Origin of the sequence: [Clostridium] ultunense DSM 10521 (assembly GCF_000511955.1) — a bacterium.
GTDB classification, from domain to species: Bacteria; Bacillota; Clostridia; order Tissierellales; family Tepidimicrobiaceae; genus Schnuerera; species Schnuerera ultunensis.
The window spans coordinates 5,512-91,435 of record NZ_AZSU01000004.1 but is presented as its reverse complement, the minus strand read 5'-3'; the positions used below and the strand labels follow the sequence as shown (position 1 = coordinate 91,435).

Annotated in this window: 78 protein-coding genes, 16 tRNA genes and 1 other annotated feature; of the genes, 9 read left to right on the top strand and 85 right to left on the bottom strand. The window is 32.6% G+C overall.

Features of this window, described 5'->3' with window-relative positions; all coding sequences use genetic code 11:
* Window positions 1-278 (top strand): integrase core domain-containing protein (locus CUL_RS17325; protein ID WP_035142774.1); only part of this gene is annotated, 278 nt, incomplete at its 5' end.
* A gap of 824 nt (window positions 279-1,102) precedes the next feature.
* Here the strand turns inward: CUL_RS17325 and CUL_RS0111880 are convergent.
* From CUL_RS0111880 to CUL_RS0111825, 12 genes are all read right to left on the bottom strand, one after another.
* Window positions 1,103-1,915, bottom strand: a complete 813-nt coding sequence (locus CUL_RS0111880) for an SH3 domain-containing C40 family peptidase (RefSeq protein WP_025641912.1) — start codon at window positions 1,913-1,915, stop codon at window positions 1,103-1,105.
* A 14-nt stretch (window positions 1,916-1,929) separates the two neighbouring features.
* Entirely contained in the window at window positions 1,930-2,877 is a 948-nt protein-coding gene (locus tag CUL_RS0111875; protein ID WP_025641911.1) for an oligopeptide/dipeptide ABC transporter ATP-binding protein, read from the bottom strand.
* Complete coding sequence (locus tag CUL_RS0111870; RefSeq protein ID WP_025641909.1) at window positions 2,870-3,919, bottom strand: ABC transporter ATP-binding protein; 1,050 nt, start codon at window positions 3,917-3,919, stop codon at window positions 2,870-2,872. Before CUL_RS0111870 ends, CUL_RS0111875 begins: the two co-directional genes overlap by 8 nt.
* A 12-nt stretch (window positions 3,920-3,931) precedes the next feature.
* Window positions 3,932-4,864: an ABC transporter permease gene (locus CUL_RS0111865; RefSeq protein WP_005588989.1), complete on the bottom strand. Its 933-nt coding sequence runs from the start codon at window positions 4,862-4,864 to the stop codon at window positions 3,932-3,934.
* Window positions 4,864-5,808 (bottom strand): ABC transporter permease, encoded by a 945-nt coding sequence (locus tag CUL_RS0111860; RefSeq protein ID WP_005588990.1) that lies wholly within the window; start codon window positions 5,806-5,808, stop codon window positions 4,864-4,866. Before CUL_RS0111860 ends, CUL_RS0111865 begins: the two co-directional genes overlap by 1 nt.
* Window positions 5,809-5,877: 69 nt before the next feature.
* The gene (locus CUL_RS0111855; RefSeq protein ID WP_025641907.1) at window positions 5,878-7,722 is read right to left on the bottom strand and encodes a peptide ABC transporter substrate-binding protein; all 1,845 of its coding nucleotides are present in this window, start codon (window positions 7,720-7,722) and stop codon (window positions 5,878-5,880) included.
* A gap of 294 nt (window positions 7,723-8,016) precedes the next feature.
* Window positions 8,017-9,873 carry a sigma-54 interaction domain-containing protein gene (locus tag CUL_RS20010; protein ID WP_005588992.1) on the bottom strand — a complete coding sequence of 619 codons (1,857 nt, stop codon included), beginning with the start codon at window positions 9,871-9,873 and terminating at the stop codon, window positions 8,017-8,019.
* 11 nt (window positions 9,874-9,884) lie between these two features.
* Window positions 9,885-10,973, bottom strand: coding sequence for a dipeptide epimerase (locus tag CUL_RS0111845; protein WP_005588993.1), 1,089 nt, complete (start codon window positions 10,971-10,973; stop codon window positions 9,885-9,887).
* 104 nt (window positions 10,974-11,077) lie between these two features.
* Window positions 11,078-12,385 (bottom strand): SH3 domain-containing protein, encoded by a 1,308-nt coding sequence (locus CUL_RS0111840; RefSeq protein WP_025641905.1) that lies wholly within the window; start codon window positions 12,383-12,385, stop codon window positions 11,078-11,080.
* A gap of 68 nt (window positions 12,386-12,453) precedes the next feature.
* Entirely contained in the window at window positions 12,454-13,371 is a 918-nt protein-coding gene (gene glsA / locus CUL_RS0111835; RefSeq protein ID WP_025641904.1) for a glutaminase A, read from the bottom strand.
* A 15-nt stretch (window positions 13,372-13,386) separates the two neighbouring features.
* The gene (locus CUL_RS0111830; RefSeq protein WP_025641902.1) at window positions 13,387-15,051 is read right to left on the bottom strand and encodes a nucleoside kinase; all 1,665 of its coding nucleotides are present in this window, start codon (window positions 15,049-15,051) and stop codon (window positions 13,387-13,389) included.
* Window positions 15,052-15,075: 24 nt separating this feature from the next.
* Entirely contained in the window at window positions 15,076-16,044 is a 969-nt protein-coding gene (locus CUL_RS0111825) for an RluA family pseudouridine synthase (RefSeq protein WP_025641900.1), read from the bottom strand.
* A 103-nt stretch (window positions 16,045-16,147) separates the two neighbouring features.
* On the opposite strand from CUL_RS0111825, the gene CUL_RS0111820 reads away from it, so the two are divergent.
* Complete coding sequence (locus CUL_RS0111820; RefSeq protein ID WP_005588999.1) at window positions 16,148-16,642, top strand: endolytic transglycosylase MltG; 495 nt, start codon at window positions 16,148-16,150, stop codon at window positions 16,640-16,642.
* Window positions 16,643-16,694: 52 nt separating this feature from the next.
* Here CUL_RS0111820 and CUL_RS0111815 read toward each other — a convergent pair whose 3' ends face one another.
* The 5 genes from CUL_RS0111815 to CUL_RS0111795 form a co-directional block, all read right to left on the bottom strand.
* The gene (locus CUL_RS0111815) at window positions 16,695-17,945 is read right to left on the bottom strand and encodes a dicarboxylate/amino acid:cation symporter (RefSeq protein WP_025641898.1); all 1,251 of its coding nucleotides are present in this window, start codon (window positions 17,943-17,945) and stop codon (window positions 16,695-16,697) included.
* Between the two features lie 45 nt (window positions 17,946-17,990).
* The gene (gene dapF / locus CUL_RS0111810; protein WP_005589002.1) at window positions 17,991-18,830 is read right to left on the bottom strand and encodes a diaminopimelate epimerase; all 840 of its coding nucleotides are present in this window, start codon (window positions 18,828-18,830) and stop codon (window positions 17,991-17,993) included.
* 21 nt (window positions 18,831-18,851) lie between these two features.
* Window positions 18,852-20,114: a diaminopimelate decarboxylase gene (lysA, locus tag CUL_RS0111805; protein ID WP_005589003.1), complete on the bottom strand. Its 1,263-nt coding sequence runs from the start codon at window positions 20,112-20,114 to the stop codon at window positions 18,852-18,854.
* A gap of 230 nt (window positions 20,115-20,344) precedes the next feature.
* Window positions 20,345-20,896 (bottom strand): DUF6648 family protein, encoded by a 552-nt coding sequence (locus CUL_RS0111800; protein WP_005589004.1) that lies wholly within the window; start codon window positions 20,894-20,896, stop codon window positions 20,345-20,347.
* 50 nt (window positions 20,897-20,946) lie between these two features.
* Window positions 20,947-21,672 carry a pseudouridine synthase gene (locus CUL_RS0111795; RefSeq protein WP_025641895.1) on the bottom strand — a complete coding sequence of 242 codons (726 nt, stop codon included), beginning with the start codon at window positions 21,670-21,672 and terminating at the stop codon, window positions 20,947-20,949.
* A gap of 107 nt (window positions 21,673-21,779) precedes the next feature.
* On the opposite strand from CUL_RS0111795, the gene CUL_RS0111790 reads away from it, so the two are divergent.
* Window positions 21,780-21,962, top strand: coding sequence for a DUF1540 domain-containing protein (locus tag CUL_RS0111790; protein WP_005589006.1), 183 nt, complete (start codon window positions 21,780-21,782; stop codon window positions 21,960-21,962).
* Window positions 21,963-21,991: 29 nt separating this feature from the next.
* Here the strand turns inward: CUL_RS0111790 and CUL_RS0111785 are convergent, their stop codons facing one another.
* From CUL_RS0111785 to CUL_RS0111745, 9 genes are all read right to left on the bottom strand, one after another.
* Entirely contained in the window at window positions 21,992-22,417 is a 426-nt protein-coding gene (locus CUL_RS0111785) for a hypothetical protein (protein ID WP_005589007.1), read from the bottom strand.
* 67 nt (window positions 22,418-22,484) lie between these two features.
* Window positions 22,485-23,417: a tRNA modification radical SAM protein MnmL/YtqA gene (locus tag CUL_RS0111780; protein WP_025641894.1), complete on the bottom strand. Its 933-nt coding sequence runs from the start codon at window positions 23,415-23,417 to the stop codon at window positions 22,485-22,487.
* Window positions 23,418-23,440: 23 nt separating this feature from the next.
* Window positions 23,441-25,558: a M1 family metallopeptidase gene (locus CUL_RS0111775; protein WP_025641892.1), complete on the bottom strand. Its 2,118-nt coding sequence runs from the start codon at window positions 25,556-25,558 to the stop codon at window positions 23,441-23,443.
* 36 nt (window positions 25,559-25,594) lie between these two features.
* The gene (locus CUL_RS17320; RefSeq protein ID WP_081722848.1) at window positions 25,595-26,050 is read right to left on the bottom strand and encodes a peroxiredoxin; all 456 of its coding nucleotides are present in this window, start codon (window positions 26,048-26,050) and stop codon (window positions 25,595-25,597) included.
* 10 nt (window positions 26,051-26,060) lie between these two features.
* A complete protein-coding gene (locus CUL_RS0111765) occupies window positions 26,061-26,894 on the bottom strand; it encodes a Cof-type HAD-IIB family hydrolase (RefSeq protein WP_005589010.1) in 834 nt (277 codons plus the stop codon).
* A gap of 90 nt (window positions 26,895-26,984) precedes the next feature.
* Complete coding sequence (locus CUL_RS0111760) at window positions 26,985-27,362, bottom strand: DUF1292 domain-containing protein (protein WP_005586963.1); 378 nt, start codon at window positions 27,360-27,362, stop codon at window positions 26,985-26,987.
* Window positions 27,363-27,442: 80 nt separating this feature from the next.
* Window positions 27,443-28,906, bottom strand: coding sequence for an aminoacyl-histidine dipeptidase (locus CUL_RS0111755; protein WP_025641890.1), 1,464 nt, complete (start codon window positions 28,904-28,906; stop codon window positions 27,443-27,445).
* Window positions 28,891-30,303: a DNA methyltransferase gene (locus CUL_RS17315; protein ID WP_025641889.1), complete on the bottom strand. Its 1,413-nt coding sequence runs from the start codon at window positions 30,301-30,303 to the stop codon at window positions 28,891-28,893. The genes CUL_RS0111755 and CUL_RS17315 overlap by 16 nt, the downstream gene beginning before the upstream one ends.
* 119 nt (window positions 30,304-30,422) lie before the next feature.
* On the bottom strand, window positions 30,423-32,555 hold the full coding sequence (locus CUL_RS0111745; RefSeq protein ID WP_025641888.1) for an adenosylcobalamin-dependent ribonucleoside-diphosphate reductase: 2,133 nt from the start codon (window positions 32,553-32,555) through the stop codon (window positions 30,423-30,425).
* Window positions 32,556-32,762: 207 nt separating this feature from the next.
* Here CUL_RS0111745 and CUL_RS0111740 point away from each other — a divergent pair, with 207 nt between their 5' ends.
* Entirely contained in the window at window positions 32,763-34,112 is a 1,350-nt protein-coding gene (locus CUL_RS0111740) for a transglutaminase-like domain-containing protein (protein WP_035143211.1), read from the top strand.
* A gap of 187 nt (window positions 34,113-34,299) precedes the next feature.
* Here the strand turns inward: CUL_RS0111740 and CUL_RS0111735 are convergent, their stop codons facing one another.
* The 20 genes from CUL_RS0111735 to CUL_RS0111635 all read right to left on the bottom strand — a co-directional run bounded on the left by CUL_RS0111735 (window position 34,300) and on the right by CUL_RS0111635 (window position 56,457).
* Entirely contained in the window at window positions 34,300-34,797 is a 498-nt protein-coding gene (locus CUL_RS0111735; protein ID WP_025641886.1) for a free L-methionine (R)-S-oxide reductase MsrC, read from the bottom strand.
* Window positions 34,798-34,810: 13 nt separating this feature from the next.
* Window positions 34,811-35,167, bottom strand: coding sequence for a DUF3221 domain-containing protein (locus tag CUL_RS0111730; RefSeq protein WP_025641885.1), 357 nt, complete (start codon window positions 35,165-35,167; stop codon window positions 34,811-34,813).
* A 53-nt stretch (window positions 35,168-35,220) separates the two neighbouring features.
* A complete protein-coding gene (locus CUL_RS0111725; protein WP_025641883.1) occupies window positions 35,221-36,195 on the bottom strand; it encodes a D-cysteine desulfhydrase family protein in 975 nt (324 codons plus the stop codon).
* A gap of 20 nt (window positions 36,196-36,215) precedes the next feature.
* A complete protein-coding gene (locus CUL_RS0111720) occupies window positions 36,216-37,319 on the bottom strand; it encodes an ArsR/SmtB family transcription factor (protein ID WP_025641882.1) in 1,104 nt (367 codons plus the stop codon).
* Window positions 37,309-38,598, bottom strand: a complete 1,290-nt coding sequence (locus CUL_RS0111715; RefSeq protein ID WP_025641876.1) for an MFS transporter — start codon at window positions 38,596-38,598, stop codon at window positions 37,309-37,311. The genes CUL_RS0111720 and CUL_RS0111715 overlap by 11 nt, the downstream gene beginning before the upstream one ends.
* 234 nt (window positions 38,599-38,832) lie before the next feature.
* On the bottom strand, window positions 38,833-39,414 hold the full coding sequence (locus tag CUL_RS0111710) for an HDIG domain-containing metalloprotein (RefSeq protein ID WP_005586940.1): 582 nt from the start codon (window positions 39,412-39,414) through the stop codon (window positions 38,833-38,835).
* A gap of 77 nt (window positions 39,415-39,491) precedes the next feature.
* Entirely contained in the window at window positions 39,492-39,905 is a 414-nt protein-coding gene (locus CUL_RS0111705; protein WP_025641873.1) for a hypothetical protein, read from the bottom strand.
* A 19-nt stretch (window positions 39,906-39,924) separates the two neighbouring features.
* Window positions 39,925-41,556: an MBL fold metallo-hydrolase RNA specificity domain-containing protein gene (locus CUL_RS0111700; protein WP_005586938.1), complete on the bottom strand. Its 1,632-nt coding sequence runs from the start codon at window positions 41,554-41,556 to the stop codon at window positions 39,925-39,927.
* Window positions 41,557-41,833: 277 nt separating this feature from the next.
* Window positions 41,834-43,234, bottom strand: a complete 1,401-nt coding sequence (hydA, locus tag CUL_RS0111695) for a dihydropyrimidinase (protein ID WP_025641871.1) — start codon at window positions 43,232-43,234, stop codon at window positions 41,834-41,836.
* A gap of 107 nt (window positions 43,235-43,341) precedes the next feature.
* A complete protein-coding gene (locus CUL_RS0111690; protein ID WP_005586937.1) occupies window positions 43,342-44,058 on the bottom strand; it encodes an isochorismatase family protein in 717 nt (238 codons plus the stop codon).
* A 294-nt stretch (window positions 44,059-44,352) separates the two neighbouring features.
* A complete protein-coding gene (locus CUL_RS0111685; RefSeq protein WP_025641866.1) occupies window positions 44,353-45,780 on the bottom strand; it encodes a sigma-54 interaction domain-containing protein in 1,428 nt (475 codons plus the stop codon).
* Window positions 45,781-46,126: 346 nt separating this feature from the next.
* Window positions 46,127-47,434 (bottom strand): glycine reductase complex selenoprotein B, encoded by a 1,308-nt coding sequence (gene grdB / locus CUL_RS0111675; RefSeq protein WP_081722846.1) that lies wholly within the window; start codon window positions 47,432-47,434, stop codon window positions 46,127-46,129.
* Window positions 47,435-47,458: 24 nt separating this feature from the next.
* Window positions 47,459-48,745, bottom strand: a complete 1,287-nt coding sequence (locus CUL_RS0111670) for a glycine/sarcosine/betaine reductase component B subunit (protein WP_005586933.1) — start codon at window positions 48,743-48,745, stop codon at window positions 47,459-47,461.
* Window positions 48,746-48,765: 20 nt separating this feature from the next.
* Window positions 48,766-49,146 carry a GrdX family protein gene (locus CUL_RS0111665; protein ID WP_005586931.1) on the bottom strand — a complete coding sequence of 127 codons (381 nt, stop codon included), beginning with the start codon at window positions 49,144-49,146 and terminating at the stop codon, window positions 48,766-48,768.
* 267 nt (window positions 49,147-49,413) lie between these two features.
* Window positions 49,414-50,295 (bottom strand): homoserine kinase, encoded by an 882-nt coding sequence (gene thrB, locus CUL_RS0111660; RefSeq protein ID WP_025641862.1) that lies wholly within the window; start codon window positions 50,293-50,295, stop codon window positions 49,414-49,416.
* Window positions 50,288-51,772, bottom strand: a complete 1,485-nt coding sequence (thrC, locus tag CUL_RS0111655) for a threonine synthase (RefSeq protein ID WP_005586928.1) — start codon at window positions 51,770-51,772, stop codon at window positions 50,288-50,290. The genes thrB and thrC overlap by 8 nt, the downstream gene beginning before the upstream one ends.
* A 14-nt stretch (window positions 51,773-51,786) precedes the next feature.
* Window positions 51,787-52,998: a homoserine dehydrogenase gene (locus CUL_RS0111650; protein ID WP_005586927.1), complete on the bottom strand. Its 1,212-nt coding sequence runs from the start codon at window positions 52,996-52,998 to the stop codon at window positions 51,787-51,789.
* 11 nt (window positions 52,999-53,009) lie between these two features.
* A complete protein-coding gene (locus CUL_RS0111645; RefSeq protein WP_035143216.1) occupies window positions 53,010-54,008 on the bottom strand; it encodes an aspartate-semialdehyde dehydrogenase in 999 nt (332 codons plus the stop codon).
* A complete protein-coding gene (locus CUL_RS0111640) occupies window positions 53,995-55,329 on the bottom strand; it encodes an aspartate kinase (protein WP_005586925.1) in 1,335 nt (444 codons plus the stop codon). The genes CUL_RS0111645 and CUL_RS0111640 overlap by 14 nt, the downstream gene beginning before the upstream one ends.
* A gap of 143 nt (window positions 55,330-55,472) precedes the next feature.
* Window positions 55,473-55,681 (bottom strand) — a binding site (T-box leader).
* Window positions 55,682-55,812: 131 nt separating this feature from the next.
* On the bottom strand, window positions 55,813-56,457 hold the full coding sequence (locus tag CUL_RS0111635; protein WP_236616471.1) for a GntR family transcriptional regulator: 645 nt from the start codon (window positions 56,455-56,457) through the stop codon (window positions 55,813-55,815).
* Window positions 56,458-56,735: 278 nt separating this feature from the next.
* Between CUL_RS0111635 and CUL_RS0111630 the strand changes: the two genes are divergently transcribed.
* Window positions 56,736-58,049 carry a helix-turn-helix domain-containing protein gene (locus CUL_RS0111630; protein WP_025641858.1) on the top strand — a complete coding sequence of 438 codons (1,314 nt, stop codon included), beginning with the start codon at window positions 56,736-56,738 and terminating at the stop codon, window positions 58,047-58,049.
* A gap of 8 nt (window positions 58,050-58,057) precedes the next feature.
* Window positions 58,058-58,186, top strand: a complete 129-nt coding sequence (locus CUL_RS19950) for a hypothetical protein (RefSeq protein ID WP_269077332.1) — start codon at window positions 58,058-58,060, stop codon at window positions 58,184-58,186.
* Window positions 58,187-58,285: 99 nt separating this feature from the next.
* Here the strand turns inward: CUL_RS19950 and CUL_RS0111620 are convergent, their stop codons facing one another.
* The 16 genes from CUL_RS0111620 to CUL_RS0111545 all read right to left on the bottom strand — a co-directional run bounded on the left by CUL_RS0111620 (window position 58,286) and on the right by CUL_RS0111545 (window position 73,315).
* Window positions 58,286-59,470, bottom strand: a complete 1,185-nt coding sequence (locus CUL_RS0111620) for an NAD(P)/FAD-dependent oxidoreductase (protein ID WP_025641856.1) — start codon at window positions 59,468-59,470, stop codon at window positions 58,286-58,288.
* 203 nt (window positions 59,471-59,673) lie between these two features.
* Window positions 59,674-60,720: an ABC transporter substrate-binding protein gene (locus tag CUL_RS0111615; protein WP_005582072.1), complete on the bottom strand. Its 1,047-nt coding sequence runs from the start codon at window positions 60,718-60,720 to the stop codon at window positions 59,674-59,676.
* Window positions 60,717-61,508, bottom strand: coding sequence for an ABC transporter permease (locus CUL_RS0111610; protein WP_025641854.1), 792 nt, complete (start codon window positions 61,506-61,508; stop codon window positions 60,717-60,719). The genes CUL_RS0111615 and CUL_RS0111610 overlap by 4 nt, the downstream gene beginning before the upstream one ends.
* Window positions 61,502-62,338: an ABC transporter permease gene (locus CUL_RS0111605; RefSeq protein WP_025641853.1), complete on the bottom strand. Its 837-nt coding sequence runs from the start codon at window positions 62,336-62,338 to the stop codon at window positions 61,502-61,504. Before CUL_RS0111605 ends, CUL_RS0111610 begins: the two co-directional genes overlap by 7 nt.
* On the bottom strand, window positions 62,335-63,384 hold the full coding sequence (gene potA, locus CUL_RS0111600; protein ID WP_025641851.1) for a spermidine/putrescine ABC transporter ATP-binding protein: 1,050 nt from the start codon (window positions 63,382-63,384) through the stop codon (window positions 62,335-62,337). The genes CUL_RS0111605 and potA overlap by 4 nt, the downstream gene beginning before the upstream one ends.
* Window positions 63,385-63,407: 23 nt before the next feature.
* Window positions 63,408-63,947, bottom strand: a complete 540-nt coding sequence (locus tag CUL_RS0111595) for a helix-turn-helix domain-containing protein (protein WP_025641849.1) — start codon at window positions 63,945-63,947, stop codon at window positions 63,408-63,410.
* Window positions 63,948-64,278: 331 nt separating this feature from the next.
* Window positions 64,279-65,085 carry a metal ABC transporter permease gene (locus CUL_RS0111590; RefSeq protein ID WP_236616470.1) on the bottom strand — a complete coding sequence of 269 codons (807 nt, stop codon included), beginning with the start codon at window positions 65,083-65,085 and terminating at the stop codon, window positions 64,279-64,281.
* A gap of 10 nt (window positions 65,086-65,095) precedes the next feature.
* Complete coding sequence (locus tag CUL_RS0111585; protein ID WP_025641845.1) at window positions 65,096-65,845, bottom strand: metal ABC transporter ATP-binding protein; 750 nt, start codon at window positions 65,843-65,845, stop codon at window positions 65,096-65,098.
* Window position 65,846: 1 nt separating this feature from the next.
* Window positions 65,847-66,737 (bottom strand): metal ABC transporter solute-binding protein, Zn/Mn family, encoded by an 891-nt coding sequence (locus tag CUL_RS0111580; protein WP_025641843.1) that lies wholly within the window; start codon window positions 66,735-66,737, stop codon window positions 65,847-65,849.
* Between the two features lie 15 nt (window positions 66,738-66,752).
* Entirely contained in the window at window positions 66,753-67,529 is a 777-nt protein-coding gene (locus CUL_RS0111575) for a TPM domain-containing protein (RefSeq protein ID WP_025641841.1), read from the bottom strand.
* A gap of 9 nt (window positions 67,530-67,538) precedes the next feature.
* A complete protein-coding gene (locus CUL_RS0111570) occupies window positions 67,539-68,099 on the bottom strand; it encodes a LemA family protein (protein WP_005582084.1) in 561 nt (186 codons plus the stop codon).
* 163 nt (window positions 68,100-68,262) lie between these two features.
* Window positions 68,263-69,633, bottom strand: a complete 1,371-nt coding sequence (locus CUL_RS0111565; RefSeq protein ID WP_025641839.1) for a radical SAM protein — start codon at window positions 69,631-69,633, stop codon at window positions 68,263-68,265.
* A 19-nt stretch (window positions 69,634-69,652) separates the two neighbouring features.
* Window positions 69,653-70,240 carry a TetR/AcrR family transcriptional regulator gene (locus CUL_RS0111560; protein WP_005582085.1) on the bottom strand — a complete coding sequence of 196 codons (588 nt, stop codon included), beginning with the start codon at window positions 70,238-70,240 and terminating at the stop codon, window positions 69,653-69,655.
* A gap of 121 nt (window positions 70,241-70,361) precedes the next feature.
* Complete coding sequence (gene thiI / locus CUL_RS0111555) at window positions 70,362-71,528, bottom strand: tRNA uracil 4-sulfurtransferase ThiI (RefSeq protein WP_025641837.1); 1,167 nt, start codon at window positions 71,526-71,528, stop codon at window positions 70,362-70,364.
* A gap of 5 nt (window positions 71,529-71,533) precedes the next feature.
* Window positions 71,534-72,691, bottom strand: a complete 1,158-nt coding sequence (locus tag CUL_RS0111550; RefSeq protein ID WP_025641836.1) for a cysteine desulfurase family protein — start codon at window positions 72,689-72,691, stop codon at window positions 71,534-71,536.
* 18 nt (window positions 72,692-72,709) lie between these two features.
* Window positions 72,710-73,315 (bottom strand): lactate utilization protein, encoded by a 606-nt coding sequence (locus CUL_RS0111545; RefSeq protein WP_005582088.1) that lies wholly within the window; start codon window positions 73,313-73,315, stop codon window positions 72,710-72,712.
* A 336-nt stretch (window positions 73,316-73,651) separates the two neighbouring features.
* Here CUL_RS0111545 and CUL_RS0111540 point away from each other — a divergent pair, with 336 nt between their 5' ends.
* Window positions 73,652-74,635 (top strand): asparaginase, encoded by a 984-nt coding sequence (locus CUL_RS0111540; RefSeq protein ID WP_005582089.1) that lies wholly within the window; start codon window positions 73,652-73,654, stop codon window positions 74,633-74,635.
* Between the two features lie 222 nt (window positions 74,636-74,857).
* On the opposite strand, the gene CUL_RS0111530 is transcribed toward CUL_RS0111540, so the two are convergent.
* Window positions 74,858-75,934 carry a hypothetical protein gene (locus CUL_RS0111530; RefSeq protein ID WP_005582092.1) on the bottom strand — a complete coding sequence of 359 codons (1,077 nt, stop codon included), beginning with the start codon at window positions 75,932-75,934 and terminating at the stop codon, window positions 74,858-74,860.
* A 146-nt stretch (window positions 75,935-76,080) separates the two neighbouring features.
* On the opposite strand from CUL_RS0111530, the gene CUL_RS0111525 reads away from it, so the two are divergent.
* The gene (locus CUL_RS0111525) at window positions 76,081-77,085 is read left to right on the top strand and encodes a hypothetical protein (protein ID WP_005582093.1); all 1,005 of its coding nucleotides are present in this window, start codon (window positions 76,081-76,083) and stop codon (window positions 77,083-77,085) included.
* A gap of 9 nt (window positions 77,086-77,094) precedes the next feature.
* Here CUL_RS0111525 and CUL_RS0111520 read toward each other — a convergent pair whose 3' ends face one another.
* The 6 genes from CUL_RS0111520 to CUL_RS0111495 all read right to left on the bottom strand — a co-directional run bounded on the left by CUL_RS0111520 (window position 77,095) and on the right by CUL_RS0111495 (window position 82,641).
* Entirely contained in the window at window positions 77,095-77,562 is a 468-nt protein-coding gene (locus CUL_RS0111520) for a nucleoside recognition domain-containing protein (RefSeq protein WP_025641833.1), read from the bottom strand.
* 10 nt (window positions 77,563-77,572) lie between these two features.
* Complete coding sequence (locus CUL_RS0111515; RefSeq protein WP_025641832.1) at window positions 77,573-77,989, bottom strand: nucleoside recognition domain-containing protein; 417 nt, start codon at window positions 77,987-77,989, stop codon at window positions 77,573-77,575.
* Window positions 77,990-78,061: 72 nt separating this feature from the next.
* Window positions 78,062-79,042: an acyl-CoA dehydratase activase gene (locus tag CUL_RS0111510; protein ID WP_025641830.1), complete on the bottom strand. Its 981-nt coding sequence runs from the start codon at window positions 79,040-79,042 to the stop codon at window positions 78,062-78,064.
* Window positions 79,035-80,126 carry an acyl-CoA dehydratase activase-related protein gene (locus CUL_RS0111505; RefSeq protein WP_025641828.1) on the bottom strand — a complete coding sequence of 364 codons (1,092 nt, stop codon included), beginning with the start codon at window positions 80,124-80,126 and terminating at the stop codon, window positions 79,035-79,037. Before CUL_RS0111505 ends, CUL_RS0111510 begins: the two co-directional genes overlap by 8 nt.
* On the bottom strand, window positions 80,098-81,099 hold the full coding sequence (locus CUL_RS0111500; RefSeq protein ID WP_025641827.1) for an acyl-CoA dehydratase activase-related protein: 1,002 nt from the start codon (window positions 81,097-81,099) through the stop codon (window positions 80,098-80,100). Before CUL_RS0111500 ends, CUL_RS0111505 begins: the two co-directional genes overlap by 29 nt.
* A gap of 78 nt (window positions 81,100-81,177) precedes the next feature.
* A complete protein-coding gene (locus tag CUL_RS0111495) occupies window positions 81,178-82,641 on the bottom strand; it encodes a hypothetical protein (RefSeq protein WP_025641826.1) in 1,464 nt (487 codons plus the stop codon).
* A gap of 107 nt (window positions 82,642-82,748) precedes the next feature.
* Between CUL_RS0111495 and CUL_RS0111490 the strand changes: the two genes are divergently transcribed.
* Entirely contained in the window at window positions 82,749-83,732 is a 984-nt protein-coding gene (locus tag CUL_RS0111490) for a ribonuclease H-like domain-containing protein (protein ID WP_025641824.1), read from the top strand.
* 51 nt (window positions 83,733-83,783) lie between these two features.
* Here the strand turns inward: CUL_RS0111490 and CUL_RS0111485 are convergent.
* The 16 genes from CUL_RS0111485 to CUL_RS0111410 all read right to left on the bottom strand — a co-directional run bounded on the left by CUL_RS0111485 (window position 83,784) and on the right by CUL_RS0111410 (window position 85,900).
* Window positions 83,784-83,860: transfer RNA gene (locus CUL_RS0111485), tRNA-Ile, on the bottom strand.
* Window positions 83,861-83,898: 38 nt separating this feature from the next.
* Window positions 83,899-83,975: transfer RNA gene (locus tag CUL_RS0111480), tRNA-Ile, on the bottom strand.
* A gap of 91 nt (window positions 83,976-84,066) precedes the next feature.
* Window positions 84,067-84,142 (bottom strand) — tRNA-Val (locus CUL_RS0111475).
* Window positions 84,143-84,217, bottom strand: a tRNA-Trp gene (locus CUL_RS0111470). It abuts the tRNA gene before it with no gap.
* Window positions 84,218-84,226: 9 nt separating this feature from the next.
* Window positions 84,227-84,302, bottom strand: a tRNA-Phe gene (locus CUL_RS0111465).
* Between the two features lie 254 nt (window positions 84,303-84,556).
* A tRNA-Ile gene (locus CUL_RS0111460) sits at window positions 84,557-84,633 on the bottom strand.
* A gap of 6 nt (window positions 84,634-84,639) precedes the next feature.
* Window positions 84,640-84,732: transfer RNA gene (locus tag CUL_RS0111455), tRNA-Ser, on the bottom strand.
* Between the two features lie 12 nt (window positions 84,733-84,744).
* Window positions 84,745-84,835, bottom strand: a tRNA-Ser gene (locus tag CUL_RS0111450).
* Between the two features lie 49 nt (window positions 84,836-84,884).
* Window positions 84,885-84,960 (bottom strand) — tRNA-Lys (locus CUL_RS0111445).
* A gap of 4 nt (window positions 84,961-84,964) precedes the next feature.
* A tRNA-Gln gene (locus tag CUL_RS0111440) sits at window positions 84,965-85,041 on the bottom strand.
* 5 nt (window positions 85,042-85,046) lie between these two features.
* Window positions 85,047-85,123: transfer RNA gene (locus CUL_RS0111435), tRNA-Arg, on the bottom strand.
* 64 nt (window positions 85,124-85,187) lie between these two features.
* Window positions 85,188-85,261 (bottom strand) — tRNA-Gly (locus CUL_RS0111430).
* 129 nt (window positions 85,262-85,390) lie between these two features.
* Window positions 85,391-85,476: transfer RNA gene (locus CUL_RS0111425), tRNA-Tyr, on the bottom strand.
* Window positions 85,477-85,520: 44 nt separating this feature from the next.
* Window positions 85,521-85,596: transfer RNA gene (locus tag CUL_RS0111420), tRNA-Thr, on the bottom strand.
* 125 nt (window positions 85,597-85,721) lie between these two features.
* Window positions 85,722-85,798: transfer RNA gene (locus tag CUL_RS0111415), tRNA-Asp, on the bottom strand.
* 26 nt (window positions 85,799-85,824) lie between these two features.
* A tRNA-Val gene (locus tag CUL_RS0111410) sits at window positions 85,825-85,900 on the bottom strand.
* Window positions 85,901-85,924: the final 24 nt, after the last annotated feature.

Genomic DNA, 85,924 nt, shown 5'->3' with positions numbered 1-85,924 from the left:
CACAATATACGTCAAAGGAATATCGTGAAACAGTGGAATCAAAGCAATTTAAACTATCGTATAGTGCTAAAGGTTGTCCTTATGACAACGCCTGTATAGAAAGTTTTCATGCAATACTAAAAAAAGAATGCGTATATCTTAATACATTTATAGATCATAATCATGCTAAGTTAATATTATTTCAATATATAGAAGGATTTTATAATAGAAAAAGGATTCATTCATCAATCAACTACATGACTCCAGATGAATATGAGAATCTATGTAGAGTAGCATAGCTTGCTTTAGATTTTGAGCCTGAGGGGATGATAGCCACCCGTAGGGCTTGCCATTGATAAGCCAATAAATAAATGCTACAATATTCCACCACGAAGGCACAAAACATAGCTTGCTTTGAGTTTATCGCCTTCGGGTAGAAACCTAAAAGCATTTATGTTTGGATTGTCAATGGTGGCGGAGACCCACAAAAAAACCTAAATTTTTGTCCAAACTATTGACATAGATCCATATCAAATGTTTTCAGCACTAAAATTTTGCAAAGTTCCTACAAGACTTTTTGTTGCAAAAGATGAAACTCACAGCCTATGCTGGAGTGGCTCTCCTATATCTCGCATAGAAAGGCTTAACGAAATAATTTCCTGGTTTAAAAAGCACCTATAGCTAAGTAATCTTAAAAAACACTAGGGCGCTATGCTGAAGCAGCGAGAGACAAGGAAGGTTGCATTATCTATTTGCGCACAATAATATGTTCTTCGAATTTAATTGTCCTGTTTAGTATTGTCTATCAAAATTTCCTTGCTTTAGGGCTTGGCCATTATCAAACTCTGCTATACCGTAAATATATGTTCATGGCTTAAAATCTACAGATAGAAAGGCAGCTAAAGCCTTAGAAAATTTATTAGATTGGGATAACAAAACAGTCAATATAAAGCAGGGTCATAATTTAATATAGATTTATCTTTTAATAGCAGATATTATCTCTGCTATTTTTTATTAATATTTTATATTAAATTTCTGTGTTTTTATCCCTTATGAATATGATTTAAATAAATGACCAAAATTCAGAACCCAGCCAAATTCTACCTTTGCCAGGTCCTGGATTCTAAAACACAGTTCCTATTTCCTTTATATCTGCTAAATCCCCCCTATAGTCATCATGGTCTGGATTTAAGCTGTTAATTACTACTCCACCCGATGCTCCAGTAGAGTGGATATATCTATCATCTCCAATATACATGGCTACATGACCAGGCCAATAAAGTAAATCCCCTGGTTTCATCTCTTCCCTTGGTATTTTTTTCATGCCAAACTCTTCTTTTATTTGGGAGTCCCTATATATAATAACTCCATTCATTAAATAGGATATTGAGGTAAGGCCGGAACAATCTATGCCAAAAGGAGTTTTTCCTCCCCATCTATATTGAGTACCTAAATAGGTAAGAGCTGTGTTTACTACTTTATTCCGCAAACTATTATCAATAATCCCCCTATCTGGTCTAATCCTATCCCCAATTAATTCTTTTCTAACCCAACCTTTTTCTTCTGTTGGTAAAACCATCTCTACCCAATTTTTATTGCTATAACCTGTAAGTTTAATAACTGATCCCCTAGTCAATAATTTTATGCTATAACTTTGATATTTTGGTTCTTTCATCACATCTACTATTCCCCATGTTACTATATGATTGGCTTCTCTATCCCAGTTTTTTGCCTTTCCCCTATCTATTAATAGATAATCTCCGTGAATAAATCCCCTATATCCATAGTCGGTTTCCACATAATACCAATTATCCTTTTCTTTATTCAATATGGTTACTAATCTACCAAAGATGGATTCATCGGCAGTTTCATTTTCAAAGCCTACTTGCTGCTTTAGAGGACCTATAGTATCTATAATAATAGCTAATTCCTTCATAATTTACCCCTTTCTTAAGCTTTGCTTAATCTTACCATATATTCTTCAATCTCTTCTTCATTGGCTAAAATGAAATGGCCTGGTTCTATTTCTATCCACTTAGGAGGATTCTTCTCATAGTTATGACAATTTGGATTATATACTTCTAGTACCTTTTGCTTCTCTTTTATTGGATTAGGTAAAGGAATGGCTGAAAGTAATGCTCTAGTATACGGATGTAATGGATTTTTGAAAAGTTTTTCAGTTTCTGCTAATTCCACTATTTTCCCTTTATGAATAACTGCTAATCTATCTGTTATAAACCTTACCACAGACAAATCGTGAGCTATAAATAAATAAGTTAAGTCCTTTTCCTTTTGTAGTTCAGATAATAGATTTAAAACCTGGGCCCGGATAGAAACGTCTAAAGCTGATATGGGTTCATCTGCAATGATGAATTCTGGTTCCATGATTAAGGCTCTAGCAACTCCAATCCTTTGCCTTTGTCCTCCTGAAAATTCATGGGGAAAGCGGCTGGCAAATTCAGGTAATAGTCCTACATCCAATAGGGCTTTCTCTACTTTCCTTTTCCTATCCTCTTCATCTTTATAATTCTTTAAATTATACAAGCCTTCAGATACAATATAATCAACCTTAGCCCTTTCATTTAAGGAAGCCATTGGGTCTTGGAATATCATCTGTATCTTTCTAGTTAATTCCTTATCTAATTCTTTACTAATCTTTCCATTAATCTTCTGACCTTTAAATATTATCTCTCCGCCTGCAGTCTCCACTATACGGGTAATTGCTCTACCAATAGTAGTTTTTCCTGAACCAGATTCTCCCACTAATCCAAAGGTTTCCCCTTTATAGATGTGAAAACTTACATCATCTACTGCTACGAATTTATCCTTCTTTTTTTTTCCAAACTCTATGCGTAAATTCTTGACTTCCAATAGACTTTCCTTTTTTCTTTTATCCATTTGCTCTCACCTGCCATTGTCTACGTAAAATTTTTATAGATTCTGGTGGTTCTACCTTTGGTGCCCTAGGGTCTAATAACCAAGTTTTAGCTTTATGAGTAGGACTTACCTGAAAATAGGGAGGTCTTTCCACAAAATCGATTTTTAGAGCTTTCTCATTTCTAGGGGCGAAAGCATCTCCCTTTATTTCATTAAATAAATTTGGTGGTGTTCCTTTTATAGAATATAAAGGTTCCCCTTTAACACCTAATTGGGGCAAAGACGAAAGCAAAGCCCAAGTATAGGGATGTTGTGCATTATAAAACACTTCTTCACAGGTACCTATTTCTATTATATCTCCTGCGTACATTACGGCTATTCTATCTGCTATATTTGCTACTACCCCTAAATCATGGGTAATATAGATGGTTGTCAATTTGTACTTCTTTTGTAATTCCTTTAGCAGATTTAGTATCTGAGCCTGTATAGTTACATCTAGCGCAGTAGTTGGTTCATCACAGATTAGTACTTTAGGATTACAAGCCACTGCAATAGCTATAACCACCCTTTGCCTCATTCCCCCAGAGAACTCATGGGGATATTGATGATATCTTCTTTCTGGCTCTGTAATGCCTACATCATCTAATATTTCAATCACTTTTTTCTTTGCCTTGTTGCCTTTTAAACCTTGATGGAGTATTACTGCCTCTTCCACTTGACTACCTATGGTCTTTAAGGGATTAAGTGAAGTCATAGGTTCTTGAAATACCATGGCAAACTCTCTACCTCGAATCTTTATCCAATCTTCTTCCCTTTTATATTTAGCTAAATCTTCCCCTTTATATAGTATGCTACCCGAATCTACCCATCCATTAGCATCTAGTAAGCCCATAAAGGTTTTGGTAAATACAGACTTTCCCGCTCCAGATTCCCCTACAATAGCTAAGCTTTCTCCTTCGTACAAGTCCAGTGATGCTTCCCTTATGGCAGTTAAAATTTTTCCCCTTAAATTAAATTTAACCACTAGATCTTTAACGGATAATATTATATTAGAATCTGTCATCTAAGCCACCTCCTACACGTGATTTCTTGGATCGGATGCATCTGCAAAAACATTGCCTATTACATAGAAGGATATGGTTATGATAGAGAGAACTACTGCTGGAAATATGAGTTGATAACGTAAGGATGGCACTCCCATTACCCTTCTACCTTCATTGATTAAGTTTCCTAAAGATGGTATGCTTACAGGAAGGCCTAGTCCAATATAGGTGAGGAAAACTTCATAACCTATAGCTGCAGGAATGGCTAAAGCCATTCTCAGCATTATAACTGAAACTAGATAAGGTAATAAATTTTTAGTGATTATCCTATTAGTTGGCGTGCCTAAACATCTAGAAGCTAGGTTATATTCTCTATCTCTTATGATTACTATTAAATTTCGAACAAATCGAGCCATGTTTAACCAACCAGTCATACACATGGCAAATATCATGGTGAAGACACTAGGTTTCATTATGTAGGTTAGAAGTATTAATACTATGGTTGTAGGAATATTGTTCAATACATTGTATATTTCAGTAATAATGGATTCTAATCGTCTAACATAACCCCATAATGCTCCAACAATAATGCCTATTATAGCCTCCCAAAGGCCAACGAAAAATCCAATTAATAATGAAGTTCTAGTACCACTCCATATCCTAGACCAGAGATCTTGGCCAATGGAATTGGTACCAAACCAAAATTTAGAATCGGGAGGATGGTTTCTCAATTGCATATTGGTAGCTTCATCTATATGGATCTTAGTAGGGGATTTCTGTCCTGGTAAATAGGGCTGAATCATTGTAAAGGCTAGTACCGCTATCATTAAAAATAGTAAGAATACCGCTACCTTGTTTTTCATAAACACTTGGACTGTAGAACGCCAATAGGAATAATTTGAGTATCCAGTCCTTTCTGCTTTAGATTCATCATAAATTGCAAATTGAAATAAGGAATTATCCATTATCTAGCACCTGCCTTTCTGTCCAACTTAATCCTTGGATCTAAAGTGGCCATTAGAATATCCCCTAAGAATAATCCTATTATACCTATAGATGAATAAATTAGGACTAGGGCTTGAACTAAGGTGTTATCCTGTCTTTGTATAGCATCTACCAATAGTCCGCCCATTCCTGGAATGGAGTATAGGGATTCAATATATATGGACCCCGATATGGTAAATAATAGAGATGTGGGCAAATACTGAACCATAGGTACGAAGGCATTCCTAAGTACATGTTTCACCATTATAGTCTTATCCCTTAACCCCTTTGCCCTTGCCAATTTTACATAGTCCTTGTTTAACTCATCTACCATATAACGTCTCATCCACATAGCATAAGAAGCGGTCCCTCCTAGAGACATGGAAATGGTAGGCAGAATCCAACTAACGGGTCTATCTGGATTAAATAGAATTGGAAGTTTTAGGATATCCGTTATATATAGTTGTAAAAATAGATAATATATTGCAGCAGGAACAGCATTTATGAACACTATATAACCTGTGCCCATCTTGTCCCATAATTGGTTTTTACTTCTAGCCATGGTAATACCTAAGGATACCCCAAAAATTAAAGAAATTGCCATAGCGGCTAATCCAAAACGCACTGAGTAGGGAATTTTAGTTTTAAGGATCTGGGCAATAGGTACCTTTGCCCGGTATATTATGGATTCCCCTAGATCCCCCGATAGAAGATCCAGGTAAAAATTTTTTAGCTGAATATGCATTGGATCCCTCAGTCCCATACTAGACAATATGGCTTCCCTTTGTGCCTCATCTAGCTTTTCATACCCATCACCAAAATATCCTTCCTCTGGCATTAGTCGCATGAGAAGAAATACTACCGTTATTACGATAAATAATGTTATTAACGATTGAAATAACCTTTTAAATGAATACTTTAACATATTCCCCTCCTCCCTTCTAGGTTTACGGGCGACCAAAGGTCGCCCTACATAATTGTCAACTGTTCATTATTATTTAGTTGCTTTCTTTAAAGCTTCTGCCCTTTCCTTTTCCCATTTTTCTAAGGCTTCTGTAAATTCTTCTGAATTCATCGGTTTTTCCATTACCTTTTGACCTTTAAATCGTTCAGCAGAAACGCCAAAGGGTGAATACAAGGATTCAAATGGATTCAACCTAGAAGCAGAATAACCTCCTCCACCAACAGCATATGGAATTATAAAGGCTTCTCCTATCAAAAATGCTTCTGCTTCTGCAAATAAATTGTAACGTTTTTCTATGTCCACTACTTCGGCTTTAGCTCCATTTACCATGTTTTCATAGGTATTCTTACCGTTAGATTCCTTATAACCTTCTGCTAGATGTGGCCAATTATAGGTACCATCTGGACTGAAAGGATCGGTGTAAGTTTCAGGGTCAGCGTAGTCAGGCCCCCAGTTACATTCTAAAAAGGCATAATTTCCTGACCTTCTTACTTCCTGTAAAAAACCTGTAGGCGGCTTAGGATCAATTATTATATCTATATAATCTGTTCCTAATAAGTTTTCCATCTGTTGTTCAACAACCTGAGCCCTATTAGCCCATTCGCTTGAGCCTGTGTTATATGGCATTAACACTTTCACTGGGAAGGTAGCTTTGCCTTCCAGTTCTGCCAAAGCATTTTCTTTATACTCTAAAGCCAATTTTTCATTGAAGGAATCATTGTTTGAAAGCTCAGCCAAACTACCTAATTGAGTATAATCAACTCCCTCTAAATCTACAAAGTTCTTTGGAGTTACAGTATTACTTATTCTCTTTTCTGGATCATAGGGTTCTGCTGTTAGCATAGCTGCTTTCCTATCTAAAGCATGGAATAAGGATTTACGGAAATTTTTATTATTAACTACAATTTTCCAGTTACCTGGTTCGTATTCCTCTGGAAATTGAGGGTCGAAGTTCAAACAATAGAAATATGAATAGAAACTAGTTCTATTTGGACGAATCTGTGTTTCTTTCTCTGGATCATTCATCCATTCATCTAGAATGTCCGAAGGAATATCTGCATAATCTATTTCCTTACGCAAAAACAATTCAGGTGCTAAAGTACCCGCCTCTTTGTTGTAAATATAGGTTAACTTTGTGATATGTATATTTTCTTTATCCCAGTAGTTTTCGTTTGCTACTAGAACCCTCCTATTTTGTGGTTCAAATGTTTCCATTATATAAGCTCCATTGTATAAAAAGTTAATATTATCTGTACCAAATCTATCTCCTGCTTCTTCCAAAAATTGTCCATTAACCGGGAAGAAACATACATAAGTAAGCATGGATAAAAAATATGGTGTAGGATTTTTTAAAGTATATTCTAAGGTATATTTATCCAAAGCCTTTACGCCTACTTGTTCAAAATCAGTTATCTCTCCATTATAGTATTCTTCAGCATTTTTTATAACGCTATAAGCAATATTGGCTGTTTTTGATTCATTGGCTGGATTTAATATATATTTCATAGCGTCAACAAAATCCTGAGCTGTAACTTCTGCATATTCTTCTCCATCATGGGTTAACCATTTTACCCCTTCTCTTAATTTAAAGGTCCAAACCAAGTTATCATCAGATAAACTCCACTCAGTGGCAAGACCTGGTTGAACTACTCCATATCTGTCGTAATCTATTAAAGTATCTACTAAATTTGCAGCCATAGCAAATTCATTGGTAGTGGCAGTAACTAAATAGTTTAAAGTAGTGATTTCACCTGAATAAGCAGTCCTATATTCCTGTATCGCCGCCACATTATCCCCCGAAGTTTTCTTTCCTCCTGACGAACAGCCTGTAATGATTATTAACAGCGCCATAGTTAAAGCTACCAGTCTTTTCATAATTTCCCTCCTCTAAAATATTCAAACAGTATAAAACAAAATTTATTCAATATTCCCTCCTTCCCCTTAGCCTTTGTTGACAAACTGATGTTGAATTTCAATATTCCTTTATATTATTTGTGGCAAGATACATGCCATATTTCTATTTATCTTTTTAGCCCAAAAAGGTTCGATTTTACTTTAACTAATATTTTTATTATTTAGAATGTTCCGAAAATTAGGACTGTTAAGGGCAGAGAAAGCCCTTTTTACACATTTCCTTATAACAGGAAAGATTCCTTTTACAAGGATTATTTAATCGATTTCATATCTTTTTAATTTTTCATAAAAGGTTGTTTTACTTATTCCTAAAGCCTTCATTGCCTTCTTTTTATTCCCTTTATAAAATTTTAAAGCCCTTTTGATCGTATTTTTTTCGCAAATACTTACCGCATCTTTTAAAGGTATTATATCCTTAATATTGTATGTTTCTTCTTTAATATCCAATGCAATATGTTTTGATAAAATTGTATTACCTTCCGATAGGTTTATAGCCCTTTCCAATATATTTTCTAACTCTCTAACATTTCCTGGCCAGCTATGCCTAGTTAAAAGGTTAAGGGCCTCAGCAGAAATTCTTTTAGTTTCTACACCTACTTCCTTACATAACCTTGGTAGTATCATATCTACTAAAGGATAGATATCTTCTATTCTTTCTCTTAGTGGAGGGATCCATATTGGGAATACATTTATTCTATAATATAGGTCTTCCCTAAATCTTCCCTTCAATATTTCCTCTTCTAAATTTTTATTGGTAGCTGAAATAATCCTCACGTTTATCCTAACCTTTTCAATACCACCTACTCTATAAAAGCTTTTCTCCTGAAGGACTTGGAGTAATTTTACTTGTAGGTTCAATGGTATATCCCCTATTTCATCTAAAAATATGGTTCCTTCATTAGCCATTTCAAAGAACCCTATTTTACCTTCCTTATTAGCTCCAGTAAAGGCCCCTTTTTCGTATCCAAATAGTTCCGATTCCAATAAAGTGGTTGGAATTGCTCCACAGTTTACATGGATAAAGGGTTTGTCTTTAAACCTGCTATTCTCATGGATTCCTTTACCTAATATGGTCTTACCAGTACCACTTTCCCCTAGTATTAATACGGTAGAATTGGTTTTGGCGGCTTTTAAAGCCAATCTTTTCACATGGCCTATCTCCTTACTCTCACCTATTATATTGGGAAAAGCCTTTTTGAAAATCTTTTCTTCTTTTAACTCTCCTTCAATTTTTTCTAAATCTAATAGTGCTTTATCCCTTTCCCTAATTATTTGTTTAATTTCAGAAATATCCTCTACTTTTAAGGCGGCCCCTATTCTTACTCCATCTTTGTCTACGGGAATTAAAGTACACATAGTTGGAATTCCATTTATCTCTTTAAACTCATCCCTGTAGCTAATATTTTCTCCCTTTGCTACTTGATAAAATTCTTTAATAGTTGAACTCCCTTTATGGATTTCAAATATATCTTTGCCAATTACATTCAATACGTTGGCATTCTCTCCTTTAGCTCGATATTCACAACCTTTCAATATATCATAAATACTTTCACCTCTAGCAGTATATCCCTGAGCTTGATAGAATTTCATTCTTTTAGTCTTTCCATCTAAAATTACCATATGTCCAATAGCATTAATATATCCCATAGAAAACTTTTCCTCGCCAACTTCTATGGTTATTATCTTATTTACAAAATCTATTATTGCTCCTAAGTTTATCCCTAAATAGTCTGTTTTTAGTTTTAATGTATCTACTATGTTGTCAGATTTTATATACTTATATATAGGTGAAACTCCTTTTTGTTGAAAAACACCGATGGCTAGTATTGCATCCCCTTTTTCTATATTGTTATCCTTTATTCCCAAACATTCTAGAGATTTACCATCTAAATTCCCATCATCTCTTCCTAGGGAATTATCGCCAATAATTACGATATCTCCTTTGTTTATCCTCCCATGGTCATGGCTTATTTGTTGGTTATAGACTATGCCAAAGATTTCTTTGGCTTTATGGTTATATATTTGAATTTTCCCTTCACTATCTATAACTATAAAGCCTTCAGACATCATATCCGTAAACATCTTAACATAGCCTTTTGAGTTTAAAAACATTTTACCACCCTTTAATCATAAATAACATTTTCAATATTGTTAAAACCTAAACCTGGCTTATCCGGTAAGCTAATCTTATATTCATTGTATTCAGCGCCACCAGAGATAGGATCTTCTGCCAGTAGATTTGGACTATCTAGGTCCAACTTAGATATAACTTTTTTTCCTCCCGCTAAATGAGAGGCAGCCGTTAATCCAATTTTACTTTCCAACATACAGCCAAGCATACATTCAACGCCAAAGGTTTCAGCAATATGGCAAATCTTCAAAGCATTATAGATTCCACCAGTTTTCATCAATTTAATATTCACCATATCGGCAGCTCTATTTTGGATTATATATATGGCATCTAGAGGTGAGAAACAGCTTTCATCAGCAAGGATCGGTGTAATAACATTTTGGGTTACAAATTTTAATCCATCTATGTCATGGGCTTTAACAGGTTGTTCTACAAGTTCTAGTTCCAATCCCAAATCCTCCATCTTCCTTATCACCATTACAGCCTCTTTAGATGTCCAACCTTGATTAGCATCTACCCTAATCCTAATATCATATCCTACAGCCCCTCTAATGGATTTTATCCTTTCTAAATCCTTCTTCCAGTCCTTACCTACCTTTATCTTTAAAGTTTTATAGCCCTTTTCTACTGCCTTAATACTATCTTCTACCATTTCTTCAGGTTCATTGACACTTATGGTTATATCCGTAGTAATTTGGTCCCTATATCCACCTAATAATTTATATAAGGGAATATTATATAGTTGTCCATATAAATCGTACAATGCCATATCTACTGCAGCCTTTGGGCTTGTATTATTGACCAACGAATTATGGAGAGTGTCCATTAAACCTTCAAAATCATCTACAGACCTATCTATAAGTCTTGGACTTATATACTCTAATATAGCCCATTTGATGGAGCCCATAATATCCCCAGTTATAACCGGAGTTATTGCAGCCTCACCATATCCTACATGACCTGTATCCGTTGTAATCTTAACTACAACATTTTCTAATATTCTTACCTCTCTTAAAGCAGTTTTAAAAGGTTTTTTTAAAGGAATTTGAATTTCCCCTACTTGCACATCTTTGATTTTCATAGTAAATTCCCACCTTTTATAATATATTATTAAAATCATGCTACTATGAATCATTTTATCTTAGTATAATGTTAAAGAAATCTTTGGTCAACTATTTTTACAAATTAATCCATAATAAATTCTTTACATATACTTATCATTTCCATATAGGTTTTACCATTAGATGTCTTTATAGTAATAGGAGTTACATCAGTTCTCATCATCTCTATATAATTAAGGCCTTCTTCTCCCTCTTCATAGTAGCCAGAAAATTGATGTAATATATAACCTAAACCCTCATGCTCCCCAAGATACAGCATAGTATGTCCAGGCATATATAAAAGGCTTGCAGGTGGTATGTTTTCCTTGCTATGTATTTTCCCTATGGTTTCTACTCCTTGTTCTATAGAATTTCTAGGAAGTTTCAGCCCAAAGGTCCTATGAATATCCATTATAAGTGCAGAACAGTCCCTTTTATTATCCTTCCCACCCCATCCATATTCTTCGCCATAAAATTTAAAACCTTGTCTTATAATATTTTCTTTAGTATATGGAAGATATCCTTTGTTAAATTTATCTAAAATGTAGATTTCTTTTTCCACTATTTCTAATTGCCCCTCTTGGTTTCTAGCAGGCAATGCCACTATATGGCTATCCCTTCCCTCTTTTATTATTGGAATTCTAACCCCCATATCTAGAAGTATATCATCTACATATATTTGTTTATCTATGACAATTAAAAAAGATTCCAGATTTATATAATGGAATATTTCTTCCTTTTGCCCTATAGCCATATCCTTTTTAGGTATCCAACCTAAATAATTATACATTCTACCAAAATACCACTCCCCATCAGCACTTTCAGAATATATGACTAGGGGTTCCCAAGGATATATGGCGGTTTCCATAAATCTATCAAAATGAGTATCATCTTTTTCCCTATAGGAAGGTTCCAAAGTAGGAAAGGTCCTTATCATAGTCCTATTTGTAGTTACTCCATATTTTATAGGAATGGAAGCCGGAAGGGATTCTAAATTTGAATTATAGATAAGTCTATTAAAATAATCTGCATCCATTATATTACCTTCCCTATCATATCCAATCTCCTTTGACGGCTTGCTGATGTTTTTTATCAAATCTTTTAACTCTTCTCCTTTTATACTATCTACATGGTTTTCTAAGTCCATTAAAAAATCAAATTGGGAAAAAATTTTCCTATTAAATTGTTCTATCTCCATAGAATTCATAAGCAGTAAACCTTTATCTTCAATTTTATCTATCCAAAACTCTGGATCCTTAATGGTGTAAAGGATAGGCTCCTCATCTATTTGAATTACTTCTTTTCCTCTATTTATATTTTTCTCTAATCTAAAAAGTAGAACTGTAACCACTAGCAATAGGATGATAACTATTATTTTATTTTTCTCCTTCACCCTAATACCCCCAATTTATATTAAAAATCCATTTTAAATTCGACAGAATGGACTAAATATATATTTAATTATGTAAAAATGCTGAGGTTTAGTTCTTCTGACAAATCTTTTAGTATGCCATATCCAGCTATAGAGTTTCCATATTGGTCTAATGCTGGGCCATAGACTCCAATACCCAGTCTATTAGGTACTGATGCTAAAATACCCCCTGAAACCCCACTCTTTGAAGGAATTCCTACCCTAACAGCATATTCTCCGCTAAAATCATACATGCCACTGGTTGTCATTATAGCGATGATAGTGGAGTTAGTCTTATTGTCTAATAATTTTTCACCTGTATTTAAAACCCTCCCTTTATTGGCTAGGAAAATCCCTATTTTAGCTATATCCTGACAATCCATCTCTATGGAACATTGTTTAAAATAGATATCCAATATATCTTCCACCTTTTCTTCTATTAGCCCTTTATTTTTTAAAAGATAGGCTATGGCCTTATTCTTATTTCCCGTGGTCTTTTCAGAAAGATAAACTTCTTCATTATAGTTAATAGTATCATTACCAGTTATCTTTCTTAGGAATTCTAATAGCCTATTGAGTTTTTCTTCACCATTCCCGTTTATTAAAGAAGTGGTAACTATTGCTCCAGCATTGATCATTGGATTGGCAGGTTTATCTCCATAGGGAATATCTAGTTTGTAAAGGGAATTAAAAGGTTCATCGGTTGGTTCCATGCCTACCTTTTTAAAAACTTCCTCTTCTCCCTTGTCCATTATTGCCAACATCAGAGCTATAACTTTGGATATGCTTTGAATTGTAAATTTCTTATTATAGATACCACTTGAATATATATTCCCTAAATTATCTATAATACAGACCCCCAGATCCTTAGGGTCTGCATTCCCAAGTAAAGGTATATAATTGGCCACTTGCCCGTATTTTATTAGGGCTTTGTTTTTTTCAACCAATCCATCTAATAATTCCTTCATTTTTATCCCTCCAGATCAATGGACATTAATATCTGCACCACCAATGAATTCTCTTAAAATTGAATTTGGTGGAATTAGGTTCTCTTCTTCTATATCGATAAAATATTTCAGAAATTGTAATAGCCTTTTACATTCAGAATAATAGATACTACTATTGTCAACCTTTTCTAAAAGAGGTACTGCATGTTTTTTAAGTACTGATAATTCATATACCAAAGCAGAATCAAACATAATATCTGCCTCTTCTTGGAATGGAAAGATGTTTTGTTCTTCCCCTTTTGTTACCCCTTGCCATAATTCAAAGGTTCTAAAGATATCATTACCTCTAAATTTATTATCTCTAACCATCCTCCTAATAAGCCTTGTATCCGTAGTAGAAATTCTATTATGGGCATCAATATTTAATTGGGTTAGGGCAGAAATATAGATTTTAAATTTATTTTTTTCTGGAATATAAGTTGTTAACCTAGGATTTAGTCCATGTATACCTTCCACTATAATAGGATGGTCTTTATCCACCTTAATTTTTACTCCTGAGTTTTCACTTTTACCAGTTATAAAATTATATTTAGGCAATTCTATCTCTTCCCCTTCTAAAAGTTTAACTAAATCCTCATTTAGCCTTTTTAAATCTATGGCTTCAATAGATTCAAAATCATATTCTCCTTTTTCGTTTAAAGGAGTCTTATCCCTATCTACAAAATAATCATCTACGGATATGGCAATAGGTCTTTTCCCATTTACCTTTAGGTGGATTGCTAATCTTTGGGCAAAGGTAGTCTTCCCTGAGGAAGATGGTCCAGCTATTAAAATAATGTTGATATCATCGTCTTTGCAAATTTCATCAGCTATATGACCGATCTTCTTTTCATGTAATGCCTCAGATATTCTAATGACTTCGCCAATATCCCCGTTAAGTACCTTTTCATTTAGAGAACCTAAATAGCCTAAATCCAATATGTCTGCCCATTCGTTAGCCTCTTTAAATACCCTTGCTAATTTTTTCTGTTCCTTGAATTCTGGTAGCCTGTCTACGCTATCCGTTGTAGGAAATAGTATTATAGCTCCTGGATAATAATATTTTAAATCGAAAATATTTACATAACCAGTGGAAGGTGCTAAATAACCGTGAAACCCATCGATATGTTCTCCAATTTTATAAGTTTGGATCAATTCTTTGTCTAATGTATTATAAAGTCTTACCTTGTCTTCATATCCTTGTTCTTTAAACAAGGATATACCTTTTTCAGCAGGTACCTTTTCTCTAAAAATTGGTATATCCTTTTCAATAATATCTTTCATCTTTGCCTTTATCTTCTCTATTTCACTAAAACTAATGGATTTCCCTTCCTCTAATTCAGCATAGAGTCCCCTACCAATAAAATGTTCTATTTTAACCGTACACTGGGGAAATATTTCTTTACAGGCCATAATAAAAACGGCTGAAATAGTCCTAGTATATATTTTGTATCCATCTTCATCTTTTAGGGATAAGAATCTAATAGACATATTTTCTTCTATATTTTTTTGCAAATGGTAGATTTTATTATTTATCCTAGCCCCAATATATTTTCTATAATCTTTTCCAAATACTTTTTTTGATAGTTTTTCTAATTTATAACCTTCATCTGCTAATACTTCCCCTATTCCTTCTACATGTACTTTTATTTTCTTTTTCATCCTATTTACCTCCAATTCTTTTTACTATTGAAATAGTTCCTTTTCTATTCTTACAAAGGTCTCACTTCCTTTGGCAATAAATTCCTTACCTTCTAAATAATTTGCGGATTCATCTAATTCAGCAAATATTATCCTATAGCCATGGAGAAATTGGCTTTGTAAATTATATTTCCCTTTAAAATATTTATTCGTTTTCTTATTCCCATACTTTATATCTCCAATTATTGGGTGTCCTATGGAAGCTAAATGGGCTCTAATTTGATGGGTTCTTCCCGTTATCAGTTCAATCTCCAATAAACTGTATTGGTCTGATGTAGCTAATACCCTTATTCCAGTAATAATCTTTTTCGAATCATCCCTTTCCTTTTTCGTTATTTCCACTTTATTTAATTCTTCATTCTTGGATAAAAATCCTTCTATTAACCTATCTTTTTTAACTGCTCCTTCAACTATTGTTTTATAATATCTTTTGATATTCCTTTTTCTTATGGCATCATTGATAGACTTTAAAGTCGGATAGTTTTTTGCACCAATTATTATTCCACTGGTATTTCTATCTAATCGGTTGCAAATAGATGGCATAAATGTTTTTTCAATTTTTGGATTATATTCTCCTTTCTGATATAGATAATGTACCATACTATCTACTATATTGTTTCCACAATCCATATTTGCAGAATGGGATAATATTCCTGCTGGCTTATTTATTATTATTATATTCTGATCTTCATAAATAATATTAAGGGGTAAATGACTTTTTTTTATTTTAGTTTGGTCTTTAAATTTTTCTATGGTTTTATCAGCAAGGTATAATTGTATAATATCTCCTTCAAATACTATGGTATCTGGACTAGCTTTTTTATTATTTAATTTAATATTCTTTTTTCTAATCATCTTATATATAAAGCTTTGGGGAGCTTTAGATAAATATTTTTTCAGAAATCTATCTAATCTCTGCCCACTGTCATTTTTGTTAATAATTAACTCCTTCAAACTTTCCTCACCTTTTCTTTATTCTTATGTTATAATTATATTATAGATTATCATATTTTAAAAATCCTATTCTCTTTCAAAGTTATGAAAAGAGGTGAATTTTGTGAGAAATTTTTTTGAGGGATTGAAGGATATCCTGTACGATGGTATAGATTACATAATGATGATTTTAGTAATTGTGGTAGTAGCTTTGGTTATCAATTGGCGACTAGGTGGACTATTTGCTAAAGATGCTACCGATACCATATCAAAAAAACCTTCAAGTACTATAGAGAATGGAAATACTACTTCAAATGGTAAAGAAGAAGAAAATAAAAAGAAAGATTCCGGTAGAGTGGATGAAACAGCCGTTGATGACAAAGAAGATGATGGTACCTCTGAGAAAGATGTTAAGGATGTAATAGAAATAACTATACCTCCCGGCTCCTTACCTGCTAAAATAGGGGATATTTTGGTGTCTAAAGGATTGGTTAGTGACGGGAGTGAATTTGTACAGAAGGCTGTAGAATTAAATATGGAAACTAAATTAAAATCTGGTGAATATTATATAGAAAAAAATAGTTCTTTAGAAGATATTATAAATATTTTAACCAAATAAGGGGATGGTGGGTTTTCTACCATCCCCTTTCTATTCCTTGTTAATAGAATATTTATTCTGTGGCGGTAAGTTTTTTAGCTAACCAATCCTTTCCTTCAATAATCCTAGTTACCATCATGGCTGCTACCGTATCTCCTGTTACGTTGATCATTGTGGCTGGCGGGTCTACTAGATATCCAATGGTAGCTATTATTGGGAAAGCTTCTGGAGGGAATCCATATAGATTTACTATTAACATCTCCCCAATTAATCCACCTCCAGGCACTCCCGACATGACTACCCCGCTTAATATAGAAATTATTATAGCTGTTACATAAGTACCAATGCCTTTAAAGGGGATACCAAATATACCGAACATGAAAGAAATCTTTAAAATAGCACTTAAGCAGGATCCATCCATATGAGCCGTTGCTCCAATGGGGATTACAATGTCTCTAATATCTTTTGGAACTCCAATTCTTTTTGCTGCACTTAAATTGACTGGTAATGTAGCAATGCTGCTTTGAGTAGCTACAGAGGTAATTGCTACAGGAAATATGTTCTTAAAATAAACCTTTACCCCATCCATTCCACTGGAAAAATAAGAATATAAGAAAAAAGCTACAAAGAAATAAATTATACAAATGGGATAGTAAACAACCATAGCTCTTGCATAGGATCCTAATAATTCAGGTCCAAAAGTTCCTATTAAAGAGGCAAAATAAGCTCCTAATCCAATGGGAGCATAGTACATGACTATGGATACCATCTTTAAAAATACATCAGACAAAATATTTAAGAAATCTGAAACGGGTTTAGCCTTTTCACCTAATAAACTCACACATAGCCCAAAAAATATTGAAAAAATGATCAATGGAAGCATGTTTTTCCTAGAAATAAGTTCAGGAAAGTCACTTACAGTTATAGCTTTAACTATCTGGTCCCCCGTCTTTAATGGTTCTATATCCTCAGCCGCTTCCATTGCTATGTTTACTCCTTTGGCAGGAGGAAATATATTAACTACAGTTATCATTATTACAGAAGCAATAAGGCCTGTAATAACAAATATTAAAAGCATACTACCTATAATTCTACCTAGTCGTTTCATGTCCACCATACTGGATACAGCGCTAGTAATAGTTACAAACACTAAAGGTACAACTATTGTAAACATAATATTTAAAAATATATCTCCTAAAGGTTGAAAGATAGAAGCCTTTTCCCCCATAATTAAACCAATAATACTGCCCAATATTATTGAAGATAACAATATAACCGGGAACCTATAATATTCCCAAAAGCTTTTTTTATTCGTTTCCGTCATTAGAATACCCCCAATTCTCAATAATTTATTTATTGTATTAAATATCTATATTAGATTGTAAAATATTCCATTACAAATCCTGTTAGCACCTCCTTTCATAAAGATTTCACCCTGCTCTCCCAACTCTACTTCTAATTCTCCTCCTTCCGTCTTTACATAGACCCTCTTTTCTAATTTTCCCAATAGACTTCCAATCACCACGCTGGCACAAGAACCTGTACCACAACCCAATGTTCTACCTGCCCCCCTCTCCCAAGTGTAAATATTTATTTTATTTTTGTTTATGATCTGAATAAAATTGACATTAGTTTTCTTTGGAAATATAAAGTGTTCTTCGATTTCTTTCCCTAATCCGTTTATATCTATTGTTTGTATATCATCTACAAATATTATCGTATGAGGAACTCCTACTAAGACTGACGAAAATGTTATTTCCTCACCATCTATTTTCAAAGTTTCTTCTATTATTTTATCTTTATCAATATTTACGGGTATGTCTTTAGCTTTAAAAATAGGGCTACCCATATTTACCTTTACGGTTTCAGCTTTATCATTATTGTCGATTTCCAACCAAATGGTTTTAATACCAGCAAGAGTATCTACTGTGAAAATTTTTTTATCCACTAAACCTTCTTCATATACATATTTAGAAAAGCATCTGATGCCATTACCGCACATTTCTCCCCTAGATCCATCAGAGTTATAATAGACCATCTTTATATCTGCTATATCAGATTTTTCACATATAAGTATTCCATCAGCACCAACACTAAAATGTCTGTCGCAGGATTTTATTGCCAAATCTTCGTAATTTTCAATAGAATATTTGAATCCATTGAACACAACAAAATCATTGCCAGCAGCTTCCATCTTTGTGAACTCCATTTCGACCCCCCTAACTAATATTTATATCTCATTTTTCATTATATCATCATAGGTTTCCCTTTTCACTATCAATCTATCTTTTCCTTCCGATATCATCACTACAGCTGGTTTTGGAATCCTATTATAATTACTTGCCATAGAATAATTATAGGCCCCTGTTGCTAAAACTGCTAAAATATCCCCTGTTTCTACTTTGGGTGTCTCTAAATCCCATATTAATATATCTCCAGATTCACAGCATTTTCCCGCTATTGTAACCGTTTCTGTCTTTTTTTCGTTTATCTTATTAGCTATGACCCCCTCATATTTGGCCTCGTACAAGGCTGGCCTTGGGTTGTCTGGCATTCCTCCGTCTACTCCCACATAGGTTCTCACCCCAGGAATTTCCTTTATGCTCCCTATAGTATATAAAGTTATACCTGCTTCTCCTACTATCCATCTTCCTGGTTCTATTATAACCATAGGCCTTTGTAACCCTAATTCCTTACAATTTCTTTTTACCTCATCCATTACAGTATCTGTAAAATATGATAGGGGTTTTCTTTTTATATCCCCTGAGTAATGAATACCATATCCACCTCCAGTGTTTAATTCTTTTGTAATAAACCCTAATTCTTCCCTTACTTCCTTCATGAGGTTTGCAGTTATTTTTACCGCTTTAATATAAGATTCATTTTCCATAAGTTGAGAACCTATATGGAAATGGAAACCTCTCAAATCAATATTTTCACAGCCCATTGCTTCGTCGATAGCCTTGTAAATATATTTATTACTTAATGGAATTCCAAATTTAGAATCAACTTGTCCAGTTTGAATATACTTATGGGTATGACTATCTATTCCAGGAGATATTCTAAACAATATTTTTACTATTTTATCATATTTTTTCGCTATTTCTTCAACTATACTCAATTCATAAAGATTATCTACCACTATCCTTCCTACACCGTGCTTAACTGCCATTTCAATTTCATCTATTGTTTTATTGTTGCCGTGAAAAAATACCTTTTCCATAGGAAAATCTACTTGAATAGCTGTATAAAGTTCTCCTCCAGATACTACATCTATCCCTAAACCTTCTCTTTTGATAATTCTTGCCATCTCTTTAGTTAAAAAAGCTTTACTTGCATAGACAGCCATAGTATTATCGTATCTTTCTAAAAAATCTTGTCTAATTTCTTTGCATCTTTCTTTAATATAATCTTCAGAAACTACATATAAGGGTGTACCATATTTTTTTGTAAGTTCAACAGTATCACATCCATAAAAATTAAAATTTATCATTTAACCACTTCCTTTTTAGCATTTATATTTCTACCTTTTATAATTGCAATAAACATGCCATATTGACAGATGATTCACAAAGGTTGGTTTCACTACCTTCTAGAAATTTTATCTTTTATTTGGATGATTATTATTCCTGTTTTTCGTATATTTTTCCCATATTCCGGACTTATATAGAGATTAGTATCTTTCTAAATCATATGTAAAAAGTAGTAGCAACTGCTACTACTTTAATATTTTTCGTTAATATATTCATCTATGAGAGATTTTTTCTTTCCTTCTAAAAAGACCCCTTCCTCTTTCAATACTTCTAATAACCAATAACTTTTCGAATGGAATATGGCCTCCTTATAATCTAATAATACAATTTCATAGAGTTTATCTTGTAAAAACTTTGACTGAACTTGAATAAAATAGGCTTCCACATTTTGAAATTCTAAAAAACGTAATAATTGCAAAGTTGCTCTGTCTTTCTGGTGATAATATTCATTGCCCATATTCTTGTAATAAGTATAATATTTATTATGTTTTCCTGACCTCCGTATATCCTTGGCTAGCATAGTATAATACTTGGCTAAAACGTTATAATATTGGTAATTATACATTCCCTTTTCAAAGCTATCTATTTTTGAAAAAGGCTTAATGTTCATCCCCTGAACAAAATCAAAATTGTGCTCTAAAAATTCCTTTTTAGTAATATCTCCATTTGTATATTGGATTATAAGGGAAGACCTATTTTGAAAAAAAGTCTCAAATATCCCTTTTCTTTTATACTGCGCCAATTATAACACCCTATCTAAATATGAATTCTTAATAGATTATATCATAATTCTTAACTTTTTTCTTTCAATAATTTGATTTCCTCCTCCATTAATTCCCTATATTCTCCTAATCTCAACCTTTCATCCAATTTTATTGGCCCCATAGAAATCCTTTTAAGATAGACTACTTCCATATTGAGAGCCTGAAACATCCTTTTTACTTGATGAAATTTACCTTCTTTAATAGTTAATTTTACTTTTGAAATAAAATTTGACTCAATTATTTCAAGTTTGGCAGGTAATGTTTTATATCCATCATCTAATATTATCCCTTTATCAAGTTTTTCCATATGCTCTTCTTCTACATATCCTTCTACTTCAACATAATAGGTTTTATCAACTCCTTTTTTGGGAGATAACAATTCATGGGCCAATTTTCCGTCATTAGTTAAAATAAGTAAACCTTCCGTATCTTTATCCAGCCTTCCTGCAGGAAAAGGGTTAAAAACTAAATATTCTTCTTCCAATAGTTCTAAAACGGTCCTATTTATAGGATCATCAGTGGATGAAACTACTCCCTTTGGTTTATTCATCATAATGTATATATACTCTCTATAAAAAATTTCCTCTCCATCTAATTTTATTCTATCATTATAAGGATCAATTTTGTATTCATTTTTGTCTATTGTTTCACCGTTTATTTCTACCCTACCATCCTTAATTATTTTTTTAACATCCTTTCTGCTTCCATATCCCATATGGGATAAAATCTTATCTAATCTTTCCATTTTCTTCATAAAATTCTCCTTAACAAATATTATTTGGTATAAATAATTTATAAAAACACAAAATAATTATGGTTAGCAAAATTTTTTCCTGTATCATAAAATGAAAGGAGATTGCCATGAGTATAGAAAAAACTAATCAACCTCTCGACGGAGTAAAATGTGTTGTAAATACTTGCCATTATTATGTGTATGGTGACCATTGTAGTGCAGCAAAGATAGAAATTCAACCTAGGAATGCTACTTCTACTGAAGAAACAGACTGTGCTACCTTCAGACCTGACAATGGTTCTATGCAATGATAAAGGTTAAAGGCAGGAGTTTTTCCTGCCTAATTTGTTTCCAATTCAATACAATTATTTTTCAATCCATCAGGCATACCTTCCATATTTAAATCGGAACCGATATAGAATTCAGTATTAAACTTTTCCCCTATATGAATTAAATCTTCTTTCAATTTTTCCAATTCTTTAACTCTTAGAGGAAGTACTTTATATATCCCATCTACATATATCTTCTCTACATCGTAATCCATTCCAATAATTCCACATAAAAAGCCATAGAAGGATTCTATATCTTTAATATTGAACTCCATGGCATTAATAAGCCTTACCGAATAGTCAAGGCTGAATATATGATTGTCATCTACATCAATAAATACAATATTCCCATTGCCTTTTTTCATTTCCTCATTTGCCCTATCTATTAGCCATTTGGTTTTACCACTACCCTTTGGCCCTAAAATAAACTTAACCATAGGAATCATCTCCTTTCTAATTTGTGTAATATTATCATATTATAATTTTATTACCTTTTTCTTCTATTTATCTTAACGCTTTACCGTTTAAATAATTACATTTAATACCTTGTCTAGTGTTTTTATCTCCCATTTCCCTAACTATTTCATCCCTTATCTTCCACCAGCTTTCATTCCAATTGACAAACAATGCATTCTCTTCCGGTGCTCTACCAATAATTCGTTGTATTACAATATTTTCATCTAAATACTCTAAAAATGTAATTACCCTTTTTTTATATTCTTCCTTGGATATTAAACTGATTTCTCCCTCTTTATAGAGCCTACCTAGTTCCGTCCCATCAACTATATATAGAGCATGAAGCTTTACTTCATCAATCTCTAAGGCAGACATTATTTTTGCATTTTCTATAGTATCTTCCATAGTATCCCAAGGTAGATTTAAAATTAAATGTACACAAGTCCTAATTTCATACCTTTTAGCCCTAATTATTGCATCTATGAATTCTGCTAAAGAATGACCTCTGTTGATCCTTTTTAGAGTATGGTAATTTACAGTTTGTAAGCCTAATTCTAAGGTTATTTCTAGATTATACTCTTCTTGGATATAAGCTAGGTATTCTAGATACTCATCGTTTATACAGTCAGGCCTTGTAGATATGGATATACCCACTACTCCTTCCACTATTGATTCTTCTACATACTTTTTAAAATCCTCTAAAGGTAAATAGGTGTTTGTAAAGTTTTGGAAATAGGAAATAAACTTTTTTACTTTATACTTTTTACCAATATATTCCTTGTTTTTCTCTATTTGTTCCTTTACGGAAAGGATATTAGGCAGGTTCTCAAAAGAACCTCCCTCTTCCCCACAAAATATACAGCCTCCAATACCTATACATCCATCCCTATTGGGACAGGTCAGAGGTAAACTGATAGGTAATTTATATACTTTTTCTCCAAATCTTTCTTTTAAATACTTAGAGTAAACATTGTACACTATTATATCCACTTATTCCACCTTTTCTATTTATACATTCCTTTAATTTCTACATCTCCTACATTTATTATAAATTGAACATCTGAATTATACAATGGATTATATTGATATATTGTATCCATATCTAAAATAAATCCATCTGGCGTTGTAATATGTTCTTTCTTAACTGGATTTTCATCTAGAAATATTATTAAAACAAGTTTCTTATTATTGTTTGGATTTTTTGATATGAAAATACCAGATGTATTTTTGTTTTCAATAGATATTCCGTTAAGGCTAATTGTTTCTGAGTTTAGAATTATTGGTAGTTCTGGTTCCATTTCCTTTATAAGATCACTCTTTTTAGGATAACCTATTATTATTATATTCTTTCCTTTATCCTTTTCTGTCAGTTCCTTTTCCTCAACTACCTTTACCTCCACACCAAATTGTATTTCCAAATCACTTGTTAACATATTTGTTAAGCTCTCTACTTCCTGCAAATTTTCATCTTTTATATAATCTGGCTTTACCAATATTAATTCTTCTCCATCTAAAGCTCTTAGGATTATACTGCCTAATGTCAGTCCTTTTGCTTCTTCATGACCCCTTAATCTTCGCTGTTCTTGTTTTCTATAAAAAAGCATTTGTTCTTCTTGGTTCAACTGGATGTTTTCAGGAAAATAGTTAGATTCTTTAACTGATTTTTCCATTGCCTTCCTAATTTCTTTTCCTGCTACCTCTCCTATAATATTTAATAAATCTTCTATAGTTGCATTTTTAAATAGAAATCTTTCATAATAGGTCTGTAATATTTGATTAAATTTTTCTTCTCCTACCTTTTGTCTTAAATCTTCAAAGAAGGCTGGCCCCCTAGTATATATGGTCAAGGAATAGTCGTCCCAACCGTTAAATTTATCTACACCGCTATTTAAAGGTAGGACTGTAGATGGATATATTCTATTCCTTATGGTATAATCTACTCCATTTTGATGGTATTTATCGTATTCCTTCTCAAAATAATAAGCAGTGGTAAATACGGTTAAGGACTCATCTAGGAAAGGTTCATTAAATTCATCATTTCCAACTCCTACATACCACCATTGGTGTACTGTTTCGTGAACTGCGGCTTCTATGATGAAGGGAGCATTTTCTTCTAAATTTACATTAGATAAATCATAATATCTGCCCATCTGGATTACCTGTGGATATTCCATGGCTCCACCGGATAAATAGGTTTCGGCTATCCTCAATTCATCATAAGGATATTTACCTATGATTTTATTTAAAAATTTTACTGCCTTAGCTACCTCATCTAATACTATCTCTGCTGTTTTATCAACTGGATAGTCCTTATCCTTCATATAATAATGGCTTATCTTAATTCCATCTACTTCTTTAGTTTTCACCTTATATTTAGGACTCATAAGGATAACAAAATCTCTAACCTTATCTGCTTTTATATTTATAGTTTTATTGCCTCCAACTATTTTTTCTCCTATTATAGTACCAGTAGGCGCTACTACCATCCCTTTAGGAACTGTAAGCTTAATATTATAATCTGATACATCACTATAATTGGATTCTCCAATAGGATGATATGGATTTTCGTCCCACTTTTTGGTTTTCTCATTATAGATGGACAATAGAGGATACCAATTGGTTAAAGAATAAGAATCTTCCATTTGGTGTAAACGTTGGTATCCCTGGGGAACTTTCAATATAAACTTAATTTTTATCTGAATCTTATCATCTTTTCTCAAAGGTTTTTCTAACGGTATTCTTAATATTTGCTCTTCTTCTTTAAATTCAGTTTCTCTTCCATTTATATGTACCTGTTGAATTTTTATATAACCCTTTTCCTCTTCCTTAATTTCAGGCTTTTCTCCATCCATTAAATAATACATACCGCCAATGGCAGGCATGGTTTCATAGGATTTAAAGGAATTTGGATACAGATGAAATACTATATCTTCTAACTTACCATCATAGTGGTTTACAAAGGTTACAGTCTGTTCACCTTGTACAGTATGCTCTTCAGTATCCAACATAATATCCATATCATACTTAGTTAGTTTGTCTAAATCTACTGCCAAGCCTAACTGGAAACTACCTAGTAAGATTACTAGTACTAAAAAAATGAACAAAAAATTTTTTCTTTTCACAAAATCCCTCCTCTTTATTTCTAAGAGCTGCCCATCTTATGGTTGCAGCTCTTTTTTCACAAACTCCAATACCTTCTCTGCATGACCTTTTGCCCTTATATTCCTAAACTCTTTTACCAATATCCCTTCCTTGTTAAAAATAAAAGTTGACCTTTCTACTCCCATATACTCTCTTCCATACATCTTCTTAAGTTTCATAACTCCAAATAGATTATGGACCTCTTCTGTTGGATCACTTAAAAGAAGGAATGGAATATTTTGTTTTTCTCTAAATTTAGCATGAGATTTTAAACTATCCCTACTAATTCCTAATATAACTGTATTCATTTTTTTAAATTCATCATATAAATCCCGAAACTCGGTAGCTTCAGTTATTCAACCAGCTGTATTATCTTTAGGATAAAAATATAATACTATGTTTTGTCCCTTAAAATCCTCTAGAGAAATATCCTTTCCATCGGTTTCTTTTAAAATAAAATTGTATTTTGACATATTCACCCTCCTAAAGGTCCAATATTTTCCTTAGTTCAAAGGCTACTCCAGATTCATTGTTATCCTTTTCCGTAATAATATTGGCTACTTTCTTTACCCTTTCACTGGCATTTTTCATTGCTATACCGCATCCTGCATTTTTTACCATTTGAGCATCATTGTTATCATCGCCAATAGCAATAATTTGCCTTTCAGCTATTCCTTTTTCCTTAGCATATTCAGACAAGCTTAACCATTTACAACCAAGAGGATTCATTATTTCTAGCAAGGCATCTGCTACTACTATATTTTCCATTATATGGGAACTATACCTATTAGGATATCTTTCATTTATGTGGAAATGGAAACTTTCTAGTTTTTCTTTACTCCCAGCATATACTACCGCTAATATTTTATCTTCCTTGATTTCTAAATAATTTTCTACTTTTTTATACCTTTCTTCAGATTGGGCTACATAATTATAGTATTTTTTATGGGCTTTATCCATTTCAATAATTAGATCTATTCCTTCCTCATATTGATCTACATGAATTATTGGATATAATCCCCTTTCTTTTCCTTCTTGAATTAGGGTCTTAAAATCCTTTAGATCTAGATACTTCTTGATTATTATCTGATCATCTTTAGTATCTCTAACAATATTGCCATTATTGGCCAATATTACCATAGGTCTATCTATGTTTTTCACCAATTGCTTAGCAGACCAATACCTTCTACCTGTTGCAATGACTACTTCATATCCATTGTCTATTAACTCTTTTAGCAATTTCAAATTCTCTTCGGGAATATTTTTATTATCATCTAATAAAGTGCCATCTAAATCAATGGCAATTAGCTTGTACATTTTTTCAATATCACCTCTATATTAAGTACTTAGTTTAATTATACCAAAGTTTAGCCTGATTAAGCAGAAAAAATATAGGTTCTTAAGAACCTATATTTCATCATCCTCCTCATCGTAATCATCTTCATAGTATTCATCATCATCATAGTAATCAAAATCATCATCTAAATCCTCTACAAATAATGTATAAAAAGCTTCTGATACTATATCTAATTCTTCCTCATCATCGATGTTTATAAGATCTATGCCATCTTCGTATTCCTCATATCTATATAGTAATACTTGGTCATCATCTACTGGTACTAATGCAATATACTCATAATCATCTACCTCAAAGATTCCTATAACATTACATTCCAATTCCGTGTCATCATCAAGAGTAAGATAGATTACATCCATCTCATGGTCACAATCACAGTGTTGGTGGTCATGTTCGCAATTGCAATTTTCATCATGGTTTTTATTCATATTAATTCTCCTTTCAAGGAATTATTTAATTATATGCTAATAATATCCTATATTATTATAAAAGTATATAGTATTTTATACTATTTTATTTCTTTTAATACATTTATTAAAAGTTCATAGGTTCTTTGGGTGGATGATATGCTTAATCTTTCTTCTGGGGTGTGGACTCCAAACATATTTGGCCCAAAGGATATCATATCCATATTATGAAATTTTTCTGCAAATATACCACATTCTAAGCCAGCATGGATGGCTGCTACCTTTATATTTTCTCCATATTGGCTTTTATATACCCTTTTAAATATCTCCCTTATTTGGGAATCCTTACTATACTCCCAAGCAGGATAGGAACCGTAACTTTCCCATTGACCTTTAACTATATCTGCTACAGTTTTGATCTGTTTCCCAATGTTCTTTTTCAGTGTCTCCTTTGAACTTCTTATTGCTGATTCAATTGTAACTTCTTCATCAAAAGTTCTAACTACACCTAAATTATTGGAGCTTTCCACCAACCCTTCCATATCCCCACTCATAGATTGAACTCCTGTAGGGATTAAGGTCAAAGCTGCTATGGTTCTATTTAGACTATCTTCGGTAAATACTCTATCTACTTTAAGGTTGATTTTTTCTACAATAAGATTAAATTTAGGGTCGGAATTCTCTAACTCCTTCTGAATTTGTTCCTCTAATGCTTCTGTAGCCTGTATAAATATATTTTCATCTTCTTTATTTAATACTATAATAGCCCTTCCATTCCTAGGTATAGCATTAGTCTTGGAACCGCCTTCTATATGTACTAGGTGGAATTTACATTCATCTTTGACGAAAGCCAATACTCTAGAAATAATCTTATTGGCATTTCCTCTTCCCTTGTGGATTTCCATTCCAGAATGACCACCTTGTAAACCAGAGGTTTTTATGGAGTATATTAGTTCATTTCCCGAAAGTTTTAATGGTTCCCACTCTATAGGAACTTTTACTTTATTCCTCTCCCCTCCTGCACAGCTAACTAAAATAGTGCCTTCTTCCTCCGAATCTATATTGATAAGTATCCTTCCATCAATATGTTTAGGATCCAAGGCTTTAGCACCATCCATTCCCGATTCTTCGTTAGTTGTCATGAGTACTTCCAGTGGAGGATGGGGAATATCTTTTGATTCTAACAATGCTAAGGCCATGGCTACAGCTATACCATTGTCCCCTCCTAGGGTAGTCCCTTCTGCCTTGATAAAATCCCCTTCCAATATCAGCTTAAGAGGGTCCTTTGAAAAATCATGGTTTAAATCCTCTTCTTGTTCGCATACCATATCCATATGACCTTGTAAAACCACTTTAGGGCTATTTTCATACCCAGGGGTACCTGGTTTTTTTATTATTATATTTAATGCTTCATCCTGAATTGTTTCAAGCTCTTGTTCTTTACCGAATTCTTTTAAAAAATTACTTATTTTCTCTTCATGAAAAGAGCAACGGGGAATTTTAGTTATTTCCTCAAAATAATAAAACACTCTCCCTGGTTTCAATCCTTCTAATTTTCTTGACATAAAACCACCCTTCCATCAATTATTTCGTATAAATTTGAATTTCCATGGCCAAATATATCTACATACCTTATATATATTTTTTGACCCATTTTTATATGTTCTAATTTTAAACTTAAATTAGGTCCAATATTAAACCCATCCTTATTCTTATAGTATTGCCAGTTAAGATTAGGAGTATTGCCATCAAAATCTATATCTATGCCAATAAAATCTAATAAAGATAGGGAGTCTTTTAATAGTATTTCTTCAATCCTATTTTTATATTTATTCTCAATATGTATTTGATCTAAATTCAACCCATATCTATTTAGTTCCATATATAATTCTTTGATGCCTTCTTCATTCTCTCTAATTCCTATCTCTTTAAAAGATAATCTTCCTGCTTTCTTATGATTTCTATAAGTTTTATAAATATAATATGGGAAAGACCTGTTTTCAATTAACCTTTTATTAATTGTGGTGGAGGATAAGACGCCCATATCTGCCATTATCCACTTTCTATTAAATCTTTCAGCCACTACTCCTGTGGTACCACTGCCAGCAAAGAAATCTGCTACAATGGAACCTTCATTAGAAGATGTTAAAATTATTCTTTCTAATAGTCTTTCTGGCTTCTGAGTATCATAACCTACCCTTTCCCTTGAAGTCCTGCCTACCATATCTATTTGCCAAACATCCTTTAAATTGACTAAAGTATACCAACCTAAATCATCTTCATATTCTTTAACTCCTTTAAATCTATAAGGTTTAAAACCTCTATTATAAGACTTTTCCTTTTGAGGGTTGAATATATAATCTTTCCCTTTTGTATATACAAGAATAGTATCGTGTTTCCTTGAATAATATCTTTGGCTTACCCCTCCAGATTTATAGGCCCAAATAATTTCGTTTAAAAAATTCTCTTCTCCAAATATTTGATCCATTAATATTTTTACATAGTGGACAGTTCTATAATCTAAATGGACATAGATAGTACCCTGTTCACTTAATAATTCCTTCATTAGGAACAATCTAGAACTTAAATTTTCAAGGTATGAAAATAGTCCATTTTTCCATATATCATTATAGGCAAAATACTCTATTGTATCTTCTTGCTCCTTATATCTAATATTTATTTTCCCCTTGTATTTAGTTTTAGTTAAAAAGGGCGGATCTATATATATAAGATCGATTTTCTCCCTATATCCTTCCTCTAATAGTTTTTTTATTACTTTCAAATTATCTCCTTGGTAAAATTGGTTAAACCAATTCTGTTGGTATGTAAATTTTTTTTCACTGGATTTAGGTATGATTTTTTCCCTATGAACAAAAGAATCTATATAGGGTTGGCTTAAAATTTTTTCTGATTCCTCTTTGCTTTTATTGAAAATTTTAGGTAATTCCTCCAGTATAGACATACTCATCCCCTTTGATCATATTTTAGTCTTATTATACTACAAAAAGGCCTAATTAAAAAAGTCATTCTAAGGCATTATCTAGAAAAGGCTTCAGCCTTAGAATGACTAGATTTGCTAAATTAAATGGAACAAGGACTGTAACCACAATCCTGACATTCAGAACATCCACCGCTATGGATTAATTCTCCTCCACACATGGGGCAGGTATCAGGGTCTTCTTTTAATTGTTCTTGTACTATTTCTTCTAATTCTCGTTGTAATTTCTCTATTTTCTCCGCATTGGTTAGATTAGATTTATTGGGAATAAGTATTCCATCTCTAGCACAGCCATCTCGATAGATTGTAACCCCCTTTAGCCCTTTTTCCCAAGCATATAAATATAAATCCTCTACTTCTTCTATAGTAAATTCATTGGGTACATTGACCGTTGAAGATATGCTAGCATCTATATATTGTTGCCATGCAGCCTGAACCTCTATTCTATCTCTATAATTTAGATTAGAAGTAGTTACAAAAAAGCCTGGTAAATCTTCTTCCCTTGTAATATTGTTTCGATCCATATATTCCTTAACTATAGGAGTAAAAACCTTGTAATAGGTATCTTCATGATGTAATGATTCAGATTTTCTAGTGTAGGAAATCTGAAATATAGGCTCAAGTCCATTGCTACAACCTATTAAGGTAGAAATACTTCCTGTAGGAGGTATAGTAAGGAGCTGACTATTTCTAAGCCCATATTTATTAATGAGTTCTAATACATCATCATTGGCATTTGAAATCAAAAATGGAGATTTCAATATAGCCTCCTCCCTATATCGGGGGAAAGGTCCTTGTTCTTTAGCTAATAGGGCCGACTGTCTTAAAGCTTCGTTTACTAGGACTTTGCCAATTTGATGGATTAAATCTATAGATTCTTGGTTACCATACCTAATGCCTAATTTGATAAACATATCTGCAACACCCATAATACCAAGACCTATTTGTCTTAATTCCTTAGCCATTTCTCTTTGTTGAGGTAAAGGGTGAAGTTTCATATTCTCATCTAATACCTCATTTAAGAAAATAACCCCCTCTCTTACCATTTCGCCAAATCTTTCAAATTCAAATTCAGCCCTAGGGGTGAAAGGATTTCTAACAAATTCGCTTAAATTAATAGAAGATAGATTACAACTACCAAAGGCGGGTAATGTTTCTTCTGCACATGGATTTACTCCTGCAAATTCAAATGTCTCATCTTCACTCATTAAATGCCAAGAATTTATCCTGTTTGTAAATAGCATTCCAGGCTCTGCCATATTCCAGTTGTTTTTTGCTAATTTCCTAAACAAATCTCTAGCCCTAATGATTTTTCTAATTTCTTCCCCAGTAGCTTCTACCTTAAAATATAGTTCAAATTCCTTATCATCTATTACTGCTTCCATAAATTTATCGGTAATATTTACAGAAATATTAGCATATTTTACCCTGGATAAATCGTTCTTTACATCGATAAAATCCTCAATATCTGGATGATCACAATCTAAATTGAGCATTAAAGCTCCTCGTCTCCCCCTCATGCCGATTAAACCAGTAACTAGGGAATATAGATCCATGAAAGAAACAGCTCCTGTAGTTGTACTAGCAGCGTTATTCACCCTAGCCCCCTTCGGTCTTAACTTAGATAAGGTTAGCCCTACACCGCCACCATAAGAATAGGTTCTAGCCATATATTTAGCTGTATCAAATATGGATTCTATATTATCTTCTACCTTTGGCATTACATAACAATTTGACAATGTCATCTTTCTACCATGCTTATCCAAGCCTCGTCCTGCTAATATCCTTCCTGCTGGCATAAATTTTTTATCCTTAATGGCCTTTTTGATAAAGCTATTGCCACCACTTACTCTAGTCAAAAACTCATCGAAGGTTTCAATTTCAAATCTATATTTTTTCTCATATATATCCCGCTGCAGGTCTGACATAACCCAACCATATTTTCTAAGTCTTGCCCTTTCATCTCTATATAAAATGTATTTTTTTGCCACATCAGGCCTAGTCTTCATCAATTGAACTTCAACAAAATCCTGTATTTTTTCAATGTGTACCACGTCTAAATTGCTAAAGGTTTCATAGGACTTATCTGCAATTTGTCTTGCTATCTCCTCATCTATACCAATTTCAGTCTCAGCCATAGCTTTGCTAATAGCATTGACTATTTTCTCTCCATCAAAATCTACTATAAGACCATTTCTTTTTTCAACCTTTATCATAAAATCCCTCCTATATCTATATGTAGTATATCGTTTTTGATTGTATACTATATATACACAATTTATCATAGTTCTAATCGAAAATCAAGAATTATTTTCTATTACTTTAGTCTCAGCTAATATATTATCCAATTATTCTGCTTTTAATTTTATCCCATTATCTATATAATAGATGACAGGAGTATATAAATATATAGGGGGATAAAGATGAATAGATTAAATTTTTTAATGATTGATTTACCAGAAGATATTAATAGGTTGGTTACATTCGGTGATTTTACAAAAGCCTTAGAAATGATAGATTTATATATGACGAGAAATATTCCACAAATATTAAAGGATAGGTTAAACTTCGAAAAGGATAGGATTAGAAGGTTGAAGCAGGATTATATATATTCCTTCCATGAGGCTTTGTCTTTAGCTCGAGAACAGATTAAAGATTTTTCTAAAGAAGAGTTAGAATCTTTGAAAGATGGCAGATATGCAGATTGGATCTATGTAGATGGTGAAATTACCTTCCATAAAAGGTTTTTACAAAACTCTATTAGAGTTCACCCAATTTTAAAGACCAGGCTTATTAAGCCTGAAGAAGATGGTTCTGATATATTGGATAAAACCATAGAAGAAATTATAAACAAAGGTCATATAAAATATTTTATACATATTAAAACCGGTTTAAGATTAAAGGATAAATTTGCTAGAAAAGGTGAAAAGATAAGGGTTCACCTACCTTTACCTCAAAGAGCTCAGCAAATTAGGAATATCAATATATTAAATACCTCTCATAAACCTAAGCTTATTTCCCATGAAAACCATCCTCAAAGAACTATCTATTTTGAAGAAATAATAAAGGGAGAAGATAAGTTTACCGTCGAATATTCCTATGAAAGCCATGTTAAATACAATGATCTAATAGTCGATAATGTTTCTAAAAACCAACCTACATTTTATACAGAAGAATATCTACCCCATATTAGATTTACCCATTTCTTAGTTGAATTAGCTAAGGAAATAGTGGAAGAAGAGACTAACCCATTGATTAAAGCAAGAAAGATTTACGATTACATAACTCAAAATGTCCAATATTCTTATGTAAGACAATATGCTGCCATTACCAATATACCTGAATATGCAGCCTCCAATCTGAAGGGGGATTGTGGCGTTCAGGCAATACTATTTATAACCTTGTGTAGGATAGTTGGAATTCCAGCAAGATGGCAATCAGGTTTAGTAGTTAATCCTGATTACATCGGTTGCCATGATTGGGCTGAGTTTTATATTGAACCCTATGGATGGGTATTCGCTGATCCATCCTTTGGTGGCGGAGCTTTAAGGAGAGGTAATGAAAAAAGATGGAATTTCTATTTTGGAAATTTAGACCCTTTCAGAATGGTTGCCAATTCTGAGTTCCATTATAATTTCTCTCCAGAAAAGAAATTTTTAAGGCAAGATCCTTATGATAATCAAGAGGGAGAAATGGAATATTTAGATAGGCCTATATTTTATGATGAATATGAGGTAATACAAAAGATTGTTGAGATTAGTAAAATGGAATAAATATTTCCAGAAGCATAGGGAACAAGGTAAACCTTGTTCCCTATTATGTTCATTGGTTATCATGGTTTTAGACCATTGAGTAATTATAATTCTTTAATCTAATATTCTTCCTTCGTGGCAGTTTATCCATATAATCACCATCATTTTAATATTGTTCCTATATCATATAAATCTACCCATTGGTTATTCAAATATTACTCCAATCTATATATTCATTTAAAATATCTATAAATTTAATAAAATATTCCTTTTCCAACTTGGTAAACCTTCCCTTTTCTGGACTGTCTAAGTCTAGGACTCCATATGCTTTTTCCTCCTTAATAATAGGGATGACTAGTTCAGAGTTAGAGGCTGCATCGCAGGCAATATGACCAGGAAATTGGTGAACATCGGGGACTAGTTGAATTGCCCTAGTTTCTACTGCTGTACCGCATACTCCTTTTCCTATTTCTATCCTGTTACAAGCAGGAAGACCTTGGAATGGACCTAGTACCAATTCATCCCCTCTTAATATGTAGAATCCTGCCCAATTTAACCTATCTATACAAGCCATAATAATTCCAGTAGCATTAGATAAATTTGCTAAAGGGTCCTTTTCAGAGCTTAATTGGGATTTTAAAAGCATATTCATATATTTCAATCGTTCTTCTTCAGTCATCTTCTCAATAGACTCTAATTTAAACATGACAATATTCTCCTTAATCTTCTATTATTATAATTTTTTTGGCAGTTGCCTGGACTGGATAGGATTCTGCCACAGGACCATCAAAGGTAACCTCTACTTTTAATCCTTCTCCTATGTCCTCTATTGCCACCTCTTCATTATCTTTGAAAATCTTGGTATCGCTAGTTATGGTAATAGTAGCGATGTCATATTTTGTATCATCTTCTATTTGACCTTCTACTAAAATACTTTGAATCAACAGACTTTCTTCATCGGCATAAACTTCTTTAATTTCTCCTCTAATGTCTATGATTTCAGCGGATTCTTTATTACAAGCAGAGAGAAATATTGTAATGGAAAACACTAATAATAACAAAACTATTCTTTTCATTTGAAAGCCCCCTTGGTAAAATATATAATTCTATTTTATCAAAGTGTTTACCACTAAAGCAATCCTCTTTGTTCCCTATTCCAACCAAATAATCCTCCTGTATGGATGAATAGTATATTTTGGTGTTTATCAAATCTGCCTTTTTTTATCTCATTGACTAATCCATACATAGCTTTCCCAGTATATACTGGGTCTAAGATTATTCCCTCTCGTTTAGCAAAATAATGGATAAATTCTATTTCTTCAGGACGGCTTAGAGCATATCCTAGACCTGGATATCCATCTATTATATTGATTTCATCTCTTTGTACTGTAATATTTTTGCCAGTATAGGTAGCAATTTCAGCTAATAAATTTATGACAATATTTTGAAAATGTTCCTTAGTATCACAGATATTAAAACCATAGATAATAGCAGAATTTTCATTTACATGATTTCCATAATAAAGGCCTGCATAGGTACCTCCAGAACCTACAGTAACTATCACAGCATCAAATTTAATACCTAGCTCCTCTTCCTGCTCTAAAATCTCTTCCATTGTATTTACATAGCCTAAAGAACCTATACCATTAGAAGCCCCTTCCGGTATTATATATGCTTTATGGCCTTCTTTTTCTAAGGAAATTTTTATCTCATTCATAATTTCCTCTCTATGATTTTTATATTCTTCTGCCGTTATAAATTTTATCTTTGCACCTAGCATTTTGTCTAGAAATAGATTTCCCTCTATTTCTCCTTCCCCATATCCTTTTAGTACAAGATAAGAACCTAATCCTAACTTAGCAGCTACTGCAGCTGTAGCTCTAGCATGGTTGGATTGGATTCCTCCACAGGTAATTAGATAATCGCAACCCTTTGATAAGGCCTCAGCTACTGAAAATTCTAATTTTCTTATCTTATTGCCTGAAACTTCCACCCCCGTTTGATCGTCTCTCTTAATATAGATATTTTTCCCTAGTTCACTACTTAACCTATCTAATTTTTCAATCTTAGTAGGTAGATTGGCAATTCTAACCCTTTTTACCATATTAACACCTCCAAAATATGTCATTTAGGAAAATTCATATCCTTTTTAAACTCTTCTATTGCACCTTCTAATAGTTCATAGTCAACTACATAGCCAAATTTATCATTGCTCTTATCCATCTTTATCACCTTTGAAGTGAGAAAATTGTTTATATGATAGGAAATGGTTGCGCTTGATACTCCCAAAGTTTTAGCGATTACTTTGGTAGATGTTTCCCCTGCTGCAATTAATTTTAACACTTCATATCTAGTCTTATCTCCAAGATTTTTAAATATCTGTACCCTTTCAAGGGTTTTATTTTCATTTATTTCCTTCATCTTTTTAAAGGCCTCTTCCATCCTCAATCCCCATGCAGTATAATTAACTTTGCTAGTAGTAATTATTGAAAGAGCGTAGGGGAACATTAGGGATATTAATATATTCATATTTTCATCATCTAAAAGATTAACATTTACAATAGAATAGGTAATCTGTTCTAACCCTTCAGCTCCTTTTTCATTTAAAAAATTTACTAAATATTCTCCATATTCTTTTACTTCATCTTCAAAGGGGCTATAGATTTCATCAAAAATAGGCAATAATTCTTCCATTAGTTTAACATACATTTCCATATATTTTAAAGGTTCTTCGGCTATTAAGAAAAAATTCCATTTAGAACCTGCTTCAATAGGTAGTTCCTTAATGAATTCAATCATTCCATTATAGTTTGAGCTAATTTCATCAGCCTTTTTCACAGTTTCGTCTAAATCATCAAGATAATCATCGTTTATTAGCATCATAGAATAGATGATACCCCTTTTAACTTCATTTTCATCTAAAGATAAGAGCATATCCAAATAATCCTTTTCATCTTTGTAATCAAATATTCCAGTAGCTCTAGATATTAAGTCTATAAAATCGTAATCACTTAAATATTCTTTCATATAAAATTTCTCTATTTTTTTTGCAAAAGGATTTAACTTTTCTTCCACTTTGCTAACAAAACTTCGATAGTCTTCCATAAGTATTTCTTGAAAATTTATGTCTTTTTTTGATTTATCAAATTCCTCCCTATAATAGAGTAACCTTGGGAACTGTAAAAAATCATGTAATTTACTCTCTTTTGGATAAAATTCAAATTTCATTTATCGCATCTCCCCTTATCCCATCTTCCTGTTCATCCAATTCCATTAAAGCAATTTTATACCTTTTAACTGTAAAAATTAATATTAAGCCACTTATTGCAATTACATAGCTTGGTGATATTATATCATAAAGATAACCGAAAATCATTTGTCCTATTGGAATAAACACAGTAACTGCTAAATTAAATACGGTAGATGTTCTACCCATCAACTCGATAGGAGTTACCTGATTAAATATAGTACCCATAGCGATATTTGCTGTTGTGGCAAACACTCCAACCATAAAAGAGATTATCGATAAAAGAATATATGGTACTAAATTGGATTTGAAACTACCTAATATAACCTTAGATGGAATTACTGCCATAACCAATATGGATAATGCAATTGAAACAAAACTTGTATAACATAGTTTACCTACTTTTACCTTCTTTATATAGCCTGAAGCAAAGATCGGGGCAGCAATCATAGAAGCAGACAAAACCATTTGAAATATTCCAAATTGGAAGTCGGTTGCTTTTAATACTTCTTTAATGATAAATACTAACCCTACGGAAAAAATTGGTGCTAAAATAAAATTGATAATGGTCCCTAAATATATCATTGTAGAGATAAATTTATTTCCCTTAATAATGTTTATTCCTTCTATTAAATCCATTTTAAATGCTTTTGCGCTAATTTCCTCGGGTTTCTTATGCTTTTTGGGAATATTAATAAACATTTCACTTATAGCTGATAATAAAAAGCTAAGGGAGTTGATTGTCATAACTATTTTCAAACCGAAACTTCCATATATAATTGCACCAAGTACCGGAGCTAATAACTGGCCTAGATTCATAACCAACGAATTAAAGGAATTTGCATCTAGCAAATCTTCCTTTTCTACCATACTGGGTATAACAGCCGACATGGCAGAACCAAAAAATATTTCCGTTATTTCTAAAAGTATAACCAAAATATATATCATTGGTAAAGTTAAGCTTCCGTTGATGGTAAAAATTACTGCATATATACCAATAATGATGAAGTTTAGCAGGTCTAATAATACTATAGTTCTTTTTCTATCAAACCAATCGCCAAAGACTCCAGCTATTGGTGATAGCAATAGCCTGGGAAGAATTGAAATTGATAGAATGGATGCAAATATGGTAGCAGAACCAGTCAATGAAAGTACATATAAGGATAGAGCAAATTGTTGCATATTGCTTCCAAGTAAGGATACCAACTTCCCTAATATTAATAGAAAAAAATCCTTTTGTTTGATAAGTTTTGTATTCATAATATAACCTCCAAATTATTTGTCAGATATATTGTATATGGGGGTTTGTTTTGTGTCAATATAATAATTTGATATTTGTCTAATTGTTAGTTATGAGTTAAAGTAAACATAATTACATTTTTGCATTATCAAACTAATCTATAAAAGATATGGCTAAACATTTTATGTCTATAAAGTATACTTTCCTGAACAAAAAAAGAGCCGCATATTTTATTGCGACTCAATCTATTAGATTTATATATTCCCTTTTAATCCAATTTCTTCTGCTACTTTTTGCATCCCCTTAATAGTTTCGGCTATTACTGTATTTAAATCCATGCCTAGCATTTCTGCACCTTTTTCTATAATAGATCTATCTACTCCTGCTGCAAAACTACTTTGATTCCATTTTTTCCTTACGGATTTGGGCTTCATATCTAAAACGCTTTTACTTGGCCTTACTAAAGCTGTTGCGGCTATTAATCCTGTTAATTCATCAATTGTATATAATACCTTATCTATTGTCTCTACAGGCTCTACATCAGTACATATCCCCCAGCCATGGCTTACTATAGTTCTTATATATTCTTCTGGCCAATTCCTTTCCCTTAAAATTTCTTGAGTCTTGATACAATGTTCTTCTGGATACATTTCATAATCTAGATCGTGAATAAGCCCAATTACCGCCCATTTTTCTTTGTCTTCTTCTCCTAACAATTCTGCAAAATGTACCATAACCCCTTCCACTGCCAAAGCATGTTTTATTAGGCTTTCATTCTTATTATATTCTTTTAACAATTCAAAAGCCTCTTCTCTAGTCGGTATATATTTACTCATATTTAAAACACCCCTTATGGAAAAATATTTAAATCAAATATAAGGCTTTTCAACCAAAATGTCAAGGAATATTCTAATTATAATATCCTTTTTACATCCTTTGTATGAAAATATTTGTCTGTTATAAATATAATAGCTAATGCAATGACACCTAGAAGTATATCTGTCATATTTACACTACTTATCAACATCTTTCTAGCTATAGCATAAAGTATTACTTGTAATACTTTTCCTGGGGAATGGCTTATCAACATTATTGCTAATTCTAAACCTACTACCAATAAAAGTGTATGGGATAAGAAGCCTTGTAATATTTCATAGCTGGCATTTGCTTCTGTGGTGAATACAGTTATCCCCAACACTATTAAATCCTTTATGCTCAGAATAACAGTGAAGATTATTAAAAGAGCTAATAAAATTTCGATAATAATGATGAGTTTTTCTATTAGATTCTTAATATTTTTTATCCTATCTTCATGTTTATTATCCATATAAACCCTTCTTCCTAGTTTATTTCCCAATCATCATATTTAAATCCATAAGATTTTGTTGAAGCAGTATCAATATATTTTTAAGGGAATCATATTCCTTTTCTAATAATTTTCGATCTATTAATTGGTCTTTCCTAGTATTTAAGGATTGGAATTGATTGTATATGTATTCTAAATCTTTCATTATACTCTGCTCCAAATCTAATGGTTCCCTCAATGTTCTTCTAGTTAATTCAACGCTTTGTTTCTCTATATTAAATTTATCTCCTATATTTGGGATTATGGTCTCAATACTAAACTCTTCTTTTACTAAACTGGCCAAAGTATTGGAGGACTTTTCTTCACCATGGACAATAAAAATTCTTTCTGGCTTCTTTTTAAGTTTTCTTATCCAGTCAATGAGCATAATTTGATCAGCATGGCCAGAAAAACCTTCCAGATCATAGATTTCAGCTTTTACAGCTACTTCTTCTCCTAATATTTTTACCCTTTTAGCCCCATTTAATATTATCCTCCCTAATGTACCCTCTGCCTGATAACCTACAAATACTAGGCTATTTTTTTCATCCCATAAATTGTGCTTTAGATGGTGTCTAATTCTACCAGCCGTTGCCATACCGCTAGAAGAAATGATCACTTTAGGAAATTTATATTTGTTTAACGCCATAGATTCTTTTTGATCTTTTACATACCTTAAATTAGGAAACTGGAATGGATTGTCACCTTTTAATATAAGCCCTTTTGCCTCATCATCAAAACTACTAGAATTAGCTTGAAAAGCTTCTGTTGCCATTACAGCCATGGGGCTGTCTACATAGATAGGAATCTTCATATATTCTTCTATTTCTTCGTTGTATTCATAGTATTTGTTCAATTTATAGATTAACTCTTGAGTTCTGCCTACAGCAAAAGAAGGTATAATTACAGTGCCTCCTCTAATTACAGTTTTATTTATTATCTCTACCAGCTTTTCGGTACTCCTGTTAAACTCTTCATGGATTCTGTCTCCATAGGTAGATTCGATTATTAAATAATCAGCATCATCAATATATTCTGGATCATTGATGATAGGCCTATTAGGCATTCCTAAATCCCCAGAAAATACTATTTTTAAATAATCTCCTTTTTCCCTAATCCATAATTCTATAATAGATGAACCTAGCATATGCCCTGCATCCCTAAACATCAACTCTATATCTTCATTTACTATTATCCTTTGACCATATAAATAGGTTTCAAAGAATTTTAAGCTGATTTCCGCTTCTTCTATGGTATATAAGGGTTCAATTGGTTTTTCCCCAGCCCTTTGTCTTTTCCTATTCTCCCATTCTACATCTGCTTCTTGAATTTTTGCTGAATCCATAAGCATTATTTTACATAGATCAAAAGTTGGTTTTGTTGATATTATTCTGCCTTTAAAACCATCTTTTATAAGTTTTGGTATTCTTCCACTATGGTCTATATGAGCATGGGATAATATTAAATAATCTATTTCAGCTGGATTATAAGGAAAAGGTTCAAAGTTCATCCTTTCTAATTCTTCATTCCCTTGGAACATACCACAGTCTACTAAAATCTTATATTTATCTGTAGTAAGTAAAAAATTTGACCCAGTAACCATTTTTGCCGCACCACAAAATTGAATATCCATATTTCCACCGCCTTTGTATATTACTAATATTATTGCATTTTTGACCTTCTTTGTAAATAACAAGACCAGAGTTTCTACTATTATAACCTAGCTTGGAATCCATTAATAATTGTAATATGAAGAGGGAACCCTTTCTTCAATAGAGTTCCCCTTTAAATTACCGCTTTTCAATTTTAGATTATTTTCTTGTTTTCTAAGTAATCTTTCTATGATTTTCATACTCTTTCATGCTTATATCAAAATAATAGTTAAAAATATCTATCTAAAACGATTTTATTCATCTTTGCTCCTTAAATTTCTCATAACAATAAGCATATGGTTTTGACATTACTTGTTTTCCTTTACCGAGTTCACCTACGAATTTACCATTTTCGGCTACTAATTTTCCTCTTAAGAATACTTTTTCAGCTATCCCTTTTTGTTTATATCCCTCATAGGTACAATAATCCGAACCTGAGAGACTATCTTTATTACTAATAACACCTCTATAATTTGGGTCAAAAACTACTATATCTGCATCGGAACCAATCATAATATCACCCTTTTGCGGATATATTCCACAAACCTTTGCAGGTGTTGTACAACAAACTTCCACAAATTTTTGACGAGTAATTCTTCCTGTTTCTACTCCATAGGTCCACAGCATATATAGGCGCTCCTGTACCCCTGGAGAACCTGGCGGTATTTTGCTGAAGTCATTTTTTCCCTTTACTTTACCCTCTGTAAATCCACCCATAATAGCACAATGGTCTGAACCAACACTAGTTAGCCATCCCTTGTTAATAGCTTCCCACATGAAATCTACGTCTGATTGTGGCCTTAGTGGCGGATTACACACATATTTTGCTCCTTCAAAATTGGGTTTAGCCAAATTTTCATCATTTAACATCATATAATGTGTGCAGGTTTCACCATATACAGATAACCCATCATTATAGGCTGCTCTAATGGCTTCTGCAGCTTCTCGGTTTGTTACATGAACAACAAATAATGGAGCATCAGCTATTCTGGCCATATAAATGGCTCTGGAAGTTGCTTCTGCTTCAGATAATACTGGTCTAGAATCACCAAAATATTTTGGCTCAGTTTTTCCTTCCGCTATGAGTTTCTTCGTTAATACATCAATAATATCCGCATTTTCAGCATGAACCATAATGGTAACTCCAGCTTCTTTACCTTTACAAAGGGCTTTAAATATCCATTCATCCGATACATAATAGGGCATGCCTTTATAAGCCATAAATAGTTTAACGGAAGAAACGCCAACTGAAGGCATGTTAACCAAGTCAGTAACGGATTCTTCTGATGGATCCATGATTATTCCATGAAGCACATAGTCGGGAGTTGCAATACCATCAAGAAATTCTTTTTTATAGTTTATTATGGAATCCCTTAAACCTACTCCTGCTGGTTGAACAACAAAATCTCCAACTGTAGTTGTTCCTCCAACTAAAGCCGCATGGGAAGTTTCATATCCTAAGGAATTAAAGGAATTATAATGTACGTGTTCGTCAACGCCTCCTGGAAAAACGTATTTATCTGTTACATCAACTACTTCATGCCCCTCTGGGTCTATATCTTTAGCTATAGCTATAATTTTTTCTCCTTCCACGAGTATATCTGCTATATATTCATTTTGGGAAGTTATGATATTCCCATTTTTAATTAGTAAACCCATATCCATCCTCCTGTTCTAGAAAAAGATAATTTAATTATAGGGGATACTACTTTAATCTAGTTGTATCCCCTATAATTTCAATCAAATTGCTATATAAATTCTTTTTATTATCTATTATATACTTTTGGATCTATGCTTTCCAAATATTTAACTACATTTTCAAGTGGTTCAACATCACAAAATTTAGCGTCCATATCAAATAAGTTCCAAGCAATAACCCCAGGCACCCTATCACCCACTGTTCCTTCTGGAACTATGGTTTTAAACCCATATCCTGTTGAATCCATTACTGTATGTCTAACGCATGCACAGGAAGTAGCTCCCATTACTATTACAGTGTCAACTCCTAATTTAACTAAAGTTTGAGCTAGATGTGTTCCAAAGAAATTACTTGCATATTTTTTGTGGATAACTGGTTCTTCTGGTCTTGGTTTTAATTTAGGATCAATTTCCATCCATTCTGAGTTAATATCTAATGTGTGCATAGGAATTTTTTCATCCCATCTTGGTAGATCCCATTGTTCTTTTCCTACGTATCCAGTAGTTGTATGGAAAATAGGTACTCCAGATTTTCTCGCTGCTTCTAATACTTTAAGTGCATTAGCACAAACTTCAACATTGTTTTCGCATGTAAATGGATGGCCATCTGACATCCAAGCTTTTGCCATATCTACAGTTGTTACTGCAGGAGCCTTGCCATAGCCCATTCTAGTTTGAAACCCTCTTTCTCTGTAGATCTTTCGTGCTTCTTCAAAAGCTTTTTCTAATAATTCAGTATCAAAATTATATTGTCCACCTTTGTCAACAAACTTTTCGTTTATCATTTATAAATCCTCCCTTTAATTTTTATTTTCAATACTCTTCCACACTAATTTATTTAGTTCATTATTTTTTTATTGAGTATTGAACTTCTTGCCCTTATATATAGCAAGTGCCGTGCCAAGATTTAAAAAGGGAGAATTTAGCCAAAGTAATGCCTTTTTATTTATTAATGGAGTCGCATAATTGCAACGGTATATTATAACATATTCTTAAACCCTGTCGTTTACAAGGTTTTGCAAATTTGCAATCCAGTTTTCCATAATCGCAAAATTGCGACTCTAAATCAAAAAAATATATCAATCTAAGAAATCAGTGTTAATATTATGTTTTTTTATCTTCCTAAACAGAGTAGACGGGTGAATATCTAGGGTTTTTGCTGTCTCTTTCACTGAATTATGTTTTCTTAATGCAATAGTAATAATATTTTTTTCATACATATCTAACATATAATTTAACCTTGGAGTACAATCGCCATCTTCACAAATATATTCTTCCATAACATGTTCCGTTAGTACCCAGGATGGAAGCTGTTCTACGGTTATTTGATCCTTTGGGTTTACAATAAAAAGGTATTCAACTAAGTTTTCCAATTCTCTTACATTGCCTGGCCATGAATAGTTGGTCAATATATGTTCTACTTCAGAAGTAAAGGTAATGTTTCTTTTGTATTTTCTGTTCAATTTTTCTAAGAAATATGAAGCAATTAGAATTACATCTTCCTTTCGTTCTCTTAAGGGTGGAATTTTAATTGGCAATACATTCAATCTAAAGAAAAGGTCCTCCCTAAAACGTCCCTCTTTAACTGCATCTGCTAAATTCACATTAGTAGCGGCTAATACCCTTACATCTATTTTTACAGACTTTTCAGCACCTACAGGATGGACTTCCATCTCTTGTAACACCCTTAATAATTTAGGCTGAACTGATAAATCCAACTCGCCAATCTCGTCTAATAATATGGTTCCTCCATCGGCAAGCTCAAACATTCCAGTTTTACCTTGGGAAGAAGCGCCTGTAAATGAACCAGGAACATATCCAAATAATTCAGATTCAAATAATTCTCCTGGTATAGCTGAGCAATTAATTTTAATAAAAGGTCCTTCTTTTCTTGGACTGTGTTGATGGATAAACTTTGCTAATACCTCCTTACCAGTACCCGATTCTCCACCAATTAATACAGTATTATCAAAAGCTGCTGTTTTTAAGGCAAATTTAAGGGTATCCGTCATGGTTTGACTTCTGTAAACTAAACCTTCACATTTTAATTGCTCTTCTCGAAGTTTTTGCAACTCTTCAGAGTATTTTTGAGTTAGCTCTTTAGTTTCTTCCAATTCCTTTCTCATGCTTACAAGTTCAGTAACATTTCTAGTATTACATACTACTCCTATAAGGTTCTCATCTTCATCGAAAATAGGATTGGCAGTAGTTAAAGCGGATTTGCCAGTAACATATTGATGAATAAGTGAAAAAGGCTTTTGATTTTCTAATACAGAAAGAGAAGCTGCAGTATTGAAAAGCTTCTGTTCTAACAGTATTTTTAAGTTCTTACCCAATAAATCATCTTTTTTTAATCCAGTTGTATTCTCATAGGCATGATTGACATAGAGTACATTCCCTTTATTATCAGATATTAATATTCCATCAGAAGAAGCATTTAATGCTTCTATAAAAATCTCCTTATAGAAAGGGGACATTAATCCATCTTTACTAATTAAAGATGCCATAAAAATTCCTCCTCATAATAGTTTACGTCCACCTATTTATTGTTAATTTTATATCATGTTCCCGTTAATTACAAGTAGTTTATCTTTTCTAAATATGTCAATGTTGTTACTATATTCCATACAGTTTACAATTAAAAATTGAAGCAGTGCAATAGATTATCCATTACACTGCTTCCACTTGTAGTTAATTAATTTCTTCTAAATAAGCGATTAATTCTTATTCCATCCAAAGGAGAGTAAAAGATCCAACAGGATTTATTATAAGATTATTTATTTATTATCTTAATTTTAGTTCCATTCTTCCCAAAGGAGAGGTGAAGGAAGGGAGTGGACTAAAATAAAACTTTTATTCAAATTGTGTTGGCTCTTTTACTTCTGTGCCTAAAGCATCTAAGGCTTTCCTAACCATTCTACGCCTTAACTCCAATTCTTCATCAGCAGGAAGGTCTGGATTTCCAACTGGGTGGGGAATTGCAATAGTGGGCACTATTCTATTAGCTCCTACTGATTCTGAAATAGTAGTAATTGTTGCCATATGAACTATAGGTATACCATATCTTTCTATTTCTTTTACCATTGTTGCACCGCAACGTGTACAGGTGCCTCAGGTTGATGTTAAGATAACACCGTCTACTCCAGCTTCTTTTAACTCCTTACCTATTTCAGTACCAAATTTAACTGAATTTCCAACAGATGTTCCAGTACCTGTAGTTGTATAGAAATATTCAAATGCTTTTCCTATATAACCTTCCTTTTCCAATTCCTTCAATATATCCAAGGGTGCTACCCTATCAGGTAATTCATTAGCATATACTGGATCAAATCCACCATGGATTGTGCAATATTCTCCAGTAAGAGCATCCCTACCACTTACATCATATTTACCCCATTTTTGGGCACTAGCTGATTGGATTCTATCGGGATTTCCTAAAGGAACCATACCTCCACTAGTAACTAATGCAATGGTTGCTTTGCTTAAGTCTTTAATTGCTGGTGCTGGATCTACAGTGTCAAATACAGGCATTGGCAATTCTGTTTGAAATTCTTCATCATTTAACCTTGCCAATAACATTTCAACTGCTCTTTGGGAACCCCTTTTCTCAGCAAACACCGTTAGCCTTTTGCCCTGAGGAATATAGCCTTCTTCCTCTGGAAGCCCTAATTCTTCTCCTTTGGCAATTTTCCTTACTAGATTAGCCATAACTGGTAATGCTTTACGCATACCTGCTGCTGAATCAGATGTTTCTGCTACTATTGCAATATCTTTACAAACATCTAATCCTGGATTTTCAATATACATACCTGAAACCACTGGAATATTTAACTCTTTTACTACTGCTTTAGCAATTTCTGCGCAAGCCATTCCATATCTACCTGCATTAAAAGCTGGACCTGTAACAACAATATCAGGGTTGTTATCTTTTATAACCTTAAGAATATATTCCAATGCTTCTTCTTTATTTTCATTAAAATAGTTGTCACCACATATTAAGGTTCCAATTACTTCTCCTTCGCCTTTTAAGCTACTGTTGAAGCCCATTGCTGGTCCTACAGTTTCTTCTTTATACATAGGTTCCATTCCAGCCTTATCTTCTCCACCTATTTGTCCAAAAAACTGGTTTACATAGTATAATACCTTAAATTTTTCAGCCATCTTCCTTCCTCCCTTCAATATTTATTAATATAGTTTAGCTGTACAGTAATGATAGCCAATCTCTGAAGTAGCCCCTATTACAGCATTTAATTCACACATTAAAGTTCCATCTTCAAGTAATGCGCCATCCCAGCCTCCTGCTAAAGTTGCTATAGCTTCTGCATTTCCTATTACCTTATCAGCAGGTGGTAGCGTAACAACATGACTTACATTTCCTCCTGACACAACAGCTACTGCTTCCTTAGCTGTATCTGCTAATGGTTGACTCTTTCCATCTCTACCTGAGCATTCATCTGTGATTAATACGGTTTTTATACCTGCATTCTCTAATCGCTTGCAGATCATCAATAGATCTGAATCTGGATTACCATATCCTTCTTCTGATATTATGACTCCGTCAACACCTATCATTTTGCATAATTTTGCAGTGTAATCGCAAGTTCTAAACTTTCCTTCTAAAGTAGTGAGTTCAGGTGCTAATATAACTCCCATAAAGTTCAATGTCTTTCCATGTTGTGCATATAGATCTAATATTACTGAGTTGTTTTGGTGTTGATAGGTAGTAATTTTATCGCAGGCAGCAACACAATTACCACTGATTACAGCCCCATCTAATTCTTCATTTGGATGTAATAAAGTTGGCAATATTTTTTGGCTATTAACCCCATAGATATAGCCATCATGGAGTAACCCTTGAGAAATTAGCATTTCTACATATAGTACCTTTGGTAAATTTGGATATTTTTTAGTTTCTTCTGCATGACTTCCTATTTCATAAGTTAGCACTTCATTTGGTTCAACATTTCTGCCTGCCTTACCTACAAATTCTGCAGCTTTAAGACCAGCTAACCTAACTGTTGCTTCATGGGAATGAGGATCCAATCCTTCTACAGGAGTAATATCCAATACTAAATTATACGTTTTTGAAAAGGGAGTCCATTTTGCCCCTTCACCCCACATGTCTATAACCCCTTCTTGAAATCCTACTATGTCTCCTACGGTGACGATAGCTGCTCCATATAATATATTTACTTTGCCTTCACCTAATTGAGCCATTTTAGTTGATACACCTGGAAAACCATTACCCGAACCTTCAATTTTAACTCTAGGTTCAATTACATCTTTTACCGGTATAATTCTCACCTTTTCTCCCGGTCTTGCCACATCAACTTTAATATCTTTAATTCTCTCATCATCTTTTAATTTGTTAATCAATTCTTCTTTATTCACTGTCAAAACACCATCTTTAACCTTAGTGGTTTTCCCAAATTGGATGTCCTTAATATGAATCCTTCTAAGTTCTAATTTCAATAAAATCACCTCCGAAATTTTTAGATACCTTTATTAAAACTAAATTCTAAGTCCTCAAGGGTGGACTTTAAAAGTTCATTGTCAATTAAAGCATAGTCCTCTGCATGTACCCAGTCTATTTTTCTTCCTTCCAAATTTTTTCTATAATTCATTATGCTATTTTCAATAATCTCAATATGAAAAAGGTCTATTGCTTCGTTTTTCTGTCCAACTACAATAGAACGATAAGGAGAGTACAACATCCTCATACTAGCACCTAAAGGGTGACTTATTAAATCCAGGCCTTCATAAACTAAATCTCTGATTTTTAACAATACATCTTCATATGAGCCCTCAATAAAACATACATTATGAAACTCTTTTTTTGCCAATGGATTATTTGTTACAATTCTATATTTCAAACAATCCCACCTTTCATAAACCTATTGACTGGCTTTTTAAAATCAATAATCAAGATATTGGATGAATTCCTTACTTAAATATTTAATAATGTTTTCGTTTTGTTTTTTTAATGTATTTCATCTGTATTTCATTTGTGTACTTTATATTTTTTCATAAAGCTAATCTTTTGTCAATACCTATTTTCTATTTCATCTTATGTTCCATTTTTATACTTTTATTTAAGGAACTTGAATTTTCTCCATAAAAAAAAGCCCATGGCATGGGCTTTATATTATCTTAGTTCCTTCTAAATCTATATTCAATTCCCTAATGTTCCATGGTTGGTCTAAAGTATGAAGATAAGCTTTTATTTCCTTCGTAAACTCCTCATTATCTTCATCAATAATACACATTATAGTAGGTCCAGCACCGCTTAAATAGACCCCTAAACTATCCATTTTCTTGCATTTTTCTATTATATTGAAGAAATCCGGGATTAGTTTTCCTCTATAGGGTTCATGTAATCTATCCTCAAAGGCGTATCTTAGTAAATCAAATCTACCATTGGTAAGAGCTGATATGAGCAAAGCTACTTTATTTATGTTGTTTATGCAATCCTTATATTCTACCATAGATGGCAATACTTCTCTAGATTCTTTAGTGGATAATGTAAAATCTGATATTAAGGCAATAAATTTTATTCCCTTAGCCACCTCAATTCTATTGTAAATTACCTTCTCTTCTTCCATGAGGGATATTACAAGTCCGCCAAATAGTGCCGGAGCAATATTATCTGGATGGCCTTCTATCTTTGTTGCCAATTGGAATATTTCATCTTTTCCTAAAGGCCTCCCTGCCAATTCATTTCCTCCTATAACTCCAGCTAAAATGCAGGAAGCACTACTTCCTAATCCTCTAGAAATAGGTATATTTGTATTTGCATCTATACTTATTCCTGTGGGGGTATAGCCAATTTCCCTAAAAGTCTCCTTAATAGATCTATAAACTAAATTATTTGTTGAACCATATTCCTTTTTAAATCCGCTGATTTTATATCCCTCTGGAATTTCTTCAAATGTAAATTCATTATATAGATTAAGGGCTAATCCCAAAGTGTCAAATCCTGGTCCAAGATTTGCAGTGGTAGCTGGCACCCTTACTTTAACCATAAATATCACCAACCCTTAAAAATCCCTTTATCATATTTTTCATATTTTCCTTTGTTGATATGTTTTTATGAACAATTGGCTTGTCCTTTAGAGACTTTATATTTTCCGGTATACTTATACCAGTTTTTTTTGATAATTCTTCAAGGATAAAAAATTCATCCTTCCCCCTTATATCTATTCCTATAGATGAAGCTACTTTTTTACCAAATTTAAAGGGACTGGCAGTAGAGGCTATTATGGTCTTTGTCTCATCTTTCGTATCCTCTTTATATTTTTTATATACACTATAAGCCACTGCTGTATGGGGGTCTATTAGATAATCTCCTTCCATGAAAACATCTCTTATACTCCTATTAACATCTTCTTCATCTGCATAATTGGAATAGAACTCACTAGTGTCTAATTCCACTGTTTCATAATACCCTTTCTCTGAAAGCTCCTTCATTTTATCCTTTACCAATTCTTCATCTTCCCCAGTTAATTGGAATAATAATCTTTCCAAGTTGCTAGATATTAATATATCCATAGAGGGAGATGAGGTGAGAATTAATTCCCTTCTTCTATCATATTTACCCTTATTAAAAAATTCTGTTAAAACATTATTATTATTTGAAGCAGATATTAATTTATTTACAGGTAGTCCCATATGTTTTCCATAATATGCTGCAAGTATATTCCCAAAATTGCCTGTAGGAACTACTATATTTATCTTTTCTCCTTTTATTATTTCCTGCCTTTTCACTAATTGGCAATAAGAATAAAAGTAATAGACTATCTGGGGAATCAATCTTCCTATGTTTATGGAATTAGCTGACGATAATATATAATTATCTTTTTTCAATTCTTCTTTAAAATTTTCATCATTGAATATGGCCTTTACACCACTTTGGGCATGATCAAAATTCCCCTTAATTCCCACTACAAAGGTGTTTTCTCCTTCCTGGGTTATCATTTGAAGCTGTTGAACTTTACTTACACCTTTTTCCGGGAAAAAAACTATTATTTTTATCCCTTCTACATGGGCAAATCCTTCTAATGCTGCCTTTCCCGTATCCCCAGAAGTAGCAGTTAATATTACTATTTCTTTGTCTATTCCTTCTATAGCTTTCGAAAATTTTAACAAATGAGGCAATATGGATAAAGCCATATCTTTAAAGGCCAAGGTTGGCCCATGAAATAATTCTAAAAAGTTTACTCCCATTATAGTTTTCAAATCCACTATTTTTTCATTGGTAAATTTGGTATCATAAGCCCTATTTACAGCTTCCTTAAGATTTTTGTTACCTAGTTGGGGGAAAAACTTTTCTAAAATGAATAAAGCCATTTCCCTATAATCCATATCCATTAAGGGATCTAAATCCTCTATTAGGGGTAAAGATATAGGCACAAACAACCCTCCATCCCTGGACATTCCCTGTAAAATAGCCTGACTTGAACTTACCTTTAATTCTTTATTTCTGGTGCTAAAATATTCCATATTCTTCACCTCTACTAAAGAAATCTTCCTAAGAAATACTCTTTTTTCTTAATATTTAATGTTCTGATGATTCCATAAATTCTTTCTAATTCTATTTCCTTGGTTTTTATTCCTATGTATTTGTTCTGTCCTAAAATTTCTTCTGTTATCTCTTCTAATCCTCTTTCCACTTTCCAATCCATTTTTGGAATCCTCAGGTAAAATCTTCCTTTCATGCTGTAATTATAGTTTTTAAGCCTCTTTTTTCCTAGGAGATTTTTATTTCTATAGGTATTCAATCCTATGTCTAATACATCTGTTAATATAGCATTTGCTGTAGGGAGCTTTCCTGCCCCTGGTCCATAGAATTTCAATTCTCCTACATTGTCTCCTTTAAAGGATATGGAGTTAAAAGCTCCATTAATAGTAGAAAAATAAGTATCTTTTGCCACAATTGTTGGCAAAACAATTGCCACATATCCATCTTCATAATGTTTGGCTTCACCTATTAATTTTATGACACTATTTAGCTTTTTTATTTGTTCTATGTCAAAAGATTTGATATTATCTATTCCTTCTAAAAGGATATCATCTTCTAGAATTTTCCTTTGAAGTCCTAAGCTGCTCAATATCCTTAATTTTCTCAAGGTATCGTAACCTTCTACATCTGCCACTGGATCTGATTCTGCATAACCTAAATCTTGGGCAATCTTTAAGGCTTCATCATAATCTAAATCATCCTCAAACATTTTGGTAAGTATATAATTACAAGTTCCATTTAAAATCCCCTGTATTTCATTTATCCTATTTAGAGGAATATGTTCTTTTAAAGGCTTTAATATAGGTATTCCACCTGCTACACTGGCTTCGTATAAGAAGGCTACCCTATTTTCTAAAGCTAAAGCTGTTAATTCCTCAAAATATCTGGACACTATGGCCTTATTAGCTGTAACTACATGTTTTCCCCTTTCTAATCCTTCCTTAACATATCTATAACCTTCCCCTAAACTACTGGTGGCTTCTATAATCAATTGAATTTCATCGTCTTCTATAATATCATTAAAATTATCTGTAAGAATATCCTCTGGAAGGATTATATTTCTTTTTTTATCCATATTTTTAACTAATATTTTTTTGATTCTTATTTTCTTATTCAGTAATTCTTCCAATTCTTTTTTCCTCTTGGAAATTATCTCTACTACTCCTTGTCCTACTGTTCCAAGGCCTAGAAGACCAATATTTAACATTTTCTTTCCTCCTATTCAAATTTGTCAGTTACCAACTCTGCTATTTGTACTGCATTAGTAGCTGCTCCCTTTCGAATATTGTCTGCCACTACCCAAATATTAAGGCCATTATCTAAGCTAAAATCCCTCCTTATTCTACCTACATACACCTTATCCTTGCCTTCAACATCTATTGCCATAGGAAAAATATTGTTTTTTATGTCATCCTTTACTACTATTCCATCAAAATCCTCTAAATCCTTCTTTAGTTCTTCCAATTTAAAAGGTTTTTCTAATTCAACATTTATAGAAATACTATGGCCATATTTTACTGGTACCCTTACTGTAGTAGCTGTTATTCCAATATTATCATCTTTTAATATCTTTTTAGTTTCATCTATCATCTTCATCTCTTCTTTCGTATAACCATTGTCTAAAAAATCATCTATATGGGGAAATACATTGTTTTGAATTTGATAAGGATAAAATTCAATATTTCCTTCTTCTAAATCTTTAATTCCTCCTAATCCTGATCCTGATACCGATTGATATGTTGAGTATATGACTCTTTTTATCCCATATTTATCGTATATAGGTTTAAGGGGGAGTACGGATTGTATTGTCGAACAATTGGGGTTTGCTATTATCCCCCTATTAAATTTTATATCTTCCGGGTTGACCTCAGGTACTACAAGGGGAGTATCCTTGTCCATTCTAAATACGCTACTATTATCAATTACTTGTATTCCTTTTTTGACTGCAATAGGAACAAACCTATTGCTGACAGTCCCTCCGGCAGCAAAAAACGCTATGTCTATATCCCTGTTAAAAGATTTTTTTTCTAATTCTTCTACTATATATTCTTTTTCTTCAAATTTTAATTTGTTTCCTGCAGATCTTCTAGAAGAAAATAGGAATAAATTATCAATGGGAAAATTCCTTTCTTCCAATAGTTTAAGTATAGTGCTTCCTACTAATCCTGTAGCCCCTATAACTGCAATATTAAATTTTCTCACATTATATCCCTCCATTTTTGTTAAAAGCATCATATATAGATTTTATAGCCTTTTCAAAATCACCATTTTTGATGCCAATTATTATATTTAATTCACTAGACCCTTGAGTAATCATCCTTATGTTTATCTTGGCCTGAGCTAAAGCCATAAATATTTTTGCAGATATTCCCCTTGTCTTTATCATCCCTCTGCCTACTACTGCAATAAGGGCCATATCTGTATAACAAACTATATTGTCTGGATTGCAATAAATCCGTATTTCTTCCACTACCTTATTTAATTTAGATCCTATTTCCGAATTAGCTGCTATTACCGTAACTGAGTCTATACTGGAAGGCATATGCTCAATAGACACATTATTAGTTTCAAATACGGATACAAGTTTTCTATAAAAACCCTTGTCCATACTCATTAATGTCTTTTCTACAGATATGGCTGTAAAGTTCTTTTTTCCCGCAATTCCTGTTATAGTTCCAACATAACTTACCTCTGAAAAATCATCTAAAATCATAGTTCCAGGTTCCTCTGGAAAATTGGTATTTTTAATACTTATTGGTATTCCTGAGTTTTTTATAGGAAAAATAGCCTCTCCGTGAAGGACTGGAGCCCCCATATAGGAAAGTTCCCTAAGCTCCTTATATGTAATCTTTTCGATTGTCTTAGGACTTTTTACTATATGGGGATCTGCCATCAAAAATCCTGATACATCTGTCCAGTTTTCATAGAGTTTAGATTTTACTGCATTGGCAATAATAGAACCGGTAATATCTGAACCTCCTCTTGAAAAGGTCTTTATTTCACCATTGGGTTTGCCACCATAGAATCCTGGAATCACAGCATAAGTGGTTTCTTTTAAAGTTTCCTTTACCTGTATTTCCGTCCTTTTTTCATCAAATTCTCCATTTTCATCAAATAATATAATTTCCTTAGGGTCTATAAATTGAAAGCCAAGATATTCAGATAATATAATGCCATTAAGGTATTCTCCGCGACTCCCACAGTAGTCTTTAGAAGCACCATCTTTTATTTCTTCCTTAATCTCTGCCAATATCTTATCTATCTTTATTTCTAATTTTAAATCTCTACATATATCTAAAAATCTGTTTTCAATTATATTATAAACTTCATCAAAATTTAATCCATGAGATGCAAGCTGGTGGCACATATATAGTAAATCAGTAACTTTATGATCCTTTGAATTTCTTTTTCCCGGTGCTGAAGGTATTATGTATCTTCTCCTGCTATCTGATGTTACAATTTCTTTAACCTTAGCAAATTGAGTCCCATTAGCTAAAGAGCTTCCTCCAAATTTTGCCACTATTATATCTTCTACCATATATATCCCTCCTATACTAATTTAAGAAAAGCTCCTACAAAACATAACAGGGTAGCTTTTCTTGAAACTCATATACGGAAAGTCCATATTAACTAATATCTTTATCTAAGAACTTTCCCATTCGTTATAAAAACACTCGTCCTTAATAGGACGAGTGTTTTTCTCGTTTCCACCTAATAACAAATAAATATTATTTAATAGCTGTAACGTAAGCCAACGCAAATCCTTACTAGAATTCAGGATTGAGCTCCTAGGGGGTTTTCAATTTAGTGTATCAAAGAAGTTTCTCAGCCTATGAACTTCTATCTCTGTTGACCTTAAAAAATTTACTCGTCCTATTCTACGCTTTGGAATATTTTATAGCTTTAATTGGAGAAAGTCAAGTTGTTTTAAAAAAGTATTGTTAGAATTTATAATTAATAAAAAAGCCTTAAAGTATTTGATAAACTTTAAGGCTGCTTCTTCACTGAACTTTAGCCAAAACTAAAGCAATTCTTGTTTTATTTTGTCCACAAAAGCATCTATATGTTCTCTTGTATATCTTTCTGCTTTATCCATATTTTTCTCTTTTATAGCCTTTAAAACATTGCCTAAACTATCGGTAAACAAATCCATAGAATCAAAATAGCGTTGAGAGTAATGCCATAATCTTTCAGTATGACTATGTAGACTAAGAAGGACTTCTTGCAAACATGGATTGCCACTACTTAAAAATATAATATCATGAAATCTTTGATCATCAATAATTGCTTTTTGATAATCTGCAGTGATGTCATAAGTCTCAAGTCTCTCAACTATAGTTTCTAACTCTTTCAGCTGTTCATCGGTAATTCTATCTATTGCTAATCTTGCCGCAAAAGGATCAAGAATTCGAGTTACCTCAAAGACTGATTTCATATACATAAAATCAATAGGTGCTACTTGGGCACCAAACCTGGGTATTATATTAAGTAATTTATCTGTATTTAATTGTTGAAAAATCTTCCTTATTGGTGTTCTACTGATATTAAATTCATCAGCTATATCTACTTCATTAAGAACTTCTCCTGGTTCATAATCTAACTCAATAATTCTTCTTTTTAAAATGGCATAAATTTCCTCTGTTTTTATTTTCTTGCTCACAATCATAACCCCTCATTCAATTATTTACTACTATCATATCAATATAATACGGATTCTGCAATTGCATAAATTGCGATTAATTATTTTTGCATAAATGTACCAGGAAATAGTCCTTACCCCATAAAGACCCAACACACAATCTAGACCATCCCTGGTACATCATTAAAATTATATACTTATACTATAAGTATATCACAATATAATCATATGTAAATATATTTACTTAAATTGATTTATATGATATAATTTTATTCAATGAAAATATATTATAAAGGTTGGAGAATATGGAAGAAGATAAGATTACCATAGGTGAAAATTTAAAAAAAATACGGAAAGATTTAAATTTAAGACAATACCAATTGGCTGGTGACCAAATTACTAGAAATTTAATAAGTCTTATAGAAAATGATAGAACGCCTATATATTATAACGTTGCTAATATTATTTCAAAAAATATAAATAAAATTATTCACGAGAAGGGTATGGACATATATATTCAACCGGAAGATATTCTCAATCCAGATAGATACGAAGCAAGGAAACGGGCTAATGTGTATATTGATAAAATTAAGCATCACTTAATTGAAAAAAACTATGAATTCAATATAGAAGAATTAAATGAAATTGAAACTTTCCTAAATAAATGGAATTTTATCGATAAAAAGGTTAAAGCCTATGAATTGTTAGGAGATATTTATTATAATGCTAAAGATTCAAATAAGGAATACTATTATTATCTAAAATCTTTAGAGGTTTCCTACGAATACCCATATATGAAGGAACGTTACAAGATTATCTTGAAACTGGTCTATAATTGTATTGTAACTGAAAAATTTGATGAGGCTATTAGATTATGTAATTTTGCCCTATCGACTCAGGATGACATTCCTTATAAATATAAAGGCATTTTTTATTATAATAGTGGACTAGCTTATTATCATAAAAAGGATTATAGTAAATGTTTAGAACAATTAATATATGCTAAATACTATATATATGACGAAAACTATCGTGAAATTAAAAGAATATTAATGTTGGAAGGAATTTGTAATTCCCAGATAGAAAATTATGATGGTGCATTAAGAAATTATAATAAACTATTAAAAATAATTGAAGATTTTGATGATCCTGAAGAAATGTGTTTAATATATATAAACATAATGCAAACCTATACCCATAAGGAGTGTAGAGAAGAAGTAGAAAAATACCATGTTAAAGTAATAGATTATCTAGAAATTATAGATAAAGACTCCTCATACCTACCTGAAATTCTATTTGGTTTATCCGAGATATATTATTTTTTAGAGGAATATGATTCTTATGAAAAATACCTAAATAAGGCTCTTGAATTATCAAAAAATAATGAAGAGATTAATTCATTTCAAGATATTTTTTTAAAACTGATGGATTTCTATATAGAAACAGAACAAATTGATAAAATTAATCTTTTAGCAAAAAACTATAGAACTCAAATTTATAATATAGAAATGACTAAAGATTTTGCTATTATATTAAAAATTCTTTACAATTTTATAGAGCAAAACGATAATTTAGAAACAAAAAATTTAATTGAAAACTTATTAAACAGGGAGGTGTAAAAATAGCTATGAAGAAAAAAATTGCTTTATTATTATCAACTATCACTATAATCACCTGCTTAAGTGCTGCTGTATCTGTTAGTAGTTATTATATTCCACCAAGACCAATAAGAGATTCTATAGTTGAAGAATTTTAATTTAGGGATATTTTCAATACTTATAGTTAACAGCTCTATTAATTTAATCCATATTAAAAGTGTGACAGTTACTGTCACACTTTTAATATGGATATTATTCTATTTAAACTGTATATTGTCTTCCAAATAAGAATTAATATCTATTTTCTCTGTAACTGACCTTTTTAGCTTACCCATATCTCTGGTATCTCCAAATAGTATACCGCCGGTAAGTTTTCCTCTAGTGGTAAATAGTTTATGGTGGATATCTTTACTTTCATCTTTGTATTCAAAGAATCTATCAAATTCTCTTATTTCTCCTACTGAAAACAGCTTAATATCTCCTAATAATAAGGAAGTGAACAGTTTTGCTTCAGTATATTCTAAAAGCTTCCCTGACATATTAGCGCCTGCCACTTTTCCTTGCTCATTTGCCGAAGTCCATAATCCTATTACTGAGCCATCTATTTCGACTACGTCTCCCGCTGCATAAATATTTTCTATATTTGTTCTTAAATTTTTATCAACGATTATTCCTTTATTAAACTCTATCTTAGTATCTCTAATTAAATCTACATTTGGTCTTATGCCAACTGAAAACAGTATCCCATCGGTTTTAAGTTCCTTGCCATTGTTTAATAATATTCCATTAGCTCTATCCTTCCCCAGTATTTCTTCAGCTGCTGAAGATAGATAGATTTTAAAGCCTTCCTCCTCCAATTTTTCCTTTAATTTATTTGATAATTCTTCATCTAATTGCCTAGGCAATAAATAGGGGGCAAATTCAACAATACTGATATTTTTCCCTAATCTCTTTAAAGACCAGGCTGCTTCTAATCCTAAAAGCCCACCACCTATTACAGTAATATTTTTACATTTATCAAAATAATTTCGAATATACCTTAAATCTCTTAAAGTCCTCAATGCTAATACTCCCTGCTTAAACTTTCCCGCTATGGGAGGTATAAAGGGTCTGCTACCAGTAGCTAGTAATAGTTTTTCATAGCCTATTTCTACACCATCATCTAGTCTTATTTTAGAATTATCTATATCTATTTTTTCAACTATTTTATTTAACAACACCTTAATATTCTTTTCCTCATACCAACTGTCTTTATTTACTAAAAGTTCTTCCTCCCTGAAATCCTTTGATAGATATTCAGTTAATCTTACTCTATAATAAGTATGGTATGCTTCGCTTGAAATCATAGTGATGCTACCTTGATTATCATTATTCCTTATTTCCTTAGCTGCTGAAAGTCCTGCTATTCCATTTCCTATAATCAAATATTTTACTTTTTCCATTCTGTACCTCCTTGGGTTAATAATGATTAGTTAATTATTACCCAAAGTATCAAAATATACACATAATATAACAATGTGACATTATCATTCTGAACGCAGAGAAGAATCTTGTCCTTAGAACTTCCTAGATAAATCTTTCCATTCAGGATTTATATACTGCCACTAATTGTCCATTGTAAATTGTACTCAGTCAATTGAGTAAACTATCTTTGAGCTTTAATTTCCAACCATATTTCATCATATACTTTCAAAAAGTCCTTAGGATCTTTGAATATTTCAACTTCTCCTATTTCTTCATCAGCAGGATAAGCCACCTTACTATTTACTATGTCCTCAGGCAAGTATTCCAATGCTTTATAGTTAGTCGTTGAGTATCCAATATAATCCGTATTTCTTGCTGCTATTTCAGGTCGATTCATAAAATTGATAAACTCTTCAGCTAGTTCTTTGTTTTTTCCACCTTTTGGTATTACCATATTGTCAAACCAAAGATTAGTTCCTTCTTTTGGTATTACATACTCTAAATTTTCATTTTCTCTAATCATAGCTACTGCATCTCCTGACCATACAACAGCAAGGGCAGCTTCTTCCCCAACCATTAAGTCTTTAACTTCATCTCCTACATAAGCATAAACTAGAGGTTTTTGTTTAATCAATTCTTCTTTGGCTTCTTCTAATTCCTTTCTATCCCTAGAGTTCATTGAATAACCTAGCTTTTTTAATGCTACGGCAATGGAATCTCGTTGGCTATCCAGCATCAAAATCTGGCCACTATATTTTTCATTCCAAAGGATATTCCAACTATCTACTACATCATCAACTAGGTTTTTATTATATATAATGCCTACCGTTCCCCACATATATGGTACTGAGTATTCATTATTAGGATCGAAATCTAAATCTAAAAATCTGTCCTCAATATTACTCAAATTAGGTATCTTTTCTTTATTGATCTTTTCTAATAGACCTTCATCTATCATTCTTTCTATCATATAATCTGATGGGAAAGCCACATCATAGCTAGTTCCACCCTTTTTAATACTTACATACATATCTTCATTAGTTGCGAATGTATTATAGTTTACCTTAACATTAAATTCCTTCTCAAATTCCTTTATTACATCTGGATCTATATAATCTCCCCAGTTATACACATTAAGGGTGGCTTTATTACTTCCACAACCAGTAGATAATAATCCAATTATCATTATCAGACCAATACTCAAAAAGTATTTAATACTTCTTTTCATATAATATCACCTCTCTCACTAATACTCTTAGACGATCTACTATTTATTATTAATAGTAGAACCAATAAACCAGCAAACATCAAAGTAGATAAAGCATTTATAACAGGATTAATCCCTCTTCTAGCCATGGAGAAAATTGTTATACTTAAATTGGTAACTCCTGCTCCTTTATTGAAAAAGCTAATAACAAAATCGTCAACGGATAAAGTAAAGGCTAATAGTGCACCCGTTACTATTCCAGGCATTATTTCAGGTATAACTACCTTTCTCAATGCATAAAAAGGGGTCGCTCCTAAATCCATAGCCGCTTCTGCCAGATGCTTATTCATCTGTTTTAATTTAGGCAGTATGGATAGTATTACATAGGGTATGGAGAAGGTTATATGGGATAAAAGCATGGTGATAAAACCAAATTCAATCCTTAAAAACCTAAATAAAGTCATTAGGGATACAGCGGTAACAATATCTGGATTTAATACGGGTAAATAGTTCAGGTTAAGGATTATTTTTTTGCTAATACCTGGCATGCCATATATGCCTATTGCTGCAAAAGTTCCTATTATAGTTGAAATTATGGATGATAATACTGCAATTAGCAAAGTATAGTATAAAGCCTTTAGTACTTCCACATCTTTAAACAGTTCTACATACCATTTAAATGTAAATCCATTCCAAACTCCCCTAGATTTTGAATTATTAAAAGAAAAAACTATTAATACAATAATAGGTGCGTATAGAAACAAAAATATTGAAAATGTATATATCCTTCTCAAAATTCGACCTACCATAATCTACCACCTTCCCCTTTTTGAGAATCGAATTTAGCGGTAATGGCCATAGTTAAAAGTATAAAGGCCATCATTATTATAGATATGGCAGATCCAAAATGCCAATCGCCAACCCATAAAAATTGTTGTTCTACTAAATTTCCTATAAGCATATATTGGCCACCACCTAATAGTCTTGAAATTACAAAAGTACTGACAGCAGGCATAAATACCATCGTAATTCCAGTAATTATTCCAGGAATACTCAATGGAAAGGTTACTCTAGAAAAAACTTTAATCTTATTTGCTCCTAAATCTTCCGCTGCTTCGATTAAACTCTTATCTATTTTTATTAGGACTGAATATATTGGCAATACCATAAAAGGTAGAAAATTATATACCATTCCCAATAATACTGCCAAATCGTTGTATATTAGATTAAGGGGCTTAAATCCTAGTTTTATAACTATATAATTTATTAGCCCATTCTTCCCCAATAGGGTTAACCAAGCATAAGTCCTTAATAAAAAATTCATCCACATGGGGATAACAAATAGAAGTATCATTATATTCCTTCTTTTTGGTTTCTCACGAGCAATAATCATTGCCATAGGATATCCTAGTAACAAAGTAATGGCTGTCGACTTTAATGCTAAACTAATGGATATCCATAACACATCTAAATATTTTGGGTCTAGAAATCGTTTAAAATTATCTAAGGTAAATTGTAAATTTTTTATACCCCCTTCTTCACCGGTAGTAATGGAAAACAGAAGGATTAAAGCTAAGGGAACTACAATAAAGATAATCATCCATAATATATAGGGATATGAAGTCCATTTCATCCTCATTCTTTAATCACCTTCTCCATTATATGAATATTTTCAGGTAGTACATTCATGCCTATTTCCGTACCTACCGGTTTCATAATAGTACTATGAACCATCCAATCTATACTCCCATCTTTAACCATCATTTCATAATGAACTCCTTTAAAGGTTACGGACATCACAATACCCTTTAATAAGCCTTCCTCTAAGGGCACAATTTCTAAATCTTCAGGTCTAATTACCACATCTACTTCTTCTTTTTGATTAAAACCTTTATCCACACATTTAAAGGTTCTACCAGCAAATTCTACTATATAATCTTCAATCATAATTCCGTCTACAATATTACTTTCTCCTATAAATTTAGCAACAAAAGCATTTTTAGGCTCATTATATATGTCAACGGGGGTACCTATTTGCTGTATAATTCCCTTGTCCATTACTACTATAGTATCCGACATAGTCAATGCTTCCTCTTGGTCATGGGTAACGTATATAAAAGTAATCCCTACCCTTTTTTGCATGTTTTTTAATTCAGTTTGCATCTCTTTTCTAAGTTTCAAATCTAAAGCTCCCAAAGGTTCGTCTAAAAGTAATACCTTTGGTTCATTGACTAAAGCCCTGGCAATAGCAACCCTTTGTTGTTGTCCACCGCTTAAGGAATCGATGGAGCGATTTTCAAAACCTTTAAGGTTTACTAATCTTAGCATTTCCTTAACCCTAGCTTTTATATCGTCTTTTGCCATCTTTTTTATCTTTAAACCGAAAGCTATATTGTCAAATACATTCATATGAGGAAATAATGCATATTTTTGAAAAACTGTGTTTATTTGCCTTTCATAGGGGGGTAAAGTTGTAATATCCTTTCCTTCAAATATTACTTTTCCTTCTGTTGGTTGTTCAAATCCTCCTATTATTCTTAAAGTAGTAGTCTTACCACATCCACTAGGACCTAATAATGTTAAAAATTCATTTTTTCTGATATAAAGATTTATATTGTCTAGGACTTTTATCCCATCATATTCTTTTGATATATTTCTTAGATCAATTGTATGAGTTTTATCCATCATCTAAACCCCCTTATATAATATTAAAAGCTTGGTGGCGAACTTACCCAGATTATAACAGCTCTAGTTTTACCTGGATTTGATAAATAATGATTAGAGTTAGCTTTATAATAAAAACTTTCTCCCTTCCTTACCTTATACTTTTCACTACCTAAGTGGATAATAGTACTTCCCCTTAATACATAGCCAAATTCTTCTCCTTCGTGGGGAGAATCTTCCTTTGTTCTACCCTCTGGTTCTAATTCAATAAGAATTGGTTCCATGATGTTTTTTTGTGCATTAGGTATTATCCATTTTAAAGTGTACTTATAGTCTTCATTTTCCGTAACAAAAGCATCTTCTTTAGAAAAAACTATTTTCTCATCCTCTATTTCGTTAAAAAAATCTCTTAAATTAGTTCCCAGGCCTTCCAAAATGTCCATTAGAGTAGCAATAGAAGGAGAGGTCAGATCCCTTTCCACTTGGGATATAAAACCTTTGGTCAACTCGCATCTATCTGCTAGCTCCTCTTGAGTTAATGAATTTTGGACTCTCAAACGTCTAATTTTTTCACCTATTTTCACAACGATCCTCCTTAATGTAAACTAGCTATATATTAAACCTTTAGTTTATAATTACTAAACTTCGATTTCAACTATTACATTATAAGCAATATAATAGTAAAAAGTCAATATATTTTATTAAAAATTTTTACTAGTTAACATGAGTTGTATACAAAGCTTTATCTAATCCAGTATTAAATTGGGTTTAATATATAAATTTTTTACTTAATAAGAAAAGCTTCTATAGAAGAATTATTAAAGAAGCTTTTCTTGAAACTCATAACGGAAAGTTCTTTTTAATTATTATTTTATAAGTGAAAACTTTCCTATTCGTTATAAAAAAAACCAGCTATTAAGCTGGCTTTTTACGTTTATTTTTAATATTTTCAAAAACTATAACTATTATTAATAATAATAAAGCTGATAATACAATAGATCCTCCTGGAGCTATATCTAAGTAGAAGGATAGTATAAGACCTATGATTACGGATATAAGTCCAAATATATTGGAATATATTAGCCCAGATTTAAAGCTTGTGGCTATTAATAGACTTGTAGCTACAGGAAGTACCATTAATGAAGATATAAGGAGCACTCCTACAATTCTCATGGAGATTGCAACTGTTAACGCTACTAGTATGGAGAAAAAAAGATTGATAAATCTATTGGGAACTCCTGCTAAATATGCGCTTTCTTCATCAAAAGATATGTAGAACAAGCCTTCGTAAAAAAAGGATATAGTAATCAATACAATTATTCCTAAAATAATAACTAAAAATATATCTTGATTTGTAACAAGAGCTAAGCTACCAAATAGGTAGGACAGTATACCTTGGGTATTGCCTAAGCTAATTAAAACAGAAGCTAGGCCTACTCCTGCAGATAATACTATAGCAAGGGACAATTCAGCATAATTTTCGTATTTTTTTCTCAATCCCTCTATTCCAAGGGCTGCTATTATAGCAAATAAAATTGCTGTATATACAGGATATGAATTAGTTACCATACCAAAAGCAGCTCCAGATAATGCTACATGGGATAGGGTATCTCCTATTATAGATTGTCTTCTAAGAACTAGAAAATAGCCTATTGTAGGAGCAATTAAAGCTATCATAATCCCCATTATAAATGATTTTTGCATAAATCCATAAGAAAGCATATTTTTCCTCCTAATGATCATGGAACAATATATTCATATTATCTCCAAAGATTTCCTTAAATGTATCAGAACAAATACTTTGTTTAGAATTATGGCTAAAGACTTTTCCTTTAGATAGGCAAAATATCCTATTTACCTTTTTAGATATAACCCCTATATCATGGGAAACCATTACTAATGTAATATTATGTTCTCTATTTAACCTATCCATCAAATTATAGAATTTATTCTGAGAATCTAAATCCACTCCTACTAAGGGTTCATCCATAAATAGTATTTTTGGATTATTTACCAAAGCCCTAGCAATAAAAACCCTTTGTTTTTGTCCCCCTGATAAATTGCCAATCTTCATTGTTTTGAATTCTTCCATTTCAACAATTTGTAATGCTTTTTCAATTTTTCTTTTATCTTCTTTCTTTAGCCTATTGAAGAAACCCCTATTTAAATAAAGATTGGCTGCTACAACTTCTTCTACTGTAGCAGGAAACATTTGATTAAAATCCCGAGCATTTTGAGAAATATAACCTATACTCTTATATTCTTTAAATTCATCAATTGGCTTTCCAAGGAGTTTTATTGAGCCCTTATCCGGCTTAAGTAATCCAACCATTAGTTTTAGTAATGTACTCTTTGCAGAACCATTGGGCCCAATAATTCCAACAAAATCTCCTTCTTCAATATGAAAATTTATATTTTCCAATACTTTATTTGAACCGTAGCTAAAACTTACGCCTTCTCCATTTATTATATATTTATCCATCTCATTCCACCAAAGCCTTTTTCAAGTTTATAAGATTTTTTTCCATAATGGATATATAATCCTCTCCATTATTTTGTTCTTCCTCAGTTAAACCTTCTAAAGGGTTTAATAAAAGAGTTTTTAAATTAGTTTCTTCAGCAATTATATCCACCGTCTTTGGATTAGCCAAAGTTTCTAAAAAAATATATTCATAATTTTCTTTTTCTACCATCTCTATAATATTTGCAATAGTCCTAGGGCTAGGTTCTTGTTCTGGACTAATTCCTGCAACTGATACCTGTTGAAAATTATATCTTTCTGCCATATAGGCAAAAGCTGAATGGGATACAAGTATTGTATCCTTCTCCTTATCCTTCAGTCCATCTATGAATTCATTATCTAATGCCTTTAATCTATTAGATAATTCATTAAAATTTCTCTTGTATTCATCCCTATTATCTTTATCTAAAGATATGAGTCTATCCCTAATTTTTTCTCCTACTCTATTCATGTTTTCAGGATTTAGCCATATATGAGGATCAAAAGTACCATTGATTTCAATTAGTTTTACATAATCACTAGCTCTTAATGTTTTATCCTCATCTATTATAGTACCGACTAGCTTTTCTGTCCAATTCTCAAAACCAGCTCCATTATATATGAAAATATCTGCCTCTTCTATAGCTTTTAACTGTTTCATTGAAGGTTCATAATCATGGGAATCTACGCCATTTGGTATTATCATTTTTAAATCTATATTGTCTTCACCTATTTCATCTACTAAAAAATATAATGGATAAAAAGATACATAGACTATTGGCTTCTCGCCAACTATTTCGTTTGGTTTTCCTTTTGGGGAACACCCTGTTATTAATAATATTACTAAAACAAATATTATAATAATTTTTTTCATAGTTTTCATCCTTCCTTACCATTTGCCACCGGCACCTCCACCACCAGATCTACCACCGCCACCAGAAGATCTGCCACCTCTACCCCCAAAGCTAGAACCACCAAATCTACTTCCCCTTAATAGGGAATAAGTTATGAACCCATTAAAAAATTTAAAATCGATAAATAAAAATATTATAATCCCTAATACCAATAAAACTTTTCCAAATTTATCAAAAAGACTTATTCCTCCATAGGAGTTATCAAAATAATAGAGATCTTCATTTATCCTTTCTCGTCCTAATTCAATATTATATTCCTTCTCTACCTCATTGATTATTTCATTAAATCCAGATAATATACCTTCGGAATAATTATCTTCTTTAAAATAAGGTAGTATAAAATTTTTAATGATATTTCCTACCTTGCTATCTGGTAATGCGCCTTCAAGTCCGTAACCTACTTCTATCCAAATTTCTCTTTCTTCTGGCGCTATGAGGATTAATAGACCATTATCATATTCCCTACTACCTATACCCCATTTTTCAAATAAACCAGTAGCATATTCTTTTATATCCCTACTTTCTAAATTCATTATACTAGCAACTACAATCTGAGCCCCGACTTTTTTATATAATTCTTTATTGGTATCTACAATATACTCTTCTAATTGATTATCAATTATTTTCGCCTCATCATATACATAAAAGGAGTGGCTAGGTTCAGGGAGTTTCAATTCAACAGCCCATCCCATATTATTGCTAATTATCAATAATATGAATAGAATAATAAAAAAGGTTAATTTTTTTCTCATATTTACCACCTAGAAATTCACTTCCGGAACTTCTGCATCTTCTGGATTAATCTCAAAATATTGTCTTTTTTCAAATCCAAAAATTTTCGCTATAATATTGGTAGGAAACCTTCTTATACTGGTATTAAAACTTTCAACTGCTTCATTATATCTCATGCGTTCAGTTGCAATTCTATTTTCAGTACCGGCTAATTCATATTGTAATTCAGTGAAGTTTTCATTGGCTTTTAATTCTGGATAATTTTCTACTACCGCATATAGATTAGTCAAAACCCTATTAAACTCGGCATTTGCCTCCGCATATTCATCAGGAGTATTAGCTGCATTAAATTTAGTCCTAGCTTCCGTAATCCCAGTCAATACTTCTTTTTCATGGCTAGCATAACCCTTAACTGTATTGACTAAATTAGGTATTAGATCTGCCCTACGCTTTAGTACATTCTCCACTTGTGCCCAAGCGCTAGTAACCTTTTCATCTCCAATAGCCAATCTGTTATAACTTCCTCCTAGTAAAACTACAATTAATAGAATTATAACAATTGGTATTAAATATTTTTTCTTTTTCTGCATTTTTGCATCCTCCTTATACTTATTTTCCATATACCCTATTATATATTATATTATATATATCCTGTTAAATAATTTTTCTGAAGAATTTACTAATAAAATTCTATAAGCTATAAAGCTGGGATTTTTTCAATCCCAGCTTTATTTCAGGCACATTACATTTAATTTAATTTTTTGCGAGTTTCTTCTCTTTTTTTTCTAGATGTATATTCCAAAGTTTATCTGCTGTTTTAGCCCAATCCTCAGCAGCTTTTTCCGTTTTTGCAGCTAGGTCCTCTACATCTTCCCTATCTATTGGTTGAGTAGAATAAGCCTTTGACTCGTTTACCATACCCTTTATCTTTTCCGGATTATCCAATAGAGGACATGGCCTTAGATGATTGTCATTAAAAGGTTGGTTTTCTCTATATTGCATAAATAGTGGTGATTGCAGTGCTTCAACTAAACTTACATTTTTTATATTTACATTTGAATAATGGATGAATGCACATGGCTCTACATCACCACTAGCATTTATATGGAGATACCTTCTTCCACCAGCGATACATCCATTAACATACTCTCCATCATTCCAGAAATCCAGTATGAATATAGGTTTTTTAGTTCTTAAATCTCTAATCTGATGATACATATACTCCCTTTGTTCAGGCGTAGCCATTAAATCCATAACTGCATCTTTACCTATAGGCATGTAGGTAAAATACCACCCGAACATACACCCCTTATCTATTAAGAAATCTATATATTCCTCCGTAGCTATTGAATCCGTATTATACTTATGATAACAAGTAGAAAAGCCAAATACTACTCCTTCCTTTTTCAATAAATCCATGGCTTCCATCACCTTGTTATAAGTTCCTTCTCCTCTACGCATATCCGTTTCTTCTTCAAAACCTTCTATACTAATGGCCAACCCAAAGTTTCCTAATTCTCCTAAGGTTTTTGCAAATTCCTCATCTACTAAGGTTGCATTTGTAAAGGACAAGAAAGAGCAATCGCTATGTTCTTTAGCCAGTTTTACTAAATCCTTCTTCCTAACTAAAGGCTCTCCACCAGAGAATATATACATGTATATCCCCAGATCTTTTCCTTCCCTTATTACCCTATCTAGTAAGTCGTAGCTTAAAGAATCCGTCTTATCATACTCTGCTGCCCAACATCCCGTACATTTTAAATTGCAGGCGCTGGTAGGATCTATTAATATGGCCCAAGGTACATTGCAATTATATTTCTTCTTCATCTTATCTTGAATTGGGATGCCAATAATTCCAGAGTTAACCATATAATTTATCATAAATTTCTGTCTTGTAGCCGGTGATAGTTCATCAAAATACCTTTCAATCAATTTATACCAATTGCTTTCTGGGTCTTCTACTACATTTCTGAAGGTTTGGAGCATGCCTTTATGGTTTTCTCTTGTAATGAGTTTCTCTGCCCAATCTAATAACTTGGGCATATTTGCCATAGGGTCTTTTTCGATATATTTAAGCCCTTCATTCATAACTTTGGTACTAATAAGTTGCTTTACGCTTGCCATTTTAAATCCCCCTTTAAAGTTAAGCTTTCAGCCCATCAATTAACAGATTAAGTGATTCTACTTTAACTTTTGAATCTAAATAGTTAGAAGTTCTTTGAAGTGTAAAAGTTTCAATAAATGTATAAATAGTTTCTGCTAAACTTTTACTATCAATTGGTTTAATCTCTTTTGCGTTTATCGCTTCTTTTATTAGTTCTTCTAAAATTCTTTTTAATTCTCGAGTATATTCTTTTAATTTTTCTAGAGTTTCATTATTTTCCCTTTTTAAAACCAGCCATACTTCTAATAACAAAATAAAAGTATTATTATGTTTTTGCTCCTCTGTTAGTTTGTGAATTATTTCTTTTAATTTCTCTACAAATGTTAATTGTTCGTCTAGTACAATTACATTTACTTGGCTTTTAATCTCCTCCAAAGTAGAACCCATAGTGTGATAGAATATTTCGTCTTTGTTGGCAAAATATTGATAAAGGGTAGTCCTTCCTATACCACATTTTTTTGAAATATGAGAAAGATTAGTATTATGATATCCTCGCTTAGCAAATACAATCCTTGCCTTCTCTATTATTTCCTGTTTTTTCGATTCATAATCGACTATTTTCGGCAAACTTCATCTACCCCCTTCTCACTTTGTGAAATAATAGGCTTAATAATATTTTATCATATTCGACACTAGTGTCAATATAAAATGGCAAATTTTTCTTTATTATAATGAAGGTATTGACAATCTATCTTATGTTATAAACCTCTACATTTGCTATTGCTTTTTCAATTAGCTTTTCAACATCTATTGCTTCTTCAGACTTCTCAATATCAGCTAACTTTGGCTTAATCACTGGATGTTTTGGTAAAAATAAAGTGCAACAATCATCATAGGGCAGAATAGAAGTTTCGTAGGTTTCAATCTCCTTTGCTACTTCTATTATCTCTACCTTATCCAAACCTATTAATGGTCTCAGTATAGGTATGTCTACTGCAGCGTTTGTTACAGATAGTCCTTGTATAGTCTGGCTTGCTACCTGTCCTAAGCTCTCTCCCGTTATAAGTGCATCTATATCATTGTCTAAAGCTATTTTTTCTGCAATTCTCATCATAAATCTACGGGATAATATGGTCATCTCATCTTCTGGGCATTTAGCATTTAGTTCCTTTTGAATTTCCAATATGTTTATACCATATAATTTAATCTTTCCCGTATATATGCTTAATATTTCAGCTAACTTTTTCACCTTATCTTCTGCCCTTTGACTAGTAAAAGGATAACTATGAAAATGGATTCCGCTTATTTCCACTCCCCTTTTAGCCATTAAAAATCCAGCTACTGGACTATCAATGCCTCCTGATAACAATAATAATCCTTTTCCATTAGTGCCTACAGGTAACCCCCCATATCCTTCTATTCTTTCAGTATAAATATATGCATTTTCTTTAATATCTATGAATACATACGTTTCCGGGTTGTGTATATCAACCTTTAAACCTTCTACATTCCTTAGTATTACCCCTCCCATTTTTTTTGAAACCTCTGGTGATTTTATCGGGAAATTCTTATCCACTCTATTAGTTTTTACTTTAAAGGTTTTTACAGGATTTTTAGATTGTCTTTCTTCCATTACCTTAATGATAGCTTTTTCAATTTCCTCTAAGTTTTTTTCTACTCTTATACAAGGGCTAATATATACAAGCCCAAATACTTTCCTCAATTTATCTATCATAGGTTCAAAATTATCTTCTGCCCCTTCGATATACATTTTCCCTTGCTCTTTGTAGATTTTAGTGTAATCTAAGCCTTTAATAGCCTTTTTCATCCTTGATATTAATTTATCTTCAAAATACTTTCTGTTTTTTCCTTTTAAGGCTATCTCACCAATGCTTATACTTAAAACTTTATCCATTTTAATCACCTCATAGTTATTTGTCTAATTTCTTCAACTGATTTTTTAAGTATTTCTATGGTATAATCTATATCCTCTTTAGTGTTTTCATAGGAAAAACAAAATCTAATAGCACCTTCTATCATCCTATTAGAGAGACCTAAAGCTAAAAGCACATGGCTCTTTTCCGTTCCCCTTGAAGAACAAGCTGAACTAGTAGATACATATATACCCTTATCCTCTAAATAATGAAGTAGTACCTCTCCCCTTACATATTCGAAGGAAACATTCAATATATAAGGGGAAGATTTATGATTCATTGGACTATTAATGTGAATATGGTCTATTTCCTCCCCTAGTCTCTTAATAAAGTAGGATTTAATTCCATTGACCTGGTTTTGTTCCTTTTCAAAATTTTTTTCCATGATTTCTACAGCTTTTCCTAGCCCCATTATTCCTGGAACATTTTCTGTACCTGAACGGAAACCCCTTTCTTGATTACCACCAAATATTATAGGGTTCAATTTTATTTCTTTGTTTATATAAAGCCCTCCTATTCCCTTAGGCCCATGGATTTTATGCCCACTAAAGGAATAGGTATCTACACCCCAGCCTTTCGGGTCAATATGGACTTTACCAAAGCCTTGAACTCCATCTACATGGATTAAAGCCCTTGAATTTTTTCCCTTTAGAACTTTTTTAATCTCCCATATGGGTTGAATGGCTCCAATTTCATTATTTACATGCATTATAGCAATGAGGATAGTATCTTCCCTTATACTTCTTTTTAATTGGTCTAATGATATTAAGCCTTTATCATTTACCTTTAAATAAGTTATATCGTAACCTTTTTCTTCATAATCTTTTAATACATTTAATACTGATGGATGTTCAATTTTTGTAGTTATAATATGCTTTCCTATCCTATTATGTTTATTTATTATACTTTGAATGGCCATATTATTGCTTTCTGTACCACCAGAAGTGAAATAAATTTCATCTTTATTGACTTCTAAAAAACTGGCTATATTATTCCTTATTTCCTCAATTTTTTTTTCAACATTAAATCCCATCTTATGAAGGGAAGAAGGATTGCCGTATTCTTCCCTCAAGGCATATATTATCTCTTCTATAACTTCTTCTCTTGGCTTAGTGGTAGAACAATTGTCCAAATATATATTCAAAATATCACCTCATCTCGTTTAGTAGCCTAAATCCTCATCTATTAAGTAGATATTAATATTAGCTCCTGTTGGATTTCTATGTATAATAACTTCTACATTACATATTCTATCTGGCGAATCACAATCATTACATTTTCCTGTAAATTTACAAGGTGTATTTATATTTAATCTTTTAGCATTTTTTGGGGCTGCTATATTTTTAATCCTTTCCCTTGCATCATCATAGTCCTTAGATATTTTGTTCTTTCCTACAATTATATATACCCTTTCATGACCATAAAACATGGATGAAACTCTATTGGCAACTCCATCCATATTAACTAATTTACCATCTAGTGTAAGAGCGTTAGTACTAGTTATATATACCTTGGATTTATAAGCTTCTGCTAATTCTTTTTTTCTATCTTCTCCTTTCCAATGCCAATAGATTTCATTACCTCTATTTTTAAAATCATCATAAATTTCCAACTGAGATAATGTCATAGAACCTCCAAAAGCAACGGATTCATCAGTTGTGATAGATTCCAATAGTGATTTTTTTGCTTCCTCACTATTATTAAAGATCTTTACTTGGAATCCATTTCTCTTTAAACTTTCTTCTGCCAATATAATTTTATCATCCATTATAACCCCTCCAATTTTATCTTTATTTTAATAATAATTATATAGCATTTATATACTATAATAAAGGTTAAGTTCTTAAGATATATAGTTGCAAATAAAATTTTATAATTTTTTTTCAAAAAAGTGTTGCAAATTTTGTCGTAATTTGCTATAATTTAAAAGTGGTTATCCCCCTGGTAACCTCAAATAAGATCTCTATTCCCAATACCCCTTTTGAACGGTTTATTTACATCCGTTATGGATGAAAAGCCCCCAAAGGGGGCTTTTTCTTTTTTGGTGTTTCTCTTCCTCAATTTATGATAAAATATAATCATCATAGATTAGGGAGGAATTTATATGTCCTGTCATAATAAAGTTGCTATTATATTTACTGGCGGTACTATTTCAATGAAAATAGATCCTAGAATTCATGCTGCCATACCAGCTCTCTCATCAGAAGAAATAATGGCTATGGTTACAAATATAGAGAAATTTGCAGAAATTGAAATAATCAATTTTGCAAATCTGCCTAGTCCCCACATTGCCCCAGAGATGATGATAGATTTAGCCATATTGGTTAAAGAAACTGTAAAGAGGGAAGATATTACTGGAGTTGTAGTTACCCATGGAACCGATACTTTAGAAGAAACAGCCTATCTTCTAGACTTAACGGTAGATTCAGAAAAGCCTATTGCCGTTGTGGGAGCCATGAGAAACAGCTCAGAGCTAGGTTATGATGGTTCTAGTAATTTATCAGCTGCCATCTGTACTGTTATCTCTAAAAATGCTAGAAATAAAGGGGTTCTAGTTGTAATGAATAACGAAGTAAATGCAGCCAGTGAGGTAACTAAGACCAATACCTTATCCTTAGATACTTTTAAATCGCCAGAATTTGGCCCATTGGGTATCGTAGACAATGATGAAGTTATATTTTATAGAGAAATTATATCCAAAAAGCATATTGAAACGGAAAAAATAGAGACTAAAGTAGCTTTGATAAAATGTGGTCCTGGAATGGATTCAGATATATTTGATTTCTATATTGACAAAAATTATAAAGGTATTGTAATTGAATCCTTAGGAAGAGGAAACATTCCACCAACTATGGTTCCTGGTGTAAAAAAATCTATAAATAAAGGTATACCAGTAGTTATGGTCTCTAGATGTCCTACTGGCAGGGTACTAGATACATATGGCTATGAAGGTGGAGGCAAACATTTGAGAGATTTAGGTGTTATCTTTGGCAAAAACCTACCGGGACAAAAGGCTAGAATTAAATTAATGTTAATATTAAGTGTGACTAATGATTTAAACAGAATTAAAGATCTTTTCGAAAATTAGTAATCCCGATAGATGTTGCTAGCAACATCTATCGGGATTTGCTCCTTCCATAATACCCCCTAGTTCTTCGGTCCAAAAAGTTTTCAATATCTTCAACTTTTTTAATCAGTAATTCTAAATCCCTATTAATTTCTAGCTTCTCCATATTGGTTACTCTTTTTTCCAACTGGCCTATTAAGATATGTATTTTCTCCAGCTCTACCCTTATTTCCTCATCTGTTTCTAAAGTTTTGGAATTCCTTTGGCAAACATTTGAAATGGATTTTTTTTTAATGGTATTTCTACTGTATTGAATATAGGTCCAAAACCTATAAATCCAATTTCTGGATTAATTTTCCCAAACGAATAATTTAAAACAATGTCTTTACTTTCAAGTTTATTATATTTATATTTTACAATATGATTTTCTTTCGATTCCCTCCACAAATAAATAGGGCTCCAAGTATTGCCATAATCTTGACTATATCTACTAAGTATATTTTCATGCTCAATCCATACAACCCATAATCTTCCTTCATAATATATTAATGTAGGTTCTTGCCCATTTTCTGGATTAGATATTATCTCTTCTACTTCTTTATTCAAGGAACCATTAGTATAATTAACCCTTTCATACTTTACTACCAAATTACCCTCCATATACTGGCAATAGGTCAAATGTATTTTGGTTTCCTTAACAAGAATATCTAGATATAGTTTATTCGCTTCTACATGGGTTAGTTTAATTTTATCTCCCCATTCTTTCCTATCTAGGTTGAATTTCTTTATATAGATTTGTTCATCCCTTGTTTTATTATAATAGCTCAAGATTATTTCCCTTTCAGTTTTAAATACCTTTAAAGGGTTCAATAACTCTCTAACTATTGTATCATCTACAATATTGGTTATCCATTCTTCCCCGGTAAAATAATGATGGTAAATTCTATATCTTTTTTCCATTCCTGATATTAATACAAAATAGACAATATGGGGAATATCATTATCCATAATCAAATTTAGATAATAAACTTCTAATATTGATTCCTCTGTTAATTTAAATCTTTCTATTCTTCCGTCCTTTTTTATAAGGGTCAATATAAGATGGAGTGCCTTATCTTGATGGATAATATATATAGTATCTTGATTATCAATAGATCCATCAAATTCTAATAAAATTTCCTCTGCTATAATGTCTTCATAATGTTTTTGCGTTTCATAATTAAAATGGTATCTAATTATTTTCCCTTCTAAGGATCTAAATAGATCAATATTTTCATGGGAGTCCGATATTAATAGTAATTTGTCGTTAAAATATGCCATATAACCACCGCCTAGATATAGTTCTTCTAAAATAATATTAATGGATATAATTAAATATTCCTGTTTTAATATGTAACAAGAATAATGATAGAAGAATATAATATGAGTGAGACAAGGGACTCAAGACTATTGAAAGGGGGAAAATTATGAGTTCGAATTTTAAGCCTGAAACAATAAGTTTAGGTATAACCGATAGATGTTGTAAGGGAAATACAGGATGTGAATTTGATGGTACTTTAAGGAACGTAAGATCTGAACCAATATTTGTACAAAAAGTGTTCGATGCTACTTTAGTTAACTTACAAGCTTTAAGCACCGTAAATAATGTAAGATTTACACCAAACTTAGGTAGAAATGCAAGGATAATAAGGGTTTTAGATATTAGATGTAGAAGGTTCTTCAATCCTGAAAACATCAACGACCCACGTAATTTAGTTGTAGATCCTGATACTGTTCTTTCTGGTGGACAATTCGTAAAAGATGGAAAAGGTCATCCAGTAGAAGTAGTAGGTCCAGATGGATTTATGTCTGAAAAAATTATCTTTGCAGATACCAGTGAATGCGATGAAGAAGGTAAAGGTACTCCAGTTTTTGGTACCCAAAGAGTAAAAGTAAGGGGCAATGTTATAGTTGAAATTGATGTGGTAGTCCAAACTCCAAGTAGTAGAAGAAGGACTGTTACCCTAACTGCTAATGTTCCTATTACACCAGTAGAATTAACTAATTTCTTTGAGCTATGCATACCTTCGGTATTCAACTCAGCATTCTTCCCAAGGTTTGCTGAATTCTGCAGCGTACTTTGCGAAACAAGATTGGCCACAAATAGCATTACAAGGGATATAGATATAAATCCAGAAACAGGAGAAGTCAGAATTGACCTAATAATTGCAATATGTATATCCTGTGAAAAGAAAATTATAGTACCAGTTCAACTTTGCGTTCTATCTACAGGTTTTCCAGAACTATCACCAGAAGTATCTCCAATTTGTACTACGTTCCCAACCTTATTCCCAAGGCAAATAGATGAAAATAATGATAATAACGACCCGCCATGCCCTAGACCTAGGCCTCGTCTATCATTAGAAGCTGAAGAGTTTGTGGAAGAAGATGGAGATATTTACAAGTACGACGACTATGACGAAAACAAATAGAACAGATGCTTAAGCATCTGTTCTTTCTTTATTATCTAAAATTTTTTCTATAACCTTAGAAGCAAAATAAGCGGTAATAGTTGCCACCGTCAATCGAGTAATAAATAGAAGCCATAGATTAGCTCCTACAGTAGCAAAGATTAAAGTATCTTCAAAAATTGCATGGCAAGCAACTAAAAAAATAATTAACACATATAAATCCTTCTTATTTAAATCCTTCTCTTCTGCACTTTCAATTATTATACCAGCCCCATAGGCTAATCCAAAGATTAACCCTATTAACAATGGAAAAACTGAATCATTAGATATATTAAAAAAATTCGAAATAGGTTTTAATCTTTTGGATATTATCTCCAATATATTTAAATCTTTAAGTATTTCCATAATTATCATTAGGGGAATGATTATTATTGCCATGTTTAAAATAGAATTTAAGCTTCCCGTAAAACTATCCTTTAAATATGCTATAAAATCCATTTTTTACCTCCTACAATACTAGATTAAAAATAATTCCAGATAATAAAGCTAATATTATTCTTGTAAGTACAGCTACACTAGTACTTACTCCAACTCTTTTGGCTACAGCTGTTTCTAAAAATAGACCATGAGAAAAAGATAACATTATAGCTAAAATGGTGGCTTGCTTAGGAGTTAGCGATAAACTTGCCATAGCCCCTAATCCAGCAAATAAGTTAATAAAATTCCCTAAAACTAAAGGCAAGGAAGCTTCTCCAGGAAGACCAACTACCTTCATTACTGGCTCAAAAAAAACTGAAATTTTATTTAGAATTGGCGTATAGCTTAAAAAGGTAACAAAAAAATATACTGGTACAACAATTTTGGTCAATTTCCATACAGTCATAATCCCCTTCTTTAACCCATTAATAGCACTTTCCTTATACATAATGTCTCCCCTTATATAGATATTCTAAGGATATTATAGCATAGAAAAGACCTTAAGTATATAAACTTAAGGCTATGCTAATTTAAAATCTCTATTGTTTATAGCGTTAGACCATTTTCCGCATTTATCCCCATATCTGGCCAATACCTTTCCTTCTTCTTTTATTTCTATTACCTCACATACATTAGAACAACCATCACATTCAAAACCTTTTACTTGGTAATCCATTTTATAAAGAGAAGTTCCCTTAAAGTTAGTCTTACCCTTTATTTTAACTTCTTCCTTAGCAAGTATAGCTACACCAATCGCTCCCATTACATCATAATTATCGGGTACATATATTTCCTTTCCTAATGCTTCTTTAAAGGCTTTTTTAATACCAATATTAGCTGCAACGCCGCCTTGAAACAATATAGGAGATAATACCTCTTTCCCTTTTCCTACATTGTTTAAATAATTTCTGACTAAAGCATCACATAGTCCCCTTGCTATATCCGATTGATTATGGCCAAGCTGTTGCTTATGAATCATATCTGATTCTGCAAATACAGCACATCTTCCTGCAATCCTTACGGAATTTTTGGACTGTAAGGCTAAATTGCCAAAATCACTAATATCTACTCCTAGCCTTATAGCCTGCCTATCCAAAAATGATCCTGTTCCTGCTGCACATACGGTATTCATAGCAAAGTCTACAACAATTCTATCCCTAATGAGGATTATTTTAGAGTCCTGGCCTCCAATTTCTATTATAGTTTTTACCTCAGGTATAGAGTTTAGTCCTGCTACTGCATGAGCTGTGATTTCGTTTTTAACTATATCTGCACCAACTATTATATTAGCTAAATACCTTCCACTGCCAGTTACACCTACTCCAAGTATATCTACACTGCCAAATTCCTTTTCTATCTCTTCAATACCTTCTTTTAATATTTCTATAGGTTTTCCTTGAGTCCTCAAATATCTTTTATAATGTACATCATTGTTTTCATCCATTAATACTATATTGGTACTTACGCTACCTACATCTATACCCATATAATATTTACCCATATTGTACCTCCTCCTTTCTTCTTTTAAGTAAATCAACAAAAGCCTCTAGCCTCGTTAAATAACCAGCTTCTCCTGTCATTTCATCTAATATTAAAGTCATTATGGGAAAATCCAAATCCTTACTTACCGTGTTTAATATGCTCTTGGCTACGATTTCTGGCATACAGTTTAATGGTAAAAGCTGAATTACTCCATCGAAACCCATATTTCTATAATAGATGGCAGAACCTACTGTTTCCCTTCCGTGGCCACCTACTAATGTTTTTAAATAGGGTTTAGCCAACTGATGCTTTTTTCTTTCACCCTTAGATCCAAAAGGGAAGTTTTTTACATGATGATCTACCCAAATAGTTGGAGTCAATGATTTCTCAACAAGGACTCCCATATGGCCAAGTTTTCTTTCCACTTCTAAATTTACAAAAGGCTCTATAATCGTATATATTTCACCGATTAATCCTATTCTAATAGGCTTATGGTCCTTTTTAATCTTTACTCTATTTAAAGCTTCTATAGTTTCATCCATTAATTCCATCATATCCTTCTCACCAAAGGTTTCTTCAACCTTTCTATAATAGTTATCAATAATTAAATCCACTAAATAGCTATCCATTGCATAGGCTCTTTTTTGATTGGACAAATGGATTATATAATCGGCTTTTTTTATAAGTTGCCATCCTAACCGACCTGCAGCTATTACGTCTTTTATATTATTTGCTTTAAATATCCTATAGATATTCTCCTTTAAAGGTTTCCAACCTTCTCCAATTGGATCCAATACTATAAAATCTATATTATGTCCTAAATCCCTTAATATGTTTTCCTCCAAAATAGAATAATATCCAAACCTACAGGGGCCACAACTACCAGTTAAAAGTACGGTATCTGCGCCTTTTTCTATACTCTCCACAAAATTTCCTATCATAATTTTTAAAGGTAAACATATAGTCTCCTGAGAATACTTAGTACCAATTTCTAAAGTTTTTCTACTACATCTAGGTGGTGGAATTACCTCTTGGCCTAATTCTTCAAAAAAGGCTTTTCCTGCAATATAAACATTACCCATATGTGGAAAAGTTATCTTCATTATTATCCCTCCACTCTAGCATATCTAAAAAGGCTTCAATCCTTGTATTTATTCCTGCCTCTCCCGTTTGTTCATCTATTGTTAGCAAAGTAAAAGGTATCTTGTTTTCCTTTGCCTTTCTTTCTACTAAATCCATTAATACGGAGTCAAGACCACAACCAAAAGCTGATACATAAATAATACCATCAATAGACCTTCTTTCAATTAAGGCATATGCAGCACCTACTATCCTTTGGCCATGGGTCCAAAACATTCTCTTTGGTAGCTTTGAAGCATAATATCTTATGGATTCTTCATCTACCATTTCTGCAGTAATAACCTTTGTTTTTCTTTTCTTTAATTTACTAACTATATTCATATTTATATAATCATCATAAATATTGTAGGAATGGCCTAAAAACAATATTTTCCTTTTGAAAGTTTCATTACCTTCTTTTATATTGAAGGACAAATCATCATATAATCCAACAGCGTTTATTGGCACAACCCCACGAGACATGAGGTCTACGTCTTTAAAAAATTGGTTATAAGCCTCATTGAATGCCCTATATATCTTTTTAGAACTTTTGGTAAAATATTTTCCTGTATTTAAAACCGCTTTTTTTAATGTTTTATCAGATTTTCTTAAATTGATTTCTGGATCAATTATCTCTGGTAATCCTTCTATACTATGTCTCACCATATCTGGCAATCCTAAATGTTTTGGACAACAATATTCCTTCGGATAAATACTAATAAACTTTGGTATAAAAATATAATTAACCTTATCCTTTAAATAATCCACATGGCCATGGAACACTTTCACTGGTAGACATGCTTCATCTACGCAGGTATGAACCCCTTTATTCAATATATCTTTATTAGTTTTTGGAGAAGGAACTACTTCTACATCCAAATTATTAAAAAATTCTTTCCATAATAGGTAATAATCATAGTAAAACATACCTCTTGGAATTCCAACTTTATTTTTCATACTATCCCTCCAATCCACATTAATCTATTATTGCCAAAAGGAGATAAAAATATAATAGACATAAAAAAAGAAAGGCTGTTATTGCCTTTCAATATATTCATCTAATAGATAATGTATTGTATCCATGGTAAAAAGTACTTCTTCAGTGCTTGTAGCCCTTCCATCTAAGGAATATTCTATATAGGAAAAAAATTCATCCATATTTTCAAAAGGTAGATGTAGAAAAGATAAAAACCTCCTCATCCTAATCTTTCCTTCTAAATTTGTCATTGTAGATATGCTTCTACTCATATACTGTATTAAATTATCTACTAATTGTATTAAATATCCTTTTTCCACTATTTCATATTTGTCAGGAAATAGCAGATCTAGTCTAGTAAACTTTAAGTCATTATAGTAAGTTAAAATTTTTGACGTAAATAATATCTTCTCATTAAAACTTTCATCATCGAATCCTCTTCTCCTAACTACCTCTTGATTAAGTTTTTCTAAATCCATTGCTCCCTTTATCAATTCCCTTTCTAATTCTTCCAATTCTTTTTCACATGTTTTTACCAGGGAATCCAACAGATTGCTTTCTCGTTCTTGATAATATTCTTCCCATCTTTTAAAAATGTCCTCCATATTAAGGCTAGAATGAACTTCATGCTTTGTAAGATATATAACCATTAGTCTATTCAGTACTACTCCTAAATTATTAATAAATGTACCCCATTTATTGATTTCTCCAGTTATCTGAATAATATCTCTAGAAATACCCTCTAATTCATCCGTAGTTTTAGATGCTATATTCATATTTCTAAATCTTTGGATATGGGTAAAATAATTATCGAACAAAATACCATAATCCCCCATTAAACTGCCATCGAATAAAATCTTATATTCTTCTATTTGTGCTCTTACCACATTTAATGGATAGTTATTGAAATTTCTAATCAAATTTGTTTTGACTACATGGAAATATTTGAATTTACTCATTCTAAAAGGTATTATGCTTAATATATTAGAAACTATAGCAATAAAAACATTATACTCCGTCACATTGTCTAGCGTTTTCCTTATTTTATTTACTAGAAAATTGATTTCCATTACATCTATATTCAAATCCTTATATTCTAATTTAGACATTCTTTTCATCATATGGTGATCTATTAACTCTTTTATATAGGAAATTTCAATTTCATAGGCATGCAAGGTCATTGCTAAATCATGCAATTTCCCCCTGATATCCAATAATTTACTTATCTCCTGATCAATTTCCTTTTCCACCATATCCTCATGGAACTTTTTAAAAGAATTTACTATCAGATGATAAATTTCAACCAAAGTCTTTTTTTCTTCCATAAGATGCATTTCTTCTAAAATATTTTTATCTTCAACTAATTCAACAAGTTTGCCAATTCCTCCTATAAGATAATAGTAAGACATATCTTTTATGCTTGACAACTGCCTATTATTTAATTCTATTATTTTATATTTTAATTCTTCAGCAGTTAATTTTGATGTATTTAAACCATCCTCAGATTCTTGCCATTGATCCATGCTTATACTCCTTTCAATAGATTCTTCAACATTATTATGATAAAATCGATATATAGTTCTAAATACAGGACTATTATATCACATTATAGGAAAAGGGAGTATTATATATGGATATATATGAACATATATTAGAATCTAAGAATCATGTTTTTGATTATTTTGAAGGAAAAAAATTATGTTTCTTAGATATAGAAACAACGGGTTTAAATAGGAAGAATAATTATATTTATCTGATTGGACTTATTTATTTTGACGGAGAAAAAGATAATTGGTGCTTAAAACAATTCTTTGCCAATCATATTAGTTATGAGAAGATTTTATTGGAAAGATTTAATTCTTTTTTAAATGGATTTAATCTAATAATTACCTATAATGGTCAAAGTTTTGATCTTCCTTTTATTAAATATAGATTAAGCAAATATGATATATATAATAATATTATGGATATAGAGAGTTTTGATATCTACAGAAAGATTAAAACTGAAGGTCCTTATTTGGATTTAGATAATTTAAAACTAAAAACCATTGAAGAAAGTTTGGGAATCTATAGGAAGGATGAATATTCTGGAAAGGATTGCATTAATTTTTATTACCAATATATAAATGGAGGAAGTGATATCTTAAAAAAGAGGATATTAAAACATAATTATGATGATCTTTATTATTTGGTAGATATTCTTAAAATATTTAAAATAATAGAGAGTATTAAAACTATAGATATAGATTATAATGGCTATAAGATGGAAATTATAATAAATGATATAGTAATAAAAGGGGATATTTTAAAAATTCTGTGTAATATATCCACAAAAAATGAGGAACTAAATATTATTTACTATCAAGAAGGATTCAATATTAACTGGGAATCTCAGTCTATTGACATTGAATTGGAGGTAAAAGAAGGCCTGATAACCCCTACTAAAAAAGCCCTGTTTATAAATAAAACTAACTATCCTTCTTCAATCCAGTTGAAAGATTTGTCCCAATATATGGTACCAGATAATATAATTCTTTTAAAGGTGGAAGAAAAATATATTATGGAAAACATTTCTAATATTATAAAGGAACTAATTTATTATGTATTAGCATAGAAAAAAACAACAGACCTTAGCTTCAAAGTCTGTTGTTTTTATTTGGTTTATTGGTGGGCCTTCAGGGACTCGAACCCCGGACCTACCGGTTATGAGCCGGGCGCTCTAACCGACTGAGCTAAAGGCCCAATCTACAATTGACCTTTGTCAATTGTACATTGGTTATTGGTGGGCCTGGGTGGACTCGAACCACCGACCTCACGCTTATCAGGCGTGCGCTCTAACCACCTGAGCTACAAGCCCCAATTTCATTCAATTCACAATTATTAGGATCTAGCTTTCGGGTTTTATTCTGGCGACCACAAGTCACAACTTCAATTGTCCATCGCATAAATGGTGGGCACAACAGGGCTTGAACCTGTGACCCCCTGCTTGTAAGGCAGGTGCTCTCCCAACTGAGCTATGCGCCCTGGCAGGGGTGGCAGGACTCGAACCCACGACATTCGGTTTTGGAGACCGACGTTCTACCGCTGAACTACACCCCTTAATTACTTTGGTGCCCAGAGGCGGAATCGAACCACCGACACGAGGATTTTCAGTCCTCTGCTCTACCGACTGAGCTATCTGGGCAAAATTCCCTGATACCTTGGCAGTATCAAGGTTTAGCTCTTCGTCACAATCTAGCAACGCGGACTAAGCGACTCACACGAAATCAAAAACCATGATTTCGGTTCCCTGCTTATACCGACTGAGCTATCTGGGCATACGCAGTTTCAAAACTCAAATTTGTCAACCCTCTTTGGTCGCCCAAACTTGGTTCTGATTGCGTTTTACCTGCCATCAATTTGCTTTAAAAACATAACGCAAATTGGGTTAGGTCATAATGGTGGGCCTTCAGGGACTCGAACCCCGGACCTACCGGTTATGAGCCGGGCGCTCTAACCGACTGAGCTAAAGGCCCTTGTAATGGCGGAGAAGGAGGGATTTGAACCCTCGCGCCCCATTGAAGGGACCTACTCCCTTAGCAGGGGAGCCTCTTCAGCCTCTTGAGTACTTCTCCACATCAAAGAAATGGCGGAGAGGGTGGGATTCGAACCCACGTGGGCCGTAAGACCCTAACGGTTTTCAAGACCGCCCCGTTATGACCGCTTCGGTACCTCTCCAAAGTTAGCCCATCCTATATTTTCAATTATTTATATTACTAAATAATAATGGTGACCCATCGGCGACTCGAACGCCGGACACCCTGATTAAAAGTCAGGTGCTCTACCGCCTGAGCTAATGGGTCATAGTGGCTGGGGCGACAGGACTCGAACCTGTGGAATGCTAGAGTCAAAGTCTAGTGCCTTACCGACTTGGCTACGCCCCAATATATGGTGCACCTAGGAGGATTCGAACCCCCGGCACACGGATTAGAAGTCCGTTGCTCTATCCTACTGAGCTATAGGTGCTAATTTCAATTCCCCTTTAGGGCACCTTATTTATAACTGAATTATTTTACTAGATTTTTTCTGTTGGAGCGGGTGAAGGGAATCGAACCCTCGCAACCAGCTTGGAAGGCTGGGGCTCTACCACTGAGCTACACCCGCATAGTAAAAGTTTTTTATCCATACAATGGTTTACAGTACATTATTATAAACTCTTTTTCTAATAAAGTCAATAGGGGATTAGCTTTTAATATTATCCTTCTCAGGTAATACTATCAAATATTTTAATTATGGTGGAGGAGACTGGATTCGAACCAGTGAAGGCTGAGCCAACGGATTTACAGTCCGTCCCCTTTAGCCAACTCGGGAACTCCTCCTAGTTTGTGTCCATTGGACACTTTTGTTATACAATATAATAATGTGGAGCTGGTGAGAGGACTTGAACCCCCAACCTACTGATTACAAGTCAGTTGCTCTGCCAATTGAGCTACACCAGCATAAGTATTAAATTACCGCCTTTAAGTTACATACTGCTAATATTAACGGCTCCGACTAAGTGATTCACAACAAATCAAAAACATGATTTGGGTTCTCTACTTATGCCAATTGAGCTACACCAGCATGGCGACCCGGAAGGGACTCGAACCCTCGACCTCCAGCGTGACAGGCTGGCATTCTAACCATCTGAACTACCGGGCCATTTTTTCAATTGACAATTATATAAATGGTGGGCACAACAGGGCTTGAACCTGTGACCCCCTGCTTGTAAGGCAGGTGCTCTCCCAACTGAGCTATGCGCCCTCGCAAAGTTCACTTATCACTTCG

What these genes read in the sequence shown, in the direction of transcription:
- CUL_RS0111630 (WP_025641858.1), top strand. Translation starts at nt 56,736, where the DNA reads ATGGAAGAAGATAAGATTACCATAGGTGAAAATTTAAAAAAAATACGG.
- CUL_RS0111510 (WP_025641830.1), bottom strand. Translation starts at nt 79,042, where the DNA reads ATGGGTAAATATTATATGGGTATAGATGTAGGTAGCGTAAGTACCAAT.
- dapF (WP_005589002.1), bottom strand. Translation starts at nt 18,830, where the DNA reads ATGGAGTTCACAAAGATGGAAGCTGCTGGCAATGATTTTGTTGTGTTC.
- CUL_RS0111590 (WP_236616470.1), bottom strand. Translation starts at nt 65,085, where the DNA reads ATGCTTTCTTATGGATTTATGCAAAAATCATTTATAATGGGGATTATG.
- CUL_RS0111855 (WP_025641907.1), bottom strand. Translation starts at nt 7,722, where the DNA reads ATGAAAAGACTGGTAGCTTTAACTATGGCGCTGTTAATAATCATTACA.
- CUL_RS0111605 (WP_025641853.1), bottom strand. Translation starts at nt 62,338, where the DNA reads ATGAGGATGAAATGGACTTCATATCCCTATATATTATGGATGATTATC.
- CUL_RS0111515 (WP_025641832.1), bottom strand. Translation starts at nt 77,989, where the DNA reads ATGTATAAGGAAAGTGCTATTAATGGGTTAAAGAAGGGGATTATGACT.
- lysA (WP_005589003.1), bottom strand. Translation starts at nt 20,114, where the DNA reads ATGATAAATTTTAATTTTTATGGATGTGATACTGTTGAACTTACAAAA.
- CUL_RS0111725 (WP_025641883.1), bottom strand. Translation starts at nt 36,195, where the DNA reads ATGGTAAAAAGGGTTAGAATTGCCAATCTACCTACTAAGATTGAAAAA.
- CUL_RS0111500 (WP_025641827.1), bottom strand. Translation starts at nt 81,099, where the DNA reads ATGAAAAATAAAGTTGGAATTCCAAGAGGTATGTTTTACTATGATTAT.
- CUL_RS0111760 (WP_005586963.1), bottom strand. Translation starts at nt 27,362, where the DNA reads ATGAATAAAAACCATGATGAAAATTGCAATTGCGAACATGACCACCAA.
- glsA (WP_025641904.1), bottom strand. Translation starts at nt 13,371, where the DNA reads ATGAAGGAATTATTAGATGGATTGGTTGAAAAAAACAAAGCCCTAATA.
- CUL_RS0111860 (WP_005588990.1), bottom strand. Translation starts at nt 5,808, where the DNA reads ATGTTAAAGTATTCATTTAAAAGGTTATTTCAATCGTTAATAACATTA.
- CUL_RS0111880 (WP_025641912.1), bottom strand. Translation starts at nt 1,915, where the DNA reads ATGAAGGAATTAGCTATTATTATAGATACTATAGGTCCTCTAAAGCAG.
- CUL_RS0111830 (WP_025641902.1), bottom strand. Translation starts at nt 15,051, where the DNA reads ATGAAAAAGAAAATAAAAGTACATGTAGAAGGAATAGGGGAAGTATTA.
- CUL_RS0111495 (WP_025641826.1), bottom strand. Translation starts at nt 82,641, where the DNA reads ATGGATCAATGGCAAGAATCTGAGGATGGTTTAAATACATCAAAATTA.
- CUL_RS0111755 (WP_025641890.1), bottom strand. Translation starts at nt 28,906, where the DNA reads ATGTCAAGAAAATTAGAAGGATTGAAACCAGGGAGAGTGTTTTATTAT.
- CUL_RS0111785 (WP_005589007.1), bottom strand. Translation starts at nt 22,417, where the DNA reads ATGGTTAAGTTTATTTTAGGGCCAAAGGGTAGTGGTAAAACCAAATGG.
- hydA (WP_025641871.1), bottom strand. Translation starts at nt 43,234, where the DNA reads ATGGGTTTACTAATTAAAAATGGGAATATCATAACTTCCCAAAATGAA.
- CUL_RS0111610 (WP_025641854.1), bottom strand. Translation starts at nt 61,508, where the DNA reads ATGGTAGGTCGAATTTTGAGAAGGATATATACATTTTCAATATTTTTG.
- CUL_RS0111640 (WP_005586925.1), bottom strand. Translation starts at nt 55,329, where the DNA reads ATGGTAGAAGATATAATAGTGGCAAAATTTGGAGGAAGCTCTTTAGCT.
- CUL_RS0111790 (WP_005589006.1), top strand. Translation starts at nt 21,780, where the DNA reads ATGAGTATAGAAAAAACTAATCAACCTCTCGACGGAGTAAAATGTGTT.
- CUL_RS0111580 (WP_025641843.1), bottom strand. Translation starts at nt 66,737, where the DNA reads ATGAAAAAAATTATTATAATATTTGTTTTAGTAATATTATTAATAACA.
- CUL_RS0111690 (WP_005586937.1), bottom strand. Translation starts at nt 44,058, where the DNA reads ATGATAAACGAAAAGTTTGTTGACAAAGGTGGACAATATAATTTTGAT.
- CUL_RS0111700 (WP_005586938.1), bottom strand. Translation starts at nt 41,556, where the DNA reads ATGGATATTCAATTTTGTGGTGCGGCAAAAATGGTTACTGGGTCAAAT.
- thrC (WP_005586928.1), bottom strand. Translation starts at nt 51,772, where the DNA reads ATGGAATATTTTAGCACCAGAAATAAAGAATTAAAGGTAAGTTCAAGT.
- CUL_RS0111620 (WP_025641856.1), bottom strand. Translation starts at nt 59,470, where the DNA reads ATGGAAAAAGTAAAATATTTGATTATAGGAAATGGAATAGCAGGACTT.
- CUL_RS0111490 (WP_025641824.1), top strand. Translation starts at nt 82,749, where the DNA reads ATGGATATATATGAACATATATTAGAATCTAAGAATCATGTTTTTGAT.
- thiI (WP_025641837.1), bottom strand. Translation starts at nt 71,528, where the DNA reads ATGGATAAAGTTTTAAGTATAAGCATTGGTGAGATAGCCTTAAAAGGA.
- CUL_RS0111765 (WP_005589010.1), bottom strand. Translation starts at nt 26,894, where the DNA reads ATGTACAAGCTAATTGCCATTGATTTAGATGGCACTTTATTAGATGAT.
- CUL_RS0111530 (WP_005582092.1), bottom strand. Translation starts at nt 75,934, where the DNA reads ATGGCATATTTTAACGACAAATTACTATTAATATCGGACTCCCATGAA.
- CUL_RS0111795 (WP_025641895.1), bottom strand. Translation starts at nt 21,672, where the DNA reads ATGAAGAAAATGGAAAGATTAGATAAGATTTTATCCCATATGGGATAT.
- CUL_RS17315 (WP_025641889.1), bottom strand. Translation starts at nt 30,303, where the DNA reads ATGTCTATACTGGAGGAATTACCTAAAATTTTCAATAAAAGCAAAGAG.
- CUL_RS0111505 (WP_025641828.1), bottom strand. Translation starts at nt 80,126, where the DNA reads ATGAAGATAACTTTTCCACATATGGGTAATGTTTATATTGCAGGAAAA.
- CUL_RS0111570 (WP_005582084.1), bottom strand. Translation starts at nt 68,099, where the DNA reads ATGCAGAAAAAGAAAAAATATTTAATACCAATTGTTATAATTCTATTA.
- CUL_RS0111575 (WP_025641841.1), bottom strand. Translation starts at nt 67,529, where the DNA reads ATGAGAAAAAAATTAACCTTTTTTATTATTCTATTCATATTATTGATA.
- CUL_RS0111650 (WP_005586927.1), bottom strand. Translation starts at nt 52,998, where the DNA reads ATGTTAAATATTGGTCTTCTAGGCCTTGGAACAGTAGGACAAGGAGTA.
- CUL_RS0111730 (WP_025641885.1), bottom strand. Translation starts at nt 35,167, where the DNA reads ATGAAAAGAATAGTTTTGTTATTATTAGTGTTTTCCATTACAATATTT.
- CUL_RS0111545 (WP_005582088.1), bottom strand. Translation starts at nt 73,315, where the DNA reads ATGGATGATAAAATTATATTGGCAGAAGAAAGTTTAAAGAGAAATGGA.
- CUL_RS0111870 (WP_025641909.1), bottom strand. Translation starts at nt 3,919, where the DNA reads ATGACAGATTCTAATATAATATTATCCGTTAAAGATCTAGTGGTTAAA.
- CUL_RS0111705 (WP_025641873.1), bottom strand. Translation starts at nt 39,905, where the DNA reads ATGGATAATAAACATGAAGATAGGATAAAAAATATTAAGAATCTAATA.
- thrB (WP_025641862.1), bottom strand. Translation starts at nt 50,295, where the DNA reads ATGGTTAAAGTAAGGGTGCCAGCTACCACTGCAAATCTTGGACCAGGA.
- CUL_RS0111525 (WP_005582093.1), top strand. Translation starts at nt 76,081, where the DNA reads ATGAGTTCGAATTTTAAGCCTGAAACAATAAGTTTAGGTATAACCGAT.
- CUL_RS0111720 (WP_025641882.1), bottom strand. Translation starts at nt 37,319, where the DNA reads ATGAAATTTGAATTTTATCCAAAAGAGAGTAAATTACATGATTTTTTA.
- CUL_RS0111740 (WP_035143211.1), top strand. Translation starts at nt 32,763, where the DNA reads ATGAATAGATTAAATTTTTTAATGATTGATTTACCAGAAGATATTAAT.
- CUL_RS0111845 (WP_005588993.1), bottom strand. Translation starts at nt 10,973, where the DNA reads ATGAAAATCAAAGATGTGCAAGTAGGGGAAATTCAAATTCCTTTAAAA.
- CUL_RS0111715 (WP_025641876.1), bottom strand. Translation starts at nt 38,598, where the DNA reads ATGAATACAAAACTTATCAAACAAAAGGATTTTTTTCTATTAATATTA.
- CUL_RS0111865 (WP_005588989.1), bottom strand. Translation starts at nt 4,864, where the DNA reads ATGGATAATTCCTTATTTCAATTTGCAATTTATGATGAATCTAAAGCA.
- CUL_RS0111735 (WP_025641886.1), bottom strand. Translation starts at nt 34,797, where the DNA reads ATGTTTAAATTAGAGTCTATTGAGAAGATGACTGAAGAAGAACGATTG.
- CUL_RS0111615 (WP_005582072.1), bottom strand. Translation starts at nt 60,720, where the DNA reads ATGAAAAGAAGTATTAAATACTTTTTGAGTATTGGTCTGATAATGATA.
- CUL_RS0111635 (WP_236616471.1), bottom strand. Translation starts at nt 56,457, where the DNA reads ATGATTGTGAGCAAGAAAATAAAAACAGAGGAAATTTATGCCATTTTA.
- CUL_RS0111685 (WP_025641866.1), bottom strand. Translation starts at nt 45,780, where the DNA reads ATGGCATCTTTAATTAGTAAAGATGGATTAATGTCCCCTTTCTATAAG.
- CUL_RS20010 (WP_005588992.1), bottom strand. Translation starts at nt 9,873, where the DNA reads ATGTTTTTAAACTCAAAAGGCTATGTTAAGATGTTTACGGATATGATG.
- CUL_RS0111645 (WP_035143216.1), bottom strand. Translation starts at nt 54,008, where the DNA reads ATGGAGGGATATAATGTGAGAAAATTTAATATTGCAGTTATAGGGGCT.
- CUL_RS0111875 (WP_025641911.1), bottom strand. Translation starts at nt 2,877, where the DNA reads ATGGATAAAAGAAAAAAGGAAAGTCTATTGGAAGTCAAGAATTTACGC.
- CUL_RS19950 (WP_269077332.1), top strand. Translation starts at nt 58,058, where the DNA reads ATGAAGAAAAAAATTGCTTTATTATTATCAACTATCACTATAATCACC.
- CUL_RS0111745 (WP_025641888.1), bottom strand. Translation starts at nt 32,555, where the DNA reads ATGATAAAGGTTGAAAAAAGAAATGGTCTTATAGTAGATTTTGATGGA.
- CUL_RS0111565 (WP_025641839.1), bottom strand. Translation starts at nt 69,633, where the DNA reads ATGGCAAGCGTAAAGCAACTTATTAGTACCAAAGTTATGAATGAAGGG.
- CUL_RS0111710 (WP_005586940.1), bottom strand. Translation starts at nt 39,414, where the DNA reads ATGAGTAAATATATACCGACTAGAGAAGAGGCTTTTGAATTGTTAAAA.
- potA (WP_025641851.1), bottom strand. Translation starts at nt 63,384, where the DNA reads ATGGATAAAACTCATACAATTGATCTAAGAAATATATCAAAAGAATAT.
- CUL_RS0111815 (WP_025641898.1), bottom strand. Translation starts at nt 17,945, where the DNA reads ATGACGGAAACGAATAAAAAAAGCTTTTGGGAATATTATAGGTTCCCG.
- CUL_RS0111540 (WP_005582089.1), top strand. Translation starts at nt 73,652, where the DNA reads ATGTCCTGTCATAATAAAGTTGCTATTATATTTACTGGCGGTACTATT.
- CUL_RS0111520 (WP_025641833.1), bottom strand. Translation starts at nt 77,562, where the DNA reads ATGGATTTTATAGCATATTTAAAGGATAGTTTTACGGGAAGCTTAAAT.
- CUL_RS0111585 (WP_025641845.1), bottom strand. Translation starts at nt 65,845, where the DNA reads ATGGATAAATATATAATAAATGGAGAAGGCGTAAGTTTTAGCTACGGT.